Origin of the sequence: Caulobacter radicis (genome assembly GCF_003094615.1) — a bacterium.
Taxonomy (GTDB): Bacteria; Pseudomonadota; Alphaproteobacteria; order Caulobacterales; family Caulobacteraceae; genus Caulobacter; species Caulobacter radicis.
In genome coordinates this window covers 126358-239271 of record NZ_QDKO01000043.1, presented here as the reverse complement: position 1 = coordinate 239271, position 112914 = coordinate 126358, and the positions used below count along the sequence as shown (strand labels likewise).

Annotated in this window: 98 protein-coding genes and 2 pseudogenes (1 of these 100 only partly in view); 56 read left to right on the top strand and 44 right to left on the bottom strand. The window is 68.9% G+C overall.

What is annotated here, in order from left to right; genetic code table 11:
* On the bottom strand, positions 1-2875 hold the 5' portion of the coding sequence (locus DDF62_RS23750) for a TonB-dependent receptor plug domain-containing protein (RefSeq protein ID WP_165832366.1). It extends 119 nt beyond the left edge of the window; the window shows 2875 of its 2994 coding nt (coding positions 1-2875); it begins with the start codon at positions 2873-2875; its stop codon lies off the left edge, out of view.
* A 297-nt stretch (positions 2876-3172) separates the two neighbouring features.
* On the opposite strand from DDF62_RS23750, the gene DDF62_RS23745 reads away from it, so the two are divergent.
* Positions 3173-5191 carry an alpha/beta hydrolase family protein gene (locus DDF62_RS23745; protein WP_116491403.1) on the top strand — a complete coding sequence of 673 codons (2019 nt, stop codon included), beginning with the start codon at positions 3173-3175 and terminating at the stop codon, positions 5189-5191.
* 64 nt (positions 5192-5255) lie between these two features.
* Here DDF62_RS23745 and DDF62_RS23740 read toward each other — a convergent pair whose 3' ends face one another.
* Together DDF62_RS23740 and DDF62_RS23735 are read right to left on the bottom strand one after the other, a co-directional pair.
* Positions 5256-6599, bottom strand: coding sequence for a M20/M25/M40 family metallo-hydrolase (locus tag DDF62_RS23740; RefSeq protein ID WP_116491402.1), 1344 nt, complete (start codon positions 6597-6599; stop codon positions 5256-5258).
* Between the two features lie 29 nt (positions 6600-6628).
* The gene (locus DDF62_RS23735) at positions 6629-8920 is read right to left on the bottom strand and encodes a TonB-dependent receptor (protein WP_165832365.1); all 2292 of its coding nucleotides are present in this window, start codon (positions 8918-8920) and stop codon (positions 6629-6631) included.
* Positions 8921-9161: 241 nt separating this feature from the next.
* Here DDF62_RS23735 and DDF62_RS23730 point away from each other — a divergent pair, with 241 nt between their 5' ends.
* The 3 genes from DDF62_RS23730 to DDF62_RS23720 are packed head-to-tail and all read left to right on the top strand — an operon-like array spanning position 9162 to position 13268.
* Complete coding sequence (locus DDF62_RS23730; protein WP_133244986.1) at positions 9162-9701, top strand: RNA polymerase sigma factor; 540 nt, start codon at positions 9162-9164, stop codon at positions 9699-9701.
* The gene (locus DDF62_RS23725) at positions 9698-10711 is read left to right on the top strand and encodes a FecR family protein (RefSeq protein ID WP_116491400.1); all 1014 of its coding nucleotides are present in this window, start codon (positions 9698-9700) and stop codon (positions 10709-10711) included. Before DDF62_RS23730 ends, DDF62_RS23725 begins: the two co-directional genes overlap by 4 nt.
* On the top strand, positions 10695-13268 hold the full coding sequence (locus DDF62_RS23720) for a TonB-dependent receptor (protein WP_116491399.1): 2574 nt from the start codon (positions 10695-10697) through the stop codon (positions 13266-13268). The genes DDF62_RS23725 and DDF62_RS23720 overlap by 17 nt, the downstream gene beginning before the upstream one ends.
* Before the next feature lie 8 nt (positions 13269-13276).
* On the opposite strand, the gene DDF62_RS23715 is transcribed toward DDF62_RS23720, so the two are convergent.
* From DDF62_RS23715 to DDF62_RS23705, 3 genes are read right to left on the bottom strand one after another with little or no spacing between them, the layout of a single operon-like run.
* On the bottom strand, positions 13277-13594 hold the full coding sequence (locus DDF62_RS23715; RefSeq protein ID WP_116491398.1) for a DUF3325 domain-containing protein: 318 nt from the start codon (positions 13592-13594) through the stop codon (positions 13277-13279).
* Complete coding sequence (locus tag DDF62_RS23710; protein ID WP_133244985.1) at positions 13584-15212, bottom strand: PepSY-associated TM helix domain-containing protein; 1629 nt, start codon at positions 15210-15212, stop codon at positions 13584-13586. Before DDF62_RS23710 ends, DDF62_RS23715 begins: the two co-directional genes overlap by 11 nt.
* Entirely contained in the window at positions 15209-15517 is a 309-nt protein-coding gene (locus tag DDF62_RS23705) for a hypothetical protein (RefSeq protein ID WP_208866927.1), read from the bottom strand. The genes DDF62_RS23710 and DDF62_RS23705 overlap by 4 nt, the downstream gene beginning before the upstream one ends.
* Positions 15518-15675: 158 nt before the next feature.
* Between DDF62_RS23705 and DDF62_RS23700 the strand changes: the two genes are divergently transcribed.
* The 4 genes and pseudogenes from DDF62_RS23700 to DDF62_RS23685 all read left to right on the top strand — a co-directional run bounded on the left by DDF62_RS23700 (position 15676) and on the right by DDF62_RS23685 (position 22594).
* Positions 15676-17940 carry a TonB-dependent siderophore receptor gene (locus DDF62_RS23700; protein ID WP_165832364.1) on the top strand — a complete coding sequence of 755 codons (2265 nt, stop codon included), beginning with the start codon at positions 15676-15678 and terminating at the stop codon, positions 17938-17940.
* A gap of 360 nt (positions 17941-18300) precedes the next feature.
* Positions 18301-20871: pseudogene (locus DDF62_RS23695) on the top strand (TonB-dependent receptor); the annotation flags it as partial.
* A 23-nt stretch (positions 20872-20894) separates the two neighbouring features.
* Positions 20895-21704, top strand: coding sequence for a hypothetical protein (locus tag DDF62_RS23690; RefSeq protein WP_116491393.1), 810 nt, complete (start codon positions 20895-20897; stop codon positions 21702-21704).
* Positions 21705-21817: 113 nt separating this feature from the next.
* Positions 21818-22594: an IclR family transcriptional regulator gene (locus DDF62_RS23685; RefSeq protein WP_116491392.1), complete on the top strand. Its 777-nt coding sequence runs from the start codon at positions 21818-21820 to the stop codon at positions 22592-22594.
* A 185-nt stretch (positions 22595-22779) separates the two neighbouring features.
* On the opposite strand, the gene DDF62_RS23680 is transcribed toward DDF62_RS23685, so the two are convergent.
* Positions 22780-23970, bottom strand: a complete 1191-nt coding sequence (locus DDF62_RS23680; RefSeq protein WP_116491391.1) for an NAD(P)/FAD-dependent oxidoreductase — start codon at positions 23968-23970, stop codon at positions 22780-22782.
* A 123-nt stretch (positions 23971-24093) separates the two neighbouring features.
* Between DDF62_RS23680 and DDF62_RS23675 the strand changes: the two genes are divergently transcribed.
* The 9 genes and pseudogenes from DDF62_RS23675 to DDF62_RS26385 all read left to right on the top strand — a co-directional run.
* Positions 24094-25335: an aromatic ring-hydroxylating dioxygenase subunit alpha gene (locus tag DDF62_RS23675; protein ID WP_116491390.1), complete on the top strand. Its 1242-nt coding sequence runs from the start codon at positions 24094-24096 to the stop codon at positions 25333-25335.
* A complete protein-coding gene (locus tag DDF62_RS23670; RefSeq protein WP_116491389.1) occupies positions 25332-25826 on the top strand; it encodes an aromatic-ring-hydroxylating dioxygenase subunit beta in 495 nt (164 codons plus the stop codon). The genes DDF62_RS23675 and DDF62_RS23670 overlap by 4 nt, the downstream gene beginning before the upstream one ends.
* Positions 25823-26167, top strand: coding sequence for a non-heme iron oxygenase ferredoxin subunit (locus DDF62_RS23665; protein WP_116491388.1), 345 nt, complete (start codon positions 25823-25825; stop codon positions 26165-26167). The genes DDF62_RS23670 and DDF62_RS23665 overlap by 4 nt, the downstream gene beginning before the upstream one ends.
* On the top strand, positions 26167-27219 hold the full coding sequence (gene gtdA / locus DDF62_RS23660) for a gentisate 1,2-dioxygenase (protein ID WP_116491387.1): 1053 nt from the start codon (positions 26167-26169) through the stop codon (positions 27217-27219). Before DDF62_RS23665 ends, gtdA begins: the two co-directional genes overlap by 1 nt.
* Positions 27216-27911, top strand: a complete 696-nt coding sequence (locus DDF62_RS23655; protein WP_116491386.1) for a fumarylacetoacetate hydrolase family protein — start codon at positions 27216-27218, stop codon at positions 27909-27911. The genes gtdA and DDF62_RS23655 overlap by 4 nt, the downstream gene beginning before the upstream one ends.
* Before the next feature lie 69 nt (positions 27912-27980).
* Complete coding sequence (locus tag DDF62_RS23650; protein WP_116491385.1) at positions 27981-29315, top strand: MFS transporter; 1335 nt, start codon at positions 27981-27983, stop codon at positions 29313-29315.
* Positions 29316-29322: 7 nt separating this feature from the next.
* Positions 29323-29952: a maleylacetoacetate isomerase gene (gene maiA, locus DDF62_RS23645; RefSeq protein ID WP_116491384.1), complete on the top strand. Its 630-nt coding sequence runs from the start codon at positions 29323-29325 to the stop codon at positions 29950-29952.
* A gap of 63 nt (positions 29953-30015) precedes the next feature.
* Positions 30016-31473, top strand: coding sequence for an alginate export family protein (locus DDF62_RS23640; RefSeq protein ID WP_116491383.1), 1458 nt, complete (start codon positions 30016-30018; stop codon positions 31471-31473).
* Between the two features lie 3 nt (positions 31474-31476).
* Positions 31477-31614, top strand: a pseudogene (locus tag DDF62_RS26385) (hypothetical protein); the annotation flags it as partial.
* A gap of 64 nt (positions 31615-31678) precedes the next feature.
* Here DDF62_RS26385 and gltA read toward each other — a convergent pair.
* Positions 31679-32959: a citrate synthase gene (gltA, locus tag DDF62_RS23630; protein ID WP_116491381.1), complete on the bottom strand. Its 1281-nt coding sequence runs from the start codon at positions 32957-32959 to the stop codon at positions 31679-31681.
* Between the two features lie 67 nt (positions 32960-33026).
* Complete coding sequence (gene gltX, locus DDF62_RS23625; RefSeq protein ID WP_116491380.1) at positions 33027-34448, bottom strand: glutamate--tRNA ligase; 1422 nt, start codon at positions 34446-34448, stop codon at positions 33027-33029.
* A gap of 175 nt (positions 34449-34623) precedes the next feature.
* Between gltX and DDF62_RS23620 the strand changes: the two genes are divergently transcribed.
* Together DDF62_RS23620 and DDF62_RS23615 are read left to right on the top strand one after the other, a co-directional pair.
* Positions 34624-36684 (top strand): ComEC/Rec2 family competence protein, encoded by a 2061-nt coding sequence (locus DDF62_RS23620; protein WP_116491379.1) that lies wholly within the window; start codon positions 34624-34626, stop codon positions 36682-36684.
* A 55-nt stretch (positions 36685-36739) separates the two neighbouring features.
* A complete protein-coding gene (locus DDF62_RS23615; protein ID WP_116491378.1) occupies positions 36740-37486 on the top strand; it encodes an isocitrate lyase/PEP mutase family protein in 747 nt (248 codons plus the stop codon).
* Between the two features lie 150 nt (positions 37487-37636).
* Here DDF62_RS23615 and DDF62_RS23610 read toward each other — a convergent pair whose 3' ends face one another.
* From DDF62_RS23610 to DDF62_RS23580, 7 genes are all read right to left on the bottom strand, one after another.
* A complete protein-coding gene (locus DDF62_RS23610) occupies positions 37637-38560 on the bottom strand; it encodes a family 43 glycosylhydrolase (RefSeq protein ID WP_116491377.1) in 924 nt (307 codons plus the stop codon).
* 104 nt (positions 38561-38664) lie between these two features.
* Positions 38665-39048 carry a hypothetical protein gene (locus DDF62_RS23605; RefSeq protein WP_116491376.1) on the bottom strand — a complete coding sequence of 128 codons (384 nt, stop codon included), beginning with the start codon at positions 39046-39048 and terminating at the stop codon, positions 38665-38667.
* A 116-nt stretch (positions 39049-39164) separates the two neighbouring features.
* The gene (lexA, locus tag DDF62_RS23600; RefSeq protein WP_116491375.1) at positions 39165-39872 is read right to left on the bottom strand and encodes a transcriptional repressor LexA; all 708 of its coding nucleotides are present in this window, start codon (positions 39870-39872) and stop codon (positions 39165-39167) included.
* Positions 39873-40176: 304 nt separating this feature from the next.
* Positions 40177-40956 carry a signal peptidase I gene (gene lepB / locus DDF62_RS23595; RefSeq protein ID WP_116491374.1) on the bottom strand — a complete coding sequence of 260 codons (780 nt, stop codon included), beginning with the start codon at positions 40954-40956 and terminating at the stop codon, positions 40177-40179.
* A 207-nt stretch (positions 40957-41163) separates the two neighbouring features.
* A complete protein-coding gene (gene trpC, locus DDF62_RS23590) occupies positions 41164-41952 on the bottom strand; it encodes an indole-3-glycerol phosphate synthase TrpC (protein ID WP_116491373.1) in 789 nt (262 codons plus the stop codon).
* Positions 41949-42977 (bottom strand): anthranilate phosphoribosyltransferase, encoded by a 1029-nt coding sequence (gene trpD, locus DDF62_RS23585; protein WP_116491372.1) that lies wholly within the window; start codon positions 42975-42977, stop codon positions 41949-41951. Before trpD ends, trpC begins: the two co-directional genes overlap by 4 nt.
* 15 nt (positions 42978-42992) lie before the next feature.
* On the bottom strand, positions 42993-43589 hold the full coding sequence (locus DDF62_RS23580) for an anthranilate synthase component II (protein WP_116491371.1): 597 nt from the start codon (positions 43587-43589) through the stop codon (positions 42993-42995).
* 149 nt (positions 43590-43738) lie between these two features.
* On the opposite strand from DDF62_RS23580, the gene DDF62_RS25785 reads away from it, so the two are divergent.
* Both DDF62_RS25785 and DDF62_RS23570 read left to right on the top strand, forming a co-directional pair.
* Positions 43739-43945: a hypothetical protein gene (locus DDF62_RS25785; RefSeq protein ID WP_165255608.1), complete on the top strand. Its 207-nt coding sequence runs from the start codon at positions 43739-43741 to the stop codon at positions 43943-43945.
* 106 nt (positions 43946-44051) lie between these two features.
* Positions 44052-46094: a multicopper oxidase family protein gene (locus tag DDF62_RS23570; protein WP_133244984.1), complete on the top strand. Its 2043-nt coding sequence runs from the start codon at positions 44052-44054 to the stop codon at positions 46092-46094.
* A 54-nt stretch (positions 46095-46148) separates the two neighbouring features.
* Here DDF62_RS23570 and trpE read toward each other — a convergent pair whose 3' ends face one another.
* Together trpE and DDF62_RS23560 are read right to left on the bottom strand one after the other, a co-directional pair.
* The gene (gene trpE / locus DDF62_RS23565; protein WP_116491369.1) at positions 46149-47684 is read right to left on the bottom strand and encodes an anthranilate synthase component I; all 1536 of its coding nucleotides are present in this window, start codon (positions 47682-47684) and stop codon (positions 46149-46151) included.
* Positions 47681-49651, bottom strand: a complete 1971-nt coding sequence (locus DDF62_RS23560) for a peptidylprolyl isomerase (RefSeq protein ID WP_116491368.1) — start codon at positions 49649-49651, stop codon at positions 47681-47683. Before DDF62_RS23560 ends, trpE begins: the two co-directional genes overlap by 4 nt.
* A gap of 166 nt (positions 49652-49817) precedes the next feature.
* On the opposite strand from DDF62_RS23560, the gene tpiA reads away from it, so the two are divergent.
* A complete protein-coding gene (gene tpiA / locus DDF62_RS23555; RefSeq protein ID WP_116491367.1) occupies positions 49818-50579 on the top strand; it encodes a triose-phosphate isomerase in 762 nt (253 codons plus the stop codon).
* A gap of 788 nt (positions 50580-51367) precedes the next feature.
* Here the strand turns inward: tpiA and DDF62_RS23550 are convergent.
* The gene (locus DDF62_RS23550; RefSeq protein ID WP_116491366.1) at positions 51368-51883 is read right to left on the bottom strand and encodes a GNAT family N-acetyltransferase; all 516 of its coding nucleotides are present in this window, start codon (positions 51881-51883) and stop codon (positions 51368-51370) included.
* 158 nt (positions 51884-52041) lie between these two features.
* Here DDF62_RS23550 and secG point away from each other — a divergent pair, with 158 nt between their 5' ends.
* From secG to eno, 5 genes are all read left to right on the top strand, one after another.
* Positions 52042-52482 carry a preprotein translocase subunit SecG gene (gene secG / locus DDF62_RS23545; RefSeq protein ID WP_116491365.1) on the top strand — a complete coding sequence of 147 codons (441 nt, stop codon included), beginning with the start codon at positions 52042-52044 and terminating at the stop codon, positions 52480-52482.
* A 77-nt stretch (positions 52483-52559) separates the two neighbouring features.
* Complete coding sequence (locus tag DDF62_RS23540) at positions 52560-54212, top strand: CTP synthase (RefSeq protein ID WP_058348874.1); 1653 nt, start codon at positions 52560-52562, stop codon at positions 54210-54212.
* 116 nt (positions 54213-54328) lie between these two features.
* On the top strand, positions 54329-54511 hold the full coding sequence (gene rpmF, locus DDF62_RS23535; RefSeq protein WP_007671126.1) for a 50S ribosomal protein L32: 183 nt from the start codon (positions 54329-54331) through the stop codon (positions 54509-54511).
* 229 nt (positions 54512-54740) lie between these two features.
* Entirely contained in the window at positions 54741-55727 is a 987-nt protein-coding gene (locus DDF62_RS23530) for a retroviral-like aspartic protease family protein (protein ID WP_116491364.1), read from the top strand.
* Positions 55728-55821: 94 nt separating this feature from the next.
* Entirely contained in the window at positions 55822-57102 is a 1281-nt protein-coding gene (eno, locus tag DDF62_RS23525) for a phosphopyruvate hydratase (RefSeq protein ID WP_116491363.1), read from the top strand.
* Between the two features lie 91 nt (positions 57103-57193).
* On the opposite strand, the gene DDF62_RS23520 is transcribed toward eno, so the two are convergent.
* Entirely contained in the window at positions 57194-57775 is a 582-nt protein-coding gene (locus DDF62_RS23520) for a hypothetical protein (protein ID WP_133244983.1), read from the bottom strand.
* Positions 57776-58165: 390 nt separating this feature from the next.
* On the opposite strand from DDF62_RS23520, the gene DDF62_RS23515 reads away from it, so the two are divergent.
* The 7 genes from DDF62_RS23515 to DDF62_RS23485 all read left to right on the top strand — a co-directional run bounded on the left by DDF62_RS23515 (position 58166) and on the right by DDF62_RS23485 (position 66057).
* Positions 58166-58462, top strand: coding sequence for an FtsB family cell division protein (locus DDF62_RS23515; RefSeq protein ID WP_058348879.1), 297 nt, complete (start codon positions 58166-58168; stop codon positions 58460-58462).
* Between the two features lie 176 nt (positions 58463-58638).
* The gene (gene pdhA / locus DDF62_RS23510) at positions 58639-59670 is read left to right on the top strand and encodes a pyruvate dehydrogenase (acetyl-transferring) E1 component subunit alpha (protein WP_116491361.1); all 1032 of its coding nucleotides are present in this window, start codon (positions 58639-58641) and stop codon (positions 59668-59670) included.
* The gene (locus DDF62_RS23505) at positions 59667-61022 is read left to right on the top strand and encodes a pyruvate dehydrogenase complex E1 component subunit beta (RefSeq protein WP_116491360.1); all 1356 of its coding nucleotides are present in this window, start codon (positions 59667-59669) and stop codon (positions 61020-61022) included. Before pdhA ends, DDF62_RS23505 begins: the two co-directional genes overlap by 4 nt.
* 138 nt (positions 61023-61160) lie before the next feature.
* Positions 61161-62459, top strand: coding sequence for a pyruvate dehydrogenase complex dihydrolipoamide acetyltransferase (locus DDF62_RS23500; protein WP_116491359.1), 1299 nt, complete (start codon positions 61161-61163; stop codon positions 62457-62459).
* A gap of 117 nt (positions 62460-62576) precedes the next feature.
* Entirely contained in the window at positions 62577-63053 is a 477-nt protein-coding gene (locus DDF62_RS23495; protein ID WP_116491358.1) for a glutathione peroxidase, read from the top strand.
* A 77-nt stretch (positions 63054-63130) separates the two neighbouring features.
* Positions 63131-64531: a dihydrolipoyl dehydrogenase gene (lpdA, locus tag DDF62_RS23490; RefSeq protein ID WP_116491357.1), complete on the top strand. Its 1401-nt coding sequence runs from the start codon at positions 63131-63133 to the stop codon at positions 64529-64531.
* A gap of 116 nt (positions 64532-64647) precedes the next feature.
* Complete coding sequence (locus DDF62_RS23485; RefSeq protein WP_341871583.1) at positions 64648-66057, top strand: porin; 1410 nt, start codon at positions 64648-64650, stop codon at positions 66055-66057.
* 149 nt (positions 66058-66206) lie between these two features.
* Here the strand turns inward: DDF62_RS23485 and DDF62_RS23480 are convergent, their stop codons facing one another.
* The 3 genes from DDF62_RS23480 to DDF62_RS23470 all read right to left on the bottom strand — a co-directional run bounded on the left by DDF62_RS23480 (position 66207) and on the right by DDF62_RS23470 (position 69429).
* Positions 66207-66602 carry a DoxX family protein gene (locus tag DDF62_RS23480; protein WP_116491356.1) on the bottom strand — a complete coding sequence of 132 codons (396 nt, stop codon included), beginning with the start codon at positions 66600-66602 and terminating at the stop codon, positions 66207-66209.
* Positions 66603-66697: 95 nt separating this feature from the next.
* On the bottom strand, positions 66698-68242 hold the full coding sequence (locus DDF62_RS23475; RefSeq protein ID WP_116491355.1) for an AMP-binding protein: 1545 nt from the start codon (positions 68240-68242) through the stop codon (positions 66698-66700).
* Positions 68243-68385: 143 nt separating this feature from the next.
* Positions 68386-69429 (bottom strand): alpha/beta fold hydrolase, encoded by a 1044-nt coding sequence (locus DDF62_RS23470; RefSeq protein ID WP_116491354.1) that lies wholly within the window; start codon positions 69427-69429, stop codon positions 68386-68388.
* An 83-nt stretch (positions 69430-69512) separates the two neighbouring features.
* Here DDF62_RS23470 and lipA point away from each other — a divergent pair, with 83 nt between their 5' ends.
* Together lipA and DDF62_RS23460 are read left to right on the top strand one after the other, a co-directional pair.
* Complete coding sequence (gene lipA / locus DDF62_RS23465; protein ID WP_101717885.1) at positions 69513-70490, top strand: lipoyl synthase; 978 nt, start codon at positions 69513-69515, stop codon at positions 70488-70490.
* A gap of 4 nt (positions 70491-70494) precedes the next feature.
* Positions 70495-70947: a type II toxin-antitoxin system RatA family toxin gene (locus DDF62_RS23460; RefSeq protein WP_116491353.1), complete on the top strand. Its 453-nt coding sequence runs from the start codon at positions 70495-70497 to the stop codon at positions 70945-70947.
* On the opposite strand, the gene DDF62_RS23455 is transcribed toward DDF62_RS23460, so the two are convergent.
* From DDF62_RS23455 to DDF62_RS23445, 3 genes are read right to left on the bottom strand one after another with little or no spacing between them, the layout of a single operon-like run.
* Positions 70944-72059 carry an FUSC family protein gene (locus DDF62_RS23455; RefSeq protein ID WP_116491352.1) on the bottom strand — a complete coding sequence of 372 codons (1116 nt, stop codon included), beginning with the start codon at positions 72057-72059 and terminating at the stop codon, positions 70944-70946. The genes DDF62_RS23460 and DDF62_RS23455 overlap by 4 nt on opposite strands.
* Positions 72059-72553, bottom strand: coding sequence for a CinA family protein (locus DDF62_RS23450; RefSeq protein WP_116491351.1), 495 nt, complete (start codon positions 72551-72553; stop codon positions 72059-72061). Before DDF62_RS23450 ends, DDF62_RS23455 begins: the two co-directional genes overlap by 1 nt.
* A 24-nt stretch (positions 72554-72577) precedes the next feature.
* Positions 72578-73726 carry a bifunctional 2-C-methyl-D-erythritol 4-phosphate cytidylyltransferase/2-C-methyl-D-erythritol 2,4-cyclodiphosphate synthase gene (locus DDF62_RS23445; protein WP_116491350.1) on the bottom strand — a complete coding sequence of 383 codons (1149 nt, stop codon included), beginning with the start codon at positions 73724-73726 and terminating at the stop codon, positions 72578-72580.
* Between the two features lie 100 nt (positions 73727-73826).
* Here DDF62_RS23445 and dusB point away from each other — a divergent pair, with 100 nt between their 5' ends.
* The 8 genes from dusB to hflX all read left to right on the top strand — a co-directional run bounded on the left by dusB (position 73827) and on the right by hflX (position 83698).
* A complete protein-coding gene (dusB, locus tag DDF62_RS23440) occupies positions 73827-74834 on the top strand; it encodes a tRNA dihydrouridine synthase DusB (protein WP_116491349.1) in 1008 nt (335 codons plus the stop codon).
* Entirely contained in the window at positions 74831-75946 is a 1116-nt protein-coding gene (locus DDF62_RS23435; RefSeq protein ID WP_116491348.1) for a two-component system sensor histidine kinase NtrB, read from the top strand. Before dusB ends, DDF62_RS23435 begins: the two co-directional genes overlap by 4 nt.
* A 4-nt stretch (positions 75947-75950) precedes the next feature.
* Positions 75951-77372 carry a sigma 54-interacting transcriptional regulator gene (locus DDF62_RS23430; protein ID WP_058348895.1) on the top strand — a complete coding sequence of 474 codons (1422 nt, stop codon included), beginning with the start codon at positions 75951-75953 and terminating at the stop codon, positions 77370-77372.
* An 82-nt stretch (positions 77373-77454) separates the two neighbouring features.
* Positions 77455-79698 carry a sensor histidine kinase NtrY-like gene (locus DDF62_RS23425; RefSeq protein ID WP_116491347.1) on the top strand — a complete coding sequence of 748 codons (2244 nt, stop codon included), beginning with the start codon at positions 77455-77457 and terminating at the stop codon, positions 79696-79698.
* Positions 79695-81083 carry a nitrogen assimilation response regulator NtrX gene (ntrX, locus tag DDF62_RS23420; protein WP_116491346.1) on the top strand — a complete coding sequence of 463 codons (1389 nt, stop codon included), beginning with the start codon at positions 79695-79697 and terminating at the stop codon, positions 81081-81083. Before DDF62_RS23425 ends, ntrX begins: the two co-directional genes overlap by 4 nt.
* An 8-nt stretch (positions 81084-81091) precedes the next feature.
* Entirely contained in the window at positions 81092-81955 is an 864-nt protein-coding gene (locus DDF62_RS23415) for a D-amino-acid transaminase (RefSeq protein ID WP_116491345.1), read from the top strand.
* A 128-nt stretch (positions 81956-82083) separates the two neighbouring features.
* A complete protein-coding gene (hfq, locus tag DDF62_RS23410; RefSeq protein ID WP_058348899.1) occupies positions 82084-82332 on the top strand; it encodes an RNA chaperone Hfq in 249 nt (82 codons plus the stop codon).
* A 13-nt stretch (positions 82333-82345) separates the two neighbouring features.
* A complete protein-coding gene (gene hflX, locus DDF62_RS23405) occupies positions 82346-83698 on the top strand; it encodes a GTPase HflX (protein WP_116491344.1) in 1353 nt (450 codons plus the stop codon).
* Between the two features lie 34 nt (positions 83699-83732).
* Here hflX and DDF62_RS23400 read toward each other — a convergent pair whose 3' ends face one another.
* Both DDF62_RS23400 and DDF62_RS23395 read right to left on the bottom strand, forming a co-directional pair.
* Positions 83733-85013: an NAD(P)/FAD-dependent oxidoreductase gene (locus DDF62_RS23400; protein ID WP_116491343.1), complete on the bottom strand. Its 1281-nt coding sequence runs from the start codon at positions 85011-85013 to the stop codon at positions 83733-83735.
* A gap of 212 nt (positions 85014-85225) precedes the next feature.
* Positions 85226-85879 carry an alpha/beta hydrolase gene (locus DDF62_RS23395; protein WP_101717897.1) on the bottom strand — a complete coding sequence of 218 codons (654 nt, stop codon included), beginning with the start codon at positions 85877-85879 and terminating at the stop codon, positions 85226-85228.
* Between the two features lie 194 nt (positions 85880-86073).
* Between DDF62_RS23395 and DDF62_RS23390 the strand changes: the two genes are divergently transcribed.
* The 8 genes from DDF62_RS23390 to DDF62_RS23355 are packed head-to-tail and all read left to right on the top strand — an operon-like array spanning position 86074 to position 93017.
* On the top strand, positions 86074-86526 hold the full coding sequence (locus DDF62_RS23390) for an Rrf2 family transcriptional regulator (protein ID WP_101711976.1): 453 nt from the start codon (positions 86074-86076) through the stop codon (positions 86524-86526).
* Positions 86523-87671 carry a cysteine desulfurase family protein gene (locus DDF62_RS23385; protein WP_116491342.1) on the top strand — a complete coding sequence of 383 codons (1149 nt, stop codon included), beginning with the start codon at positions 86523-86525 and terminating at the stop codon, positions 87669-87671. The genes DDF62_RS23390 and DDF62_RS23385 overlap by 4 nt, the downstream gene beginning before the upstream one ends.
* Complete coding sequence (gene sufB, locus DDF62_RS23380; protein ID WP_109099781.1) at positions 87671-89140, top strand: Fe-S cluster assembly protein SufB; 1470 nt, start codon at positions 87671-87673, stop codon at positions 89138-89140. Before DDF62_RS23385 ends, sufB begins: the two co-directional genes overlap by 1 nt.
* Positions 89141-89890 carry a Fe-S cluster assembly ATPase SufC gene (gene sufC / locus DDF62_RS23375; RefSeq protein ID WP_101711973.1) on the top strand — a complete coding sequence of 250 codons (750 nt, stop codon included), beginning with the start codon at positions 89141-89143 and terminating at the stop codon, positions 89888-89890.
* A complete protein-coding gene (sufD, locus tag DDF62_RS23370) occupies positions 89887-91038 on the top strand; it encodes a Fe-S cluster assembly protein SufD (RefSeq protein ID WP_244286928.1) in 1152 nt (383 codons plus the stop codon). The genes sufC and sufD overlap by 4 nt, the downstream gene beginning before the upstream one ends.
* The gene (locus tag DDF62_RS23365) at positions 91035-92255 is read left to right on the top strand and encodes an aminotransferase class V-fold PLP-dependent enzyme (protein WP_116491341.1); all 1221 of its coding nucleotides are present in this window, start codon (positions 91035-91037) and stop codon (positions 92253-92255) included. The genes sufD and DDF62_RS23365 overlap by 4 nt, the downstream gene beginning before the upstream one ends.
* Before the next feature lie 4 nt (positions 92256-92259).
* A complete protein-coding gene (locus tag DDF62_RS23360; RefSeq protein ID WP_116491340.1) occupies positions 92260-92610 on the top strand; it encodes an SUF system Fe-S cluster assembly protein in 351 nt (116 codons plus the stop codon).
* A 14-nt stretch (positions 92611-92624) separates the two neighbouring features.
* Positions 92625-93017: a HesB/IscA family protein gene (locus tag DDF62_RS23355; protein ID WP_116491339.1), complete on the top strand. Its 393-nt coding sequence runs from the start codon at positions 92625-92627 to the stop codon at positions 93015-93017.
* Here the strand turns inward: DDF62_RS23355 and DDF62_RS23350 are convergent.
* Genes DDF62_RS23350 through DDF62_RS23335 form a run of 4 tightly spaced genes read right to left on the bottom strand, consistent with a single transcriptional unit; the run spans position 92983 to position 95218 of the window.
* Positions 92983-93525: a CDP-alcohol phosphatidyltransferase family protein gene (locus DDF62_RS23350; protein ID WP_116491338.1), complete on the bottom strand. Its 543-nt coding sequence runs from the start codon at positions 93523-93525 to the stop codon at positions 92983-92985. The genes DDF62_RS23355 and DDF62_RS23350 overlap by 35 nt on opposite strands.
* A 10-nt stretch (positions 93526-93535) precedes the next feature.
* On the bottom strand, positions 93536-93835 hold the full coding sequence (locus DDF62_RS23345) for a hypothetical protein (RefSeq protein ID WP_116491337.1): 300 nt from the start codon (positions 93833-93835) through the stop codon (positions 93536-93538).
* A gap of 4 nt (positions 93836-93839) precedes the next feature.
* Positions 93840-94622, bottom strand: a complete 783-nt coding sequence (locus DDF62_RS23340; RefSeq protein ID WP_116491336.1) for a lysophospholipid acyltransferase family protein — start codon at positions 94620-94622, stop codon at positions 93840-93842.
* 35 nt (positions 94623-94657) lie between these two features.
* Positions 94658-95218 (bottom strand): TetR/AcrR family transcriptional regulator, encoded by a 561-nt coding sequence (locus DDF62_RS23335; protein WP_116491335.1) that lies wholly within the window; start codon positions 95216-95218, stop codon positions 94658-94660.
* Between the two features lie 97 nt (positions 95219-95315).
* On the opposite strand from DDF62_RS23335, the gene DDF62_RS23330 reads away from it, so the two are divergent.
* Both DDF62_RS23330 and DDF62_RS23325 read left to right on the top strand, forming a co-directional pair.
* Positions 95316-96290: a glycosyltransferase family 9 protein gene (locus DDF62_RS23330; protein WP_116491334.1), complete on the top strand. Its 975-nt coding sequence runs from the start codon at positions 95316-95318 to the stop codon at positions 96288-96290.
* Entirely contained in the window at positions 96290-96676 is a 387-nt protein-coding gene (locus DDF62_RS23325; RefSeq protein WP_116491333.1) for a DUF6165 family protein, read from the top strand. Before DDF62_RS23330 ends, DDF62_RS23325 begins: the two co-directional genes overlap by 1 nt.
* An 85-nt stretch (positions 96677-96761) precedes the next feature.
* Here the strand turns inward: DDF62_RS23325 and DDF62_RS23320 are convergent, their stop codons facing one another.
* The 3 genes from DDF62_RS23320 to DDF62_RS23310 all read right to left on the bottom strand — a co-directional run bounded on the left by DDF62_RS23320 (position 96762) and on the right by DDF62_RS23310 (position 99109).
* Entirely contained in the window at positions 96762-97088 is a 327-nt protein-coding gene (locus DDF62_RS23320) for a low molecular weight protein tyrosine phosphatase family protein (RefSeq protein ID WP_116491332.1), read from the bottom strand.
* Between the two features lie 20 nt (positions 97089-97108).
* Complete coding sequence (locus DDF62_RS23315) at positions 97109-97912, bottom strand: enoyl-CoA hydratase/isomerase (RefSeq protein WP_116491331.1); 804 nt, start codon at positions 97910-97912, stop codon at positions 97109-97111.
* Between the two features lie 135 nt (positions 97913-98047).
* Positions 98048-99109, bottom strand: a complete 1062-nt coding sequence (locus DDF62_RS23310; protein ID WP_116491564.1) for a GGDEF domain-containing protein — start codon at positions 99107-99109, stop codon at positions 98048-98050.
* A 179-nt stretch (positions 99110-99288) separates the two neighbouring features.
* Between DDF62_RS23310 and DDF62_RS23305 the strand changes: the two genes are divergently transcribed.
* Together DDF62_RS23305 and DDF62_RS23300 are read left to right on the top strand one after the other, a co-directional pair.
* Complete coding sequence (locus DDF62_RS23305; protein WP_116491330.1) at positions 99289-100746, top strand: coniferyl aldehyde dehydrogenase; 1458 nt, start codon at positions 99289-99291, stop codon at positions 100744-100746.
* 49 nt (positions 100747-100795) lie between these two features.
* Entirely contained in the window at positions 100796-101926 is a 1131-nt protein-coding gene (locus DDF62_RS23300) for a glycosyltransferase family 61 protein (RefSeq protein ID WP_116491329.1), read from the top strand.
* 9 nt (positions 101927-101935) lie between these two features.
* Here DDF62_RS23300 and DDF62_RS23295 read toward each other — a convergent pair whose 3' ends face one another.
* The 9 genes from DDF62_RS23295 to DDF62_RS23260 all read right to left on the bottom strand — a co-directional run.
* On the bottom strand, positions 101936-102193 hold the full coding sequence (locus DDF62_RS23295; RefSeq protein WP_116491328.1) for an aa3-type cytochrome c oxidase subunit IV: 258 nt from the start codon (positions 102191-102193) through the stop codon (positions 101936-101938).
* Between the two features lie 141 nt (positions 102194-102334).
* The gene (locus DDF62_RS23290) at positions 102335-103921 is read right to left on the bottom strand and encodes a DEAD/DEAH box helicase (protein WP_116491327.1); all 1587 of its coding nucleotides are present in this window, start codon (positions 103919-103921) and stop codon (positions 102335-102337) included.
* Between the two features lie 354 nt (positions 103922-104275).
* On the bottom strand, positions 104276-104437 hold the full coding sequence (locus DDF62_RS25780) for a hypothetical protein (protein WP_165832362.1): 162 nt from the start codon (positions 104435-104437) through the stop codon (positions 104276-104278).
* 35 nt (positions 104438-104472) lie between these two features.
* Complete coding sequence (locus DDF62_RS23285) at positions 104473-104997, bottom strand: SRPBCC family protein (RefSeq protein WP_116491326.1); 525 nt, start codon at positions 104995-104997, stop codon at positions 104473-104475.
* A gap of 59 nt (positions 104998-105056) precedes the next feature.
* A complete protein-coding gene (locus DDF62_RS23280) occupies positions 105057-106343 on the bottom strand; it encodes an RNA polymerase sigma factor (protein WP_116491325.1) in 1287 nt (428 codons plus the stop codon).
* Positions 106340-106723, bottom strand: a complete 384-nt coding sequence (locus DDF62_RS23275) for a YciI family protein (RefSeq protein ID WP_116491324.1) — start codon at positions 106721-106723, stop codon at positions 106340-106342. Before DDF62_RS23275 ends, DDF62_RS23280 begins: the two co-directional genes overlap by 4 nt.
* A 218-nt stretch (positions 106724-106941) precedes the next feature.
* Positions 106942-108318 carry an HlyD family type I secretion periplasmic adaptor subunit gene (locus DDF62_RS23270; protein WP_116491323.1) on the bottom strand — a complete coding sequence of 459 codons (1377 nt, stop codon included), beginning with the start codon at positions 108316-108318 and terminating at the stop codon, positions 106942-106944.
* 4 nt (positions 108319-108322) lie between these two features.
* The gene (locus DDF62_RS23265; protein WP_116491322.1) at positions 108323-110113 is read right to left on the bottom strand and encodes a type I secretion system permease/ATPase; all 1791 of its coding nucleotides are present in this window, start codon (positions 110111-110113) and stop codon (positions 108323-108325) included.
* Positions 110110-112914 (bottom strand): beta strand repeat-containing protein (locus DDF62_RS23260; protein ID WP_116491321.1); only part of this gene is annotated, 2805 nt, incomplete at its 5' end. The genes DDF62_RS23260 and DDF62_RS23265, both read right to left, overlap by 4 nt.

Sequence of the window (112914 nt, the reverse complement as noted above, 5' to 3'; positions counted from 1 at the left end):
AGACCTTGGGCGGGTCTTCGTTGAAGACGTTGCTGACGCCCACGATGCCTTCCCAGGTGTCGGTCTGATAGCGGACCGACAAGTGGTGGTACCACATGGCCTCGGCGTGGTTCTTGGCCCGGTAGGCCGAGCCCTGCGGCGTCGTGTAGTTCGACGGCGGCGAGAGGTCGGTGCCGAACTGGTACTCGTAGTTCGACTGGCGGCCCACGAACTCGGTCGACCAGGTGAAGGTCACGTCGTTCCAGCGGTAGCGGGCCTGGGTGTTGCCCACCACGGCCGGCTCGCCGATCAGGCCGTTGAAGTCGTCGGTGTTGCCCGGGAACAGCTCCTGGGTGTCTTCCAGGGTCCAGCTGAACTGGGTTTCCAGGGTGAACTTGCCCGGGCCGACGTCACGCGAGTAGCGCGTCGTCAGGTCGATGCCGCGGCTGGTCTGGCTGACGATGTTCCGGAAGCTGCCGTCGATCTCGGTGATGCCGAGATAGGTCGGGGAGGTCGGATCGGTGTCGCGGGTGAACAGGTCGCAGAACGGGTTGTTCGGGTAGTCGGCGGCCGCGTAGCACTGGCCGACGACGGCCGCGCCGTTGCTGGTGACCTGGTCGTTGACCTCGATCTCGTAGTAGTCGATCGCCACGCTCAGGTCGGCGAATTCCGGCGTCCAGACAAAGCCGGCGCTGAAGGCCTTCGACTTCTCGGGCTTCAGGTTCTGGCCGCCGCCCGTGATGATGAAGACCGACGGATTGGCGCCGCTGTAGTTGCCGGGGATGCCGGCCGCCTGACAGTTGGCCGCGATCACCGGGTTGACCACCGAGGTGCCGTCGCCAGCCCAGCGGATGCAGGGGTCGACCGAGGTCTGGCTCAGATAGCCGCCCTGGTTGCCCAGGAAGCGCTCGAACAGCGCCGGGGCGCGGAACGAGGTGCCGTAGCTGGTGCGCAGCCGGTACTCGTTGGTCAGCTGCCAGTTCAGCCCGGTCTTGTAGGTCGAGTTCGAACCGTAGGAGTCGTAGTCCGAATAGCGGCCCGACAGGTTCAGGGTCAGGGCTTCGACCGCCGGCAGGCCCTTCAGCAGAGGGGCTTCCAGTTCGCCGTAGGCTTCCACGACGCTGTCGTCGCCCTTGGTGCGGTTGGCGGTGGCCAGGTTGTAGAAGTTCTGGTTGGCCAGGTTCTCGCCGGGCTTGTCGTCCAGTTCGTCACGACGATAGGAGACGCCGAACGCGCCGGCCAGCTTGCCGGCCGGCAGGCTCAGGATGTCGCCCGAGATCTGACCTTCGACGATGGTCTGGGTGTAGTTGGTGACGCCGTTCTCGGTCAGCTTGAGATAGGCGTAGTCTTCCGGCGTCAGGTTGCCGGTGCGCAGCACCTGGTCGGAGAACAGGTTCACCGGGCGGCAGCCGGCCGGCGAACCGGGCGGGCAGATGCCGTCGAAGGTGAAGGTGTTGGCCCAGTCGCCGCCGATCGAGGCCAGGAACAGCTCGCTGTTGATGCCCGTGAGCGAGTATTTGCCGCGGTTCTTCGAGTAGCTGACATAGGCGTCCCAGTCCCAGCCGGTCAGGAAGCCCAGGCCTTCGCCGAACTTGCCGCGCAGGCCGGCCAGGCCGCGGAACACCTGGACGTCCTGCTTGAAGATGTAGGGCGTCAGGACCAGCGACTGCGGGATGAAGGTGTTGGCGGGAATGCCGCCGCCGCAGTTGAAGGGGTTCACCGAGCAGGGGGCGGTTTCCCAGATGTAGGGGAACAGCTGCTGCACGTTGGTCTGCGACGACTTGCGCTGGTGGCCCAGGAATTCGCCGTACAGTTCCCCGAAGTTCAGGTCGTACTGGCCTTCGGCGTAGAGGGTGTAACGCTTCACCGGCGAGATGAAGTCCGACGCCGCGTCGAGGGCGTTGACCGAGTCACGGTCGTTCAGCGGCGCGAAGCGGTAGCCGGGCAGGTTCGGGTCGGCGGCCGCGGCGGCCCAGTAGGGCTGGTTGGCGGCGTAGGCGGGGCCGTCGGTCGAGATGCGCGCGCGGCTGCCGTAGAAGGCGCCGTTCGGCAGGGTCACCGGGATGTAGTTGAACAGCGCGCCCGAAGCGCCGAAGCACTTGAACGTGCCGGTGTCGACGTCGATCCAGTCGTTGCGCGCGCCCGTGGTCGGGTTGAAGGTGTATTGTTCCTGGCAGTTCAGGTCCTTGCGGTCGCCGAACTTCAGGGCCTTCTGCTCGTAGTATTGGCCGCTGATCAGGAAGCGGCCGCGGTCCAGCACTTTGCCGTAGGCGCCGCTGAAGGTGTATTCGTTGCCGCCGTCGCCGCCGCCGCCGAAGCGGCCCGAGGCTTCCAGCCGGCCGCCGTCGAGGTTGGTGCGGGTGATGACGTTGACCACGCCGGCCACGGCGTCCGAGCCGTAGATCGAAGAGGCGCCGTCCTTGAGGATCTCGTACCGCTCGACGATGGCGTCGGGCAGGATGTTCAGGTCGACGGCCGCGACGGCGCCCTGGGTGCCGGCCGGCGGCAGGCGGCGGCCGTTCAGCATGACGAGGGTGCGCTGGTCGCCCAGGCCGCGGATCGAGATAGTGTTCACGCCGCCGCCGCCGTTGACGACGAAGCCGGTGAACTGGTTGTTGATCTGGGTGGACCCCGCAGCGACCGAGGCGCTCTGCAGCACTTCGGTCGGGTTGATCATGCCGGCCAGCGACGAACTTTCGCTGGTGATCACCTGCACCGGCGAGACGCTGTTGTACTCGGTGCGCTTGATGCGCGAGCCGGTGACGATCAGTTCTTCGACTTCGTTGCCTTCGGCCGGCGAATTGGTCGATTGAGCGAATGCAAAGCTGGGCGTCGCAGCCGCGGCCATCAGGCCGACGATCATGCTCGTTCCCAGCAGGAACTTACGTTGCAACATTTCTACTCCCCTCGAGCCCCTGACTCGGAAAACGGCCCGCATCGCTATGCCCTCTGCGGCGCCACCTAGAGTAAGGCTCGGGGAATCCTTCCGCGCAACGGCGGTTGCTGAAATGATGCGCATTCTTGCGAAAACCGTTACAGCATGAACACACTTCGGACATGTTGATGCGTCGGTGACGGCGTTCGGGGGTGATCCGCGCCCATATGGCGCGCCTTGCCGCCCGGCGCTTTACGAAAAGCATCGCGCATGTGTTGCTCGCTAAGGGCGAGTCGGAAGCCAGAGTGGGGTGTCTGAGTGAAGTCGAAGAGCTGTTTCGCCCTGTCGGCCGCCGCGGCCGTCTTGGGCATGTGCCTGATCGCCGGGCAGGCGCAGGCGGGGGCTACCAATCCGGGCGCGCCGTCGGCCCGCGAGCTGACCCGGCTTCCGGGCCTGAGCGACGTGGTGATCTCGCCGGACGGCAAGCGCATCGCCGCGCTGATCTCGGCCGACGGCGACGAACAGGTCATCGGCGTGTGGGAGACCGAGCACATCGATCGCCCGCCGAACCTGCTCAGTTCCAAGCACATGGTCTTCAAGGGCGTCGAGTTCATCAAGAACGACCGCCTGGCCGTCATCGTCCAGCAGCTCTACACGGTGGGCAGCTACAAGGGGCACCTGGGCAAGCTGTTCATCACCGACCTCAAGGGCGAGAAGTGGGCCCCGGCGCTGCCGGAAAGCCGTTCGCGCTCGGAGGCCGAGGACTTCGAGAAGGCGACGAACAACCCGCAGATCCTCGACACCCTGCCGCATGATCCGCGCAAGATCCTGGTCGTCGACGACAACGGCGACGTCTACAGGGCCGACGTCTACAGCGGCGCGGCCGAGCGGATCGAGCGCGGTTCGGAGCGTTTCGGCGACCTGCGGACCGACGCCAAGGGCGAGATCCGCGCCAAGTCCGAGATCGACTTCCAGGACGGCAAGGCCTTCTACGCCCAGTGGATCAAGAACCCGGCCACCGGCCAGTTCGAGGAACACTTCCGCTCGTTCCTGAAGGATCGCAACGTGTTCGGGATCGTCGGCTTCTCGCCTGATCCCAACATCGTCTACGTGCAGGGCGTGCGGGCCGGCGACAAGGCCGGCATCTACGAATACGACATCCGCAGCAAGGCGTTCCTGGAGCCGGCCTTCGAGCACAAGATGTTCGACGCGGCCGGCGTCATAGAGGACAACGACGGCAACCTGCTGGGCTTCCGCTACAACGACGCGGCCGGCAGCATCTACTGGACCGATCCCCAACTGGCGGGAATGAGCAAGGGGCTGCGCAACGCGCTGTCGATCAAGCTCGCGCCGATGGACTGGGTCGATCCGGGCACTGGCCAGAAGGCCAGGATCAATGTCGCCGAGGGCGCAGACGTGACGGTGCAGGCCTGGTCGCAGAACCGCGACGCCGCCATCGTCATCAAGGCGGGCCCCAAGGATCCGGGCGAATATTACCTGCTCACCAAGGACGGCAAGCTCAGCCTGCTGGGCAAGGCCCGCCCCTGGATCAAGCCCGAAACGCTGGGCGATACGCGTCTGGTGCAGTACGCCGCCCGCGACGGACTGATGATCCCGGCCTTCCTGACCACCCCGCCGGCGGCTTTCGGCAAGGGGCCGTTCCCGACCATCGTCATGCCCCACGGCGGGCCCTGGGCGCGCGATCACCTCGGCTGGGACGTCGCCGGCTGGGTGCAGTACTTCGCCTCGCGCGGCTATGTCGTCCTGCAACCCCAGTTCCGCGGCTCGGAAGGGTGGGGCCGCAAGCTCTGGACCGCCGGCGACAGCGAGTGGGGCCAGAAGATGCAGGACGACAAGGACGACGGCGCCAAGTGGCTGATGGATCAGAAGGTCGCCGATCCCAACCGGACGGTGATGTTCGGCTATTCCTACGGCGGCTATTCCGCCCTGGCGGCCACCATCCGTCCCAACGGCCTTTATCAGTGCGCCGTCTCGGGCGCGGGCGGCAGTCTGGCCGACATGAAGAAGGTGACCGCGGAAAGCCGGATGATGCGCGAGTACCAGCGCCCGTTCGTCGGCGGCCTGGACGCCATCCAGAAGGCCGGCGAGGCCAAGATCCCGGTCTTCCTGTACCACGGCGACCGCGACACCAATGTCGACATCAAGGACTCCCGCCGCTTCATCGCGGGGCTGAAGGCCGCGAACAAGCCGTACAAGTGGCTGGAAATCAAGGACATGGGCCACGGCTACGTGACCATGACCCCCGCCATGATGGAGACCCAGCTGGTGGAGATCGAGAAGTTCTTCCAGAACGAGTGCAAGCCCGGCGGCCTTTGAGCCGGGACTGCCAAGAGATGGGAAAGAGGGCGCTCATCGCGCCCTCTTTCTTGTTTTCGGGGCGCTACTTGGCGCCGGCGACCATCAGGATCTGCGCCATGGTGGTGGCGATGCTCTCGACGTCGCGGTCCTTGTTGACCTCCATGCCTTCCTCCAGCGAGTGGCCGCGGAAGGTCACGAAGCCGGCGCCGAGGGTGACGGCCGGCTTGCCCAGGCTCATGGGGATGTTGGCGTCGGTCGAGCCGGCCACGTAGCCCATGGGTTTGCCCAGGGCGTCGCCGACGGCGGCCAGCTGCTGCACGAACGGCGAGCTGGCCGGGGTTTCGCCCACCGGGCGGTCGCCGACCATCTTGTTGTCCAGGCTGATCACGCCGCGCTTGGTCGAGCGGGCGGCGTTCTCGGCTTCGACGGCCTTGGGCAGGATGGCGAGGTAGGCGTCCTCGACGGCCTTGAGCTCGGCCTTGCCCGACGAGCGCATGTCGACGGTCATCGACACAGCGAACGGGATCGAGTTGACCGAGGTGCCGCCCTCCAGCAGGCCGATATTGTAGACCGTGCGCGGGTCGCCGGGGACCTTCAGCTCGCCGAACTGGCGGGCGGCGTCGGCCAGGGCGAAGGCCGGGTTGACCGTGCCGAAGTCGCCCATGCTGTGGCCGCCCGGACCCTTGAAGGTGGTCTTGTAGCGCTTGGAGCCGACGCCGCCGTTGACGATCACGGTGGGGCCGCTGGGCTCCAGCGAGATGAAGGCGTCGATCTTGTCCTTGTACTTGCCCTTGAAGAACAGCTCCTTCATGCCGCGCAGGTCGCCGGGGCCTTCCTCGCCCACGTCGCCGACGAACAGGATGTCGCTCTTGGTCTGGATGCCGGCGGCGTTGATGGCGCGCAGGATGGCCAGGATCGAGCCCAAGCCCACGGTGTCGTCGCCGATGCCGGGGGCGTAGAGCTTGTCGCCCTCGCGGCGCACCTTCACGTCGGTGCTGGCCGGGAACACGGTGTCGAGGTGGGCGGCCACCACCAAGAGGCCGCCGCCGCCCGTGCCCTTGCGCAGGCCCATGACGTTGCCGGCGTTGTCGGTCTCCAGGTCGGTCAGGCCTTCCTTGGCGAGCATGGCGAGATAGGCCTTGCCCTTTTCGGCCTCGCCGAAGGGCGGGGCGGGGATCTCGGTCAGGGTAACGATGTCGGCGACCGTCTGCTCGTAGCCGGCCGCCAGGGTCGCCTTGGCCGCCTTGAAGGCCTTGGACGCCATCAGCGCCTTGGCCTGCTTGGTGTAGGGCGAGGTCGGCTGCGGCGGGCGCACGTTGCCGAAGTCGACCTGGGCGGCGGGCTTGGCCGCTTCCTGGGCCAGGGCGGGCGCCGCGGCGGCGCAGAGGAGGGCGGCGAGAGCCGCCGAAGCGATGCGGGTTTTCATGCGATGATCTCTGTACGGAATGAGCGGGATCAGAAAGTGCGGCGAACCATGACGCCCAGGGTGCGAGGCGTCAGGCTGACCACCTGGTCCAGGGCGCCGGCGGCCGAGGTGATCGAGACCGGACCCATCGAGTTGGTCAGGTTCTGGGCGAAGGCGTAGGCGCCCCAACCCTCGCCCTCGACGCCCACGCGCGCGCCGACGACCGCGTAGGACGGCACCTTCTCGTAGTAGACGAAGGTGGGGCGGAACTGCGAGGCGGTCTTGCCGGTGTAGCTGGCGTCCAGGTGCACCAGGCCGTTGAGGCCATCGCCGATCGGCCAGGTGTAGTCGGCGTTCACCGAGCCGCTGAACTTGGGCACGAACGGCAGGCGGTCGCCCTCCAGGCCGGTCGAGCCCGACACCACCACCGAAGAGTTGGTCTGGTCCTCGGTCAGCTTGGCGTCGGAGACGCCGATGGCGCTGCTCAGCGTCAGGCCGGTCATCGGCCGCAGGGTGGCCTCCAGCTCGAAGCCGCGGATGCGGGCCGCGCCGGCGTTGGTGATGATGAAGAAGTTCGCGCCGACATTGGCTTGCGCCTGCACCTGGATGTTGTCCCAGTCGATCTGATAGGCCGACAGGTTCACGGTCAGGCGGCGGTCGAACCAGTCGCTCTTAACGCCTGCCTCGTAGTTCCACAGGCTGTCGGGCGCGAAGGCCACCAGGCCCGTGGTCAGGCCCGGGATGTTGTTGGCGCCGCCGGGACGGAAGCCCTTCGAGGCCTGGGCGTAGACCATCAGCGACTTGCTGACCTCGTAGTTGACGTTGACGCGCTGCACCCAGCCCTTGGCGCTGGCGTCGACCTGGCTGAAGGCCGTGACCGGCGAATTGGAGATCACGTTACCGATGGTCACAGCGCCCGAGACGGTCTTGTCGTAGTCGAAGCGGCGGGCGCCGCCGGTCACCGTCAGGGCGTCGGTGACGTGATACGAAAGCTCGCCGAAGAAGGCGGTCTGCTTGACGTCGTTGTCGATGTAGCGCGCGCCCAGCGCGTCGAACGGCTGGATGGCCATGCCCGTGGTGGCGTCGGCGCGGGTCTGGATGCTGTCGACGTGGTCCTTGCGGGTCTCGTAGTAGACGCCGCCGGTCCAATCGAGCTTGTCTTCGAACAGGCTGCCGCTGGCGCGCAGTTCATGCGTCCAGGTCTCCAGACTCATCGGCTGCCAGGAGACGGCCGGGCCGCGCGAGTCCGCCCAGGCGGTGTACTGCGACAGCTGGGCGCTGGAGCAGGTCGTCCCCGACAGGCCGAAATAGCGGCCGCAGGCGGCGCTGCTGGTGCGGTTGTTGGCGATGTTGTTGGTCCAGTCGCTGTTCCGCAGCATCTTCCATTTGTAGTACGACGACGTCGCCGTCAGCGTCGCGACATCGAGGTCCCACTCGGCGGTGACGTTGTAGAGCGCCAGCTTGGAGTTGCTCTGGGCGATCGTCCTGCGGTCGGACTTGTAGCGGCCGGCGGCGGCCGACCAACTGGCCTGGCCGTCGACTTCCTCGTTCTGCAGGGCCGCCGTGGTGCGGATCGTCAGGCTTTCGGTCGGCGTGTAGGTCAGCATCAGGCGGCCGCCGCTAGCGGTCGAGCCGTTGATGTCCTGCTTGTTCAGCGGAACGCTGTCGACATATCCGCCGCGCTGCTCGCGATACAGCACCAGGCGCGCGCCCAGCTTGTCCTCGACCAGCGGCACGTTGACCATGCCCTTGCCGTAGTAGCCGCCGTCGCCGTTCTTGGTGGTGGTCGCCTGCGCCTCGACCGCGCCGGCGTAGTCGTTGGTGTCGGCCTTGTTGAAGATCACCCGCAGGGTGCCGCCCATCGAGCCCGAGCCGTACAGCGTGCCTTGCGGGCCGCGCAGCACCTCGACGCGCTCGACGTCGAACAGGTTGATGTCCGGCGTGGTCGAGCCGGCGTCCTGGGTGGTGCCGGTCGGGCCGGTCAGCGGGGTTTCGTCGTAGTAGAGGCCGGTCGTGGCCTCGCCGGCGCTGCGCACGCCGCGCAGGGTGATGCGGCGGTTCGACGGGGTGCCGCCGTCCAGCGACAGGTTCGGCACCTGGCGGAAGTAGTCGTTGATGCCCGTGGCGCCGATCCGGCTGAGCTGGGTCTCGCCGACCGCCGAGATGCTGAGCGGGGTGTCCTGCAGGCTGGTCGAGCGCTTCAGCGCGGTGACGATGATCTCGTCGACGGCGGCGGACGGCGCCTCTTGGGCGTGGGCGCCGGCGGCGGCCAGAGCGGCCAGGGCGCTGGTGGCCATGGCCGCGCGGCGGAAGGTGCGGAAGGCAGTGCGGTTCAAGTTCATCCCCTTCGTTGAGGACCGGCCAGAAGCTCGGTTCCGGGCCGCAAGACGGGCGAGGGGAGATCGCCCTTACGACTTTCTTCGCCTCCGGGCGGTCTGGTGCGCGCCTGGTCAAGCTGCGCGCAATTTGGGCGCATGCTGATCAAATGAGCGGCGGTGAGGCCAAAACGCCGGTCTCGGCGCCGGTTCGACCATCGCCTGGCGGCGAAGTTCGAATAGCCCGGCCTCAGAGCGGGAGAACGAGGTGTCCGGACAGTCCGCGTTCAGTCAGGCGGCGATAGCCGAGCTTCGGCCGGGCGGTATCGACGAGGTCGTGCGCCGGCACGAGGGCATGCTGCGTCGCTTCATCGCCCTGCGCATAGGCGGCGGGGCCGATGTCGACGACCTGGTGCACGAGGTCTTCCTGCGCTTCGCCCGCCGTCCGCCCGACGAGGGCGTCGAGCGCCTGGACTCCTACCTCTTCCAGACCGCCGCCAACCTGATCCGCGACCGCGCGCGCCGCCAGCAGGTACGCCGCCTGGCCGCGCCCGAGATCGAGGACGACGCCGCCGCCCAGGTTCCGGCCACGCCCGAACAGACCCTGATCGACCGCGAGACCCTGACGGAGGTTCGCCGGGCCCTGGCCGACCTGCCCGAGCGGACCCGGCACGTGTTCCTGCTTTACCGGATCGACGGCCTGAGGCATCAGGCCATCGCCGACGCCCTGGGGGTGTCGATCAGCACCGTTGAGAAGGACGTGCGACGGGCCATGGCCCACCTGACCCGACGGGTTCGCCGTCCATGAGCCCCGTTCCCGCCAATGACGGCCTGGCCGACGTCTACGACGCTGCGGCCGACTGGCATGAGCGCCGGCGCGCGTCGGGCTGGAGCCCCGCCGACGAGGCCGCGCTCACCGCCTGGCTGGAAGCCGACGCCGAGCATGTCGACGCCTATGCCGCCATGGCCGAGGTCGAGGCGGCGCTGGACGACGCCGTCGCCGCCGGCGGGCTCGATCGCGAACTGGCCCAGGCCCGCGCGGCCTTCACGCAGGGCAAGGCGCGCAACGCGCGCCGAAGTTTCGCGCTGATGGCGGCCGGCCTGTCCGGCATCGCCGTCCTGGCGGGGCTGGGCGGCCTCGCCTGGACGCGCGCAGGCGCCTCCGAGCAGAGCTTCGCCGCCGCGCCCGGCCAGCGCAGCGCCGTGGTGCTGGCCGACGGCTCGCGTGTGGTGCTCGACGGCGGCGCGCGGCTGACCGCCCGGATCGACCGGCGCTCGCGCGACATCGCGCTGACCGGCGGCCGGGCCTTCTTCGACGTCGCCCATGATCCTTCGCGCCCGTTCGAGGTCAGCGGCGGCGGTCACGTCGTGCGCGCCCTGGGCACCGCCTTCGAGGTCGACCTGGCGCCGGCCGCCAAGACCTATCAGGTCGCGCTGCTGCGCGGCCGGGTGCGGGTCAGCGGCGAGGGTCAACCTGTCGAGCTGGCGCCGGGCCAGGTGCTGGCGGCGGACAGGCAGGGACGCGAGACGGTCTCCAACTCCGACGTCGGCGCCGCCACGGCCTGGCGCGACGGCCGGCTGCTGCTGAAGGGCGACGCGCTTTCCGACGCCGCCGCTGAGATCAACCGTCGAGGCGGGCGCCGGATCGTCGTGCGCGGATCGGCCAAGGACCTCAAGCTCAGCGGCGCCTTCGGCGGCGACGACCCCCTGGCCTTCGCCCGCGCCGTGGCCGTGATCCACGGCCTGACCATCGGCGAGGCTGCCGACGGCTCGATCGTGCTCTCGCCGGCCAAGGACACCGGTGCGACGGCCGACTAGCCGCGCGGCGCCGGCCCTGGCGGCCCTGGCGCTGCTGGCCCAGGCCTCGGCGGCGCTGGCGGCTCCCCTTGGTTTCGATGTTCCGGCTGGTCCCCTGGAAGGCGCGCTGCAGGCCTATGCCGCGCAGACCGGGGTCGACGTGCTGTTCGCGCCCCAGGCCGTGGCCGGGCTGCGCTCTCCCGGCGGCCGCGCGGTCTCCGAACCCGAGGAGGCCCTGAAACGCCTGCTGCGGGGCAGCGGCCTGACCGCGCGCCGCATCGGCCCCCGGGCCTTCGCCCTGACGCCCGCTAGCGCGCCGCCACCGGCGAAAGCCGCCGCCCCGTCCGAAAGGCGTCTGCCAGCCCCCCGGCCGGAAGCCGGCGAACCGCTGGACGCCGTGCTGGTCCAGGCCCGCCGCCGCGAGGAGCGGCTGATCGACGTGCCGGCTTCGGTCGCGGCGGTGTCGGCCGCCGATCTCGACCGCCTCGGCGGCGATGGAACGCTCGCGCTGCGGCAGGCGGCGCTGGGTCTGACCGCCGCCGGCCAGGTCTCGGTCGAGACGCCGACCCTGGTCATTCGCGGCCAGCGTCGCGCCACGGCCGGCGACTCCGCGCTGTCGGTGATCACCTATGTCAACGAGGCGCCGCTGCCCAACAACGGCTCGATCCTGCCGTCGTTTGACCTGTCGGAGGTGCAGATCCTGCGCGGACCGCAGGGCGTTCTGTTCGGCCGCAACACCACCGGCGGCGCGCTGCTGATCCACACCAACGAGCCGGGACATGGCGCCCATGTCCGTATCGCGACGGGTTCCTATGGCCTGCGCGAGGTCGAGGCGGCGGCCGACCTGACCAGGGCCGGCGCTCCGGTGGCGGTGCGCCTGGCCGCCTACGGCCTCAAGCGCGACGGCGTGGTCGAGAAACTCGGCGTCGGCGGCGACCTCGACGACCGCGACCAGGCCGCCGTGCGTCTCTCGCTGGCCTGGAAGCCGGACGGTCCGCTGTCGGCGCTGTTGGTGCTGGACGGATTTCGGGCCTGGGAGACCGGCAGCGCCGCCATCCTGTCGGGCAGCTATCCCAATCCGCCGGACGTCACCGGCGGCGGCAATGGCCGCACGCCCGAGGCCGCGCCCTATTTCGACTGCGGCATGGCCGGCTGCGACATCGACATCGCTCTCTCCCGGCAGAGGGCGCGCGGGACCCGCGCCACCGACATCGACCTTCCCCCGCGCTCGGACCGTCGCAACGACGGGGCGACCCTGCGGCTGGACTGGCGTGACGGCGGGCTGAACGTCCGCTCGGTCACGGCCTATCGGCGCAGCGTGCTCGACAGCGCCCTGGACAGCGACGGCTCGCCGCTGCCGCTCAACCAGATCGTCCGCCACATCGACCTTGGCCAGTTCACCCAGGAGGTGCGGGCCAGTGGCGCGGGCCAGGACGGCGCCTGGCAGGCGGGCCTGTTCTACATGTCCACCGCGCCGGTCGGCGTGCAGCGCACCCTTTGGGCCAGCGTGGTGACGCCGACGAACCCTGCGCGCGTCGAGTTCCAGTACCGGCGCGGCGAGAGCCTGGCGGGCTTCATCGACGCCACGCGGCGGCTGGGCGCGGGTTTCGAGCTGGAAGCCGGCCTGCGCTACACTCGCGATGTCTCAAGCGCCTGCCAGGTGCGGGTGGCCGCCCCGGCCGCCGACATCTCCGAGGCCGCCTGCGGCGAGGCCGGCCGCGCCCAGTCCTCGGCGCCCACCTGGACCCTGGGGCTGACCTGGCGCGGAAAGCAGAACCTGACCCTCTACGCCGTCACTCGCCGGGGCTATCGCGCAGGCGGGGTCAATGCGCCCAACTTCGGACCGCTGCTGGAGGCCTATCAGGTCTATGCGCCCGAAAGCCTGACCGACGTCGAGCTTGGCCTCAAATGGGCCGGCGGCGCGGGCGACTGGCGTCATCGCGTCGACGCGGCCCTGTTCCGGGGCTGGTCGCGCGACATCCAGCGGGCCCTGTTTCCGGCCGAGAACTTCGATGGCGACGGCGTCGCCGCCAACGACCCGCCCAACCTGATCATCAACGCCGGCTCGGCCACGATCAGCGGCCTGGAGCTGGGCTGGCGGGGCCAGTGGACCCAGCGCCTGACGCTGTCGGCCTCGGCGACGCTGACTCAGGCGCGGTTCACCGCCCTGACCGTGCCGGCCCTGCTGGCCGGCCTGACGCCGACCGATCCGGGCTCGCTGCGGTTTTCCTATTCGCCGCCCTACACGGCGCGCCTGACGGCCGACTGGCGGCTGGTCGACCATGATCGCCTGGGCCGCTGGATCCTGTGGGGCGACCTCTTCCAGAGCGGGCCGGTGCGCTATGTCGAGCGCGCTCACGACAGCAACGGCATGCAGAAGGCGTTCGCGGTCGTCGGCGCGGGCCTGACCGTCCAGCCGCCTCGCCGCGACGACCTGACCCTGACACTGGCCGTGCGCAACCTCTTCGACGCGGTGTACGCAGCCGGCGGCGGCGCGATCACGCCGGCGGTGACGGCCACCTCGATGATCTACGGCGAGCCGCGCACGGTCGAGGTCGCCGTCCGGCGCAGGTTCTGATCCGCCGGTCAGAGAAAGGCGAGGAACGGCACGCAGATCAGGCCCACGCCCGCGAGGGCGGTCGCCGCCTTCGGCCGCCACGACAGCAGCAGCACCAGCAGGGCGGCGGCCACGCACATCTGGCCGATCCAGACGGTGACGCCCAGCGCCGGTCCCAGCCGGAAGACGGCCACGGCGGCCGACAGCGCCAGCAGGCACCACCCCAGGACGCGCAGCACCCGTTCCGACGGCAGGACCAGGGGCTCAAGCCCCGACCGGTGCTTCTTCATGGCCAGGGCCAGGCAGGTGAAGGCCGCGAAGCTGATCAGGCCGCTTTCATAAGGCATCGACGCTCTCCTTGGCCGGCGCCGGCTTGGGGCTGGCCGCCGCGGGCGCGCGGACGGACGCTTTCATCTTGGGCGGCTGCGGCTTGCGCGAGGCCCTGAAGGCGGCCAGGCCGCACAGGGCGGCGATGGCCAGCATGGCCAGGTCGAAACCGGCGAACAGCCAGTCGCCGGTGCGCAGGCTGGCGATCAGTCCGCGATCGGTGGTCGCCGCGTTGACCACGGGCAGGGCGGCGAAGGCCAGTGTCGCCAGGCCCAGGGTCTCGGTCCAGGCCCGCTTGGCCGGACGCAGCAGCGAGATCACGGCCAGGCCGAACCAGGTCCAGAACATCGCCTTGACCTCCAGTTCCGCGCGGCCGGGCAGGGCGGCGGGGATCAGGCGGTTGGCCAGCAGGTAGGCGGCCATGCCGCTGGGCAGGCAGGCGATGGCGCCGATGTTCAGCCGCTCCACCAGCTTCAGCCCGAAGAACGGCGCGGCGTTCGGCTTGCGGCGTTTGACCACCCACAGGACGAGGCCCGTCCCGACCATGGCCGCGCCGGTCAGGCCGAGCAGGAAATAGACCCAGCGCAGGGCGGGGCTGGCGAAATGGCCCAGGTGCAGGCCCAGCATGACGCCGGCCGTGGCGATCGCTGGACCGGGCGAGGGCGAGCGCGACAGCTCCTGGCCCGTCGCGCCGGAGAAGGTGATCGAGTCCGGCCGCGCGTTCAGCCGGCCGCCGGTGGCGCGCAGCAGGGTGACGGTCGAGGCCGCGTCACCCGGATTGCGGATGACGACCGTGCGCGGGGCGTCGCCGCTCCAGCTTCGTCCGGCCGCCTCGATCATCGGGCCGACCGGCAGCAGCGGCGCGGGGCGTCCCGAGGCCTTGGCCTCGGCCGGAGCGCCGTAGGCGGCGGCCGTGAAGGCGTCAGGCTTGTCGAAATTGGCCTTCACCGGCCAGGGCATGTACATCGCCACCAGCGTGATCAGGCCGGTGTAGGTGATCATGGCGTGGAAGGGCAGGGCCAGCACCGCCGAGGCGTTGTGCGCGTCCAGCCAGCTGCGCTGGCCCTTGCGCCAGCGCAGGGTGAAGAAGTCCACGAAGATGCGCTTGTGGGTGATCACGCCCGAGATGATCGCCGCCAGCATGAACATCGCGCAGACCCCGGCCAGCCAGCGTCCCCACGGATGCGGCAGCTGGAGCTGGAAGTGGAAGCGATAGAAGTGCTCGCCGCCGCGCGTGTCACGGGCTTCCAGCGACCGGCCGGTGGCCGGGTCCAGCTTCAGTTCGGGACGGCGGGCCGGCGGCTTTTCGGGATTGGGCTTGGCGCGGGCGAACACCCGGGTCACGGCCGTGCGGTCGTCGGGCAGGTAGATGAACCACTGTTGGTCGTCGGGCGTGGTCGCCTGCATGTGGGCGATCGCCGCCTGGGCGGCCTGCTCGGCGGGGACGGACGCCGAGCGCAGCTCCGGCTGCATCCACTGGGTGATCTCGGGCCGGAAATAGCTGGCCGTGCCGGTCAGGAACATGGCGAACAGGATCCAGCCGGCCAGCAGGCCCAGCCACGCATGGATCCAGGCCATGGACTGGCGCAGCGCCCGGACGGGCGGGGCAGGAGCGGGGAAGCTTGGGCGCACGTTCACGCCCGGGCTCCCAGCAGCACCACCGCCGCGCCGGCGACCAGCGCCGAGCCCCACAGCACGGTGGCCACGAGCGCCAGGCGCCGTTCGTGGAAGGCCCACAGGGCAAGGCCAGCAAAGACCAGGAACGACAGGATCATGCCCCAGGCCGAGGCCTCGGCCGGAGCGATCGGCAGCAGGCGGGCCAGCAGCGAGGCCAGGGCCGCGGCGGCCGCGTAACCGCCGAACAGGGCGGTGACGGCGCGGGCGGTCATCCGCGCCACGCCGGGCCATGCGGCCGCCTGTTTCGCTGATCGATCGTTGTTCACGCAACCTCCGAAAGTTGGCTTGCGCCTAACAACTCGTTTCGATAGTTGCAACTCATTATCAATCCTATCGACAATCTTGACGAGGAGTCCTCATGGTCATCCGTTCCAAAACCGCGCGTGGCGCGAACGCCAACGCCGGGGTCTTGCGAGGGCTGGCCGTGACCGTCGCCGCAGCGGCGGCGCTGCAGGGACTGGGCGCGACCGCCGCCTGGGCCGAGGACGCCGACACCGATTCCAACACCGTCGAGCGGGTCGAGGTGACCGGCCTGAAGGCGCGTCGCGCGGCCGCCGGCACCAAGACCGAGACCGCCCTGATCGAGACGCCGCAGAGTATCACCGTCATCGACGGCGACGAGCTGTCGCGCCGCAACGTGCAGTCCATCAACCAGGCCCTGGGCTTCGTCGCCGGCGTTTCGCCCAACCAGCGCGGCGGCATGGTCACGCGCTATGACCAGCTGGTCGTGCGCGGCTTCGCGCCGGGCGTGTTCCTGGACGGCATGCGCCTGATCGCAGGGCCCTATTCGACGCCGCAGATCGACTTCAACCGGATCGACCACATCGACATCGTCAAGGGCCCGGCCTCGGTGCTGTACGGCAACTCCACGCCCGGCGGCCTCGTGAACCTGGCCAGCAAGCTGCCGGAGGAGGGCAGCTTTGGCCGCGTCGAGGGCCAGCTGGGCAACTTCGACACGCGCCGCGCGGCGGTGGACGTCAACGCTCCGCTCGACAGCCAGGGCAAGTGGCTGGGTCGCGTCCTGGCCGGTTGGCAGAAGGGCGACGGCATGACCGACGGCACCTTCAGCGAGCGTTATCACGTCAGCCCGATGGTGACCTTCGAGCCGACCGCCGACACCAGCCTGACCCTGGTGGGCGCCTACCAGCGCTCGCCCAGCGGCGGCGGCTATTCGGGCGTTCCGGCCTATGGCTCGGTCTTGCCTAATCCCTTCGGCAAGCTGCCGCGCGAGATCAACACCGGCGATCCGGGCTATGAGCGCTACGACCACAAGGCCGGGTCGGTGGCGGCCTTCTTCCGCCACGATTTCAACGAGCACCTGACCTTCCGCTCGAACGCCCGCTTCCAGAACAACAAGCTGTCCTACCGCCAGCTCTATGTGGGCGGCTTCGCCACCACGGGCGTGGGCGCGGCCCGCAACAGCGACTATTCGACGATCATCCGCGGCGGCGGCGGCGCCGACGAGGACTTCGACACCCTGACCCTCGACAACCAGGTCAGCGCCCGCTTCGAGACCGGCGCGGTCAAGCACCAGGTGCTGGCCGGCTTCGACTACCAGAAGATCACCGGCGAGAATTTCCAGCAGTTCAATACCGGCCAGACCAGCAATCCGCTGACCAGCATCCCCAACCTGTCGCTGTTCGCGCCGACCTATGGCGGCACGCTGCCCAGCATGGACCTGACGGTCCTGTCGTCGGCCTATGTGAACACCTACAGCCGCCGAGAGCAGAAGGGCCTCTACGCCCAGGACCAGATGACCATCGGCCGGCTGCAGCTGATCGCCAGCGGTCGCTACGACTGGTACGAGCAGGTCACCGACAACAAGAAGAACAACACCTCCAGCACGCTGGAGCAGAACGCCTTCACCATGCGGCTGGGCGGGCTCTACGACCTGGGCGCGGGCCTGGCGTCCTATGTCAGCTATTCGGAATCCTTCGAGCCGCAGGCCGGCACGACCTGGCAGGGCGAGGCCTTCGTGCCCGTCACCGGTCGCCAGCTCGAGGGCGGCCTGAAGTACCAGCCCGAGGGCACCTCGGCCCTGTTCACCCTGGCGGCCTACCAGCTGGAGCGCCGCAAGGTGCCGGTCGCCGACCCGCAGGGCGGGACGAACGGGATACCCGCCAACTCGCAGATCCAGATCGGCGAGGTTCGCGTGCGCGGCGTCGAGCTGGAAGGCCGGGGCGAGGTCTCGCGCGGCCTGAACGTGGTGGCCGCGTTCAGCTACACCGACGCGATCATCACCCAGGGCGCGCCGGCCGTGGCGGCCACGGCCACCAACAGCGGCACGCCGACCACCACGGGCACCCGCCAGCTGGGCGTGCCCAAGTGGGGCGCCTCGACCTTCATCTCCTACGACCTGGGCCGCGCCGGCCGGGCGACTGGTCCGGCGGCGGGCCTGCGCCTGGGCGGCGGCCTGCGCTATGTCGGCGGTTCGGACGGCACGACGAGCTATGCGGTGATCAACAACGTCACCACCTTCCAGCGCTTCCACACCGACGGCTTCATCCTGGTCGACGCCCTGGTCGGCTATGACCTGGGCGTGGCCAAGACCGAGCTGAAGGGCTGGGAAGCGGCCCTGAACGCCGCCAACCTGTTCGACAAGCGCCACATCTCGGCCTGTCCGTTCAACAACAGCTGCTACTTCGGTTCCGCCCGGACGGTGACGGCGACCCTGCGCTACAGCTGGTGAGGCGTCGCGAGGGCCGGCGTCGGCCGGCCCTCGCTGACTGCCAAGGGCGCGATTCCTTCGCGCACTCCTTGAGCGTTATTCACTCGAAGGCGCGAATAGGTTGCGCCTCGATTGGCGGGACGCCTGGTCGCGGCAAAAAATGGGCTGGGGCCGCGATAGGCGGGCGCCGGCCTTTCCGCCGCCACGTGACCCTTACGGAAAGCGGTTTCCGGGCGACCTAGGCGTGCGTCGTCATCGCACCGTCGTCTTTCGTGTTTCTGGCTGACATCCAAATGTAGCGCCCCTGTCACGGCGTCGCCCTAAGCGCCCCTCGCGTTTGCCAGAGGGGTCCACATGTCCAAGCCGTTCGCCGCCAGCCGCCTGATCGCCGGCCTGCTCGCCACCAGCGCCCTGTCGGCGCCGCTGCTCGCCCACGCCGCCGAGGACGAGGCGCCCAACGCCGTCGAGGAGGTCATCGTCACCGGCCAGCGCGAGGCCCAGCGCGCCGCCATCGCCGTCAAGCGCGACGCCTTCGTGGTGTCCGACGTCGTCTCGGCCGACGACATCGGCAAGCTGCCCGACCACAACACCGCCGCCGCCCTGCGCCGCATTCCCGGCATCTCGGTGATGGAAGACCAGGGCGAACCGCGCTTCCCGGTCATCCGCGGCCTGCGCTCGACCTACAACCGCACCACCATCGACGGCGCCCTGGTGGCCTCGGTCGACGAGAGCGGCCGCACCGTGCCGATGGACATCGTGCCCTCGGTGATGGCCGGCCGCCTGGAAGTCATCAAGACCGTGACGCCCGAAAACGACGGCAACGCCATCGGCGGCGTCATCAACGTCACCACCCGCAGCGCCTTTGACGCGGGCCGGCCGTTCTTCAACGGCATGGCCTCGTACGGCAGTTACGAACGCCACGGCGACGTGCGCAACGACAAGCCGTCCTACCGCTTGGCCTTCGCCGCCGGCCGCACCTTCGGTTCGGAAGACCAGTGGGGCGTGGTCATCGGCGCCTCGCACGAGCAGCTCGACTACGACATTCCGCAGGTCGAGGCCGCCGATCCCAGCGTGCGCGAATACACCGCCGCCGGCGCGCCGGTGCTGTCGGGCGCGGCCAATGGCAACGGCATCCAGGTGCCGACCCAGCTGCGCCTGTTCTGGTACAACAACACCAAGCAGCGCAGCGGCGTGAACGGCAAGGTCGAGTATCGCCCGACCGACGACTTCCGCTGGGAGGCCTCGGCCCTGTTCTCGCGCATGGAGGACGACGAGGAGCGCATCGAGTACCGTATCGAGCCGCTCGGCAACGTCGCCAACCAGACCCAGACCAGCGGCAGCTTCGCCCGCGGCCGCGGCATCATCCAGCTGAATCAGCCGATCACCAAGCGCGAGATCGGCATGGCCCGCACGGGCTTCGCCTGGAGCTTCGCGCCCCAGTGGAAGCTGGACGGCGACCTCGTCTACTCGCAGGCCGGCCTGGAGGTGCCCAACCACTCGGTGGAGTTCCGCACCGTCGACGCCCAGGGCGCCAACTACGGCTTCACCTACGACACCTCCAACCCGCTGTTCCCGATCTTCACCTCGACCAACGAGGCGGCGATGCGCAACCCGGCCAACTACGTGCTGCAACAGCACCGCGACGCCCTGACCAAGACCGACGAGAAGACCAGCCAGGCCCGCTTCAACCTGGCCTTCGACGACGACGGCGCCTGGAAGGCCAAGGTCGGCGGCGTGCTGCGCTCGACCAAGCGCGATTTCACCAATAGCCAGATCAACTACCGCGCCGGCACGGGCTTCACCTACACCCTGGCCGAGGTCGACACCGCCGGTCCCGACCAGCTGATCGCCGGCCGCTATCGCCTGAACCCGCGCATCGGCGCGGCCGAGGCCATGGCCTTCTTCAAGGCCAACCGCGACCGCTTCACGACCACCGTCACCGCGCCCACCGGCAACTACGGCGTCGACGAGGACATCTACGCCGGCTACGGCCAGGCCAGCTACCAGTTCGGCGACGTCACCCTGCTGGGCGGTCTGCGCTACGAGCACACCAAGGTCTCGTCCAGCGCCATCCGCAACACCGGCGGCGTCCTGACCCCGACCAGCAACGACGGCTCGTACGACAACTGGCTGCCCAGCCTGCACGTGCAGTGGAAGCCGGCCGACAACTGGATCGTCCGCGCCGCCTGGACCAACACCATCGGCCGTCCCGACTACGGCTCGCTGGCCGCCACCGAAACCCTGAACTTCGACGGCAGCCAGCCGACCCTGTCGCGCGGCAATCCGGGCCTGAAGGCGCGCGAGAGCAAGGGCCTGGACCTGTCGGTCGAGTTCTATCCGACCGACGGCATGGTCTCGCTGGCGGTGTTCAGCAAGGACATCAAGAACGAGATCTTCACGCTGAGCTCGACCGAGACCCTCAATGTGGGCCGGGGCCCCGAGACGGTGCTGGTGTCGACCCCGCGCAACGCCGAGACGGCCAAGATCAACGGCGTCGAGTTCGCCGCGCAGCAGGCCTTCACCTTCCTGCCCGCGCCGTTCGACGGCTTCGGCTTCAACGGCAACATCACCTGGCTGGACACCGAGTTCACCTTCCTGACCTCGGCCGGCCCGCGCGTCACCGGCCTGTTCCAGCAGCCGGAGATCACCACCAACGAGTCGATCTACTACCAGCGCGGCCCGTTCGAGGCCCGGATCTCGCACAACTACATCGGCGGCCAGCTGGAGACGATCAACGACGCCAACCCCAACTCCGACCAGTACTGGAAGGGCCGCCACGTGTTCGACGCCAGCCTGTCCTGGCGCTTCGCCGACCACTACACCGTGTTCGTCGAGGGCCAGAACCTCTCCAACACCGGCCGCCAGGAAGTGACCGGCCCGGGGCGCGGCTACCTGCAGGAGTGGGCCAATTACGGTCGCACCTACTGGGTCGGCGCGGCGGTCAGCTTCTAGGATAGGGCAAAGGGAGACCGATCATGATCCTGGAACTCATCGCGGCCCTGGCGTTGCAGGCCGAGGCTCCGGCGGCCCAGACCGCCAAGCCAGCGCCAGCGCGCAAGGCCGAAACCGTTCGCCGCTACGACGCCGGCGCCAGCCAGGGCGCCGCCGCCGGCCCGAACGACGTCTATTCCGTCAGCAACTGGCGCATTGTCCGCTTCGACAAGAAGACCGGCGACAAGCGCGCCGAATGGACCGGCGACAAGGCCCGATTCCCGCACATCAACTCGTGCGCGGTGATCGCAAAGGAGCTGGTCTGCGCCAGCTCCAACTTCCCCGCCACGCCCCACGTCAGCACGGTCGAGGTCTTCGATCCCATGACCCTGGCCCACAAGCGCAGCGTCTCGCTGGGCCTGGGGACGGGCTCGGTCACCTGGGTCGACCGCCACGACGGCGCCTGGTGGGCGATGTTCGCCAACTACGACGCCAAGGGCGGCGAGCCGCCGCGCGACCACCGCCACACCACGCTGGTCAAGTTCGACGACCAGTGGCGTCGCCTCGAGGCCTGGGCGCTTCCGGCCACCGTGCTTGAGCGGATCAAGCCGATGAGCATTTCCGGCGGCGGCTGGGGTCCCGACGGGCGGCTCTATCTCAGCGGCCATGATTTGCCCGAGCTCTATGTCATGCAGCTGCCGATGGGCGGCGGGGTGCTCGATCACCTCGACACCATCGGCATGGAGGCCGAGGGGCAGGCCATCGACTGGGACGAAAGCGACAAGGGCATGCTCTATGGCATCACCCGTCGAAGCCGCGAGGTGCTGGCCATGCGGGTCCCGCTGGCGAAGTAGTTTCTGCGAGCGTTTCTCATCTATGAACACCTAAGGAGCCCCGACGCCTTGCGAGTCGGGGCTCTGGCGTTTCATCATCGGGTTCAATCGCTTCCCAGCGCAGGACCCAGCCAGTGACCGAGTCGGATTCCAAGCAGCGTTCAGGCATCCAGTCGGTCGGCATCGGCCTGCGGGTGCTGGACGTGCTTGCGACCCTGGATGGGCCGGCCGCCCTGGGCGTGATCGCCCAGGCCTCGGACCTGTCGGCCTCGCAGGCCCACCGCTATCTCGCCAGCCTGGTCGCCTCGGGCATGGCCAGGCAGGACCCGGCCACCGGCCGCTACGATCTTGGTCCCGGCGCCCTGCGCCTTGGCCTGGGCGCCCTGGCGCGGGTCGACGCCTTCCGCGAGGCTGACGAGGCCATCACCGCCTTCTCGCGCGAGACCGGCCGCACGGTGCAGATCGCGGCCCTCGGTCCCAGCGGCCCGATCGTCGTGCGCTGGGCCATGGGCTCGCCGCCGGTGGCCACCTCGCTGATGGTCGGCTCGTCGCTGCCGCTGCTGCGCTCGGCCACCGGCCACGTGTTCCTGGCCTTCCGCCCCGAGAGCCACACCCGCCACATGGTCGAGCGTGAGACGCAGGCCGAGCGCGGCCTGGCGCCCGTCGACGTCGAGGCCCTGCGTCAGAGGGTGCGCCAGACCGGCTATTCGGCCATCAGCGGCTCGCTGATCCCGGGCCTGCGGGCCACGGCCCTGCCGATCTTCGACCTGCAAGGCGAGGCCGTCGTCACCGCCACGGTCCTTGCCACCGACGCCTTCGTGCCCGACCGCGACGACGAGGTCCGCCAGGCCCTGGCCGCCGTCTGCGACCAGGTGACGACCACCATCGGCGGCCGCCGCCCGGCGGTTTGAGGGGCGTCCAACCTTCTTCGTCATCCCGGAAAGCGCGAAGCGCTTATCCGGGACCCAGGGGACTGGGCTCGGCGCCTGAACTCACCGCCGGGCGCGGGCGGCTGACGCATTGCCGGCGACCCCTGGGTCCCGGCTCTACGCCCCGCTGCGCGGAGCTTCGGCCGGGATGACGAGCTGGAGGGGTCTTAAGCCGCCGCCTTGCGCAGGTCCGTGCCCGGATCCCCCGCCAGCTCCGCCTTCAGCGGCTTGCCGATCAGCCGGCGGGCCGAAGCGAAGTCGCGGGGCTGGTCGAGGCACGCGGCGCCGACCAGCACGCCGTCTCGGAGGTAGAGCCTCACAGCCTCGCCGCGCGCCACCACCGTGTCGCCGGCGGCCGGGTCGCCCAGGATCTGCAGGTTGTGGCCGCACTGGGCGGTCCAGAACCATGGGGCGGGCTCTGCTTCGGCCGGCTGGCCCAGGATCGCCAGGGCCGCCGCGCGGGCCGAGCTCTGGGCATGGGCCCAGGTCTCCATCCGCTGCGGCGCGGCCGCGTCGCCGAACCGGCGCAGGGCGAGATCCCCGATGGCGTAGACGTTCGCGTCGCCGATCGAGCGATAGGCCTCGTCGACCAGCACGCCGCCACCCACCGGCAGGCCGGCGGCCTCGGCCAGGCCCGCGCGCGGTACGATGCCGATGCCCACGACCACCAGGTCGGCTTCCAGGGTCTGGCCGTCGTCGAGTCGCAGGGTCAGGGTCTCGCCCTCCGGCTCGATGGCGGCCACGGAGCGGCCGAGGCGAATCTCCACCCCGACCCGCTCATGGGCGGCGGCCAGCCAGTCGGCGGCGTCGCCCGGCACGTTGCGGCCCAAAAGGCGCTCTCCCGCCTCGATGACGACGGCGGTCAGGCCAAGTTCCTGAAGCGTCGAGGCCGTCTCCAGCCCGATCACCCCGCCGCCGATCACCACCGCGCGACCATTTGGCTTGGCCGCCGCCGCGATGGCCTTGGCGTCGCCCGTCGTGCGCAGCGGAAAGATCCTCGGATGGGTCGGGAAGGGCAGCTGACGCGGTTCGCCGCCGGTGGCCAGGATCAGCTGATCATAGGGCAGGGCGGTCCCGTCCGAGAGCGTCACGATGCGGCTCTCGCGGTCGATCGAGGCCGCCGCGACTCCTAGCCGCAGGTCGACGCCAAGCTCGCTCCAGCGGGATTCCTCGGCGAGGTAGACGGGCGCGGCGTCCTTGCCCGACAGGTACTCCTTGGACAGGCTGGGCCGTTCGTACGGATGCTCGGCTTCCTCGCCGACCAGCGTGATCGATCCCGAAAAACCCAATTCCTTCAAGGTGATGGCGGCGGCTCCGCCGGCATGTCCGGCGCCGACTACGACGATGCGTTGTTCCATGGCGTGTGCTTCCTCTCGCGTTGCATAATATGCAATGCATTTGACATGGATCAAAACCCACGACAGGGTGAGGGTCAATGGCGACGTGAGATCGCCGCTTCGACCACCGTCTGGGAGCTGCCCATGACCATCCCCGTTCGTCCCCCGGAAGGCCGCCTGTGGCCCGCCGATGCGGACGCCGCCGTCCCGTACTGGGTCTATTCCGACCCCGAGATCTACGCCGAGGAGCTGCGCAAGATCTGGTACGGCCCGCACTGGCTGTACGTCGGCCTGGAGTGCGAGATCCCCAATGTCGGCGACTGGAAGACCGCCACCCTCGGCGAGCGTCCGGTCGTCATGGTGCGCAGCGCCGAGAACGAGATCTCGGTCGTCGAGAACCGCTGCGCCCACAAGGGCGTGAAGTTCTGCCAGGCGCGCTTTGGCCACTCGCAAGAGCTGATCTGCCCGTATCACCAGTGGTCGTACGCCCTGAACGGCGACCTGCAGGGCGTGCCGTTCCGCCGGGGCGTCAAGCGCCAGGGCGGCATGCCGGCCGACTTCGACCTTACGCAGAACGGCCTGACCAAGCTGCGCGTCGAGGAAGTCCACGGCGTCGTCTGGGCCACCTTCTCCGAAGAGACCCCGGCCTTCCGCGAGTACCTCGGCGAGAAGTTCTGGAAGCACTACACGCGCGTCTATGACGGCCGGAAGCTGGAAGTGCTGGGCTACAACCGCCAGCACATTCCTGCCAACTGGAAGCAGATGCAGGAGAACATCAAGGACCCGTACCACGCGGGCCTGCTGCACGTGTTCTTCGCCACCTTCGGCCTGTTCCGCGCCGACCAGAAGTCGGCGGTCGATATCGACGACGAGGGCCGCCACGGCATCCTGATCTCCCGCAAGGGCGAGCAGGAAAAGACCGAGGCCATGGCCGACATCCGCAACTTCCAGGGCGACCTGGTGCTCGAGGATCCCCGCGTCATGGACGTGGTGCAGGAGTTCCCCGGCGAGGAGACGGTGGGCATGATCACCATCTTCCCCAGCGTGATCCTGCAACAGCAGGTCAATTCGCTGACCACCCGTCAGATCGTGCCCAAGGGGCCAGGCGGGTTCGACTTCCACTGGACCCACTGGTGCTATGCCGACGACACGCCGGAGATGCGCCTGCGCCGCACGCGCCAGGCCAACCTCTTCGGTCCGGCCGGCTTCGTCTCGGCCGACGACGGCGAGGTGCTGGAGATGACCCAGCAGGGCGCCACGCCGTCCCCCGACGCGCACATGATCCTGCAGATGGGCGGGCGCGCCATCGAGAGCACCGACCACCAGGTCACCGAAACGGCCGTGCGCGGCATGTACCGCTACTGGCGAAAGGTGATGGGCCTGTGAGCACGACCCTGACCGACCGTCCGGCCGCGATCACGCGCGATGCGATCCGCGACCTCTATGACGACTACTACGCAACCCTGGACGAGGTGCGCCTGCACGACTGGCCCCAGTTCTTCACTCAGGACTGCCTCTATCGGGTGATCCCGCGCGAGAACTTCGAGGCCGGCTACACCCTCAGCACCATGCAGGCCGAAAGCCGCGGCATGCTGAAGGACCGGGTGACGGGCCTGACCCGCACCCAGATGTACGCGCCGCGCTACTACCGTCGCTTCCCGACCGCCCCGCGCATTGTCGGCGAAGAGAACGGCGGGGTGCGCACGCGCCACAACCTGCTGCTCGTCCAGACCTTGATCGACAAGCCTTCGGAGATCGTCCTCTCGGCGGTCTGCCACGACCTGATCGTGGCCGACGAGGGCCGCCTGCGCTTTGCCGAGCGCGTGGTGGTCTTCGACTCCGAAATGCTTCCCAACAGCTTGGTGTACCCCGTATGACCGACGTCATCGACAACGCGGCGCTGACCTGGGCGCCCGCCGTTCCCCCGTCCGACCTCGAAGAGTTCGGCGTCGCCGCCGCCACGGTCGGCGGCCTGAAGGTGGCCCTCTACGCCGTCGACGGCGCGTACTACGCCACCGCCGACCTCTGCACCCACGGCCAGGCCAGCCTGGCCGACGGCTTCCTCGACGGCGAGCTGATCGAATGCCCGCTGCACCAGGGCACGTTCAACGTGAAGACCGGCGCGGCCGTCGGCGCGCCGTGCTCGGTGGCCGTGCGCACCTTCCCGGTGAAGCTGGAAGGCGGCCTGCTGCACGTCGGCCTGCCGGGAGCCGCGTGATGGAGACGGTGCTTCGCAACGACCAGCGCAGCCAGCTCGAGGCGCTGTACGAGCAGATGGAGCCCGAAGGCCTCTATCCGCTCTGGGAAAAACTGAGCGCCCTGGTGCTGCCCCAGCCGGACTCGCCGGCCAAGGTCCACAAGTGGTCCTATGACAGCGCCCGGGACTACCTGATGCGGGCCGGCGACCTGATCAGCGCCAAGCAGGCCGAAAGGCGTGTGCTGATCCTGGAAAACCCGGGGCTCGGCGGATTGTCGAGCATCACGCCGAGCCTCTACGCCGGCCTGCAGCTGATCCTGCCGGGCGAGATCGCGCCCGCCCACCGCCACGCCCAGTGCGCGCTGCGTTTCGTGCTGGAAGGCGAGGACGCCTACACCTCGGTGGACGGCGAGAAGGCCGTGATGCGGCCCTTCGACCTGGTGCTCACCCCGGGCGGCCAGTGGCACGACCACGGCAACCCCACGGCCAAGCCGATGATCTGGCTCGACGGGCTGGACATACCCACCGTCCGCCACTTCGACGCCAGCTTCGCCGAGGGCTATGCCGAGGACCAGTTCCCCGAGCAGGTTCCCGCCGGAGACAGCCTCAACCGCTACGGCCGCAACATGCGTCCGCTGAAGGGGCACACGGCCGACCGCCGTCCGGCTCACCAGCCGCTGTTCCACTATCCCTACGCGGAGTGGCGGCCGGCGCTGGACGCCATGGCCAAGGGGGCGCAGATCGATCCGCACCTGGGCCACGCCCTGGAGTTCCTCAATCCCGTCAATGGCGGGCCGATCATGTCGACCATCTCGGCGCATGTGCGGCTGATGCCGGCCGGGTTCGAGACCCGCGACCGCCGCTCGACCGACGGCACGATCTTCGTGGTCGTGGAAGGGGAAGGGGAAGCCGTCGTCGAGGGCGAAACCATCGCCCTTAGCCCCCGCGAGATCCTCGTCGTCCCGTCGTGGAAGACGGTCCGTTTCAAGGCCCAAAGCCAACTCGTCCTGTTCGGCTACTCCGACAAGGCCTGCCAGGAAAAGCTGAACCTCTACAAGGAAGAAAACCTGTGAGCCTGATCTTCGAACCCCAGGCGCCGGTCCTGGCCGCCACCTCCACCGGCGAACAGTTCCCGGTTCGCCGCATCTTCTGCGTCGGCCGCAACTACGCCGCCCATGCCCGAGAGATGGGCCGCGATCCCGACCGCGAGCCGCCGTTCTTCTTCACCGCGTGGGCCGAGACGGTCGTGCCGGACGGCGCGACGATCGCCTATCCGCAGAAGACCAAGGACTTCCACTACGAGGCCGAGCTGGTGGTCGCCATCGGCAAGACCGGCCGCGACATCGCCGTCCAGGACGCCCTGGACCACGTCTGGGGCTACGCCACCGGCCTCGACATGACCCGTCGCGACCTGCAGCTGGAAGCCCGCGCCCAGGGCCGCCCCTGGGACACCGGAAAGAACGTCGAGCAGTCCTCGCCGCTGGGCCTGATCCAGAAGGCCGGCGAAGGCTTTGACCCGACCAAGGGCGAGATCAAGCTGACCGTCAATGGCGAGACCAAGCAGCAGGCCGACCTGGCCGACCTGATCTGGCCGGTGGCCGACATCGTCGCCTACCTGTCGGGCCTCTACCGCATCGAGCCGGGCGACCTGATCTACACGGGCACCCCGGCCGGCGTCGGCGCCGTGGTGGAGGGCGACGCGATGGTCGTCACCATCGAGGGCCTGGCCCCGCTGAACATCCAGGTTGGACCGCCCGCGGCCTGATCGCGAACCACCAAGACTAGGGACGAGGGGAGCGGCCAACAGAGCCGCCCCCTCTTAGAGGAAACGACAATGGCTACTCTTGAAGCGACGGCGGGCAACGCCGTTGTCGACCGGGCCAAGTTCGGCTCGCTGCAGTTCGGCGTCACGGCGCTCTGCGCCATCATCGCCATGCTCGACGGGTTCGACACGCAGGCCATCGCCTACGTGGCCCCGCGCATCGCCGAGGACTGGGGCCTGACCCCGGCCGCCTTCGGCCCGATCTTCGCCGTGGGCCTGCTGGGCCTGACCGTCGGCGCCTTCCTGCTCAGCCCCGCCGCCGACAAGTTCGGCCGCAAGACCATCATCCTGATCTCGACCGTGATCTTCGGCCTGTTCGCCCTTCTGACGGCGACCTCGGACACGATGAACGAGCTGCTGGCCTACCGCTTTCTCACGGGTATAGGCCTGGGCGCGGCCATGCCCAACATCATCGCCCTGACCAGCGAGTACGCCCCCGAGCGGCTGCGCGCCACGCTGGTTACGGTGATGTTCTGCGGCTTCCCGCTGGGCTCGACCCTGGGCGGGGTGCTGTCGACCGGCCTGATCGACCAGTTCGGCTGGCACTCGGTGTTCGTGCTCGGTGGCGTACTGCCGCTGCTGCTCGTGCCGGTGCTGATGGTCATGCTGCCGGAGTCGGTGCGCTTCCTGGTCGCCAAGGGCGCGCCGGAGAGCAAGATCGCGCCGATCGTCCGCCGCATCGACGCACAGGCCTCGACCGCCGAGTTCGTCGCCCACCTGCGCAGCGAGCAGGCCGAGGCCCCCAAGGGCTTCTCGGTCGCCCAGCTGTTCACCCAGGGCCGCGCGCCGGTCACTGGCCTGCTGTGGGTCGCGTTCTTCATGAACCTGCTCGTCATGTATTTCCTGGTGAACTGGCTTCCGACCCTGCTGAAGGGCGCGGGTCTGCCGCTGTCGATGGCCATCCTGTCGACCGCCACCCTAAACCTCGGCGGCGTGGTCGGCGCCATCGCCCTGGGCCGCCTGATCGACCGCTTCAGCCCCTATGTCGTGCTCGGCGCGGCCTATGCGGCTTCGGCCGCCTTCATCGCCGTCATCGCCCTGGGCGGCACCCACCTGACCACCCTGCTGGTCGGCGCGGCGCTGTCGGGCTTCGGCGTCGTCGGCGCCCAGATCGGCTGCAACGCCCTGGCGGCGTCGGTCTATCCCACCGCCATCCGCGCCACCGGCGTGGGTTGGGCGCTGGGCGTCGGCCGCGTCGGCGCCATCGTCGGCCCGCTCGTGGGCGGCGCGCTCCTCGCCAACAAGTGGGCCCCCGGTTCGATCATCCTGACGGCCGTGGTTCCCGCCCTTATCGCCTCGCTCGCCGTCTTCATCCTCGGCGGCGTGCGCAAGAAGTCCGGAGTCTGACACCACCATGATCCTGCACGGCTATTTTCGTTCGACCGCGTCGTGGCGCGTGCGGATCGCCCTGGGCCTCAAGGGCCTGCCCGCCGACCAGGTGTTCCACCACCTGCGTCGGGGCGAGCAGCGGGCGCCGGCCTTTCTGGCGATCAACCCGCAGGGCCTGCTGCCGGCCCTGGCCCTCGACGACGGCCGGGTGCTGACCCAGTCCCTGGCCATCGTCGAGTATCTCGACGAGATCCACCCGCAGCCGCCGCTGCTGCCGTCCGACCCGTTCGCCAAAGCCCAGGTTCGCGCCGTCGCCCAGGCCATCGCCTGCGACATCCACCCGGTGCAGAACCTGAAAGTCCTGGCCCGCCTGCGTGAGCTCGGCCTCGACGAGCCCGCCGTCCAGGGCTGGGCCGCCGGCGTGATCGAGGAAGGCCTCGACGCGGTCGACAAGCTGCTGGCCGGCCAGTCGGGCCGCTTCGCCTTCGGCGACGCGCCGGGCCTGGCCGACCTGGTGCTCGTGCCGCAGCTGGGCAACGCCCGGCGCTTCGGCGTCGAGCTGCGCTGGAGCCGCCTGACCGACATCGAAGCCGCCTGCCTGGAGCTCGACGCCTTCAAGTCCGCCGCGCCGTCGGCCCAGCCCGACGCCGAATAGACCCATCCCCTAAAGCCAAGAACCAAAGAGCGCGGAGCCAACCGCGCCCTCTGGAGGAAACCCATGCTGCTGACCACTGTGGCCGCGGCCGCCTTGCTTGCGCCCGTTGCCGACGCCCCGATCGCCACCCAGGCTCGAGACCGGGTCGTGCCGATCCCCGCCCAGAACGCCCCGTCGCCCGGCAACGTGCCGCCGCCGGCCGCGACCAAGGCGCCCGCCTTCAAGCTGATCAACCTCGACGAGGACTGGAGCTACCTGGCCGATCCGGCCAAGCGCGCCACGCCCTGGTCGAAGCTGAAATACATCCCCGTCGGCGAAACCAGCTATCTCAGCCTCGGCGGCGAGTTCCGCCTGCGGCTGGAAGACCGCGGCAACGAGCGTTTTGGCCGCGGCGCCCAGGACGAGGACGGCAACGCCCAGACCCGCACCCGCCTGTGGGCCGACCTGCACATGGGATCTCGCCTGCGCGCCTTCGTCGACGTCCAGGACGCCCGCAGCATCGATCTCGACAGCGGCGAGCCGCCGATCGAGGTCAGCCGCTGGGACCTGCACCAGGCCTTCCTGGAAACCAACGCCGAGGTCGGCGACGCCAAGGTCCGCCTGCGTGTCGGCCGCCAGGAACTGGGCCTGGGCGCCTACCGCCTGTTCGACATGCGCGAGGGCGCCAACAGCCGCACCTCGTTCGACATGGCCCGCGTGCTGGTCGACCGGAAGAGCGGCTGGAGCGGCGGCGCCTTCTACGGCTACGCCCTGCGCGAGGCCAAGACCTCGTGGGACGACGCCACCAACTTCGACTACCGCCTGGCCGGCGTCACCGCCTCGCGCACGCTGGGGCAGGGGCCGACGGCGCCCAAGCTTGAGCTGCTCTACGTCAACAGCGACAAGCGTGGCGCGGTCTATGACAGCGTCACCGGCGGCCGCGACCGCCGCGGCTCCTACTCGGCGCGCTTGGCCGGCCGTTACGGCCAGTGGGACTACGACCTGGAAGGCGTCTACCAGGATGGCGCGTACCGCGACCTCGACGTCTCGGCCTGGTACGTCTCGGCCATGGGCGGCTACACCTTCAAGGCCCCGTGGTCGCCGCGCCTGGGCCTGCGCCTGGAGGCGGCTTCCGGCGACAAGGACCGCAATGACGGCAAGCTGAACTCCTACGCCCAGATGTTCCCGCAGCCGATCTCGCTGCGCACCGACTTCGGCATCACCAACATGGTGGCCATCCAGCCGCAGCTGACCTTCAAGCCGACGACCAAGCTGACCGCCGGCCTGCAGGTGGCTGGCCTGTGGCGCCAGAGCGACGAGGACGGTCTCTATGGCCTCGGCGGCCAGGTGCTGCGCGGCGGTCTGGAAGGCACGGCCCACTATGTCGGCTGGCGCCAGGCGGCCTTCGCCAGCTACGCGGTCTCGCCGTTCGTGACGGTGACCGGGATCCTGAACCATACGACCTCGGGCACGTACCTCAAGCAGACCGGCATGGCCGACGACCAGACCTATGCGGGCCTGATCGTGGGTTTGCGGTTCTGAGGCCAGTTCCTCCCCCGTGAAACGGGGGAGGGGGACCGCGAAGCGGTGGAGGGGGCGAGACTGGGCTCGGCGCTCCGTCACTCGCCCCCTCCGTCACGCTGCGTATCCGCAGCGCGCCACCTCCCCCGTTTCACGGGGGAGGTGGCGGCAAACAAAAAGGCCCCGGTTTCCCGGGGCCTTTTCATTTCCGAAGCCGGAAAAGCGCTTAGCCGCGCTTTTCGACGTCGATGTAGTCGCGCTGGGTCGAGCCCGTGTAGAGCTGACGCGGACGACCGATCTTGCGGGTCGGATCCTCGAACATTTCCTTCCACTGGCTGATCCAGCCGACGGTGCGGGCCAGGGCGAACAGCACGGTGAACATGTTGGTCGGGAAGCCCATCGCGCGCAGGGTGATGCCCGAGTAGAAGTCGATGTTCGGGTACAGCTTGCGTTCGATGAAGAACGGATCGCTCAGCGCGATCTTTTCCAGTTCCATGGCCACTTCGAGCAGCGGGTCGTTGATGCCCAGCTGGCCGAGGACCTCGTGGCAGGTCTTCTGCATGACCTTCGCGCGCGGGTCGAAGTTCTTGTACACGCGGTGGCCGAAGCCCATCAGCTTGTGCTTGCGAGCCTTCACGCCCTCGATGAACTCGGGGATCTTGTCGACCGTGCCGATCTGCTCGAGCATCTCCAGGGCTTCCTGGTTGGCGCCGCCGTGCGACGGGCCCCACAGGCAGGCGATGCCGGCGGCGATGCAGGCGAACGGGTGAGCGCCCGACGAACCGGCCAGGCGGACGGTCGAGGTCGAGGCGTTCTGCTCGTGGTCGGCGTGCAGGATGAAGATGCGGTCCATGGCGCGGGTCAGGACCGGGTTCGGCTTCCAGTCCTCGGCCGGGACCGAGAAGCACATGCGCAGGAAGTTTTCCGAGTACGACAGGTCATTGCGCGGCGACACGAACGGCTGGCCGACCGTGTACTTGTAGGCGCGGGCGGCGATCGTCGGCATCTTCGCGATCAGGCGATGAGCGCTTATTTCGCGTTCACGGGCGTCGTCGACGTTCATGCTGTCGGCGTAGAAGGCAGACAGGGCGCCCACGGCGCCGGTCATGACGGCCATCGGGTGGGCGTCGCGACGGAAGCCTTCGAAGAACCGGTCGAACTGCGCGTGCAGCATCGTGTGGTAGGTGATGTTGTTCTCGAACTTGGCCAGCTCGGCGGCCGTCGGCAGCTCGCCGTTCAGCAGCAGGTGGCAGACTTCGAGGAACGACGACTTCTCGGCGAGCTGGTCGATCGGATAACCGCGGTGCAGCAAAACGCCGGCGTCACCGTCGATATAGGTGATCTTGCTCTCGCACGAGGCGGTCGAGGTGAAGCCCGGGTCGAAGGTGAAATGGTCGCTTTCGCCGTAGACCTTTCGGATGTCCAGAACGTCCGGACCCGTGCTGCCCTTGAGGATCGGCAGCTCGTAGCTCTTTTCGCCGATCGTCAGCGTGGCTTTGTCGGTCATGCGAGAGACCCTTTCAATAGTGGTACGATCAGTCCAGTTTTGCATTTCGCGGGTGCGTTATAGCGCCTCATGCGCGCGACGCCAGCGCATCGTCAAGCCGCCCGAGCGACTCGTCTCGTCCCAGGGCCGCCATGATCTTGTTCAGGTCAGGCGCCTGGGCCCCGCCGGTGAGGATTCCACGCAGCGGCGGGCCGAACTTTCCAAAGCCGACAGCCTCGGATTCAGCAAACGATTTCAACAGCGCCTCGAGTTCCGCGACGCCCCACACCGGGGCGGCGGCGAGATGTTCACGAAGTCGTGCGAGGCGCGCGACCGTTTCCTCGGAAAGCTGCTTGGCGGTTTTTTCCTCGAGCGTCAGCGGACGCACCTTCAGCGCGAAGGCCACGTGCTCGCCCAACTCCAGGATGGTCTTGGCGCCTTCCTTGACCTGCGGAACGGTCGAGGCGATGCGCGCCTCGGCGTCGGCCGGCAGGTCGGTCCCGGCGGCGGTCAGGGCCTTCAGCGTCAGCGCGGTCAGGCGCGCGTCGTCGGCCTGGCGCAGGTGCTGGCTGTTGATGAAGTTCAGCTTGGCCCAGTCCAGGCGGGCAGGGGCCTTCACGACGTCCTTGACGTCGAACCAGCTGATCGCCTGCTCGTCGTTGAACACCTCGTCGTCGCCGTGACCCCAGCCCAGGCGCGCCAGGTAGTTGCGCAGCCCTTCGGGGATGTAGCCCATGTCGGCGAACTCGCCGACGGCCTGCGCCCCGTGGCGCTTGGAGAGCTTGGCGCCGTCCGGCCCGTGAATCAGCGGGATGTGGGCGAAGGCCGGCACGTCCCATTCCATCGCCTTGTAGATCAGGCTCTGGCGGGCGGCGTTGTTCAGGTGGTCGTCGCCGCGGATGACGTGGGTCACGCCCATGTCGTGGTCGTCGACCACCACGGCGAGGTTGTAGGTCGGCGCACCGTCGTTGCGCAGCAGGACGAGGTCGTCCAGCTCGATGTTGCGGAACGTCACCGGGCCCTTGACCATGTCGTCGACCAGGGTCTCGCCTTCCAGCGGGCCCTTGAAGCGGATGACGTGCGGCGCGCTGGGGTCGGCCGGCGGCGGGGCGTCGCGCCACGGCGAGCGGATGGCGCGGCCTTCGGCGCGGGCCTTCTCGCGGGCGGCTTCCAGCTCTTCGACGGTCATCCAGCAGCGATAGGCGCGGCCCTTGGCCAGCAGATCCTGGACCACTTCGCGGTGACGGTCGGCGCGGCTGAACTGGAAGATCGGTTCCTCGTCCGACTTCAGGCCCAGCCAGTCCAGGCCCTCGAAGATCGCGGCCACGGCGGCGTCGGTCGAGCGCTCGCGGTCGGTGTCCTCGACGCGAATAAGGAACTTCCCTCCCGTATGGCGTGCATATAACCAGTTGAACAGCGCCGTGCGGGCGCCGCCGATATGCAGGAAGCCGGTCGGCGACGGGGCGAAGCGGGTGACGACGCCGCTGGGGGCGGGGGAGGAACTGGACATAGGCTTCGAAGCTGACGGTCTGGAGGCCGCGGGGGCGGCGGGAGGCCCGACGGCGCGCGGCGCGCGCGCCGGCCGTTGGGCGGCGCGTCTTAGCACGGCCGTTCGAAGGTGTCCTAGTCCCGCAACCTTTGTCACACAACTGATCGACGAGGCGCGGCTCAACGCCGCCCGATGGATGTTGTGGAGCCCCGTGGCCTTCGCGCTCGGCGCGGCGGCCTATCTGGGGCTGAAGGCCGAGCCCAGCTGGTCGCTGCTGGCCCTCGTGTCCCTGGCGCTGGGCGTCCTGGCGGTCTGGAGCCGGGGCTGGACACGTTGGAGCGGCCTGGCCGTGCCGCTGACCCTGCTAGCCTTCGCCGCCGCTGGCGCGCTGGCCGGCAAGGTCCGCTGCGACCGCGTCGCCGCGCCGGTCATGCCCGTCGAGCGGGGCGTTCGGGTGGTCGATGGATTCGTCGTCGACGTGGTTTCGCCGGGTGCGGCCGGACCGCGCCTGCTGATCGCGCCCGTTTCGATCTCGCGCCTTTCGTCGGCGGCCACCCCGACTCGCATCCGCGTCAGCCTGCCTGAAGGCGTCGAGGCCCCGCCGCCGGGATCGAGCTTGCGCCTGCGCGCCATGCTGTCGGCCCCGCCGCCGCCGGCCGCGCCCGGATCCCACGACTTCGCCCGCGACGCCTGGTTCAACGGTATCGGCGGCGTCGGCTTCACGGTCGGCGAGATCGAGGAGGCCGCGCTAGATGCGCCGCCCCGGCGCCTGCGCCTCTCGATGGCGATCAACGCCATGCGCTGGAGCCTGGCCTCGCGCATCGTCGAACGCCTGGGGCCCGAGAGCGGCGGCATCGCCGCGGCCATGGTCACCGGCCACGAGGCCTGGGTCAGTCCTGAGCAGACCGAGGCCATGCGCGCCTCGGGCCTCGCCCACATCCTCTCCATATCGGGCCTGCACATGGCCATCGTCGGCGGCTTCGTGTTCGCGGCCGTGCGGCTGGTGATCGCCGCCTGGCCGTGGGCGGCCCTGCGCTTTCCGGGCAAGAAGATCGCCGCCCTGGCCGGTCTCGCGGCCGTCGGCGCCTATCTGATCGTTTCCGGCGCGCCGCCGCCGGCTCTGCGCGCGGCGATCACGGCGGGCGTGGCGTTCCTGGCCATTCTCGCCGACCGCCAGGCCGTCAGCCTGCACGGCCTGGCCCTGGCGGCGCTGATCATCCTCGTGGCCCAGCCCGAGCAGGCCGGCGCGGCGGGGTTCCAGATGTCGTTCGCCGCCACCGCCGCCCTGGTCGCCCTGGCCGAGGCCTGGCCGCGCCAGCCGCGCGAGATCCAGGTGCCCTGGCCCATCCGCTTCACCCAAGCCGCCCTGGCCTGGCTGGCCATCAGCGTCGGCGCCAGCTTCGTGGCGGGCCTGGCCACCGGCCCCTTCGCCATGCAGCACTTCAACCGGGTGGCCATCTGGGGGCTGCCGGCCAACCTGGTAGTCTCGCCGCTGTCGTCCTTCGTGATCATGCCGTTCCTGGCGGTCGGCGCGGCGCTGGAGCCCCTGGGCCTGGGCGGGCCGTTCCTGGCCGTAGCCGGCTGGGGCATCGAGGCCATGACCGCCGTCGCCCGCTGGTTCGCCAGCGCCCACGGCGCCCAGCAGACCGTGGCCAGCGCCCCGGGCTTCACCCTGGTGCTGTCGTTCCTCGGCGTCATGCTGCTGTGCCTGTGGAAGGGTCGCCTGCGCTGGCTGGGCGCGCCGCTGTTCCTGGCCGTGGCCCTGTGGCCGCGTCCGGCCGCGCCCGACCTCTGGATCGCCGCCGACGGCGCCACGGCCGTCGCCCGCCGGGGCGGGGACGCGGTGCTGCTACGCCCCGACGCGCGCCGCTTCGGCGCCGAGCTGTGGGCCCGCCGACGCGGCCTGACCCCCGTCGACGGCGGCGGCTTCACCTGCGACCGCGCCTCATGCCGTCCGGGGCAGGGCGCGCCCGTCGCCGCCAGCCTGTCCTGGACCCGCCGCGCCCCGGCCGCCGAGGCCCTTGAGCAGCTTTGCGCCGGCGCCGAGGTCGTCGTCCTGCGCGGCCCCAGGCCCGCCGCCCTGCCGGCCGCCTGTCATGACGCCGTCGTGCTGGCGGGCGAGGATTTCGCCGCCGGCGGCGCGGCCGAGCTCTGGCGCAAGCGCGACGGCTGGTGGATCGTCTGGACCACGCCGGGGCGCGGCCAGCGTCCCTGGACCACGACTGCTGACACGATTGCGCAAGAACCGGGCGGATGATGCCGCGCTGCCGCGGCTATCTGGCGGCGACGACTCGTTTGGAGAGCCAGGACCGATGACGAACGCCACCTTCGCCGCCCGCCGCGCCGCCTTCCGGGCCCTGCACCAGGACGGCTTCTTCGTGCTGCCAAACCCGTGGGACGCTGGTGGCGCTCATCGCCTGCGAAAGCTCGGCTTCAAGGCCCTGGCCTCGACCAGCGCCGGCATGGCCTGGTCCTGGGGCCGCGCCGACGGCGAGGTCAGCGTAGACGAAGTGATCGAGCACCTGGCCCTGCTGGTCGCCGCCACCGACCTGCCGGTCAACGCCGATTTCGAGGCGGGCTTTGCTGAAACCGCCCAGGGCGTCGCCGCCAATGTCGCCCGCGCGGTCGAGACCGGGGTGGCGGGCCTCTCCATCGAGGACCGCGTCGGCGCGGACCTCTACGCCCTCGACATCGCCGTCGAGCGCCTGGCCGCCGCCCGGTCGGCCATCGACGCCTCGGGCCAGGACGTCATGCTGGTGGGCCGCACCGAGGGCTTCCTGATCGGCCGAGACGAGCTGGCGCCCACCATCGAGCGTCTCGTGGCCTATTCGGAAGCCGGCGCCGACTGCCTCTACGCCCCGGGCGTGACCCGATACGACGACATCGCCGCCATCGTCGCGGCCGTCGCCCCCAAGCCGGTCAACGTGCTGCTGTGGGGCCCCGACATGAAGCTCGCCGACCTGCCGGGCCTGGGCGTGCGCCGCGCCAGCACCGGAGCGGCCCTGGCCGCGGCGGCCTGGGCAGGCTTCGAGGCGGCGGCTAAGGAGCTGGTGATCTAGGCGCGACCGACATTCAGGATCTGAGACGAAAACCTCGTCCTTCGACGGGCTCAGGATGAGGTTTTTCTGACAGCCAAGCCTGTAAATGGTCCTCACCCTGAGCCTGTCGAAGGGCGAGGACCACGCCCAAGCCGCTGATTTCGATCCGCCCTAGGGCCGCTTGATCGGCAGGATCGCGCCGTCGGCGCCGTAGCTCAGCGGCGCCAGAGTGATCGAGCGCCTATGATCGCCGCCGCCGGGCAACAGCTTGTCGTGATAGAAGAACCACCACCGGCCGTCGCGCTCGATGATGGCCTGGTGGTTGGTCGAGATCGGCAGGTAGTCGAGGATCACGCCGCGATAGGCGTAGGGCCCCATCGGCGATTTCGCGGTGGCGTAGACGATCTGGCCCGGCCAGCCGGTCGAGAAGCTGAAATAGTAGAGGCCGTTCCGCTTATGCAGGAACGGCGCCTCGCCGTACTTCTTCTTCGGGTCGTTCGCCGGATAGCCGGTGACCACGAGGTTCTCGATCGGACCGGCCAGCGAGGCCATGTCCGCCCCCAGCCGCACGATCTTGGGCACGCGGGTGCCAAACAGCATGTAGGCTTGGCCGTCGTCGTCGATCAGCACCTGCGGGTCGATCGGCTCGTCGCCGGCGTTTGCGTCGCGGGCCTTGTCGACCAGCGGCGCGCCGATGGCGTCCTTGAACGGGCCCTGCGGCCGATCGGCCACGGCCACGCCGATCTTGTCGCCGCCTACGGGTGCGTAGAAGTAATATTTGCCGCCGCGCTCGACCGCGCCCGGCGCCCAGGCCTTGGCGTCGGGCCTGGCCCACTTGAACACCGTCACGTCCAGGAACGCACCGTCGTCGCTCCAGGTCTTCAGGTCCTTGGAGCTGTAGAGCCGCCAGGACGTCGAGTCCCAGTACTTGCCTGAGTTCGACGCGTCGTCGGTGGTGTAGACATAGACCGTGTCGCCGAACACGTGCGGCGAGGGATCGGCGCTGAACCGCTGGGTGATCGGCTGGGCGGCGGCGCCGAGGCCAAGCGCAAGGCAGAGGGCGGCGCTTAAGGATACGATGGGCGCGTGGGACATGGGTGCTCCTCCGATCGGCCGATGGCGCCGGCGCGTCTTGCATGACGCGCCTGACGGCCTTGGGTCTGGAGTAGCAGCTTCGATTAACTCAGACAAATATGCGTTCAGCGCGCCGTGACCCGCGTCGAGCCATTGCGGCTGACCTTGAAGCTGAGCGAGACGCGCAAGCGTCGGCCCTCCGTGGGCGCGCCGCCGCGGGTGGCCACGTCCGTGCTCGCATCGGCCAGCAGTTTCAGCGTCGCCTGATCGAAGCCGTAGTCGGCGGCCTCGACCGCCTCGATGCGGCAGTCGACCAGGGCGCCGGCGGCCGCCGCGCGGCAGAGGGCGGTCGTCCTGGACGAGACGCCGCCGCGCATGGCGCGGTCGGGATAGTAGCCCGTGAAGGGCCAGCGCCCCCTGTGCAGCCCGACCTCGGAGAGGGTCAGGACCGGTTCGCCGGCGGGCGGCGCGACGGCGGCGGCCTGCGCGGCCAGCAGCAGGAACATCATGGCTATCTCCCCCAGGCAGCGACGCCTCGAGCCTTAGGGCGCGCCCCAGACGCAAGCAAGGCGCGAGCGCCTTTCGACACCCGCGCCTCGCGCGTCTTGCCCGGTGACGGCCGCCGTCAGTGATAGCGACGGATCAGGCCCACCAGCTTGCCCTGCACCTCGACCTGGTCGGGACCGAAGATGCGGGTCTCGTACTTGGGATTGGCCGCCTCCAGGGCGATCGAGCCGCCCTTCTTGCGCAGGCGCTTGAGGGTGGCTTCCTCGCCGACCAGGGCGACGACGATCTCGCCGCTGTTGGCCGTGTCGCCCTTGCGAATGATCACGTAGTCGCCGTCGAGGATGCCGGCCTCGATCATCGAGTCGCCCTGCACCTCGAGGACGTAGTGCTCGCCGCCGCCCAGCATGGTCTCGGGCACCGGCAGGCGGTCGCGTTCATGCTGGATGGCGTCGATCGGCGTACCGGCGGCGATGCGGCCCAGGATCGGCAGCTCACGGCTGGTGTCGGGCAGGGGAGCGAGCGGGGCGGGAGCCGACGGGGCCGGACCGCCGCCTTCCAGCACCTGCGGACGGAACGCGCCGCGGCCCTTGGGCGGGGCGGCCGTGGTCGCCTGCTGCGGCAACTTCACAACCTCCAGCGCCCGGGCTCGGTGAGCCAGGCGACGGATGAAGCCGCGCTCTTCCAGGGCCGTGATCAGCCGGTGAATGCCCGACTTCGACGCAAGGTCCAGGGCTTCCTTCATCTCGTCGAAGGAGGGGGAGACGCCGGTCTCCTTGATCCGTTCGTGGATGAACATCAGCAGCTCGTGCTGCTTGCGGGTGAGCATGACGGCCTCGCAAGTCGTCGCGGAACAAACCGCAAACCTTTCGAATGTTCTCTAGGTGTTCTTGGTTAAGGTCAAGTGAATTGCAGCGACCGGCGTTCTTTGAAATCGGGATCGAAGGCGCTGTCAGAAACCGCCGCCTAAGTGACTGATTTCACGCCGATTGATCGCGCCGTCCTGATGCGCTGGCGGATACCCGCCATGCCCGGATGAGCGCGGATTTTCCGTGAACGGCGGGATCGGGCCGTGCCGGCTCGGGTGGAAATCCGCGCGCCGGAACGCCGATTCCCGCCGCGTGGTCACCGATTCACAGCCGTCGGAACGAGCGATTCCATCGCGGTCCGGCGCCGGCCTCCCACGAGAACAGCACCACCTCGGCGCGGCCCACGAGGTTCTCGAACGGCACGAAGCCCATGCCGATCTCCGCCGGCAGGAGGGCGTCCACGGCCGGGTTCCAGGCGCAGCGGGCCTCGCCGGCCGGTATGAGACCCGGATCGAAGCGGCTGTCGAGCGAGTTGTCGCGATTATCGCCCATCACGAAATAGCACCCCTCGGGCACGCGATAGGCCGCCGTATTGCCCGCCGCCGTGCGCGGGCCGTAGCTGTTGATCAGGTGGGTCCTGCCGCCGGGCAGGGTCTCGGCGAAGCGTTCGGCCGGCAGCACGCCGAACGGCGTCTCCTCGATCCGGGTCCCCATCGGCTGCTGGGCCACGGGCGTTCCGTTGATGCGCAGCACCCCGTCGACCATCTGAAGTTCGTCGCCGGGCAGGCCGACCAGCCGCTTGATGACGTCGGTGCGGCCATCGCCCGGCTTCTTGAACACCACCACGTCGCCGCGCGTCGGCGCGCGGCCCATCAGCCGCCCATGGCCGACCGCCGGGCTCAGCGGCGCCGAATGGCGGCTCCAGCCATAGGCGAACTTGTTGACCAGGATGTAGTCGCCGACCAGCAGGGTCGGCTCCATCGAGGCCGACGGGATCGTGAAGGGCTGGCACAGCACCGTGCGAGGCACGAGCACGATGGCGACCGTCACCGCCAGCGTCCTGGCCCAGTCGATCACGCTCGAACGCAGCGCAGCCTTGGTCATGCGAAAGCCCCTCGATGTCGAACACCGAGGGGCATTGAGAAGCGCGAGCTTGGCTGAAACGTGGCCGAGCGGTGTTATCGGGTGCGCCCTCGGCGGCGAAAACCTCGTCCTTCGACAGGCTCAGGATGAGGTCTTTCCATCATCCGAGCCTGCAATGGTCCTCATCCTGAGCTTGTCGAAGGACGAGGGCCACGCACCGATTTCGGATCAGCCGATCAGCTCGCGCGTCGCGGCCGTGACGTCGGCCTGGCGCATCAGGCTTTCGCCCACCAGCATGGCCTTGGCGCCCGTCGCTTCCATCCGCACCACGTCGGCATGGGTGAAGAGGCCGCTTTCGGTGACCAGCAGCGAACCTTCCGGAGCCAGCTTCGACAGCCGCTCGGTCACCGCCAGGTCGACGACGAAGCTCTTGAGGTCACGGTTGTTGACGCCGAACAGCGTGGCGCCCAGCTTGCCGGCGCGCTCGGTCTCGGCCTCGTCGTGCACCTCGACCAGGGCGTCCATGCCAAGGCGCGCGGCCTCGGCCATCAGCTCGCCGGCCAGCGTGTCGTCGATCATCGCCAGGATCACCAGGATGGCGTCGGCGCCCAGGGCGCGGCTCTCGGCCACCTGCCAGGGATCGACCAGGAAATCCTTGCGGATGCAGGGCAGGGCGGTCGCCGCGCGGGCGGCCACCAGATATTCGTCCGCGCCCTGGAAGCTGGGGCCGTCGGTCAGCACGGACAGACAGGCCGCGCCGCCGGCTTCATAGGCTTTCGCCAGCGCCGGCGGATCGAAATCGGCGCGGATCAGTCCCTTGGAAGGCGAGGCCTTCTTGATCTCGGCGATCAGCGACAGCTTGCCCGGCGCATGCTTGGCCTCCAGCGCGGCCTTGAAGCCGCGCGGCGCCGAAGCGGCCTTGGCGGCGGCTTCCACGTCGCTCTGGGAGCGCGCGGCCTTCCGACCGGCGACGTCCTCGCGCTTGTAGTCGGCGATCTTGGCGAGAATGTCGGTCATGCGGGCAGGGCTTCAGCGTTGGTGGCGGCCACGAGGCCGGCGAGGGCGGCCTTGGCGCGGCCGTCGTCGAGCACGGCGCCAGCCAGCTCCACGCCTTCGCGCAGGGTCTCGACCTTGTCGGCCACCAGGAAGGCGGCGGCGGCGTTGAGCAGCACGATGTCGCGATACGCGCCGGTCTCGCCGTCGAGCAGGCGGGTCAGCGCCGCGGCGTTGAAGGCGGGATCCCCGCCGGTGATCTCGGCCAGCGAGGCGCGCTGCAGGCCCACGGCCTCGGGCGTGATGGTGAAGAGGCGCATCGCCCCCTCGCGCCATTCGGCCACCTCGGTCTCGCCGGTGATGGTCAGCTCGTCCATGCCGCCGCCGTGCACCGACCAGGCGCGTTCCGCGCCCAGGGCTCCCAGCGCGCGGGCGATCGGCTCGACGAAGCGCGGGGCCGAGACGCCGACCACCTGGCGCTTGGCGCCGGCGGGATTGGTCAGCGGACCCAGCAGGTTGAAGATCGTGCGGAAGCCCAGCTGCTGGCGGATCGGCGCCACGTGCTTCATCGCCCCGTGGTGCGACTGGGCGAACAGGAAGCAGATGCCGGCGCTGTCCAGCGCGGCGCGCTGTTGGGCGAGGCTGGCGTCGATATTGACGCCCAGTGCCGCCAGCACGTCGGCGGTGCCCGACTTGGAGGTCACCGCGCGGTTGCCGTGCTTGGCCACCTTCAGCCCGCCGCCGGCGGCGACGAAGCCCACGGCGGTGGAGATGTTCAGGGTGTGCAGGCCATCGCCCCCGGTGCCGCAGACGTCGACCACGTCATACGGATGCTCCAGGTGCACGGCCGCGCGGCGCATGGCGCGGGCGCAGGCGGCGATCTCGCCCACGGTCTCGCCGCGCAGGCGCATGGCGGTCACCGCCGCTGCCACCTGGGCCGGGGTCGGCTCGCCGCGCAGGCAGGCGCTGAAGAAGACCTCGGCGTCGTCTTCCGAAAGGGTCTGGCCGTCGGCCAGCTTGGCCAGCAGGGGCTTGAAAGCGTCGGACATGGTCTTGGCCCCGCCCTAGACCCAGATCTGGGCGTCGCGGCGCACGCCGGCCAGGTCGAGGAAGTTGGCCAGCAACTGGTGGCCGCCCTCGGTGGCGATGGATTCGGGGTGGAACTGCACGCCGTGCACCGGCCGCGTCTTGTGCTGCACGCCCATGATCTCGCCGTCGGCGGTCCAGGCGGTGACTTCCAGCTCTTCCGGCAGGGTCTCGCGGCGCACCGCCAGGCTGTGATAGCGCGTGGCCGTGAACGGGTCGGGCAGGTCCTTGAAGATGCCTGTATTGGCGTGGCGGATCGGGCTGGTCTTGCCGTGCATGACCTCTTTCGCCCGGATCACCTCGCCACCGTAGGCTTGGCCGATGGCCTGGTGGCCCAGGCAGACGCCCAGGATCGCCAGGTCGTCGGGGGCGCCGCGCAGCAGCGGCAGGCAGATGCCGGCCTGGTCGGGGGCCTTGGGGCCCGGCGACAGCAGCACGGCCTGCGGCTTCAGGCCCAGGGCCTCCTGCACCGTCAGATCGTCGTTGCGATGGACGACCGTCTCGGCCCCCAGCTCGTTCAGGTAATGAACGAGGTTGTAGGTGAAGCTGTCGTAGTTATCGATGACCAGGATCATGACGCCGCCTTTCAGGTGTCGCTTCTAGTCCGGTCGGGGGCGGCGCGTCATCCCTTTACGGAAAGAGTTTTTCTGGGAAAGCGCCCAGCGGCGAAGCGCCGCGCCGCCGATCCGTTGCCACCGGGGCGCGAAGAGGCGAAATTTCCCGCATGTCCGTCGCTGATTCCGCCATCGACACCGCCGCCATCGCCTACGCCCGTGCGCTGCTGCGCGCGCCGCGCCGGCGCCAGAAGATGCTGCCGGTGCTGCTGGCCGCCGCCTTCGCCGCCGTGGCCGCGGTCAGCTTCGCGACGGTGATGGTCCTGGCCCCGCCGCTGACCACCCAGCACCTGCCCAAGGAGCGCCTGGGCGACTGACCGGCGCGCACCCGCCCAAAATGAGTTCCTAGGGTTGTGAATTCAACTTGAACGACTCTGGCGGTGCTCTCACCCTCCGGCGATTTTCGGACGCAGGGGGTGCTTCATGCGAAAACTCGGATTGCTGGGCGGCGCGGCCGTCGCCCTGGGCTTCATGGCGGGGACGGCGGCGGCCCAGGACGCGCCGTTCTCGGATCCGCCGGTCCTGACCACCGTGGCGCCCGGTGCGGCCACGCCCGAGGAGCGCCTCGAGATCTTCGGCGAGCTGCCCGCCCCGCCGCCGTCCGGCGACGAGGTCGTGGCCCGCCTCGACGTCGTGCTGCTGCCGTCCAAGATCTGGAACGCCAACAGCGGCATGACCGACGACGTGGAGCTGCGGGCCTATCGCGACGCCCTGCATCCGGCCGAGCCCGGCCGCCCGTACGTCGCCCCGACCCTGGTCTCGCGGCCCGGCCAGACCGTGCGGGTCAAGATCCGCAACCTGCTGCCGGCCGAGGCCAACTGCCCGGGCCACCCCGAGGACATCAACGTCCCGCACTGCTTCAACACCACCAACCTGCACAGCCACGGCCTGTGGGTCAGCCCGGCCGGCATCAGCGACAACGTGCTGCGCCAACTGCCGCCCAACCCCGACTTCACCTACGAGTACGAGTACAACATCCCCGGCGACCACCCGGCCGGCACCTTCTGGTACCACCCGCACGTCCACGGCTCGACGGCGATCCAGGTGGCCAGCGGCCTGGCCGGGGCCCTGGTGATCAAGGGCGACCGCCTGCCGCGCGTCGACGCGGAGACCAAGGCCGTGATCCCCGGCGATGTCGACCTCTTGCTGCGCAAGGCGCCCGACCACGTCTTCGTGCTGCAGCAGATCCAGTACGCCTGTCGCGGCGCGGACGGCAAACCCAAGACCAACGGCGACGGCACCTGGCGCTGCGACAAGGGCGAGGTCGGCAAGCTCGACGGCTACGACCTGTTCGGCGGTCCGCGCTGGAAGACCTCGGGCCGCTTCACCACGGTCAACGGCGCCACCGTCGAGCTGCTCGAGCAGAAGGCCGTGGCCGGCGCGCCAGAGCGCTGGCGCTTCATCCACGGCGGCGTCGCCGACACCGTGAAGGTCTCGATCCGCAAGCGCACCGGCAAGAAGTCGCTGGAGGCCATCGCCAAGGCCGGCGCCATCTCGCAGGACGCCCTGATCGCCAAGGAATGCGCGCCCTCCAGCCAGGCCGTCGCCCAGTTCGAGATCGCCGCCGACGGCCTGACCCGCGATGCGGTGCTGGAGCGGACCTCGACGGTGCTGCAGCCCGGCTATCGCAGCGACATCCTGGTCAGCTTCCCCGAGGCCGGCTCCTACTGCGTGATCGACGAGCAGGTCGACGTGAAGAAGGACGCCATCGAGGGCAGTTCCGACCGTCGTCAGCTTCTGTTCCTCGTCGACGTCGTCGCCGGCCAGCCCAAGGCCGCCACGCCGCGCGACCAGGTCAAGACACTGCTGGTCGAGGCCGCCCGCAACCTGCCGATCACCGATCCGGCCCTGGCCGAGAGCGTCGTGGTCGGCCTGGAGCGCGACTTGTCGCTGGCCGCCTTCAAGCCGCACGCCAGCCTGCTGCAGGCCAAAATCGACCATGACCAGCCGCTGATCTTCTCGCTCAGCAAGGGCAAGCCGACCAAGCCGGGCGGCAAGACCGGGCCGGGCGTGGGCCGCACGGTGGACACCATCCGCCGCTTCGATCCGGACGACTTCTCGCGCACCCTGGTGCTGGGCGACACCGACCGCTGGACGCTGGAGACCGACGACGTCGGCCACCCGTTCCACATCCACGTCAATCCGTTCGAGGTCGAGTCGGTGATCGACAAGGACGGCGCGGACCTGACCCAGCAGGCCGGCTCGCAGTATTTCGGCATGAAGGGCGTGTTCAAGGACACCGTCTTCGTCGAGCCGGGCGTCAAGGTGAACGTGCGCAGCCACTACGCGCGCTACATCGGCGACTTCGTCCTGCACTGCCACATCCTCAACCACGAGGACGCCGGCATGATGGAGATGGTCCGCATCGCCGACCGCGGTCCCGACGGCAAGCCGATGGCGCTGGGTCACGGCCTGACCGACGCCGTGGGTCCCGAAGGCGCGGCCCGGCCCCACACTGGCCACTAAACGACAAAGGGGCGGCCGATCGGCCGCCCCTTCTTCTTTTCCGCTCTGGCGGCCTCAGGCGAAGCGCCAGGCTTCCTCGGCGGCGCGCTTGAGGGCGCGGGACTTGTGCAGGGTCTCGTCGTACTCGGCGTCCGGGTCGCTGTCGGCCACCACGCCGCCGCCGGCCTGGACGTACATCATGCCGTCCTTGACCAGGGCCGTGCGCAGCACGATGCAGGTGTCCACCGAGCCGTCGGCGCCGATGTAGCCCACTGCGCCGGCGTAGCCGATGCCGCGCTTCTCGACTTCCAGTTCGTCGATGATCTCCATGGCCCGCACCTTGGGCGCGCCCGACAGCGTGCCGGCGGGCAGGGCGGCCATCAGCACGTCGACCGGATCGACGTTCGTGGGCGCGTCGCCCTCGACGTTCGAGACGATGTGCATCACGTGGCTGTAGCGCTCGATCGTGAAGCTGTCGGTCACCCGCACATTGGCGTGCTTGCCGGCCTTGGGCTTCTCGTTCGAGCCTGTCTGGCCCAGCATGGCCACGCGGCCCACGTCGTTGCGGCCCAGGTCCAGCAGCATCAGGTGCTCGGACCGCTCCTTCGGGTCGGCCAGCAGTTCCTTCTCCAGCGCCAGGTCTTCTTGCGGCGTGGCGCCGCGCGGGCGGGTGCCGGCGATCGGGCGGATGGTGATCTTGCCGTCGCGCAGGCGCACCAGGATCTCGGGGCTGGAACCCACCAGGTTGAAGCCGTCCAGGTCCAGGAAGAACAGGAACGGCGACGGGTTGGTCCGACGCAGCGAGCGGTAGAGGGCGAAGGCGTCCAGGCCGAAGGGAGCCCGGAAGCGATGGCTGGGCACCACCTGGAAGATGTCGCCGGCCCGGATGTACTCCTTGGCCTTCTCGACGACCTCGCGATAGTCCTCGCGGCTGACCGGGGTGGTGAACTCCATCGGGCCCTGGGGCGCGCGAGGCGCGTCGTGGGCCAGCGGACGGCGCAGGTCAGCCATCACCGTCTCGATGCGCTCACGGGCGGCCGCATAGGCTTCCTTTGCCGACACGCCGGGCGCCGGTCGCGCCGTCGTAGTCAGGATGATCTCCTGGGCGATGGCGTCGAACACGGCCACGATCGAGGGCCGGGTCATGATGCCGTCGGGCAGGCCCAGCGCGTCCGGATTGATGTCCGGCAGCTTCTCGACCAGGCGCACGGTGTCGTAGCCCAGCGCGCCGAAGATCCCCGCCGCCATCGGCGGCAGGCCGGCCGGCAGGTCCATCTTCGACTGGGCGATCAGGTCGCGCAGGCTGTCCAGGGCGCCGCCTTCCAGCGGAGCGAACTTGCCGGCGGCGATGTCGTCGCCACGCGCGATCTCGGCCTTGTCGCCGCGGCAGCGCCAGACGACGTCGGGCTTCATGGCAACGATCGAGTAGCGGCCGCGCCAGGCGCCGCCCTCGACGCTTTCGAACAGGAAGGCGTAGGGGCGGCCGTGGCCGATCTTCAGATAGGCCGAGACCGGGGTCTCCAGATCGTCGATCAGCCGCGTCCAGACCAGCTGCGGAAGGCCGGCGTCGTAGCCGGCCGCGAAGGCGTCGAAGCCGGGCTCCAGGCTCATTGAGCCGCGGCCTTCTTGGCGCCGCCCTTGGCCGCGCCGTCCTTCTCGGCCTTGGCCAGGGCCTCGGTGTCGACGCCGATGGCCTGGCGAGCCAGATTCAGGTTCAGCTTCGGCTTCAGCTTGTCGCGGGCGGCCGTGCGGCCGGCCTGACCGATGTCGCGCATGTAGGCCATGCTGGTCTGCGGGCGCATGGTCTCGGTGGCGCGGGCGATCTCGGCGTTGTCGCCGGCGCGGACGGAGTCGATGCGGCCGACCACGTAGCCGACCTGCGGCGCGCGGGCGGCGAAGACCTCGCCGGGCTTGGCGTTGAACGAGGCGATCAGCAGGTCGCGGCCCAGGGCCTGGTGCTGCTGGGCGTTCTCGCGCGACAGGCCCTGGACCTTCATGACCTTGGCGTTGGCCGAGGCGGCGACGGCTTCCATCGATTCGCCCTTGCGGACGCGGACGGCCAGTTCGTCGGCCTTGGCCTTCAGGCGCTTGACCAGTTCGTTGATCATCCACTGCTGGGCGAGCGGCGCGCGGACCTCGGCCAGCGGGGGCAGGGCGGACTTGTTCACCTTTTCGACGCGGACGGCGAAGTATTCGCCCTTGCCCGCTTCGATCAGGTCGCTCTCGCCGCCGGCCGGCAGGGCGAAGGCGGCCTTCAGCACGTCGGGGGTCAGGCCCGCGGCCGGCTGGCCGCCGAGGTCCGTGCCTTGCGCGGTGAGCGGGGCGGTCGTGACCACCAGGGCGCCGGCCTTGCCGGCGGCGTCGACGACGTTGGCGCCGGCGTCGCGGGCGTCCTGGAAGGCCTGGGTCTGGTCATAGGCCTTGGACTGGGCGGCCTGGACGCGCAGGTCGGCTTCGATCTGCGGGCGCGCGGCGTCCAGCGAGGCGGCCTTGGCGGCGTTGATCTTCAGCACCTTGATGACCGACTGGCCCAGTTCGCCGGCGATCGGCGCGCTGACCTGGCCCTCGGCGAGGGCGAAGGCGGCGTCGGCCACCTTGCGGTCGGGCAGGGCGGTCTTGGGCTTGTCGAGGATCGTCACCGGCTGCTTGCCGTAGGCCTGGGCCACGTTGGCCGGGGCCTCGCCCTTGCGCAGGCGGTCGGCGATGGCGGCTGCGGCCTTGGCGTCCGGGGCGACGATCTGCACCAGCGAGCGGGTTTCCGGCTGGGCCAGGGTGTCCTTGCGGAAGTCGAAGGTCTTCTGCACCTCGGCCGGGTCGACGGTCACCGACGGCTCCAGGGCCTTGGCGCTGAAGCGCACGACCGAGAGGACGCGGGTCTCGGGCAGCGTCAGGCGGGCGGCGTTCTCGGTCATGAACGCCTGCAGCTGGGCGTCGGTCGGCGCGGCCGGCTGCTCGACGCTGGTCGGGTTGATGGCGAAGGCCGAAAGCTCGCGGCTCTCCAGGCCGTAGACCGCCTGCAGGGCCGAATAGATGCGCGGGGTGCGCAGGCCGTTGGCGACGCTGGCGTAGAACTGCGACTGGGCGATCTCGTCGCGCAGCGAGGCCTCGTAGCCGGCCGGGGTCATACCGTTGTCGGCCAGCAGGCGCTGGTACATCTGCTTGTCGAACTTGCCGGTCACCGGGTCGAACGGGCGCGTGCCGGGCGGCAGCTGGCTCAGCTGCTTGTGCAGCACCTCGCCGACCAGGGTCTCGGACGGGCGCACGCCCATCTTCTTGATCAGCTCGGCCATCGATTCCTGCAGCGCCAGCTCCTGGAGCATGCCGCGGTCGACGCCGCGCTGGACGGCTTCGTCCGGCGTCAGGGTCTGGCCCTGCTGCTGCAGCTGGTTGCGGTAGTTGTCGAAGCGCGTCTTGAAGTCCTCGGGCGAAACCGAGCGCGAGCCGACCTCGATCACCTTGTTGGTGCTGGGGCGGCTGAAGACGTCGCTGATCCCGAAGATCGCGAAGCTGACGATCAGCAGGGCGAACAGGACGATCGCGAAGGGCGATTTGGCGAAAGAGCGAAAGCCGGCGAGCATGACGTTTGAAACTACCTTCTTCGATTCCGCCCAATTGCGTGCGCGTGGGCGACCGCCCTGGGGCGACGCATCCGATGCGAGCAAGCGGGTATAGTAGAGGCCAAGGTGCGTGAGCAAGCCGAAGCGGACTTGACTTACCAAGGGAGCGCGTCCCCAAAGCCTCCTCATGACCGTTTCTCTTACGACGCCCCGGCCGTTGATCGCCGGGAACTGGAAGATGTTCGGCCTTGAGGCTTCGCTCGACGAGGCCAGAGCCGTGGCCGCCGCGGTGGCGCAAACCCCGCCCGCGGCGCGTGTCGCCATCTGTCCGCCCGCCACCTTGCTGCACCGCATGTCCGAGGCGCTTTCGGGCGAGTCGGTGATCGTCGGGGGGCAAGACTGCCACGCCGCGCCGCAAGGGGCCTACACCGGCGACATCTCCGCGCCGATGCTGGCCGACGCCGGCGCGACGTTGGTGATTCTGGGTCACTCCGAGCGTCGCGGCAGCTACGACGAGACCTGTGAGGAAGTGTCGGCCAAGGTGCTGGCCGCCCTGGCCGCCGGTCTCGAGCCGGTGATCTGCCTGGGCGAGACCCTGGCCCAGCGCGAGGCCGGCCAGGCCGAACCGATCGTCACCGGCCAGGCCCGCGACTCGCTGCCCGACGACCTGGCCGGCCAGGCCTTCGCCGTCGCCTATGAGCCCGTCTGGGCCATCGGCACGGGCCTGACCCCGACCATCGCCGATATCGGCGCCATCCACGCGGCCATCCGCGCCGTGCTGGTCGAGCGCTTCGGCGACCACGGGGCGAGCGTGCCGATTCTCTACGGCGGCTCGGTGAAGCCCGAGAACGCCGCCGAGATCCTGGCCACGCCGGAAGTCGGCGGCGCCCTGGTCGGCGGCGCCTCGCTGAAGGCCAAGGACTTCCTGGCCATCATCGCGGCGGCTTGAGGTCCGGGCCGGCTGCCCCACCCCGTAAAATCCCCGCGAAAGCGGGGACCCAGGTGTTTTATCGTCGAGCGCCACGCGTTTCAGAAGAAGCCTGGGTCCCCGCTTTCGCGGGGATTGGGCGGATTTGTGGACCGGACGGGGATAGAGCAGCGTGGATCCCCGGCGTTGGTCGAAAACTTCTGAACTAATCCAGCCGCTTGCAACTTTCTCAGCCTCGCCGATCAGACACGCTGAAACCCGCCGTACACTCAAACAGTCCCGTCGCAAGGATCCGGCCCGAAGCGGCGACGTGGATGCGATCGAGCGGGGCCGCCGGAGCTGCGTGAGCAGGGCCGGGCCAGGCTTAAATGAGGATGGGGGACGTAAACCCAGCCATCGGGAGCTTGCCTGACTAGGCTCTCGCCCGTCCGAGGGGGCGCGCCGCCATGCACGCCTGGCCGCCAAGAAACGGGGGCGCATTGCATTGGGAAGGGACAAAGGGCGGAAGAGGCCCGCGCGTCCCGGCCTGAGGAACAACGATCGCGCGGGGCGTTCTGTCTCGTCGAAACGGTACTTGAAACACACACATCCGGGCGAGGCCCGGACGCCCCGCGCCCTCTCCATCAGCTCAGCGCATCCGCGCGAGAGGCCGCGAGGCCGTGCCCCAAGATCCTCCCCCTGAAGGGGGAGGTGGCCCGAAGGGCCGGAGGGGGAAGTATCTGCTGGCGTCGAGGGCGCTGCTGGCTCACCAGCAACTTCCCCCACAGTCGCTCCGCGACAGCTCCCCCTTCAGGGGGAGCATCTTGGCTTCAAAGCTCCAGGTCGAACAACCTGCCGTCCCGGCGTTCGCCGTCGCGGTCGACCTGGCCCTTCAGGTAGGCCGCGCCCTTGAAGCCCAGGTGCTCCAGCAGCTTCTCGGCGCGGGCGTCGCCCACCTGGGTGCGGGCGATGATGTGCTTGAGCTCGCCGGCGGCGGCGTGGGCGAGGAGGGCGGTCACCGCCTCGTGGGCGTAGCCGCGACCCCAGCTTTCGCGGGCGACGATGAAACGCAGTTCGGCCCGGTGGCGGCGCTCGTCGATCTCGACGAACTCGCAGGCGCCGACGAAGTCGCCGGTCGCGGTCAGCCGAACGGTCCAATAGAGCGCCGTGCCGGCCTGCATGTCCTCGACCTGGCCGACGACGCAGGCCGCCACCTCGTCCGGATCCTCCAGCGGCGCGCGGTCCCAGTGGGCCATCAGCTCCGGATCGCTGAGGAACGGATAGATAAGCGGAGCGTCTTCGGCGACCAGCGGCTTCAGCGTCAGGCGTTCGGTCTCGAGAATCATGCGCGCCCTAAAACTTGAAATTGGGGAACTTGAATTGGGAAACTTGAGTTGGCCGGCCGTCGCCCCACCTATGGCGTGCGCGCGCCGGTAGTGGTAGAGGGGCCGCTTCGTTTTTCACAGTCGGTTCGCCGGCTGCCCGGATCGAGAACTGTTTCGTCATGCTCATCGGCATCCTGCTGGCCATCAACATCATCGTCTGCATCGCGCTGATCGGCTTCGTGCTGCTCCAGCGTTCCGAGGGCGGCGCCCTCGGCATGGGCGGCGGCGGCGCCGGCAGCTTCATGACCGCGCGCGGCGCGGGCGACTTCATGACCCGCATGACCTGGATCCTGTTCTCGGTGTTCCTGGTCATCAGCCTGGTGCTGACCGTCCTGACCGGCCGCATCGGCGGCGCCGATTCGGTCGTCGACAAGCTGAAGATCGACAGCCTCGACACCAAGACCCTGAACGCCCCGGTCGCTCCGAGCGTCCCGGCTCCGGGTTCGGCCGTTCCGGCTCCGGGCGCGACCGCGCCGAGCGCCGTGCCGGCTCCGCAACTCAGCGTTCCGGCTCCGGCCGCCCCCGCGCCGGCCGCTCCGGCCCAGACCCCCGCCCAATAAGGGTGGGGGATCGAAACTTGTTTATGAACGTCGGTCTTTTCGCCGCGATCGCCGAATCGCGGGTAATCTGAGCGCCCATGACGCGGTACATCTTCATCACCGGCGGCGTGGTTTCCTCCCTGGGAAAAGGCCTCGCCTCCGCAGCGCTGGGCGCTCTCCTGCAGGCTCGTGGCTACACGGTTCGCCTGCGTAAGCTCGACCCCTATCTCAACGTCGATCCGGGCACCATGAGCCCGTATCAGCACGGCGAGGTGTTCGTCACCGACGACGGGGCCGAAACCGACCTTGATCTGGGGCACTACGAGCGCTTCACCGGCGTGTCGGCCAAGAAGGCCGACAACATCACGACCGGCCAGATCTACAAGACGATCATCGAGAAGGAACGCCGCGGCGACTATCTGGGCGCGACCGTCCAGGTGATCCCGCACGTGACCAACGAGATCAAGGACTTCGTCCTCTCGCCCGCCATGGACGAGACGGGCCAGAAGCCCGTCGATTTCGTGCTGGTCGAGATCGGCGGCACCGTCGGCGACATCGAGGGCCTGCCGTTCTTCGAGGCCATCCGCCAACTGCGCCAGGACCTGCCGCGCGGCCAGAGCTGCTACGTGCACCTCACCTTGCTGCCGTTCATCAAGACGGCCGGCGAGATGAAGACCAAGCCGACCCAGCACTCGGTCAAGGAGCTGCGCTCCATCGGCATCCAGCCGGACATCCTGCTGTGCCGTTGCGAGCAGGAGATCCCGGTCGAGGAAAAGCGCAAGATCGCCCAGTTCTGCAACGTGCGCCCGAGCGCCGTGATCCAGGCTCTGGACAGCTCCTCGATCTATGCGGTGCCGATCGACTATCACAAGGAAGGCCTCGACGCCGAAGTGCTCGACGTCTTCGGCATGGGCGACGCCCCCAAGCCCGACCTGTCGCGCTGGGAAGCCATCGACAACACCGTCCAGCATCCGGACGGCGAGGTCACGATCGCGGTCGTCGGCAAGTATACGGTCCTGAAGGACGCCTATAAGTCCCTCATCGAGGCCCTGCACCACGGCGGCCTGGCCAACAAGGTCAAGGTCAACCTGGACTGGGTCGAGAGCGAGACCTTCGAGGGCGACGAGGGCGCGGCCGCGGCCCGTCTCGAGAACGCCCACGCCATCATGGTGCCCGGCGGTTTCGGCGAGCGCGGCGCGGAAGGCAAGATCCGGGCGGCCCAGTTCGCCCGCGAGCGCAAGGTGCCGTACTTCGGCATCTGCTTCGGCATGCAGATGGCCGTCATCGAGACCCTGCGCAACGTCGCGGGAATCACCGACGCCAGCTCCAGCGAGTTCGGGCCTACCGACCGTCCGGTCGTCGGCCTGATGACCGAGTGGATCAAGGGCAACGAGATGGTGTCGCGCAAGGCCGGCGACGACCTGGGCGGCACCATGCGCCTGGGCGCCTACGACGCCGTGCTGCAGCAGGGCTCCAAGGTCGCCGAGATCTACGGCGGGACCGAGATCGTCGAACGCCACCGTCACCGCTACGAGGTCAACATCGGCTACAGCCACAAGATGGAGGAGGCGGGTCTCAAGCTGACCGGTCGCTCTCCGGACGGCGTGCTGCCCGAGATCGTCGAGCGCGACGACCATCCGTGGTTCATCGGCGTGCAGTTCCACCCGGAACTGAAGAGCCGTCCGTTCGCTCCGCACCCCCTGTTCGCCAGCTTCATCGCGGCGGCCAAGGAGCACGGGCGACTGGTCTGAACTGGCGAGTTGCATGTCTGGAGAGATTCAGGCATAAGCGCGCCCTCACGCGGCGGCTAGGGTCGAACCCGAGTCGCCGCTTTCGATTTTCACGCTCAGCGAGCAGAGTCACTCCGATGGCCGTTCCTAAAAGAAAAACTTCGCCTTCTCGCCGGAACATGCGCCGGTCGCACCACGCCCTGGGCGCCAACTCCTTCGTGGAAGACAAGGACTCGGGCGAGCTGCGTCGTCCGCACCACGTCGACCTGAAGACCGGCCTCTACAACGGCAAGCAGATCCTGACCCCGAAGGAAGACTAAGGTCTTCCTTCCTCGCGTGGCCCCCTTCGAGGGCGCCTCGCCAGGATTTCGCGTCTGACGCTTCGAAAGCGCCGCCCGGCTCGCCTGGGCGGCGCTTTTCGTCGTTTCCAGGCCCAAGCGGTGCTACGATGGCGGCCGGGTCGCCATTGGGACGACCCCAAAAAAGCCAGGAGCGCGGTCAGCGCCCGCAAAGGCGCGATCGAGACTCCGGCGGACTGGGAGGTTCGCCATGTTCACGCGTCGCGCGCTCGCCTCCGGCCTGGGCGCGTCCCTGGCCCTCGGCGCCGCCCCGTTCTCGGCCCATGCCTTCTCGCCGGGCCAGGTTCCTCCGACCACGCCCGTCGCGCCGCCGGCGGCCCCGCCCGTGCCGCTCTACATCATCGACGCGGCGATCGACGATTCGGAGCGGATGACCGTCGAGACCATGATCAACGGCCGCGGGCCCTACCGTTTCGTCGTCGATTCGGGGGCCGACCGCTCGGTCGTCTCCGAGACGCTGGCCGCCGGCCTCGCCCTGCCGCGCGGACGAGACGTCATGGTCCACGGCATCGGCGGCTCGGCCGTGACCCCCACGGCCCATATCGACCAGTTGGTCTCCGGCGAGGCGCGCCTGGCCGGCGTCGAGCTTCCAATCCTGCCGCCCGAACGGGTCGGCGGCGACGGCCTCTTGGGCATCGACATCCTGCAGGACCGTTCGGTGGTCATGGACTTCAAGCGCAAGCGCCTGGAGGTCCGTCACAGCACGCCCGAGTACCGCTTCTTCCGCCGGGCCCAGGAGGTGCAGGTCGTCGCCGACCAGAAGTTCGGCCGCCTGACCATCGTCAACTGCCGGATCAACAACATCCGCACCCTGGCCTTCATCGACTCGGGCGCGGGCTCGTCGATCGGCAACATGGCCCTGTCGCGCGCCATCCAGGCCAAGCAGCGCAGGGGCGCCGATCCGGCCCTGGCCGTCCGCCTGCAGGGCGTGGCCGGCGGCGAGACCATCGGCGAGTACCGGATCATCAAGTCGATGAACATGGGCGAGCTGCGCATGACCAACCTGGCCGTGGTCTTCGCCGACCTGCACATCTTCGATCACTGGAAGATCAGCGACAAACCCGCGATCCTGCTGGGGGTCGACGTCCTCAAGCTTTTCGCCCGGGTGGAACTGGACTTCGGCGCCGAGCAGCTGCTGTTTCGGCTGGGAGCCGAGCGGCCGACACTGCAGGCCTGACGCGGCGGAACTTCACGCTGGTCGAACGCCGGTCTTGGTTGCGGCGACGCAGCGCGGCGGCTAAGGGGAAGCGCCTTTTCTTTCGGGAGCTCCCATGACCGAGATCGTCGACATCATCGCCCGCGAAATCCTCGACAGCCGCGGCAATCCGACGGTCGAGGTCGACGTCGTCCTCGAGGACGGCGCCTTCGGTCGCGCCGCGGTGCCGTCGGGCGCCTCGACCGGCGCCCACGAAGCCGTCGAAAAGCGTGACGGCGACAAGTCGCGCTATCTGGGCAAGGGCGTGCGCCAGGCCGTCGACGCCGTCAACGGCGAGATCTTCGACGCGCTGTCGGGTGTCGACGCCGAAGACCAGCGCCGCATCGACAGCCTGCTGATCGGCCTCGACGGCACGCCGAACAAGTCGCGCCTGGGCGCCAACGCCATCCTCGGCGTCTCGCTGGCCGTGGCCAAGGCCGCCGCCGAGTCGGCCGGCCTGCCGCTGCACCGCTACATCGGCGGCGTGAACGCCCGCGTCCTGCCGACCCCGATGATGAACATCATCAACGGCGGCGCCCACGCCGACAACCCGATCGACATCCAGGAATTCATGATCCTGCCGACCGGCGCGGCCAGCTTCTCCGAAGCCCTGCGCATGGGCGCCGAGATCTTCCACGGCCTGAAGAAGGCTCTGAAGGACGCCGGCCACAACACCAACGTCGGCGACGAGGGCGGCTTCGCCCCGAACCTCGCCTCGGCCGAAGCCGCGCTCGACTTCATCGTCAAGGCCGGCGAAGCCGCCGGCTACAAGGCCGGCGACGACTTCCTGCTGGGCCTGGACGTCGCCTCGACCGAGTTCTTCAAGAACGGCAAGTACGAGCTGGAAGGCGAGGGCAAGTCGCTCGACCCGGCCCAGATGGTCGACTACCTGGCCGACCTCGTCGCCAAGTTCCCGATCGCCTCGATCGAGGACGGCATGGCCGAAGACGACTTCGCCGGCTGGAAGCTGCTGACCGACACCCTGGGCAAGAAGGTCCAACTGGTCGGCGACGACCTGTTCGTGACCAACCCGGCCCGCCTGCAGATCGGCCTGGACCAGGGCCTGGCCAACTCGATCCTGGTGAAGGTCAACCAGATCGGCACGCTGTCGGAAACCATCGACGCCGTCGAGCTGGCCCACCGCCACGGCTACACCAGCGTCATGAGCCACCGCTCGGGCGAGACCGAGGACAGCACCATCGCCGACCTGGCCGTGGCCCTGAACTGCGGTCAGATCAAGACTGGCTCGCTGGCCCGTTCGGACCGGCTGGCCAAGTACAACCAACTCCTGCGCATCGAGCAGCAGCTGGAAGACCAGGGCGTCTACGCCGGTCGCGCCGCCCTCAAGGGCCGCTGATCGGATCCATCCTCGGATGAACAAGAGCGCGTCGGGTTCGCCCGGCGCGCTTTTTTTGTTTGGGCCCGGCGTTGCTTCGGCCTGGCCCAGGTCAGCCTTTCAAAAGCTGCGCCCTGGCGCGGATATCGGCCAATGTGACGTCCTTCTTCATGATCATATAGCCGGTCACGGCGTGCCAGCCGTCCTCGCCGACGCCGCCGGTGTCGCCGTCGGTGACCGATCCCGTCACGCGGTCGGTGGTGGGCATGACCGGTTTGCCGGGGAGGGCGATCTCGCCCAGCACCAGGTCGTTGGCGTTGTTGGTGCGATTGCGCCAGCCGCAGGTCTCGAAACGCACCAGGCGTTCGGGCGCGAAGGCTTGGGTCAGCAGCATCAGCTTCATCGTGCCCGTGGCGGCGATCTCGGCCTGCTGCATGGCCTTCACCTCCAGCCGCGACACGGCCCGCCCGTAGGTCACCCAGCGATCCTCGCCCTCCCACAGCGTGCGGAAGATCGAGGCGTTCATCGGAATCACCAGGCCGCCGCCGAAATCGAGCCTGGGTGGGTCGCCCTTGATCATGTTGGGTCCGCCGCGGCGGCCCTTGATGACACCATCCTCGCTGCGCTGCCGAGCAGCGGCGGGGAGGGCGATGGCGACGCCCGTCAATCCGGCCAGCATCTGTCGTCGAAGCATGTCTTCCTCCCCCGAGGCGCATCGATTTTCCGACATGCTAGGCGCGCATTCGCCCGATCGATCAACCCTTGCGGATGATTTCACTGCCTCAACAGCGACGATTCTGAGGCGCTGGCGCCTCCGAAACAGGCTTGACCGGCGTTCGATCAAAAAAGTTGGACCACATTTTTTCTATAAGCGTGGCCGTGCTTAGAAAAACAGAGGTTTCCGATGCTCTCGCGGATGCGAAGGAAATGCCGCGATGCGGTATCTCGATGCCCCTGAAACGGTCTCACTTGAAAGTATTTTCGCGCCACCCGCGAGAGACTTGCAAGCCCTTTGCGTCGTTGGGGATTTAGATCGTGTTAAGCACGTTCTGGCAGCTTGAAGCTCCCTGTCCGGGATTCGCCGATGTTCGCTCGACTGCAACCTTACCTGCCGACCGCGGCGCTCCTTCTCCTGATCACGTACTTCGTCTTTCACGCCCTGACGGGCGAGAGAGGCCTGCTTTCCTCGTCTCAACGCAACGCGGACTTGGCCGCCAAGACGATGGAACTTAAGAAGATCCGCGCTGAGAGGATGGACCTGGAGGCCCGGGCTCGTCTATTACGCAGCGGCAGCTTGTCGGCTGATCTCCTGGAGGAACGCGCGCGTTCGCTCCTTGGATATGCCGATCCCAAGGACTACGTGATCCGCACCAAGCGCTAAGCTGGGTCGGCTCCCGCCGGTCCTAAGCTGCCTTGTAGACCACGCTTCGAGTTGCAGCTCGAGGGGCGGTCTAGGCGTCAACACGAGCGTTCTCCAGCGCCGAAAAGCCGCACCGCGGCGGGCAATGGAAGCCTCTGAGATGAAGGCCGTTATGACGATTGGCCAGGGAGAGTTTAATGGCGCGAACGCGCAAGGGTGAAGCCCCGGCGGAGAAGGCTACCGACACCGGTGTCAACGCCTTCGTCGGCAAGGAAGAGCTTCTCAAATTCTATCAGGACATGCTGCTGATCCGCCGCTTCGAGGAGCGCGCTGGCCAGCTTTACGGCATGGGCCTGATCGGCGGGTTCTGCCACCTCTACATCGGTCAGGAAGCCATTGCGGTCGGCATGCAGTCGATCTCGCACAAGGGCGACCAGATCATCACCGGTTACCGTGACCACGGCCACATGCTGGCCGCAGGCATGGACCCCAAGGAAGTCATGGCCGAGCTTACCGGTCGCGCTGGCGGTTCGTCGCGCGGCAAGGGCGGCTCGATGCACATGTTCGACATCGAGACCGGCTTCTACGGCGGCCACGGCATCGTCGGCGCCCAGGTGGCGCTCGGCACCGGCCTGGCGCTGGCCAACCACTACCAGGGTAACGGCAACGTCTCGTACGCCTACTTCGGCGACGGCGCGGCCAACCAGGGCCAGGTCTACGAGAGCTTCAACATGGCCCAGCTGTGGAAGCTGCCGGTCGTGTACGTGATCGAGAACAACCAGTACGCCATGGGCACCAGCGTCGAGCGTTCGGCGTCGGAAACCGCCTTCCACAAGCGCGGCGTCTCGTTCCGGATCCCGGGCGAGGAAGTCGACGGCATGGACGTGGTGGCCGTGCGTGAAGCCGGCGCCCGCGCCAGCGAGCACGCCCGCAGCGGCCAGGGTCCCTACATCCTCGAGATGAAGACCTACCGCTACCGCGGCCACTCGATGTCTGACCCGGCCAAGTACCGCACCAAGGAAGAGGTCGACGAGGTCAAGACGACCCGCGATCCGATCGACCACATCAAGGAACGCCTGGCCGCGGCCGGCGTCACCGAGGACGATCTGAAGGTCGTCGACGGCGAAGTGAAGCGTATCGTGGCCGAAGCGGCCGAGTTCGCCCGCACCAGCCCCGAGCCGGACCCCTCCGAACTCTACACCGACGTATACCTGGAGGCCGCCGAGTGACGGACATCCTGATGCCCGCGCTTTCCCCCACCATGGAGGAAGGCACCCTGGCCAAGTGGCTCGTCAAGGAAGGCGACACCATCAAGGCCGGCGACGTGATCGCCGAAATCGAGACCGACAAGGCGACGATGGAAGTCGAAGCCGTCGACGAGGGCGTGGTCGAGGCCATCCTCGTTCCGGCCGGTTCGGAAAACGTCAAGGTCAACACGATCATCGCCAAGCTGGCGGGTGAAGACGGCGCCTCGGCGTCGGCTGCTCCGGCCGCCGCCCCGGTCGTCGCCGAAGCCGCCCCGGCTCCGGTCGCCGCGGCTCCGGCCCCGATCGCCGCCGCCTCGAACTTCGCGGATCCGGAACTGCCGGAAGGCACGCCGACCAAGAAGATCACCGTGCGCGACGCCCTGCGCGACGCCATGGCCGAAGAGATGCGTCGCGACGACCGCGTGTTCCTGATGGGCGAGGAAGTCGCCCAGTACCAGGGCGCCTACAAGGTCAGCCGTGAACTCCTGCAGGAGTTCGGCGACAAGCGCGTCATCGACACCCCGATCACCGAGCACGGCTTCGCCGGCATGGGCGTCGGCGCGGCGATGGCGGGCCTGAAGCCCATCGTCGAGTTCATGACCTGGAACTTCGCCATGCAGGCGATCGACCACATCATCAACTCGGCCGCCAAGACGCTCTACATGTCGGGTGGTCAGATCAAGTCGTCGATCGTGTTCCGCGGTCCGAACGGCGCGGCTTCGCGCGTTGGCGCCCAGCACAGCCAGGACTACGCGGCTTGGTACGGCAACATCCCGGGCCTGAAGGTCATCGCGCCGTATGACGCGGCCGACGCCAAGGGCCTGCTGAAGGCCGCCATCCGCGATCCGAACCCGATCGTCTTCCTCGAACACGAGATGATGTACGGGCACGAGTTCGACATCCCGGACGTCGAGGACTACGTCGTGCCGATCGGCAAGGCCAAGGTTCGTCGTCAGGGCACGGACGTGACCCTGGTCGCCTACAGCCGCATGGTGGGCTTCGCCCTGCAAGCCGCTGAAGCGCTGGCCGCCGAGGGCATCTCGGCCGAGGTCGTCGACCTGCGGACCATCCGTCCGATGGACCACGCGACGATCCTGGAAAGCGTCAAGAAGACCAACCGCCTGGTCACGGTCGAGGAAGGCTGGGGCCCGATGGGCGTCGGCTCCGAGATCGTCGCCCGCATCACGGAGTTCGGCTTCGACTACCTGGACGCCCCGCCGCTGCGGGTCCACCAGGAAGACGTGCCGCTGCCCTATGCGGCCAACCTGGAAGCCCTGTCGCTGCCGTCGGTCGACAAGATCGTCAAGGCGGCCAAGGCGGTCTGCTACCGCTGAGACCGGCGCGGCCCCCGCTCCCGATGAGCGGGGGCCGCATCGTCTTGGCCAACGAATTCATCCCGCCCCAGGGCGGGGTATCGTGGACGCCGACCACCTTGGTCGAAGCCGTCCCGAACGCTTGAGGAAAGAGCTCAAATGTCGATCGACATCCTGATGCCCGCCCTGTCGCCCACCATGGAAGAGGGCACCCTCGCCAAGTGGCACGTCAAGGTCGGCGACACCGTCAAGGCCGGCGACGTCATCGCCGAGATCGAGACCGACAAGGCCACGATGGAAGTCGAAGCCGTCGATGAAGGCGTGATCGAAGCCATCCTGGTCGACGCCGGAACCGAAAACGTCAAGGTCAATGCGCTGATCGCCAAGCTGGCGGGCGAGGGCGAGAGCCCCGCGCCGGCTCCGGTCGCCGCCCCCGCCGCTGCTGCCGCTGAAGCCCCCAAGGCCGCTGCGGCTCCGGCTCCCGCCGCTGCGCCGGCCGCCCCGGCTCCGGCCGCGCCCGTGGCCGCCGACGGTTCGCGCGTCTTCGCTTCGCCGCTGGCCCGTCGCCTGGCGTCCGCCGCCAATCTCGACCTGAAGTCCATCAAGGGCTCGGGTCCGCACGGCCGCGTCGTGAAGTCGGACGTTGAAGCCGCCAAGAGCGGCGGCGCTCCGGCCGCCAAGGCCGCGCCGGCGCCCGCCGCCGCCGCTTCGGCCCCGGCCGCCGAGCCGCGCAAGGTGCAGTCGCTGGAGCAGATGGGCATCCCCGCGGGCTCCTACGATCTCGTCCCGCTGGACGGCATGCGCAAGACCATCGCGCGCCGCCTGACGGAAAGCTTCCGCGACGTGCCGCACTTCCCGCTGACGATCGACATCGAGCTGGACGGCCTGCTGGCCGCCCGTTCGAAGATCAACAGCCTCCTGGAAGGCCAGGGCGTGAAGGTGTCGGTCAACGACATCGTCATCAAGGCCGCCGCCGTGGCGCTCAAGCGCGTGCCGGAGGCCAACGCCTCCTACACGCCCGAGGGCATCGCCATGCACAAGCATGCCGACATCGCCGTGGCCGTGGCCATCGACGGCGGCCTGATCACCCCGATCATCCGCGCCGCCGAGACCAAGGGCCTGGCCCAGATCTCGGCCGAGATGAAGGACCTGGCCGCCCGGGCCAAGGCCAAGAAGCTGAAGCCCGAGGAATTCCAGGGCGGCACCTTCTCGGTCTCCAACCTCGGCATGTTCGGCATCAAGGCCTTCTCGTCGATCATCAACGAGCCGCAAGGCGCGATCATGAGCGTCGGGGCCGGCGAACAGCGCCCGGTGGTCAAGAACGGCCAGCTGGCCGTGGCCACGGTCATGACCGTGACCCTGACCTGCGATCACCGCGTGGTCGACGGCGCGGTCGGCGCCAAGTTCCTGGCGGCCTTCAAGCCGCTGATCGAAGAGCCGCTGACCCTGATCGTCTAAGGGCGCTCCCGGAATCCTCGTCCTGCGGCCAAACCGGGGACGAGGATTTCGGAAGCGGCTCGGCGAGGCCCCATCCTGGATCTTTCAGGACGGGGACGGCCCCGAGGAGAACACGCGATGTCGGTCTACGAATTCTCGGCCAAGACGCTTCAAGGCAAGGACGCCAGCCTGGCGGACTATCGCGGCCAGGTGCTGCTGATCGTCAACACCGCCAGCAAGTGCGGCCTGACCCCGCAGTACGAAGGTCTCGAAGCGCTCTACAAGGCGAACAAGGACCGCGGCCTGACCATCCTGGGCTTTCCCTGCAACCAGTTCGGGGCGCAGGAACCGGGCACGGCGGAGGAGATCGGCGGCTTCTGCTCGCTGACCTACGACGTGACCTTCCCGATGATGGCCAAGATCGACGTCAACGGCCCCTCGGCCCATCCGCTCTACGCCTGGCTGAAGAAGCAGCGGAAGGGCGTGCTGGGCACCGAGGGGATCAAGTGGAACTTCACCAAGTTCCTGATCGACCGCGACGGCAAGGTCGTCGAACGTTTCGCCCCGACCACCAAGCCTGAGGACCTCCAGGCCGCCGTCGAGGCGCTGTTATAGAATTTCCCAGGCCGGCTGGCGCCGGTCGTTCGACGCAGCCGCTCCCCCGGCGCGCGTCCAAGCTAGGGTAAGACACTATGTCCACGGAATTCGATGTCGTCGTCATCGGCGCCGGTCCGGGCGGCTACGTCGCCGCCATCCGCGCCAGCCAGCTGGGCCTGAAGACGGCGATCGTCGAGCGTGAGAACCTGGGCGGCATCTGCCTGAACTGGGGCTGCATCCCCACCAAGGCGCTGCTGAAGTCCGGCGAGATCTTCGAACAGCTGTCGCACCTCGACAGCTACGGCCTGGCCGTCGAGAAGCCGTCGTTCGACTTCACCAAGATCATCGAGCGCTCGCGCGGCGTCGCCAAGACCATGTCGGGCGGCATCGCCTTCCTGATGAAGAAGCACAAGATCGAGGTCATCGAGGGCGAGGCCAAGCTCGAGAAGGGCGCCCCCGCTCCGAAGGTCGTGATCGCGCTCAAGGCCGGCGGCAGCCGCACGGTCCAGGCCAAGAACGTCATCCTGGCCAGCGGCGCCCGCGCCCGCAACATCCCGGCGATCGGCGCCGTGTCGGACGGCGACAAGGTCTGGACCTATCGTGACGCCCTGGCGCCGAAGTCCATGCCGAAGTCGCTGGTCGTCATCGGCTCGGGCGCCATCGGCATCGAGTTCGCCAGCTTCTACCGCGCCCTGGGCGCCGAAGTGACCGTCGTCGAGGCCGTGGACCGCATCATGCCGGTCGAAGACGCCGAAGTGTCGAAGGCCGCCCAGAAGGCCTTCGAGAAGCGCGGCATCAAGTTCCGCATCGGCGCCAAGGTCACCAAGATCGACAAGACCGCCACGGGCGTGTCGGTCTCGGTCGAGGTCGGCGGCAAGGCCGAGCAACTGACCGCCGAGAAGTGCATCGTCGCCATCGGCATCGTTCCGAACACGGAAGGCGTCGAGTCGGTCGGCCTAGCGCTCGATCGCGGCCACGTGGTCACCGACAAGCACTGCAAGACCAACGTGCCTGGCCTCTACGCCATCGGCGACGTGGCCGGCGCCCCCTGGCTCGCCCACAAGGCCAGCCACGAAGGCATCCACGCGGCCGAGCACATCGCCGGCTACAAGACCCCGAACGTCCACTCGCCGATCCCGGGCTGCACCTACGCCAACCCGCAGGTCGCCTCGGTGGGCTACACCGAAGCCGCCGCCAAGGCGGCCGGCATCGAGGTCAAGGCCGGTCGTTTCCCGTTCAAGGTCAACGGCAAGGCCGTGGCCGCGGGCGAGACCGAAGGCTTCGTCAAGACGGTGTTCGACGGCAAGACCGGCGCGCTGATCGGCGCCCACATGATCGGCCACGAAGTGACTGAGATGATCCAGGGCTTCGTCACCGCGATCACCCTCGAGGCGACCGAGGAAGACCTGCACGGCATCGTCTACGCGCACCCGACCATGTCGGAAGCCATGCACGAAGCCTCTCTCGACGCCTACGGCCGCGTCCTGCACATTTAATCCGTCGTCGAACGATTTTCGCGGCGACTGTCGCGAAACTGTCGTTGAAGTGTCGCATTAGGAAGGCCCGTTCGGAGCACCCTCCGGACGGGCCTTTTCATGTCCGGAGCAACGCCGTGCGCCGATCCGTCCTGCCCCTCCTGGCCACCAGCGCCTTCGGCCTCGCCACCCCGGCCTTCGCCCAGGACGCCATCAGCGCCGACGAAGCCGCCGCCATGCGGGCCCAGATCTCGGCCCTGAAGGCCCAGATCCAGCTGATGGAGCAGAAGCTGGACGCCGCGACGGGCGCTCCCCAGCGCACGGCCGCTCCGGCCGTCCAGGCCGCGCCCCAGCCCGCGACGATCGCCGCGCCGGCGCCGTCCAAGGCTCCGCCGCCGACCGAGATCGCCTGGAAGGGCTCGCCGCAGTTCACCGCCAGCGGCGGCCGCAGCTTCAAGGCCAAGGGGCGCATCCAGACCGACGTCGGCTATGTGGGCCGCCCCGACGGCTCGACCGACCGCGGCCTGGGCTACGCCGCCGAGATGCGCCGCATCCGTCTGGGCGGGGAAGGGGGCCTTGGCGCCGGCATCGGCTACAAGCTGGAGTTGGAGCTGTCCGACAACAGCGTCGATCTGGTCGACACCTTCGTCACCTACAAGAACGGCGGCCTGCTGCTGTCGATCGGCAATCAGAACCAGTTCCAGTCCCTCGACGAGCTGACCGGCGACACCGCCGGCTCGGTCATGGAGCGGGCGGCCTTCACCGACGCCTTCAACTTCGAGCGCCGCCTGGGGATCGCCGCCCAGTACGAGAAGGCCGCCTGGCTGCTGCAGGCGGGCCTGTTCGCCGACGACATCACCGCGCTCTCCAACGACAGCGATGGCGAGACCGGCGGCGACGAGAACAACAGCTACGGCCTAGACGGCCGGCTGGTCTATGCGCCCAAGCTTGGCGACATGCAGCTGCACTTTGGCGGCTCGGCCCACTGGCGCGACCTCAAGCGGGTCGGCGACGCCGGCACGCGCTACCGCCAGCGGCCGTTCGTCCACACCAGCAACACCCGCCTGATCGGGACCTCGACCCTCGACGTCAAGGACGAGGCCCACTACGGCCTGGAGGCCGCCTTCGTGCGTGGCCGCCTGCACGGCGCGGCCGAAACCCACTGGCTGCGCAGCGACATCGCCGCTGGCCCTGACGCGGAGTTCTTTGGCGGCTATGCCGAGCTCGGCTGGTTCCTCACCGACGACACCCGCGGCTACAAGGGCGGCATCTTCGATCGCGCGAAGCCGCGGAAGCCGCTGGGCGGCGGCGGTCTCGGCGCGGTGCAGGTCAACGCCCGCTACGACTATCTCGACCTCAATGAAGGCGCGATCGTCGGCGGCCGCCAGGACGCCTGGATCGCCGCCCTGATCTGGCAGCCGGTCGAGTACCTGCGCTTCAACGTCAACTACGCCTACCTCTCGTACCAGGACGCCACGCCCCTGGCCGATGGCGACCGGGACTACGGTGTCCACGTTACCGGCGCGCGGATGGAACTGGATTTCTAGAACCGAGATCCTCCCCCTTCAGGGGGAGGTGGCCCGAAGGGCCGGAGGGGGAAGTAACTTCAGCCTCCGGCGCCTCTCAGAACGTCGAAATCACGTCCCCCTCCGTCGGCTTTGCCGACACCTCCCCCTTCAGGGGGAGGATCTGGACGTCACGGCCGCTTCCTCACCTGCGCGTCTACGCTCCATTCCCCTGGCCCGGCGAACACCAGGTACAGGAACACGAAGCAGAACAGGATCGCGGCCTCGCCGCCGTTCAGCGCCGGCCAGAAGCCCTGGCTGGCATGGGCGAGGAAGTAGGCCACGGCCATCTGGCCCGACAGGATGAAGGCCACCGGCCGGGTAAAGAGGCCCAGCACCAGAAGGCCGCCGCCGATCACCTCCAGCCAGGCGGCCGCGAGCAGCATCGGCGGCAGCGGATCGGGCGCGCCGGGCTGCGGGGCAGGAAAATGGAACAGCTTCATCAGCCCGTGCTCCATGAAGAGCAGGGCGGCGATCACCCGCAGCAGGCTCAGCACCCGCGGCGTCCATACGACCAGTCGTTCCAAGCGTGTCTCCCGTTCGCTGTCGTTCGAAGAACCGGCCGCCGCGTGAGGCGGCGACCGTAAGCTCTACTGAAACGCGGCGCCTGGACGGAAGTTCGTCAGCCGGCGGCCTCAACCATGCGCTGGATGGCGACATAGTCGGTCTTGCCGCTGCCCAGCACGGGCACCTGGGTGACCTTGAGGATCTTGCGCGGCACGGCCAGTTCCGGCGCGCCGATCGCCTGGGCGTGCGCCACCAGCGGCGCGGCGTCGGCGGTCTGGCAGTCGGTCACCAGAACGAGGCGCTCGCCCTTCTTCTTGTCGGGCATCGAGATCACGGCGTGGCGGGCGCTGGGCCACACGGCCACCGCCAGGTCCTCTGCGGCGGTCAGCGACACCATCTCGCCGCCGATCTTGGCGAAGCGCTTTACCCGGCCCTTGATGGTGATCCACTGGTCGTCGGTCATGGTGACCACGTCGCCGGTGTCGTGCCAGCCGTCTTCCGGAGCGTCGACGCCGCCGTCCTCGCGCAGGTAGCCGGCCATGATGTTGGGACCGCGCACGAAGAAGCGACCGCCTTCGGCGATGCCCTCGACGGGCTCGATGCGGGTCTCCATGCCCGGCAGCAGGCCGCCGACCGTGCCGGGGCGATTGTCGGTCGGCTTGTTGACCGCGATGACCGGCGAGGCCTCGGTGGCGCCGTAGCCTTCCAGCACCGGCACGTCGCCGAAGCGCTCCTTGATCAGGGCATGGGTCTCGTCGCGCACCTTCTCGGCGCCGCAGACGATGAACTGCAGGCCGCCCAGCTCATCGGTCTCCGAGGCGCGGGCGTACTGGTTGACGAAGGTGTCGGTGGCCAAGAGCAGCGAGGCCTTGGCGTCCTTGATCAGCGGCGGGATCTGTTTGGTGTGCAGCGGCGAGGGGTACTCGAACGCCTTCATGCCTTGCAGCAGCGGCAGGATGACCCCGCCGGTCAGGCCAAAGCAGTGGAACACCGGCAGCGGGTTGAACATCACCCAGTTCGGGTCCAGCGGGATGTGCGCGGCGATCTGGGCGGCGTTGGAAACCAGGTTGGCCTGGCTCAGCACCACGCCGCGCGGCGCGCCGAAGCTGCCCGAGGTGAACAGCACCACGCCCTTGTCCGAAGGCTTGGCGGGCGCGCGGAACTGGCGCGGGAAGGCTCCGGCGGCGGCGGCGAACAGCTTGTCGGCCAGGCCGATCGTCTTTCGCACGTCCTCCAGGTAGACGACCTTGGCCAGGTCGTCGATCGCGTCGACCACGTCGTGCAGCTTGCCCAGCTCGATGAACTTGTGGGCCGTCAGCACGTGCTTGACGTTGGCCAGCTTCACCGCGGCCTTGATGTTCCGCAGACCCGCCGTGAAGTTCAGCATGGTCGGCACGCGGCCGAAGGCGTGCAGGGCGAAGAACACCACGACCGCGCCGACGCCCGACGGCAGCAGCACGCCGACGTGTTCGCCGGGCTTGGTCATGGCCGCGACCTTGCGGCCCAGGGCGAAGCTCGCCCGGATCAGGTCGGTATAGCTGAGCGGGTTGCGGTCCTGGTCTTCCAGGATCGGCTTCTTCGCTCCGAACTTGTCCTTGGCGTCGATAAGGGCGTCGAAGAGCGCCTTCTGGCCGTCTTCCGCTTTGTAAACAACCGGCATGCCGGCGAAACCTCCCACAAAGACGGTGGTTCCGCCCTCGTTCGATTGAGACGGGACCCTAGCGGCCCCTGCGCGGTTTGCAAAGATCGGTCACGTTTCGTGAGCGAACCGCGTTCTTCATGTGGTGCGCGAGCCCTTGTGGCTCAAGGCGCGGCGGGCTTTGGGCGGCCTGCGGCGCGGATGACCGCGAGCACGGCCTCCAGCCAAGGCGCCCGAACCGAATCCCGTTCCAGGTGCAGGGCGTGGCGCCCACCCGGCAGCCGGGTCTGGCGGCAAACGGTCAGCGCCTTGCAGACGCTGTCCTGCGCGAAGGCCGGCGTGACCGTGTCGGCGTCGCCGGCCAGCATGACGACCGGCGTCCTTACGCGGGAGAGATCGCGGGCCGTCACGTCCAGCACGTCGTAGAAGGCCGCGTACTGGCCAAGGCTCGGCGCGCCCATCCGCAAGTCGGGATTGGCGGTCTGCCAGGCGTGGTTGACCACGCCGCGCACGGGATCGCTGGTCAGGCCGAGGGCGCGATCGTCGGGGCCGTCGCGTCGCCAGTCGGCGGCGCCGGGCCAGGGCTGCGACGACAAGCGAAACCGCCGGGCCCACTGCGCCGTCTCGATCAGTTGGCCCTTGGGGCGGGGCAGGGCGGACAGCTCGAAGACCGGAGCCGAAAGCACCAGCCCGTCGATCATCAGACCCTCCTCGACGGCGCGCAGGGAGACCAGACCGCCCTGGCCCTGGCCCACCAAGGTCAGCGGCAGGCGGCCGTCGGGGCGGATCACCACCTTGACCATGGCCTTGGTCGCGGTGACGTCGGGCGCGTAGCTTTCGACGTGGCCGCGATCGCGCTTGGCCGCCAGGCGCTCGGAGCCGCCCTGGCCCTGGCGCTCCAGGATCCAGACGACCACGCCCTTGGCGTTGAGGTCGCGCGCAGTCTCGAACCAGGTCTCGGCGCTCTCGCCGTAGTCGGTCAGGATCAGCACCTGGCTGGTCGCCGCGCCGTGCGGCGCCGACACGCCATAGCGCTGCACGGCGTCCTCGCCGACCTGGACATAGCCCCAGGCCCAGCCGGCGGGCGGCAGGAACCGGCGCTCCAGTCCAGGCGGCGTTCGGCTGTCGGCGAAAGGCGCGCGCGATCCCTGCTCGCCGCAGGCGAAAAGGGGCAGGGCGAGCAGCAGAACGAGAGCGAAGCGACGCATATACGCCACTCATTTCGCGCCTTTGCGCCGCATGCAAGATCGAGAGCTTGATCCGGAGGCCAAGAAGGCCGATCTAGGCCCACATGGTCACGTTGATCGACACGCTGAAGGCCCGCGGTCCCGAGGATCGCGCCGTTCGCCACCCCGAAAAGCAGAATCGCCCGGACACCCCGGTCCTGCGCAAACCCGAGTGGCTGCGCGTCCGCGCCCCCGGTTCGGGCCAGTACAACGAGACCAAGGGCATCGTGCGCGAGCACAAGCTGACCACGGTCTGCGAAGAGGCCGCCTGCCCGAACATCGGCGAGTGCTGGAGCCAGAAGCACGCGACCATGATGATCATGGGCGAGATCTGCACCCGCGCCTGCGCCTTCTGCAACGTCACCACTGGCCTTCCGACCCAGCTCGACCCCGACGAGCCGCGCCGTGTGGCCGAGGCCGTCGCCAAGATGGGCCTGAACCACGTGGTCATCACCTCGGTGGACCGCGACGACCTGATCGACGGCGGCGCCCGCCACTTCGCCGAGGTGGTCACCGCCATCCGCGCGGCGGCGCCCAAGACCACCATCGAGATCCTGACCCCCGACTTCCTGCGCAAGGACCGGGCCGAGAACGTGGTCATCGACGCCCGTCCGGACGTCTTCAACCACAACCTTGAGACCGTGCCGCGGCTCTACCTGAAGATCCGCCCCGGCGCCCGCTACTACAACTCGCTGCGCCTGCTGGAGCGGGTGAAGGAGCGCGATCCTTCCCAGTTCACCAAGTCCGGCCTGATGGTCGGTCTTGGCGAGACCAAGGAAGAGGTCATGCAGGTCATGGACGACATGCGCTCGGCCGGCGTCGACTTCATCACCATCGGCCAGTACCTGCAGCCGACCCGCAAGCACGCGGCCATCGACCGCTTCGTGACCCCGGAAGAGTTCAAGGCCTACGAGGCGATCGCCCGGGCCAAGGGCTTCCTGATGGTCTCGTCCAGTCCGCTGACCCGTTCGTCGCACCACGCCGGCGAGGACTTCGCCAAGCTGCAGGCGGCTCGCCGAGCGCTCGACGCCAAAGCCGGCTGACCCCTTGCACCGCCACGTCGTCACCCGGGTGCTGCCCTACGCGCCCGAGCAACTCTTCACGCTCGTCGGCGACGTCGAGGCCTATCCGTCCTTCGTGCCGTGGATCACGGGCATGCGGACCTGGAACGCTCACGAGAGCGGCGATGTCAGCAGCCTGGACGCCGAGGCCCAGGTCGGCTTCTCGTTCCTGCGCGAGAAGTTCGCCACGCGCGTCCGTCGGGATCGCGCTGACCTCAGCGTGACCGTCAGCCTGCTCTATGGCCCGTTCAAGCGGCTGTCGAACCAGTGGCGGTTCTCGGTTCACCCGGACGGGGCGACCATCGATTTCGTCATCGACTTCGCCTTCAAGGCCAAGCTGCTCGACGCCATGCTGGCGGCCAACATGGACCGCGCCGTCGACAAGCTGATCGCCTGCTTCGAGGCCCGCGCCGCGCAGCTCTACGGCGCCAAGGTCTAGTCGCGCTTGCTGGCGGCTTCCTCGACGCGGTCGGCGAAGTCCCCGAGATTGGCGAACAGGTTCTCCACAGCGAACACCAGGCCGAAGGTCCGCGCGGCGTCGTCGAAGGCCAGCTCTCGCGTGGCGCCCACGTCGCGCATGCCCTCGATGGCGTCCTGGAACGCCTTGTGTCCCTCGGCGAAGGCCAGGCGGTCGGGCTTGGCCGCGCCCGACAGGCTCTGAGCGACCGCGCGCAGATAGGCCGACGAGGCCGCCAGCATCGCCGCGCTGGGCGGGGCCAGGGCAGGAGCGGGCAGGGGCTCGCGCAGCGCCCGGCCGATCATCACGCAGTCGTTGCGCAGCCTCCACAGCGTGCGGGGCAGGGCGTCCGAGATCGAACGATCCGACAGCCTGCTGGCTGTCTCGCGGTCGGCCTCGGTCATCGCCGTCTGCAGCTTGGCCAGGGCCTTCAGTGTCTCGTCGTAGTGCGCGCGCGGATCCAGGTCGCTGGGCTTGGCCTCCAGCTTGGCGGCGTAGTGCGAAAGAAGGTCGGCCAGCAGGCCGGCGGCCTTCTGGCTGCTATCCACCACCGACTCGTGGGCGCGGGCTGGGAAGATCAGCAGGGTGGCGGCCACGCCCACCAGGCTGCCGACGGTGATCTCGGCCACCCGCAGGAACGCCGCCGTCAGAGGGTCCATGTGCGTGGTGGTGCCGATCAGCATGATCACCGCCGTGACCGGCGCCACCTTGAATGCTGGTCGCACCGCCGCCAGGAAGGCGAGGGAGGCCGCGCAGACCGCCAGGATCAAGCCGCCCCACTCGGGATGGCGCGTATGCAGCCAGGCCGCGCCCGCTCCGACGGCGGCGCCGACCACTGTGCCCATGAACCGCTCGATCGAGGCGGTGATGGTCGCGCCCAGGCTCGACTGCACGACGATCACCGCCGTGAACACCGCCCAATAGCCCTGCGGCAGCCGCAGCAGCGTCGCCAGGGCGTAGGCCGCCACGACCGCCGCCGAGACCCGCACCGCGTGCCGCAGCTCGCTGCGCCGCCGCGCCGCCGCGGCCAGGGCCGAACGCGAGAAGCCAGCGCCGACGAACCGCCGCCAGTCTGAAGGCGCGCTGTCTGGCATCAGCCGGCCACCGCCTCGCGCAGCAGCTCCAGCGCCGTCCGGATCGCCGCCAGCTGCACGGCCTCGCGCGGCAGCCCTTCGAAATGCTCGTGGCGATGCACGACCGAGCGGTTGGCCCGGGCCACGGCGAAGTGGACCGTGCCGACGGGCTTCATCGGCGTGCCGCCGCCAGGGCCTGCTATGCCGGTGATCGCCACGGCCAAATGGGCGTTGCTGTTGGCCAGGCCGCCTTCGGCCATCATCCGCGCCACGGGCTCGGACACCGCGCCATGGTCGGCGATCAGGTCGCCCGGCACGCCCACCTGCTCGGTCTTGGCCCGGTTGCTGTAGGTCACGAAGCCGCGCTCGAAGACGTCCGACGCGCCGGAGATCGCGCAGATCGATCCGGCCACCAGCCCGCCAGTGCAGCTTTCCACCGCCGCCAGACGCAGCTTCTTCTCGCGCGCCTCGTCGATCAGCAGCCGGGCGAGGGTTTCGATCTCGATGGGAAACATGCCGGCGACTCCTTTGCCGTGAGACTAGAGCGGCGTCTCCACCGTCGCCACCGCCTGGGCGGCCAGGCCTTCGCCGCGGCCGGTGAAGCCCATCTTCTCGGTCGTGGTCGCCTTCACGCTGACGCGGTCCAGCGGCAGGTCGAGGATCTCGGCCAGGCGCTGACGCATGGCCTCGCGGTGCGGCTTGATCTTGGGTCGCTCGCAGATCAGCGTCACGTCCACGTTGATCAGGCGGCCGCCGCGTTGGCGCACCAGGTCGACGGCGTGGATCAGGAACTTGTCCGAGGCCGCGCCCTTCCATTGCGGATCGGTCGGCGGGAAGTGGTCGCCGATGTCGCCGTCGCCGATCGCGCCGAGCACGGCGTCGGTCAGGGCGTGCAGGCCGGCGTCGGCGTCCGAATGGCCGATCAGGGTCTCGTCGTGGGCGATCTCGACGCCGCATAGCCAGACCGACTCACCCGGTCCCCAGCGGTGGGCGTCGAAACCCTGGCCGATGCGAGTGATGCGGGCCGCGCCCGCCAGCCGTTCGGCCATGGCGAAGTCCTCTGGATAGGTCAGTTTGGTCAGCAGCGGATCACCGGCCGCGATGGCGACCCTGCCGCCGTCGGCCTCGACCACCTGGGTGTCGTCGGTGGGTTCGCTCTGTCCGCTCCAGGCGGCGTAGGCGGCCAGCAGGCGGTCGCGGCGGAAGGCCTGCGGGGTCTGGGCCCGCCAGAGACCGTCGCGCGAGGTCGTGGTCGCGCCCGACTCGCCCGCGCGCTTGAGGGTGTCGGCCACCGGCAGGGCCGGCACCACGCCGTCAGCGCCGTCCAGCGCGGCGAGCACGCCATCGACAACGGCCTTGGTCAGGAACGGACGGGCGGCGTCGTGCACAAGCACAGGCTCATCGGTCGGACGGTGGGCGAGCGCGGCCAGGCCCGACCGCACCGACAGGGCGCGGGTGGCGCCGCCGGGCGCGAACCGCCAGCCTTCGAGGCCGGCCAAGGTTTCGCCCAGCATGTCCTGCATGCTTGGGTCGGTCACGATTACGAGATCAACTGCGCCGCTGGCCAGCAGGGCCTCGACCGACCAGCGCAGCACGGGTTTTCCGGCCAGATCGCGCCACTGCTTGGCCTGGCCGGGTCCGGCCCTGGTGCCGCTGCCGGCGGCGACGATGACGGCTGAGAAGGTCATGGTCCGTGTCTAACGTTGTCGTCGGACATGTCCAGCCAACGGAGGGCTTTACTGCGCTGCACAATGTGCCTAAAAACACAGCGGTGGGGATGATCATAAAATGAGCAAGCAGCTCGCAGTCGGCGCCGTCACGGTGCCCGGGCGGGTATGGATTGCGCCGATGACAGGCGTGTCCGACCTCCCGTTCAGAGAAACGGCCACGCGCCTCGGCGCATCATACGTGGCCACCGAAATGGTCGCCTGCGCGGAATTCGCGAAGGGCCGGCCCGACGTCGTCCGCCGCGCGGCCGTCGGCGAAGGCCTGCCGCTTATGGTCGTACAGCTCGTCGGCCGCGATCCGGAGTTCATGGCGCAGGGCGCCCGCCTGGCGGCTGAAGCCGGAGCGGAGATCATCGACCTGAATTTCGGCTGCCCGGCCAAGGAGGTCACCGCGGGCGCCGCTTCCGGTTCGGCCCTGATGCGCGAGCCCGACCTGGCCGAGGCCCTGGTCGCCGCCGCCGCCCGGGCCGTCGACGTGCCGGTCACCGTCAAGATGCGCCTGGGCTGGGACGACGCCAGCCGCAACGCCCCCGAGATCGCCGCCCGCGCCGAGGCGGCGGGGGCCCGCGCGATCACCGTGCACGGCCGCACCCGATGCCAGTTCTACAAGGGCGAGGCCGACTGGGCCGCCGTCGCGCCGGTCAAGCAGGCCGTCTCCGTGCCGGTGCTGGTCAACGGCGACATCACCGACGCTGACAGCGCTCGCCGCGCGCTCGAACAGTCCGGCGCCGACGGCGTCATGATCGGTCGCGGCGTCTATGGCCGCCCCTGGATCGCCCAGGCCATCGAGGCTGCGCTGGACGGTCGCGATTTCGTCGAGCCCGCCGCCGAAGAGCGCCTGGCCATCGCGCTCACCCATTTCCGCCGCAGCCTGGCCTTCTACGGCGAGCGCCAGGGACTGAAGATGTTCCGCAAACACCTGGCCTCGTACATCGAGGCCGCGCCCTGGCCCGAAACCGCCGAGGCCCGTCGGGCCGCGCGCGCCGCCCTTTGCCGGATCGAGGATCCGGCCGCCCTGGAAATCGCCCTGGCCGACCTCTGGCTCGCCGGCGGGAGGATCGCCGCATGACCGACCGCGCCCGCGTCCTCTCCGGCCCCGCGCTGGACGCCCTGAAGGCGGCCGCCTTCGAGCTCAGCCCCGAGCCGGCCCTGGTGGTCGACCGCGAGGGCGGCCTGGTGGCTGTCAACGAGGCGGCCGAGGCCCTGTTCGGCCACGGCCTGTCGCTGCTGGCTCGCGGCCGTTTCCGCGCCGCCTTGCCGCCCGGTTCGGTGCTCGTCTCGTTGATGGACCGCGCCGTGTTCGAAGGCGCGCTGGTCCGTGAGCACGGGGTGGAGGTCAATCTCTTTGGCCAGCCGCCGTTCGAGGCCGACGGCGCCGCCGTACCGCTGGGCGACGGCTCGGTGCTGCTGACCCTGCACGTGAAGGGCGCGCTGGGCGTCGAGCGCGCCGCCGACCAGGCGGGCCTGCGCTCGGTGGTGGGGCTTGGCCGCATGCTGGCCCACGAGATCAAGAACCCGCTGGCGGGCATCCGCGGCGCGGCCCAGTTGCTGAAGACCGGCGCCAGCGCCGCAGACCAGCCGCTGGCCCAGCTGATCGTCGACGAGACCGACCGCATCCGTCGCCTCGTCGATCGGATGGAGGCCTTTTCCGAGCAGGCCCCGACCCCGCGCGAGGCGGTCAACATCCACCAGGTGCTGGACCGTGTGCGTGCGCTGGTCGCCAACGGCGTCGCCGACGGCCTGCGCCTGCGCGACCACTACGACCCCTCGCTGCCGCCGGTCTGGGGCGACGAGGACCAGCTGATCCAGATCTTCCTGAACCTGGTGAAGAACGCTTCGGAAGCCGCCCACATGCGCGGCGACGGCCAGGGCGAGCTGACCATCCACACCGCCTGGCGCCCCGGCGTTCGGGTGCGCGGCGCCGACGGCAAGTCGGCCTCCAGCGCCCCGATCGAGATCCGGGTGCAGGACAACGGCCCCGGCGTTCCGCAGAGCCTGCGTGAGCACCTGTTCCAGCCCTTCGTGACCACCAAGGCCAATGGCACCGGCCTTGGCCTTGCGTTGGTCACCAAGCTCGTGACGGCCCATGGGGGCCTGATCGATTTCGAATCCGAGCCCGGCCGCACCGTGTTCCGCGTGTTGCTGCCTGTGGCGCCTGAGCCTTCCTTGGGAGACGCGTGAGTACATGAACGCCGCAAACAAGAAGATTCTGATCGCCGACGACGACTCTTCGGTCCGTCTGGTGCTCAGCCAGGCCTTCACCCGTCTCGGATACCAGGTCAGGGCCACCGGCAACGCCACCACCCTGCTCAAGTGGGTCAGCGACGGCGAGGGCGACCTAGTCGTCACCGACGTGATGATGCCCGACGAGAACGTGTTCGACGTGCTGCCGCGCATCCGCAAAGAGCGCCCCAAGCTGCCGATCATCGTGATGAGCGCGCAGAACACCCTGCTGACGGCTGTCAACGCCGCCGACGCCGGGGCCTTCGAGTACGTCTCCAAGCCCTTCGACCTCGATGACGTCACGGCTGCTGCTCGTCGCGCCCTGTCGCGTCCGGCCGACGCCGAGGCCTCCAAGGCCCAGGCCCGCGCCATGCGGGACGAGCGCCTGCCGCTGATCGGCCGCTCGGCGCCGATGCAGGAGGTCTATCGCACCATCGCCCGCCTGGTCGGGGCCGATCTTACCGTCCTGATCCTGGGCGAGAGCGGCACCGGCAAGGAGCTGGTCGCCCGGGCCCTGCACGACCTGGGTCGCCGTCGCGACGGCAAGTTCGTGGTCATCAACCTGGCCGCCGTGCCGCGCGAGCGGGTCGAGGCCGAGCTGTTCGGGCGCGGGGAGGGCGACAACGGCCGCCTCGTCGAGGCCGACGGCGGCACCCTGTTCCTGGACGAGATCGGCGACATGCCGCTCGACGCCCAGACCCGCCTGCTGCGCGTGATCGACGGCACCGAGCCGGTGATCAACCCCAAGACCGGGCGCCGTCCGAACGTGCGGATCATCGCCGCCACCAATCGCGACCTGCGCGGCCTGATCCAGCAGGGGCTCTTCCGTGAGGACCTGTTCTTCCGCCTGAACGTCGCGCCGGTGCGCCTGCCACCGCTGCGCGACAGGGCCGAGGACATTCCGGACCTGGCCCGCACCTTCCTGCTGCGCGCCAACCGCGAGGGCCTTCCGGCCAAGACCATCGACCAGAGCGCGCTCGACCGCATGAAGAGCCACTCCTGGCCGGGCAACGTGCGCGAGCTGGAGAACCTGATCCGCCGCATGTGCGCCCTCTACGCCGAGGAGCTGATCACCGCCCGCATCGTCGACCGCGAGCTGCAAGATCATGCGCCGGCGCCGCGCGCCGACGAAGGTCCAGTCACACTGGCGGCGCTGGTCGAGCGCCACCTGGCCTCGCATTTCGCCGAGCAGCCCGACGGCGTGCCGGCCGCGGGCCTCTATGACCGCGTGCTGCAGGAGGTCGAGCGTCCGCTGATCCAGCTGACCCTCTCGGCCACCCGTGGCAACCAGGTGCGGGCCGCCGAAATTCTCGGCCTGAACCGCAACACGCTGCGCAAGAAGATCCAGGATCTGGGCGTCGAGATGAGCCGCGGCCGCCGCTAGGCGATCGGCGGATCCCACTGCTGACGCTTTTTCAGCACATCGGTGTTGAGTTTAGGGCACACCCCGCCCTAAACTCGCATCGATGAGTTCGGTCCCGTCAGTCTCGGAATCGGAAGACCGCCCGCGCCGTTTCAGTCGGTCCTGGTGGCGTGAACTCTTGAGGTCACGCTACGTCCTGGGCGGCGGCTATGTGCTGGCGGCGATTCTGACGGCCACGGGCGTCGGCCTGGCCTCGTCTCCGCCGACCACGGGCCCCATCGGCCCCGCCAGCACCGCCATCCTGGTGGTCCTCGGCTTCAACCTCGCCCTGATCCTCTGCGTCGCCGCCATCGTCGGCTGGCGGCTGCTCGACCTGATCGACGCCCGCTCCAGCGACGCCGGCGCCCGCCTTCACCTGCGGTTCGTGGGCCTGTTCTCGGTCGCGGCCGTAGCGCCGGCGGTGATCGTGGCGCTGTTCTTCGGCGTGCTGGTCAACCGCGGCGTCGACGGCTGGTTCAGCAAGCGCGTGACGACCGTGGTCGAGAACTCGGCCACCGTGGCGCGGTCCTACGTCTCCGAACAGACCAGCTACATCAGCCAGCACATGGGCCCGATGGCCGCGACGCTGAACAGCGCCGCCCCGGCCATGGCCGAATCGCCGGTCGCCTTCGGCCATTTCCTGCGCACCCTGGCCGAGGACAACGGCTTCTCGTCGGCCTACATCCTCGACCGCGACGGCCGGATCCTGGCGCGGGCCGAACTGGCCGACGCCCCGCCGTTCCTGGCGCCCCCGCCGTCGAGCTTCCGCTGGACCGACACCGGCGAGATCACCTCGCAGCGCTTCGTGTCGGAGGACCTGTTTCGGGCCCTCTACAAGCTGAAGGGCTTTCCCGACGGCTACCTCTACATCGCCCGGCCGATCGACAAGGGCATCCTGGCCCACCTGATCGAGTCGGAAGAGTCGCTGATCTCCTATCGTGACGCCGCCGTGAACCGGGCCCGCATCCAGGCGATCTTCGGCCTCAGCTACGTCGAGACGGCGCTGCTGGTGCTGGTCGCGGCCGTGTGGGTCGGCATCGCCGCCGCCAACTCGATCGCCGCGCCCGTGTCCGGTCTGGTGCAGGCGGCGGGCCGCGTGTCGGCCGGCGACCTGGACGCCCGGGTCGACGCCGAGGCCGGCCCGGAGGAAATCCGCGCCTTGTCCAACGCCTTCAACATGATGACAGCGGACCTTCAGACCCAGCAGGCGGCCCTGAAGGACGCCAGCCTCGACGCCGAGTCGCGCCGACAGTTCATCGAGACCGTCCTGTCGGGCGTCAGCGCCGGGGTGATCAGCCTCGACGGCGCTGGCCGCATCTCGGCCCTGAACCGTCGCGCGGGCGAATTGCTGGCCCTTGACGAGAGCGCGGAGGGCCAGGATCTGGTCGAGGCCGCGCCGGAGTTCGGCCAGGTGCTGGAAGAGATCGGCCAGGGCCGCCCCAACGCCGAGGTCGAGATCGATGTGGTGCGCGGCGGCGAGACCCTGCGCCTGCGCGTCCGGGCCGCCGGTCACGCCGCCGAGGGCCAGGTGCTGACCTTCGACGACGTCACGCGCCTGATGGCGGCCCAGCGCAACGCCGCCTGGAAGGACGTCGCCCGCCGCATCGCCCACGAGATCAAGAACCCGCTGACGCCGATCCAGCTCTCGGCCGAGCGCATCCGCCGCAAGTACCGCAAGGACATCACCGGCGATCTCGAGACCTTCGATCGCTGCACCGACACCATCATTCGCCAGGTCGGCGACATCGGACGCATGGTTGACGAGTTCTCGGCCTTCGCCCGGATGCCCGCGCCGCGTTTCGCGCCGGCCGACCTGGCCGAACTCCTGCGCGCCGGCGTGTTCGCCCAGCGCGTGGTCGACGCCGACACCGACGTGGTCATCGACGAGCCGGGCGGCGCCGTGTGGGTCAATTGCGACGCGCGCATGGTCGGCCAGGCCCTGACCAACATCCTGAAGAACGCCGGCGAGGCGGTCGGCGCGCGGCGTCACCTGACGCCCGAGCCGCGCGGCCAGATCGATGCGACCCTGGTCTCCGACGACGAGGCGCTGTGCATCATCGTCGAGGACAACGGCGTCGGCCTGCCCGCGAAGGATCGCGACCGGCTGGCCGAACCCTATGTGACCACCCGCGAGAAGGGCACGGGCCTGGGCCTGGCCATCGTCAAGCGGATCATGGAGGACCACGGCGGCGAGCTGGTCCTCACCGACGCGCACGGCCATGCCGGCGCGCGCGTCGTCCTGAAGTTCCCGGTGTCGGCGCGGCTCGCCGCGGCGCCGACTGCCAACGGCGTAGAGGAGATGACATGAGCGCCGACGTGCTGGTGGTCGACGACGAGGTCGACATCCGCGATCTGGTGGCGGGGATCCTGGAGGACGAAGGCTACGCCGTGCGCACGGCAGCCGACGCCGACCAGGCCCTGGCCGCCCTGCGCGCCCGCAAGCCCGCCCTGCTGGTCCTCGACATCTGGATGCAGGGCGGAGGCATGGACGGGCTGGAACTGCTCGACATGGTCAAGACGCTCGACGCCGACCTGCCGGTGATCATGATCTCGGGCCACGGCAACATCGAGACGGCCGTCAGCGCCATCAAGCGCGGCGCTTACGAGTTCCTGGAGAAGCCGTTCAAGTCCGACCGGCTGCTGCTGGTGGTCGAGCGCGCCCTGGAGGCGGCCAACCTCAAGCGCGAGAACCGCCGCCTGCGGGCCCAGAGCTTCGCCTCCGACGGCCTGATGGGCAAGTCGCAGGCCGCCCAGGCCCTGCGTCAGATGATCGCCAAGGTCGCCCCGGCCAACAGCCGCGTGCTGGTCGCCGGCCCGCCCGGCTCTGGCAAGGAGCTGGTCGCCCGCCTGATCCACAGCGCCAGCGCCCGCACCAAAGCCGAGTTCGTGGCCGTCAGCTCGGCCGGCATGGCCCCCGAACGCCTCGACGTCGAGCTGTTCGGCGAGGAAGGCGAGGGCGGTCGCCCGCGCAAGATCGGCGTGTTCGAGCGCGCCCACGGCGGCACCCTCTATCTCGACGAAGTGGCCGACATGCCGCGCGAAACCCAGAGCCGCATCCTGCGGGTGCTGGTCGAGCAGCGCTTCCGCCGCGTAGGCGGCGACAGCGACGTCCAGGTCGACGTGCGGGTGATCTCGTCCACCTCGCGCGACCTGCGCGAGGAGATCGCCGCCGGCCGCTTCCGCGAGGACCTGTTCCACCGCCTCAACGTGGTGCCGGTGCGCGTGCCGGGCCTGGCCGAGCGGCGCGAGGACATCCCCGAACTGATCAGCTACTTCATCGAGCGGATCAGCGAGGCCACCGGCATGCAGCGTCGCCGCCTGGGCGAGGACGCCCTGGCGACCCTGCAGGTCCAGGCCTGGCCGGGCAACGTCCGCCAGCTGCGCAACAACGTCGAGCGGATGCTGATCCTGGCCGCGGGCGAGCCCGGCGACCTGATCACCGCCGAGATGCTGAACGCCTCCGAACAGCCGGCCAGCGGCGGTTCGGGCGCGATCGGCGCCGAGCGGATCATCGCCCTGCCGCTGCGCGAGGCCCGCGAGCTGTTCGAGCGCGAGTACCTCAACGCCCAGATCCTGCGGTTCGGCGGCAACATCTCGCGCACGGCCAACTTCATCGGCATGGAGCGCTCGGCCCTGCACCGCAAGCTGAAGTCCCTGGGCGTGGCCGGCGGCCGCGGCGAGGAAGAAGAGTAAGGACTCCGATGTCGCGTTTCGCTTACGTCAACGGCCGCTTCGTGCGTCACGGCCAGGCCGCCGTGCACATCGAGGACCGCGGCTACCAACTGGCCGACGGGGTCTACGAGGTGTGGGCCGTGTTCGACGGCAAGCTGGCCGACGCGCAAGGCCACTTCGCCCGCCTGTGGCGCAGCCTCGACGAACTGCGCATCGCCCACCCGATGAGCGAGGCGGCCTTGACCGTCGTGCTGCGCGAAGCCATCCGCCGCAATCACGTGCGCGAAGGCCTCGTCTACCTGCAGGTCAGCCGAGGCGTCGCCAAGCGTGACCACGCTTTCCCGAATCCGGCCGTGCCGCCGGCGGTCGTCATCACCGCCCGCTCGGTCGATCGCGCCGCCATCGAGGCCAAGGCCGCCAAGGGCTCGGCCGTGATCACCGTGCCGGAGAACCGCTGGGGCCGCTGCGACATCAAGACCATCGGACTTCTGCCGAATGCGCTGGCCAAGCAGGCCGCCCGCGAGCGCGGCGCGATCGAGGCCTGGTTCGTCGACGACCTGGGCCTGGTCACCGAAGGCGCCTCGTCCAACGCCTGGATCGTCGACGCCGAGGGCCGCCTGCGGACTCGCGACACTCAGGCCAACATCCTGCGCGGCGTCACGCGCCTGACGCTGCTGGACGTGATCGCCGAGGCCGGCTTGCCGGTGGCCGAGCAGCCATTCACGGTCGAGGAGGCCAAGGCCGCCAGGGAAGCCTTCATCACGGGGGCCGGCAGCCTGGTGACCCCGATCACCAGCATTGACGGCGTCAAGATCGGCGATGGCGTCGTTGGACCGGTGGCGAGCCGCCTGCGGGCTCTCTATATCGAGCGGGCGCGAGCGGGAGCGATCTAGGATCGCTCACCGCCCTGCGTGCATTTTCTCGCCGGAAAGTCATATCAAACGGCGAAAAATGCTCTAGCATGAGCTTGTTTGTGTGGAGGGCGTTCTGCCTTCCGATTTCAACGAGAGGGGAATCCCCAATGTCCGCCGACAAGAAACAGAATCTTCAGGACACCTTCCTGAACAGCGTGCGCAAGTCCAAGACGCCGCTCACCATCTTCCTGGTCAACGGCGTCAAGCTGCAGGGCGTGGTCAGCTGGTTCGACAACTTCTGCGTCCTGCTGCGCCGCGACGGCCAGTCTCAACTGGTCTACAAGCACGCCATCTCGACGATCATGCCGGCTCAGCCCGTTCAGCTGTACGAGCCGAGCGCCGATCAAGACGACTAAGTCCAAGGCTCTTTTGTCAAAATCTACTTCTAAGTCCCCCGATGGACTTATCGATCACGCCGACCCGATCCTTCGGGCCTTCGTGATCCATCCGGTGCGGCCTGCTCGCGGGCAGGCCGCTCTGGAGGCGCGCGATCCCAAGGCGCGCCTCGAAGAGGCCGTCGGCCTCGCCGTCGCCCTCGATCTCGACGTCGTCGAAACGGCCATCGCGCCGCTTCGGGCCGTCACGCCCGCCACCCTGTTCGGCAGCGGCAAGATCCAAGAGTTCAAGGCCGTCTGCGAGGTCGAGGAGATCGACGTCGCCGTGTTCGACGACCAGCTCACCCCCGTCCAGCAACGCAATCTCGAGCGCGGCCTGGGCGTCAAGGTGGTGGACCGCACCGGCCTGATCCTCGAGATCTTCGCCCGCCGCGCCCGCACCCGTGAAGGCAAGCTGCAGGTCGAGCTCGCGCGGCTCGACTACGAGCGCTCGCGCCTCGTGCGCACCTGGACCCACCTGGAACGCCAGCGGGGCGGCACCGGCTCGACCGGCGGTCCCGGCGAAACCCAGATCGAGCTCGACCGGCGCCTGATCGCCGGCACGATCGGCAAGCTCAAGCGCGAGCTGGAGGAGGTGCGGCGCACCCGTACCCTTCACCGCAGCGCCCGCAAGAAGGTCCCGTACCCGACTGTGGCGCTGGTGGGCTACACCAACGCCGGCAAGTCGACACTGTTCAACCGCCTGACCAACGCCGAGGTCGTGGCCCAGGACATGTTGTTCGCCACGCTCGACCCGACGCTGCGGACGGTGAAGCTGCCCGATGGTCGCCCGGCCATCCTGTCGGACACCGTGGGCTTCATCTCCGACCTGCCGCACGAGCTGGTCGAGGCCTTCCGCGCCACCCTTGAGGAGGTGCAGGAAGCCGATGTGGTGCTGCATGTCCGCGACGTGGCGAATCCCGACACCGACGCCCAGGCGCGCGACGTCCAGGCGGTGCTGTCCGAACTGAAGGTCACCGCCGACGAGGGTAAGACCGTCGTCGAGGTCTGGAACAAGATCGACCTGGTCGAGGGCGAGGAACGCGAGATCCTGGAGGGCCGCGCGAAACGGTCCGACGCCTCGCCGGTCTCCGCCGTCACGGGCGAGGGCTGCGCCGAGCTGCTCAAGCGTGTCGGCGGCCTGATCGACGACACCCCGCCGATGGCCCTGCGCCTTGGCCCTGCCGACGGCGAGGCCCTGGCCTGGATCTATCGCAACGGCCGCGTGGTCGAACGCGAGGACACGGAGGACGGCGAGGTCCGTCTCGTCGCCCGCATGGATCCGCAGGCCCTGGGCCGCTTCGAGCGGCAGTTTCCCACCGTCTGGGTGATGCCGATCGGCGAATGAACGAGCCCCTCTCCCTTCGGGGAGAGGGGGCCAGCTAGTGCAGCTTCAACCGTCCCGCCACGCGCTGCTGCAGCAGTCTGGCCAGTGCGAGTGTGGCGGTCTTGCTGACGCCGAGTATGGCCTTGTGGTGGGCCAGGTGCAGCGACACGTAGAACCACTTGGCCACCAGCCCCTCGATGAAGAAGTTGGGACCGCCGAGCCCGCCCATCAGGGCGCCGACGCCCTTGTTCTCGCCAAGCGACACCAGCGAGCCGAAGTCCTTGTAGACATAGGGTTCTTCCACCCGCGCCTGGCGCAGCCGGGCCAGCAGCACCTTGGCTAGGTAGCTGGCCTGCTGGTGGGCGGCCTGGGCGCGGGCGGGCACCAGCTTGCCGTCCTTCCATGGGCAGGCGGCGCAGTCGCCCAGGGCCCAGATGCCTGGCGCGGAGGTCTCCAGGTGGTCGTCGACCACGAACTGGTTGAGGCGGTTGGTTTCCAGGCCAAGCTCGACATTGCTGTCTGCGGCCTTCACGCCGGCGGCCCAGACGATCAGGTCGGCGGGGACGTCGCCGACGCTGGTCTCCAGTCGGTCGGGGTGGACGGCGATGACCTTGGCGCCGGTCCGCACGCGAACGCCCTTGCGCTCCAGCGCCACGGTCGCCTGGGCCGAAGTCTTTTCGGGCAGGCCGCCGAGAATGCGCGGGGCGGCCTCGACGATGGTGATGTCGAGGCGGAAGCGCTGTTCGACGCCCAGGCTTTCCAGCAACTCGCGATGGGCCTCCAGCAGTTCAGCCGACAGCTCCACGCCCGTGGCGCCGCCGCCGACGATCGCCACGCCCATGGTGCGCTCGGGCGCGAACGAGGCCTTCATGAATGCGGCCAGCAGGCGGGTGTGGAAGGCCTCGGCGTCTTCCGTCCGTTCCAGCAGGTGGGCGGTCTCGGCGCCCGGCGTGCCGAACAGGTTGGAGCCGCTGCCGATGGCGATCACGCCCCAGGTGAAGGTGATCGACCGCTCGGGCACCAGCGTCGCGCCGTCCTTGGTGGTGATGGCTTTCAGCGTGAGGCGCTTGGCGACCGGATCGAGCCCCGACAGCTCGCCCAGGTGAAAGCTGAAGTGGTTGGCCCGGCCGAGGATGGGATAGGAGAGCCCCTCCTGGTGCACGTCCAGCGTGCCGGCGGCGACCTCGTGCAGACTCGGCTTCCAGATGTGAAAGCCTGAGCGGTCGATCAGCAGGATCCTCTCCTTGCCCGCGCGACGGCCGAGCTTGCGGCCCAGCTGCGCCGCGAGCTCCAGTCCGCCGGCGCCGCCGCCGACGATCACGATGTCGTAGTGCATGGCCGGCGATCTCCGCTGATAGCGATACCTGCGGTCTTAGAACTTTGCGGCGGGGCTGTCTCGCAGTTGCGAAGGTGGGCAGAGCTCCTGGGGCGGATTTATTGTCAGCGCCTCCTCAGTTGCTTCCCGAGGCCTTGCGCCTAGGGCGCATAACAAAAAGCCCGCCCTCGTCGCCGAGAGCGGGCTTCCTGAATTCCAGAGCCTTCCGAATCCTACGGGATCGGATTGGCCTCGAGGCGCTTGTCGATATAGCCGCCGACCGTCTGCTCGACGAAGGGCAGGTGCTCGGCCCAGAAATGGGTGGCCTTGTCGATGACTTCGTAGTCGATGACGATGCCCTTCTGCGTGCGCAGCTTGGAAACGACCCGCTCGACCTCGACGGGCGGGACGACGGTGTCGGCGCCGCCGGTCAGGATCAGGCCCGAGGCCGGGCAGGGGGCCAGGAAGCTGAAGTCGTACATGTTGGTCGGCGGCGACACCGAGATGAAGCCGTCGGTTTCCGGACGACGCATCAACAGCTGCATGCCGATATAGGCGCCGAAGCTGTAGCCGGCGACCCAGGTCTGGGCGGCGGCGGGGTTGTTGGCCTGCAGCCAGTCCAGGGCAGTGGCCGCGTCGGCCAGCTCGCCGATACCGCTGTCGAATTCGCCCTGGCTGCGGCCGACGCCGCGGAAATTGAAGCGCAGGGTCGCGAAACCGCGCTTCATGAACAGGTGATACAGCTGCACCGACACCGGGTGGTTCATGTGGCCGCCGGCCTTGGGGTGCGGGTGCAGGATCAGCGCGATGGGCGCGTTGTCGGTCTTGCCCGGCGAATAGCGACCTTCGATACGGCCCGCGGCGCCAGTCAAAATAACGTCAGGCATTCAGATCCCCGTCACGAGTTGGGGCGTCGGGGGCCGCACCATTCGCCGCGAAGGGCGCATGGAATACTTGACCGCCGCGCTTGGTCTTCCTAAATCCGCATCGCGCGCTACGACCCAGCTGGGCGCGGCGCGAAGTCGCGGCTTGTAGCATACGCAAATGCGGTTGCGCGGGGAATCTGCAAGGGAGAGCGCGGATGCGCCTGAGCACGAAGGGACGTTACGCCGTGATGGCCATGACCGACCTCGCCCGCAAGCAGGACGAGGCGGAAGGGCGCGCGGTGGCGCTGGCCGAGATCGCCGCCCGCCAGCAGATCTCGCTGTCCTATCTGGAGCAGCTTTTCGCCCGCCTGCGCCGCAAGGGCCTGGTGGTCAGCGCCCGTGGCCCGGGCGGCGGCTATCGCCTGGCGGCCGACGCTCGCGCCACCCGCATCTCCGACATCGTCATGGCTGTCGACGAGCCGCTGCGCGCCACCCGCTGCGGCGTAGGCAAGAGCGGCCACAAGGGCTGCATGGCCGGCGGCGCCAAGTGCCTGACCCACGACCTCTGGGAGGAGATGGGCCGGCAGATCCATTCGTACCTGGCCTCGGTGACCGTCGCCGACGTGCTGGAAGGTCGTCTGCGACCGGAGGCGAAGGTCGCGGCGTGACCAGCAAGCCCGCCATCTATCTGGACTACAACGCGACCGCCCCGATCCGCCCCGAGGCGCGTGAGGCGGTGCTGCGCGCCTTCGACCTGGCCGGAAATCCCAGCTCGGTGCATGCCTCCGGCCGCGCCGCCCGCGACGTCGTCGAGACCGCCCGCAAGCAGGTGGGCGAACTGGTCGGCGTGGTCGCCGGCTCGGTCACCTTCGTCAGCGGCGGCACCGAAGCCAACGCCCTGGCCATCGAAAGCGCGGTCGCCTCGGGCGTGAAGCGTCTCGTCGTCAGCGCAATCGAGCACGACGCCGTGGTCGAGACCGCCGCCGCCAGCGGCGTCGCGGTCGAGGTGCTGCCGGTCGACGAGCACGGCGTTGCCGACCTTTCAAAGCTTCCGCAGCTGCTGGCGGGCGAGGGGCGGGCGCTGGTCTGCCTGATGCTGGCCAACAACGAGACGGGCGTCATCCAGCCGGTCGCCGAAGCCTCTGCGATCGTGCGCGCGTCCGACGGCCTGCTGCATGTCGACGCCGTGCAGGCGGCCGGCAAGATCGCCATCGACTTCTCCGCCCTGGGCGCAGACACCCTGGCGCTGTCGGCGCACAAGATCGGCGGCCCGCAGGGCGTCGGCGCGCTGGTCGCCGGCACGCGGGCCAATGTGGTGCGCAGGCAGCATGGCGGCGGCCAGGAGCGTGGCCGCCGTGCCGGCACCGAGAACGTCGCCGGTATTTCCGGTTTCGGCGCGGCCGCCGTCGCCGCCCTGCGGGACTTGCCCCAGGCGGCCGATCAGGGCATTTGGCGCGACGCCTTGGCCCAGCGGGTCAAGGACGCTGGCGGCGTGGTGCTCGGGGAGGGCCCACAAAGCGGCCTTGGGCGCCTGCCCCAAACTCTTTGTTTGGCCGCCGACGGCTTCGCCTCGCAGGTCCAGGTGATGAACCTGGATCTCGCCGGGGTGATGGTCAGCGCCGGCAGCGCCTGCTCGTCGGGCAAGGTCAAGGCCAGTCGCGTGGTCGAGGCCATGGGCCGTACCGATCTCGCCCCCTATGCGCTGCGCGTCAGCGGCGGCTGGGCGAGCACGGAACAGGATTGGATTGTGTGCGGCGACGCCTGGCTCGCCGCCTGGAAGCGTATCGGCGCACGGCGCCGGGAGGTGGCTTGATGGCCGCGGTCAAGGAAACGATCGACACCGTCGCAGCGCTCGAGAAATACGAGCACGGCTTTACGACCGATATCGACCAGGAGTTCGCCCCCAAGGGCCTCTCCGAGGACATCGTGCGCTTCATCTCGGCCAAGAAGGACGAGCCGGAGTGGATGCTGGAATGGCGCCTGGAGGCCTATCGCCGCTGGCTCGAGCTGGAAGAGCCTGACTGGGCCAAGGTCAGCTATCCGAAGATCGACTACCAGGACACCTACTACTACGCCGCGCCGAAGACCAAGGAAGGGCCCAAGAGCCTGGACGAGGTCGATCCCGAGCTGCTGGCCGTCTACGAGAAGCTGGGCATCCCCCTGAAGGAGCAGGCCGTGCTGGCCGGCGTCGAGGGCGCGCCGCGCTACGCCGTGGACGCAGTGTTCGATAGCGTGTCTGTCGTCACCACCTTCAAGAAGGAGCTGGCCCAGGCCGGCGTCATCTTCTGCTCGATGAGCGAGGCGATCCGTGAGCACCCGGAGCTGGTCAGGCAGTACCTGGGCAGCGTCGTGCCGACCTCGGACAACTATTTCGCCTGCCTCAACAGCGCGGTGTTCTCGGACGGCTCGTTCGTCTACGTGCCGCCGGGCGTGCGCTGCCCGATGGAGCTGTCGACCTATTTCCGGATCAACGCCAAGGATTCCGGCCAGTTCGAGCGCACCCTGATCATCGCCGACAAGGGCGCCTACGTCTCGTACCTGGAGGGCTGCACGGCCCCCATGCGCGACGAGAACCAGCTGCACGCGGCCGTGGTCGAGCTCGTCCTGCTGGACGACGCCGAGATCAAGTATTCCACCGTCCAGAACTGGTACCCGGGCGATCCGGAGACCGGCAAGGGCGGCATCTACAACTTCGTCACCAAGCGCGCCGACTGCCGCGGGGATCGTTCGAAGGTGTCGTGGACCCAGGTCGAGACCGGCTCGGCCATCACCTGGAAGTATCCGTCCTGCGTGCTGCGCGGCGAGGGCTCGTCGGGCGAGTTCTACTCGATCGCCGTGACCAACGGTCACCAGCAGGCCGACACCGGCACCAAGATGATCCACCTGGGCGCCAACACCAAGTCGCGGATCGTCGCCAAGGGCATCAGCGCGGGCAAGTCGACCAGCACCTATCGCGGCCTGGTCTCGGCCCACCCCAAGGCCAAGGGCGCGCGCAACTTCACCCAGTGCGACAGCTTGCTGATCGGCAAGACCTGCGCGGCCCACACCGTGCCCTATATCGAGGCCCGCAACGGCCAGTCGGTGTTCGAGCACGAGGCCACGACGACCCGCCTGTCAGACGACCAGCTGTTCTACTGCCAGCAGCGCGGGCTCAGCCAGGAAGAGGCCGTGGCCCTGCTGGTCAACGGCTTCGTGCGCGACGTGCTGCAACAACTGCCCATGGAGTTCGCCGTCGAGGCCCAGAAGCTCGTGGCGATTTCTCTCGAAGGATCCGTCGGTTAAATGCTTTCGATCAACAACCTCCACGCCCGCGTCGAAGACAAGCCGATCCTGAAGGGCGTCACGCTCGAGGTGCCGGCCGGCGAGGTGCACGCCATCATGGGTCCGAACGGCGCCGGCAAGTCGACGCTGTCCTACGTGCTGTCGGGCCGCGGCGGCTATGAAGTGACCGAAGGCTCGGCCAGCCTCAACGGCGAGGATCTCTTGGAGCTGGAGCCCAACGAACGGGCCGCCAAGGGCGTGTTCCTGTCGTTCCAGTATCCGCTGGAGATCCCGGGCGTGCCGGCCCTGACCTTCATCCGCACCGCCGTGAACGCCCAGCGCCGCGCCCGCGGCGAGGACGAGATCGCGGCCCCGGCCTTCCTGAAGCTGGCCAAGGAAAAGGCCGCCTCGCTGAAGATCGACTTCGAGATGCTCAAGCGCGGCCTGAACGTCGGCTTCTCGGGCGGCGAGAAGAAGCGGATGGAAATCTTCCAGATGGCGATGCTGTCGCCGAAGTTCCTGATCCTCGACGAGACGGACTCGGGCCTGGACATCGACGCGCTGAAGATCGTGTCGGAAGGCGTCAACGCCCTGCGCTCGCCTGAGCGCGGCATGCTGGTGATCACCCACTACCAGCGTCTGCTCGACTACATCAAACCCGACCGCGTGCACGTGTTGGCCGCCGGCCGCATCGTCGCCTCGGGCGGCCCGGAGCTGGCCCTGCAGCTGGAAGCCGAGGGCTACGACAAGTACGTCGGGGCCGCCGCGTGAGCCTTTCCTCCGTCCTGGAAGGCAGCGACCTGCCGTCGCGCCGTCACGAAGACTGGCGCTGGACCGACCTGCGCGGCCTGATCCGCATCGTGCCGCCGGTCTCGCCGGTGTTCTTTGACGTGATCAAGTCCGCCGGCCCGTTCGCGGGGCAGGCTGACGCCGAACTGATCATCGCCAACGGGCGCCAGAACTGGTGGCCGGGCGAAGACACCAAGACCGTCGAGTTCTTCGAGCACGACGCGCCGGACAATCCCTACGACCGGGCCAGCCTTCCGATGGCGGCGATCGCCGCCGACAACGCGATCGAGCCGCGGGCCTCGATCATCCAGTTCAACGGCGACGACGCGGCGAGCATTCGCTTCGTGTCCGCGACCGACGGCACCTCCCACCATGCTCGTCTCGGCGTCGTGGTGAAGGCCGGCGTGTCGGCCGTGCTGCTCGAAAGCCATGAAGGCCGCGGCGATCGCTACCTGGCCAACACCCTGATCGAGATCTTCCTCGAAGAGGGCGCCAAGCTGGAGCGCATCGTCCTGGCCGACGACGCGGCCGAGGCCGTCGCCGTGACGACGGCGGTCGTCAAGATCGCCGCCGGCGCGACCTTCAACCAGACCGTCCTGACCAGCGGCGCGCGTCGCCAGCGGATCGAGACCCATGTGGCGCATCCTGGCGCCCACGCCCAGGTGCGCCTGGACGGGATCTATCTGCTGAACGCCCAGCGCCACGCCGACCAGACCACTGTGGTCACCCACGGCGGCGTCGACGGCGTCACCAGCCAGCTGACCAAGGGCATGGTGGCCGACCAGGCTCGCGGCGTGTTTCAGGGCCGTATCATCGTCGCCGAAGGCGCCGACCAGACCGACGCGCGCATGGGCCACCACGCCCTTATCCTGTCGGACAAGGCCGAGGTCGACGCCAAGCCGGAACTGCTGATCTTCGCCGACGACGTCTCGTGCGCCCACGGCAACACGATCGGCGCCCTGGACGAGGAAGCGGTGTTCTACGCCCGCCAGCGCGGCATTCCCGAGCTGGAGGCCCGCGCCATGCTGACGCAGGCCTTCGTCGGCGAGGTGGTCGAGCGCATCGAGCACGACGGCGCCCGCCAGATCGCCGAGGCCTGGGTGGCCAAGCAGCTGGGGCGTGAAGAATGAGCGTGACCTTCGACCTCGACGCCATCCGCGCCCAGTTCCCGATCCTGTCGCGCACCGTGCACGGCAAGCCGCTGATCTATCTGGACAGCGCCGCCAGCGCCCAGAAGCCTGACGTGGTGCTGGACGCCATGACGGGCCTGGCCCGCACGTCCTACGCCAACGTCCATCGCGGCCTGCACACGCTGGCCAACGAAACGACGGAACTCTATGAAAAGGCGCGGGAAACCATCGCGCGCTTCATCAACGCCGACGTGGGCGAAATCGTCTACACCAAGAGCGCCACCGAGGCGGTGAACCTGGTGGCCGACACCTTCGGGCGCAGCTTGAAGGCCGGCGACGAGATCGTGCTCAGCGAGATGGAGCACCACGCCAACATCGTGCCCTGGCACTTCCTGCGCGAGCGCTACGGCGTCGTGCTGAAGTTCATTCCGGTGCTCGACGACGGCCGTCTCGACATGGAGGCCTATGCGGGCCTGTTGTCGGAAAAGACCAAAATGGTCGCCGTCACCCACATGTCGAACGTGCTGGGCACGGTCAACGATGTGGCGGAGATCGTGCGCCTGGCCCATGCGGCTGGCGCGCCGGTGCTGCTCGACGGCTGCCAGGGCGTCGTCCACACCAAGGTCGACGTCAAAGCGCTGGACGTCGATTTCTACGTCTTCAGCGGCCACAAGCTCTACGGCCCCACCGGCATCGGCGTGCTGTACGGCAAGGCCGAGCGCCTGGCGGCCCTGCCGCCCTACCAGGGCGGCGGCGAGATGATCGGTTCGGTCTCTCTGGACAAGATCACCTACGCCGACCCGCCGCACCGCTTCGAGGCCGGCACGCCGGCGATCCTGGAGGCCGTCGGCCTGGGGGCGGCCATCGAATGGCTGAACACCATCGACCGCGACGCGGCCCTGGCCCACGAGCACGCGCTGTACGAGCGGGTCGCCCAGCGCCTGGAAGGCGTCAACGGCGTGCGGATCCTGGGCACGGCCCCGGGCAAGGGCGCGGTGATGAGCTTCGTCGTCGAGGGCGCCCACGCCCACGACGTGGCCCAGGTGCTGGATCGCTACGGCGTGGCCGTGCGCGCCGGCACGCATTGCGCCGAGCCGTTGATGAAAAGGTTCGGGGTGACGTCGAGCGCCCGGGCTTCCTTCGCCCTATATAATACGCCTGCCGAGGCCGACGCGTTCGTGGACGCGCTGGACAAGGCCCGTAGCTTCTTCAGTTGAGCCGATGACCGACCAAGCCCCCGCCGCGACGGCCCTGTCCCAGGACGAGCTGAACCGCCTGACCGACCAGCTGATCGAGAAGCTGAAGACGGTGTACGACCCGGAAATCCCGGTCGACATCTACGAGCTCGGCTTGATCTACAAGGTCGACGTCAGCGACGACAAGGACGTGGCCATCGACATGACCCTGACCGCGCCTGGCTGCCCGGTGGCCGGCGACATGCCCGGCTGGGTCAAGGACGCCGTCATGGAGATCGAGGGCATCCGGTCGTGCAATGTCGACCTGACCTTCGATCCGCCGTGGGACTCTTCGCGCATGAGCGACGAGGCCAAGCTGCAGCTGAACATGTTCTAAGGCAGGAGCCCGCCATGGAAGCCGCCGTCAGCCCCCGTCCGCGTCGCCCGCGCCCCAAGGTCGTCACCCTGACCGACGCGGCGGCCGCGCGCGTGAAGGAAATCATGGATCGCGCCGATCAGCCCTATGCGGGCCTGCGCGTGGGCGTGAAGAACGGCGGCTGCGCGGGCCAGGAATACGTCTTCGAATACGCCAAGGAGAAGGGCCCCATCGACGAGGTCGTCGAGGACAAGGGCGTCACCATCCTGATCGAGCCCAAGGCCGTGCTGTTCCTGATCGGCACGCAGATCGACTACGAGATCAGCAAGCTGTCGTCGAAGTTCGTGTTCCATAACCCGAACGAGACCGACGCCTGCGGCTGCGGCGAGAGCGTCACGATCCAGCCCGCGCCGGAGGCGTTGGATTGACCTGGAAGCTGGGCGCCGCCCGGCGCGCATAGAGCGTCGTCGTCACGACCGACAGCGCGGCGCTGGCCGCCAGCATCCATAGCCCGACTGACTGCGCGCCGACCGGCGCGAGCAGCAGGCCAACGCCCAGAAAGTTCAGGGCGATCTTCGGGTGTTCGATCGGCGGGTAGTTGAAGTCCCGCCCGGGCAGCGCCTGCTGCAATCCGGCGACGACGAAGTTCCTGGCGATCAGCACCAGCGGAACGGCGATCCAGGCGCCAGGAAATGCTCCGGCCGCCATCAGGGCGCCGAGGCTGACCAGGGTCAGCAGACGGTCGGCCAGCAGGTCGAACATCGCCCCGAAGCTGGAGGTCAGGCCAAGGCGCCGGGCGATCCAGCCGTCTAGGACGTCGGTCAGCCCCGCGCCGAGGAACAGCGCCAGCGCGGCCCAGCCGGCATCGGCCAGCACGGCCCAGGCCATGAAGGGCAAGATCAGGATCCTGAGCGCGGTCAGCAGGTTGGGCAGCACGTCCGTCTCCCTAGAAGCAGCCTGAGGACCCTGTCGAGCAGGCGAGCACCAGCGCGGCGAAACCGGCCCATGGCAGCAGGGCGGGCAGGGCGCTGGGCGCGGCCCACAGCGCCCGTCCCTTCAGCATGAAGGCCGTCGCCGTCATGGACAGCAGCCAGGCCAGGCGCGCGGCGTGCGACAACGCCAGGAAGAGCGGGTCGCCTTCGCTCCAGATGTCGCGGGGCGATGGCCCGTGCGTGGCGGCCAGATGGAAGGCCGCCGAAGCCAGCGCCGTCGCATAGGTCAGGACCATGAGGACGGCGAAGCGCATGGCGTTATGCCGAAAGCGGCTCGGCTTCGGCCGGCTTCTTCTTCGGCGGATCGACCAGCACCGACGCCTTGACCGGCTGGCCGGTGGCCTCCGCGATCAGTTCGTTGGTGCGGTTCTCGACGGTGTTTTCGAGCAGCTTCATGAACTCGGCCTTCTGCAGGCCCTGGGGCAGGGCGGGCAGGAACTCGACTGTCGCCTGGCCCGGGGTCTTCTTCGCGTCCTGCTGCTTCCAGAAGCAGCCGAGGTTGGTGGCCACGGGCACCACCGGCAGGCCGAAGTCCTGGCTCATGTGATAGACGCCGGTGCGGTAGCGAAAGCGCTCGCCCGGGGCGGCCAGATGGCCTTCTGGATAGATCAGGATGCGACGCCCCTCGGCGGCGACCTGGGCGGCGCTCTTGGACAAAGCGGCGCGGGCCTCGGGGCCGCCGCAGCTGTCGACGACGATGGCGCCGAACTTCTTGAGGATGTTGCCCAGCAGTGGGAACTTCTCCAGGTGGTCGCCAGTGACGAAGGACAGGTTGTCGACATTGGCGAACATCACGAAGCCGTCGCCCCAGCTGTGGTGCTTGGCGGCGATGATGAAGGCGCCCTTGGGCAGGTTCTCCTGACCCTTCAGCTCGACCTTGACGCCCGCGAAGGTGCGCAGGGCCCACAGCATGCGCTTGGAATAGAGCCGCAGGGCGAAGGTCACCGGACGGCGGCCTGGGAGCAGGGCCGAGAGGGCGGCCGACAGGCCGTAGAAGATCGACAGAACCCAGTAGTAGGCGTTGAACAGCGCGCTGCGCATCGTTCGGTCCTTTGAAGGGCTTGGGCGGTTTGGGGTCAGCGGGCCTTGAGCACGGCCAGCACGGCCGCGGTCATCAGCGGAGCATGGGCCGAAAGGGCGTCGTCGCCCAGGCGGCCATAGGCCTTGTTCTGGGCGGTCTGGGTGATGACGCCGATGGCCATGGCGGCCACGACGCGGGGGTCCCCCGGCGGCAGCTCCATCTTCATCATGGCGTACTTGATGATGGTCTCGACCAGGGTGACCGGATCGCGGCCGTCATCCTGATAGTAGGGCAGGAAATGATGCAGTTGCAGCAGGTGAAACGAGAACAGGGTCCAGTCCTCGTCGGCGGCCGTGCAGTAGGCCTTGACCAGGGCGGCGGCCTTGGCCGCGACGCCGTGCACGGCGCCAGCTTCGGTCTCGATCAGGTCGGACAGGCGCTTGTGCGCGGCCATGAACAGGCCGATGGCCAGTTCGTCCTTGCTCTTCCAGTGGCGATAGATCGCGCCCTCCGAGACCTCGGCGCGGGCGGCGATCAGCTTGGTCGTGGCGCCGTCGACGCCGTGGGCGGCGAAGACCTCGAGGGCGGCGCGTTCGATGCGGGGCTTGGCGCTCATGCAACCGACGTTACCGCAAAAACGACGACACGCAAGTAAATGCTCACATACTGATGGCGACAATTGACGGACGCGGCGGACGCAGCCATTCACGGCCATGGTCCAGACGGTTCTGATCTATTCGATGGGCGAGGTGATCGGCGACGGCCTGATCAAGCTGCCCTTCATCGCCGGCCTGCGCGCTGCGTTTCCCGACGCGCGGATCACCTGGTGCGCGGCCAAGGGCGACACCGTCTACGACGGCCCGCTGAAGCGGGTGGTGGCCGGCTACATAGACGAAATCCTCAAGGACGGTGTCACCGGCGTGGGCGCGCTGGACGTGCTGCCATGGGTCAAGCCGTTCGGCGGCCGGACTTTCGACCTCGTCGTCGACACCCAGGAAAACCTGCGCCGCAGCCTGGTGGCCCGCCGCGCCTCCAGGGGGCGGTTCGTCTCGGCGGCCATGCAGGCCCGCAAGCCCGACTGGCCGCCGGCCGTGGTCGATCGGCTGGCGCGGCTGCTCAGCATGGCCAGTGACGGGCAGGGGGCGCTTCGGCCCTTGACCCTGACCGAGCGCGACGCCAACGCGGCAGCCGCGGCCCTGCTGCCCGAAGGGCCTACATATATCGGCCTAGCGCCCGGCGCCGGCGGCCAGGAAAAGCGCTGGCCGCTGGAAAGCTACCTGGATCTCGCCCGCGCCCAACAGGCGGCGGGCCGAACCCCGGTGTTCTTCTTTGGTCCCGACGAGGCCGCCGATGCGGCGGTCACGCGGGCGGGGGTCCCGGGCGCCCTGTTTCCCGAGGCCGACCGCACGGACGGCTATCCCGGCGTCAAGGGCCCGATCCTGGCCATCGCCCTGGCCGGACGCCTCTCCGCCGCGGTGGCCAACGACGCCGGGCCAGGGCACATGCTGGCCGCCGGCGGCGCGCCGTTGCTGTCGCTGCAACTGAACCGCCGCAAGGCGGTCAAGTTCAGGCCCGCGGCCCGCCGTCTTGAGATGCTATGCGCCGAGGACTACGGAGAGGGCATGCCCGCCTTGCCGCCCCAGGCGGTGAAAGCAGCCCTCGACACGCTGATCGCCGGAGCTTCCTGATGTCCATCCTCGCCCCCATTTCCGCCGGCGAGCTCGTCGACAAGATCACCATCCTGCGCGTCAAGGCCGAGCGCATCGGCGATGCCGCCAAGGAGGCCAATGTCCGCAAGGAACTGGCCCTGCTGGAAGGCATCGCCGCCGCCGCCCTGGCGCCGAGCGTCGAGCTCGATGCGCTGACCGCCGAGCTTACGGCCATCAACGCAGCCCTGTGGGACGTCGAGGACGGCAAGCGCGCCTGCGAGCGCAATCAGACCTTCGGCCCGGAATTCGTGGAGCTGGCCCGCCGCGTCTACATGGACAACGACAAGCGCGCGGCCGTGAAGCGCCAGATCAATGAACTGGCGGGCTCGGACATCGTCGAGGAAAAGAGCCACAAGCCGTACTGATTTCGTAGAAAAATCAGCTATCTATCCAGAAAACATGAGGGGGATTTCGCGCCGAGCGAGCGCCCCTTCTTCTTGCGTCCCGCCGTCAACGCGCCGACGGCAGGAATGGCGGAACGCGGGCCTGGAGCAACGCCACCAGGGCATCGTCCATGAAGTCGTACTCGTCGGGAATACCAAGGCATACCACCTTGGCGCGAAGATGCTTGCGGTACTTCTTCGACAGCTTGTTTCGATGCGTCTTCTCCATGACGAAGATGACGTCGGCCCAGGCCACGTTCTCCGGCGTCACGGGATTTTCTGCATCGTTGTTGAGGCCGGCCGAGTCGACCTCGATGCCCGGCCAGCGCGAAAACACCTGCTCGGCGGTGGGGCTGCGAAGCTTGTTCTGGCTGCAGACGAAAAGCACGTTCATCGCCACAGTCTAGCTTGGCTTCATCGCCCCTTGAAGGCCGCCGGGCGCTTCTGCAGGAAGGCGCTGACGCCCTCGATGAAGTCCTCGGTCTTGCCGCTGGCGCGCTGGGCGTGGCGCTCGGCGTGCAGTTGGCCGACCCAGTCGGCGTCCAGGCTGTTCCAGACCAGGCGGCGGATCTCGCCAAGCGAGGCGGGGCCCTCGGCCAGGGCGCGGGCCAGTTCCAGGGCCTTGGGCATCAGCTCCGCGTCAGGGACGCAGCGGTTGATCAGGCCCCAGTCCAGCGCCGTGGCCGCCGGTATCTTGTCGCCCAGCAGCATCATCTCCATGGCCCGCGCCTTGCCGACCAAGCGCGGCAGCAGATAGGTCGAGCCGCCGTCGGGCACGAGGCCGATGCGGCGGAAGGCTTGCAGGAAGTAGGCGCTGTCGGCGGCGACCACGATGTCGCCGAGTAGGGCCAGGGAGCAGCCGATGCCGGCGGCCGGACCGTTGACAGCGGTGACGATCGGTAGCGGGAAGTCGCGCAGCAAGGTGACCAGCGGGTTGTAGACGCTTTCCAGCGCCGCGCCCGCGTCTGGCTTGCCGTCCGGGTCCATGGGTCGGCCGGCGGTCGAGCCCGCCGAGAGATTGGCGCCCGAGCAGAAGCCTCGCCCTTCACCGGTCAGGATCACCGCCCGAGCCTGAACCTTTCCTGCGGCGACCGCGCCGAAGGCCTGGGCCAGTTCGCGGGCGACCTCGGGGCTGGCGGCGTTCAGGGTGGCGGGGTCGGACAGGGTGACGACGGCCACGCCGTCTTGGGTTTCCAGGCGGATCTTGTCGTAAGCCATCAGGTCCTCCGGGCGTCTTTGCGCGCCTGGACGCCAGCTAGGCGCGACTGTCCCTGCGGAACGCAAGAGCCGCCGGCGCCAGAAGCGCCGACGGCTCTCTCAAACCCGGTTCTCTGGAGAAGAACGGGTATTCCTTCAGGCGGCGTTGGCCGACTCTGACTGGGTGTCGGCGGCGGTCACGCGGTTGCGGCCGCTGCGCTTGGAGGCGTAGAGCGCCGCGTCGGCGCGCTCCATGACCGAGTGGCCGGTCTCGCCCTTGCGGCGCTCGGCGAAGCCCGACGACAGGGTGATGGCGCCCAGGTCCTCGTTGGTCGAACGGCGCTTGAGCATGCGCGAGGAGACTTCGACGCGGATCTCTTCCAGCGTGGCGCCGACGATGGCGGCGGCTTCGCCCGGGAAGATCATCGCGAATTCCTCGCCGCCGTAGCGCGCGGCGAAGCGGGGCAGGGCGGCGACGCGGCCGATGACGCTGGCGACATAGCGGATCACCTGGTCGCCCGTCTGGTGGCCCCAGGTGTCGTTGAAGCCCTTGAAGTGGTCGATGTCGAGCACGGCCAGGCAGATGGCCGAACCGGCTTCGTCGGCTTCGGCGCAGGCGCGCTCCAGCTCTTCGTCGAAGGCCTTGCGGTTGGCGAGGTTGGTCAGGCCGTCGGTGGTGGCGTCGCGGCGGACCTGCTCGAGATGCTCGCGCAGGCGATCGACCTCGGCGGTGGATTCGGCCAGACGGGTCTCGAGGGCCTTGTTCTCCTTGGCGACGCGACGCGTGGCGTCGGCCAGGCTGGAGACCACGGCCTTGATGCCTTCGACGCCGGTCGGGGCGTCCAGATCCTTGGAGACGCCAGCGAGGGTCTTGCCGAAGGCGGCGTTGGTCTTCTGGGCGTTCTGAATGGCCTTAGAGACCGACTCCAGCTCCTTGGAGAGCAGGTCGCCGGCGTCGCGGATCTGTTCGTTGAGGCGAGCCTTGGGCAGGTAGGCCGCGGCGAGTTCCTCGCTCAGCATCTCGGTGATGGGCTCGCCCATCGAGATCAGGCGGGTGATCTCGCGCGCCAGGGCGCCGTCGGGATCGGCCACATAGTGGGTCCAGAGTTCGAAGTTCAGCGCGGTCGGCCAGATCTGGTGACGTTCCATCAGATCGAGGGCCCGACGGGCGATCTTGTAGGCTTCCGGGCCGCGCAGCGTGGTCTCGACGTCCGACATCATTCATTCCCCCGCCGATCCGGGCTTCTCCCAGACCGATCGCTTACGCGGCGAGCATAAGCACGAGAGTTCAAACGAGCGGTTAAGGCTGCGCGGGGGTGCTTGCGCCCGTCACAACTCCAAAGCATTCTGAACGCTGATAAGATGAGCCGAGAGGCCGTTTTCGGGAGAGACGCCGCATGAACGCCCCCGCCAATCTCGGCCATGAGGCCGCCAAGGCCGGCCTTGAGGTCCTGCTCCAGCGACAGAAGGCCGCGCATCTGCGCGACGGCGCGCCGCCCGTCGAGCGCCGGATCGACTGGCTGAACCGCTGCATCGCGCTGCTCGTCGACCACGAGGCGCAGATCGCCCAGGCGGTCGGCGACGACTTCGGCGTGCGCTCGAAGGACGCCACGGCCCTGACCGACGTCGCCGGTTCGATCGGCCCGCTCAAGCATGCCCGCGACCACGTGCGCAAATGGATGAAGACCGAGAAGCGCCGCACGACGCCGGCGCTGCTGGGCCTGTTCGGCGCCAAGGCCGAGGTGCGCTGGCAGCCCAAGGGCGTGGTCGGGGTGATCAGCCCCTGGAACTTTCCGGTCAACCTGACCTTCGCGCCGCTGGCCGGGGTGCTGTCGGCCGGCAATCGGGCCATGATCAAGCCGTCGGAATACACGCCCGCGACCTCCGACCTGCTGAAGGCGATGTTCGCCAAGGCCTTCGACGAGGACGAGATCGCCGTCGTCACCGGCGGTCCGGAAATCGGCCAGGCCTTCGCGGGGCTGGCCTTCGACCACCTGCTGTTCACCGGCGCGACCTCGGTGGCCAGGCACGTGATGCGGGCCGCGGCCGAGAACCTGGTGCCGGTGACGTTGGAACTGGGCGGCAAGAGCCCGGTGATCCTGTCGCGCGGCGCCGACCTGGAAACCGCCGCCGCCCGGGTGATGGCGGGCAAGACGCTGAACGCCGGCCAGATCTGCCTCGCGCCCGACTACGTGCTGGCCCCTGCCGAGGACGTCGACCGCTTCGTCGAGGCCGCCCGCGCGGCGGTGGCGAAGAGCTTCCCGACCCTGAAGGACAACCCCGACTACACTGCCCTGGTGGCCCAGCGGCACTACGACCGGGTCAAGGACTATATCGACGACGCCAGGGCCAAGGGCGGCAAGGTGGTCGAGCTCAACCCGGCCGGCGAGGACTTCTCCCAGCAGCAGCACCGCAAGATCCCGCCGACCCTTATCCTCAAGCCGACCGACGACATGGCGGTGATGCAGGAGGAGATCTTCGGACCGCTGCTGCCGGTGAAGGCCTACGACCGCATCGAGGACGCCATCGACTACGTCAACGGCCGCGACCGGCCGCTGGCGCTATACTGGTTCGGAACCGACGAGGCCGAGCGCGAGCGGGTGCTGGCCGCCACGACCAGCGGCGGGGCCACGGTCAACGACGTGATCTTCCACGTGGCCCAGGAGGATCTGCCGTTCGGCGGCGTCGGTCCGGCCGGCATGGGCGCCTATCACGGCCACGACGGCTTCCGCGAGTTCAGCCACCGCAAGGCGGTGTTCCACCAGCTGAAGAAGGACATCGGGCCGATGCTGGCCCTGCGCCCTCCCTATGGTGAGGGCATCCGCAAGTATCTGGCCGGCCAGATCAAGCGATAGCGGCCTGAACCAGTGGTCGCCGAACGAGAATCATCAGTCTTAGGGCTGCATGGCTCAGCTCGCCGCCTTTGACATCGTCGATGAACGTCAGGCCCTGCCCGTCAGGGAGATGGCGACGCTTCGCCATGCGTTCTTCAATCGAGGCGAGGAGGGGCGCTCGCCGCTCGTGGAGGCCGACGAGCCCCTGCCGGCGCCGCACCTGGTGCGGGATCCGGCGGCGGCTTGGCCGTTTCCGTCGGACACTCCGCCCGAGGCCCGCGAGCCGGATATCTGCCATGTTCGCGACGTCGACTGGTTCCCCGCCTATGGCGTGCTCGCCGGGCCTGGCGGCCGCGTCCTTCGGTCGGCCAGCGGCGAGGCGCTGCATCGATGGCCGGATCTGGCGCCTGTCGCCGAACTGATGGCGCGCAGGCCGAGCATGACCATCGAGCGCGGCGTGGTGTTCATGCCCTGGGGCGGCGGCTTCAACTACGGACACTTCCTGCTCGACGCGATGCCGTCGATGCTGGCCGCCGTCGAGCACGGGTTCGCCAGCGGCGCGCCGGTGCTCGCGCCGCCCTTGAAGTCCTGGCAGAGAAACCTCCTGGCAGCGGCGTTTCCCGAATGCGAGGTGCGGGAGGTTCGGGGGCGCAGGATCCGCCTCGATCAGTCAGCCTACGCCACCAGCATGGATCACTTTCTTCACGCGCCCACCGCGCTGGTGCGCCGGGTGGCCGAGCGGGTCGTGGCGACCGCCCCCGAAGGTCCCGTCAGCGGGCGGCGGGTCTATCTGTCGCGCCGCAGCCAGTCGATGCGGGTGATGGTCAACGAAGCCGCGCTTGAGGAGGCCCTGCGCAGGCGCGGCTTTCTGATCGTGCGGCCCGAACGCATGTCGGCGCTGGCCCAGGTGGCCTTGATGCGCGATGCTGAGGTCGTTGTAGGCGCATCCGGCGCGGCCTTGGCCAACGCCCTGTTCCTGCGGCGCGGCGCCCGGGTGATCGAAGTGCAGCCGGCCAACTTCACCAGCCGCTGGGTATGGGCGGCCTGTCGCCAGGTCGGAGTCGAATGGCGCGGCCTTGTATGCCCGTCGCCGGCCGATCCCCGGGAAGCCTCATGGCTGTCGAGGGCCCGTCGCGGCTTCCGCTTCGCCTATCGGCCGCCGCTGGACGAGCTTCTGGAGTTCATCGACGCGGCGCTTTGAGCCGGAGGTTCAACGTCCCTCGGCCCACAGATCCAGCGGCTGATGCCGTTCGTGGCGGATGACGGCGAAATAGCCGGCCACGCCCAGCAGGATCCCGGCGATCGCGCCGCCGATGAAGCCCGCGGGCGTGGCGAACCACAGGGTCAGCACCGTCAGGGCGACGGCGACGCCGACGATCGACCAGCGCACGAAGACGCTGAAGGCGTGATAGGTGCGCTCGTGCACCAGCAGTTCGGGATCGGATTGCAGGGGCGTGAAATCGGCCATGGCGGTTCCTCCGAAGTCTTCGGGAAAAACGCGCGGAGCCGCCTCTAGCGACGCGACTGTCGGCAAAGAAAAAGCCGGCGGCTCCGTGGGAGCACGCCGGCCAATCTACGCCTTTTCGGGGCGCTCGTCAGTCCTGGTCGATCAGTCCTCGACCTTGGCCAGCTTCGGCGGGGCGCGAAGCAGGAAGGCGGGAATGTCGTTGCCGAAGCCGACGACGCGGCGGTCGTCGTCGTCGTCACGGGCCCGGACGGGCTGGACGCCGCGAACAGGCATCGGCGGGCGTTCGCGCGACGGGCGCGGCGCGGGGGCGGCTTCCTCGACCGGAGCGGCCTCGACCGTTTGGGCGGCGGCGCGGTCGCGCGTGCGTTCACGGCGCGGCTTGCGCTCGCGTTCCGGACGCTCGGCGCGTTCGGCCGGGACTTCCGACGCGGCCTCGACGGCGACGGTTTCCACGACTTCGGCTTCCGGAGCCGCTTCGGCGCGGTCGCGACGGCCGCGGCCCGGACGCTCGCTGCGTTCGCCGCGCTCACGGCCCGGGCGCTCGCCACGGCCGCGGCGGCGGTCGCCTTCGCGCGGCACGGTGACGGCGTTGGTGTAGTCGACGTCGATGACTTCCTCGTCGGGCGTCGAGCCGATCAGCTTGACGACCTTGTCGAAGCCCTTGTCGTCAGCGGGGGTGACCAGCATGTAGGCGACGCCCGAACGGCCGGCGCGGCCCGTGCGGCCGATCCGGTGCACGTAGTCGTCGGCGTGGTGCGGCACGTCGTAGTTGAAGACGTGGCTGACGGCCGGGATGTCGAGGCCGCGGGCGGCCACGTCCGAGGCCACCAGGATCTTCAGCGCGCCCGAGCGGAAGTCGGCCAGGGTCTTCATGCGCTGGCTCTGGTCGAGGTCGCCGTGAATGGCGGCGGCGTCGAAGCCGTGCACCTTCAGCGACTTGGCGACGATGTCGACTTCGGTCTTGCGGTTGCAGAAGACGATGCCGGTTTCAGGCGCGGCCTTCTCCACGATGGTGCGCAGAGCCAGGCGCTTGGCCTTGGGGTCGGAGGAGGGAACCTTGACCAGCAGCTGGGTGATGTTGGCGTTGGTGGTGGCCGGCTTGGCCACTTCGATACGGACCGGATCGCGCAGGAACTGCTTGGTCAGGCGCGTGATTTCCGGCGGCATGGTCGCCGAGAAGAACAGGGTCTGCTTCTTCGGCGGCGTCAGTTTGAAGATGCGCTCGATGTCGGGGATGAAGCCCATGTCGAGCATGCGGTCGGCTTCGTCGACCACCAGGAACTGCACGCCGGTCATCAGCAGCTTGCCGCGCTCGAAGTGGTCGAGCAGGCGGCCCGGGGTGGCGATCAGCACGTCGACGCCGCGGTCGAGCTTCTTTTCCTGGTCGCCGAACGAGACGCCGCCGATCAGCAGCGCCCACGAGAGCTTGGTGCCCTTGGCGTACTTCTCGAAACTGGAGGCGACCTGGTCGGCCAGTTCGCGGGTCGGGGCGATGACCAGGGCGCGCGGCATGCGGGCCTTGGCTCGGCCCGAGGCGAGCTTGTCGATCAGGGGCAGGGTGAAGGCGGCGGTCTTGCCGGTGCCGGTCTGGGCGATGCCCAGAACATCCTGGCCGGCGAGGGCGACGGGGATCGCCTGGGCCTGGATCGGCGTGGCGGTCGTGTAGCCGGTGTCGGCGACCGCTTGAAGGGTCGTGGGCGAAAGCCCGAGGTCGGAAAATTCGGTCATGTCACGCTGGTCTGGACTCGGAGCCGCCCGTGCTTGGGCGAGCGGGCGGCGCGGATTCGCCAGACCTGCTCCGAAGGTGCGGATAAATAGGCGCAATCGCCGCAAAGTCAATCTTTGCGGGGCCTGCCGGAACTTCAGATGGGACGGGGAGCGGCGAGGTCAAGAGCGAGCGCCGCCCCGATCCTTCCCCCGAAGGACCAAACCAGGACACCGGAGCCGTCGGCATCGTCCTGGCGGAGCGGCGCTCGCCTCGGCGCCGCCAAAGGGGAGGAAGACGGCGCTGATAAATTACTACTGGATTGGTATGGATTCGATCGCCTCAGTTTTTCTGAAGCCGTCGTCAGCTGGCTCCGCCTATTGGTGCGCATGATGCTCGCCATCGCGCTTGCGAGCAGGCGCAGCTTTTCTGGCGGGGGCCGTTCGCACGCCGCCAGTGTCGTCCTTGCGTTCGACGGGGGCGGGCGAGACGCGCGCCGCCGGGGCGGCTTCGAACTTCAGCAGAAGGAAACGGGCCATGCGGATCGCCTCTAAAGCTCGTGGGGAAGGAGATCTTAGTTACGCTCGGCGACGGATTTCAGATTGGACAGACCCGTCTCGAAATCGCGGCCGATCATCTTGTCCATGTTGAAGACAAGGCCCATCAGCCGCGAGACGTAGGGCGCCGGCCCAGACATCGCCCAGGTCACGCGGGTGGCGTCGCCGACCGGCTCGGCGGTGAAAGCGGCCGTGTTGCTGGCCTTGAAGGGCTTTTCGAAGTCCAGCGCGACAGCGACTTCGCGGCTGGTCGCCGAGACGATGCGCATGCGGCCGGTCCCGGCCTTCCTGCCGGCCCAGGCATAGGTGGCGCCAACGCCGCGTTCGGCGCCGCCGTAGGTGCGTTGCAGGTCGGCGTCGAGGGCCTCGTAGGGCGACCAGGCGCGCCAGCCCTTGAAGTCGGACACGTAGACCAGAACCGCTTCTGGCGGGGCGTTGACCAGCACCGAGCGCTCGACGCGGAAGACGGGCGGACGCAGGGCGGCGGCGACCAGCAGGCCGGCCACGGCCAGAACCAGTACGGCGGCGAGGATCTTCAACATCGGGCGGCTCCTTGAGCGTGGCCCGTTCCGGGCCGTTCGCCACAAGGACGCGCGGCGGATCAGCCGTCCGACACCGTCGCGCGATTTTTCTCGCTCTCGGCCTGCAGTCGGTCGAGATGCTGGCGGATGTGGGCGGCTTCGGCGGCGCCGCCGGCCAGGGCGATGGCCTGATGGAAGGCCTCGCGGGCGGCCTCGTCGCGGCCCAGCTGCAGGTTCAGCGCGCCCAGCAGCCCGTGGAAATGGAAATAGCCGGCCAGGCGCTCCTCCAAGGGAGCGATCATGTCCAGCGCCGCCTGCGGGCCGGCGACCTTGGAGACCGCGACAGCGCGGTTGAGGCTGACGACCGGGGAGGGGGTCATGCGCTCCAGGGCGGCGTAGAGGTGATCGATCTGGGCCCAGTCGGTGTCTTCGGCGCGCTCGGCCCGCCCATGCAGGGCGGCGATGGCGGCCTGCACCTGGTAGGGGCCGGGCTGGCGGTGGCGCATGGCCTTGTCGATCAGCGCCAGGCCTTCGGCGATCATCGCCGCGTCCCACAGGCCGCGATCCTGGTCATCGAGCAGCACGATCAGGCCGTCGGCGTCGAGGCGGGCCGGCGTGCGGGCGTGTTGCAGCAGCATCAGCGCCGTCAGGCCCATGACCTCCGGCTCAGCGGGAAACAGCCGCAGCAGCAGGCGCGACAGCCGCAACGCCTCGTGGCACAGCGGCCGGCGCGCGTCGGCTTCGGCGCCGCCGGCCGAATAGCCTTCGTTGAACACCAGGTAGACCATGGCCATCACGGTCAGCAGCCGCTCGGCGCGCTCGGTGGGACTAGGCGCCTCGAACGGCGTGTCGCCCTTGGCCACGCGGGCCTTGGCGCGGGTTATCCGCTGCTCCATGGCGCTTTCGCCGACCAGGAAGGCGCGGGCGATCTGGCGCACCGACAGGCCTGACACGATGCGCAGCGCCAGGGCGATCTGCTGGGTGGCCGGCAGGTCCGGATGGCAGCAGACGAACAGCAGCCGCAGGATGTCGTCCCGGTAGTCGGCGCCGTCCAGCCGCTCGGCCAGCGCGGTCTCGGCGTCATCGAGGCCGGCGGCCAGGTCGGTCAGCACCTCGTCGGACGGCAGGGCGGTCTGGCGGCTTCGCCTGCGGCCGGCGTCGACGCCGCTGTTGCGACCCACCAGGATCAGCCAGGCGGTGGGATCGCGGGGCGGACCCTTGTCGGGCCAGGACTTGAGGGCCCGCAGGCAGGCGTCCTGATAAGCTTCCTCGGCCGTGTCGAGGTCGCGGAAATAGCGCAGCAGCGCCGCCATGGCCCGTGGGCGCGCCGAAACCAGCGCGGCGTCGATCCAGTCCGGGTCGCTCACGGGCGCGCTCCGTGAACGGCGTTCGATTTCCACGAGGTCGCGACAGGACGAATTTCGTAGCAGCCGCCTGGATTTGCCGCCGCAAGTTCACGCGCGATCGCCGTAGCTTCGGCCAGGTCAGTGCAATCGACCAGATAGAAGCCCAGCAACTGCTCCTTGGTCTCGGCGAACGGTCCGTCGACCAGCAGCGGCGGCTCGCGGTCCTTGCGCAGCGTCACGGCCGTCGTGGTTGGCAGCAGGCGCGCCGAAAGGCTCAGGCGGCCTTGGCCGGCCAGATCGTCTCGCACGGCCGCCAGTCGCGCCATCACAGCCTCGTCATGCGCCGGGCTCCATGCGCCGACGACGTCTTCCATGTGATAGCAGAGAATGGCGTACAGCATCCGACCAGCTCCAACGGCCACAGCGCCGTGAGCCAAGGACGTCGCGACGCGCCGAGCACCGACACCGGCGACGAAGAAAATGCGCTGTTGGCGTGCAGTGAAATCGGCGCTCCAGATCGGGGGCTGGACAATATTTCTGATAATATTCCTTAGGCGATAGAGATTGATGCGAAACCGGAGATCGCCCGGTCAGGAAAATATTCCCATCCCTCAGCGTCTCATTGCTCGCGGAAGCTCCTGAATAGCCGCTGCTCCAACGGCTCCAGCAGGTACTGCAGCGCCGTGCGCTTGCGTAGTGGCGCGACGACCTCGACCGGCAGCCCGGCTTTCAGCGCCGGCGCTTCCCGGCCCGGCTGCTTCAGCGCGGCCAGTTCCTCTGGCGGCACGGCGACCTCGGCGCGGAAATAGCGCGCGCCGGTCTTCTCGTCGGTGAAGCCGTCGGCCGACAGCTTGGTGACCGTGCCCTGCAGCAGCGGCAGCTGACGGTCGTGGAACGCGGTCAGCTTGACGTCGGCGCTCTGGCCCACATGGACGTCGTCGGCGTCGTTCGGCGACACTCGGGCCTCGATGACCAGCGGCGCGCGCTGGGGCACGATCTCCATCAGGACGTCGCCGGGCGCGGCGACGCCGCCGACCGTGAACACCTTCAGGCCCACGACCTGGCCCGAGGCCGGGGCGCGGACCATGCCGCGCGACAGCTGGTCGCGCGCGGCGGCCAATCGGGGTTTGAGGTCGTTCAGCTCGATCTCGGACTGGCGCAGGTCGGCGATCACCTCGTCCATATGCTCGCGGTCGCCCTGCAGGGCCTGCATGCGGGTCTCGCCGATACCCTCGCGGGCGCTGGCGGCCTGGGCGCGATAGGCGCCGTCCGTGCCCACCAGATCGGCCGCGGCCCGTTCGAGCGCCCTCACCCGCGTCATCGGCGCATAGCCCTGTGCGGCCAGCTTGCGCATGCCTTCCAGTTCCTCGCCGATCAGCCGCTGCTGCTCGCGATTGGCGGCGAGCTGGCGGTTGTAGCCGTTGATCTGCTCGGCCAACTGGCTGGCGCGCTCGCCCAGCACGCCGCGCCGCGAGGCCAAGGCGGCGCGCTGGGCGGCCAGCTGACGGCGTTCCAGGCCCATGGCCTCGTCGGCCAGCGCCTGGTCCTCGGCCGGCAGGCCGGCGAAGGCGACCGGCGTGATCGGCGCGGCCAGGCCGTCGCGCTCGGCGATCAACCGCGCCCGGCGCGCCTCGACGGCGAACACCCGGGCGGCCAGCGCCCGCTCCTGCGCCCGGACCTCCTGGACGTTCAGCTCGAGCAGAACCTGGCCTTGCTTGACCTTGTCGCCCTCCTGCACGCGCAGGGCCGAGATCACTCCGCCCTCGCGGTGCTGCACGGCCTGGCGGCTGCCGGACACCACGACCACCCCTTGCGCGTAGGCGCCGGCGTCGAGCGGCGCGAAGGCCGCCCAGCCCAGGAAGCCGACGAAGAACGCGCCGGCGGCGGCCAGGCCGACCCGGAGCTCCCAATGGGCGCCGTCGGCCGGCCCCTGCTCCTTGTAGGCCTCGACCGTCACCAGGGCGCCGGGCTTATGGATGGCGAGCGAACCGGTCATGACGTCACCCCGAAACCCGAAGATCGGACGAAGCGTTGGCCGGGCGCGGCAGTCCGGCCACCCTCGCCTCCAGCGCCTGAAGCACCTCGCGACGCGGGCCATAGAGGTCCATGGCGCCGTCGCGCAGCACCAGCAGCTTGTCGGCCACGCCCAGGATGTTGAGGCGATGGGCGATGACCACCAGGGCCGCCCCCCTCGCCTTCTGGGCCGCGATCGCATGCTCCAGCGCCGTCTCGCCCTCGAAGTCGAGGTTGGAGTTGGGCTCGTCGAAGACGAACACCTGAGGCGAGCCATACAGCGCCCGGGCCAGGGCCAGGCGCTGGGCCTGGCCGGCCGACACCCCTGCCCCGCCCGGTCCCAGCTGAGTGTCGTAGGCCTGCGGCAGGCGCAGGATCATCTCGTGCGCGCCAGCCGCCGTCGCCGCCGCCACGGCCCGCTCGTCGATCTCGCGCGGGTCGCTCTCGATGATGCTGGCGAAGCGGGCGATGTTCTCCTTCACCGTGCCGGCGAACAGGCCGCAGTTCTGCGGCAGGTAGCCGATGTGGGCGGCCAGGCGCTCGGACTGCCAGTCGGCTAGGTCGGCGCCATCGATGCGCACGCAGCCCAGGTCCGGCGTCAGCGCCCCGACCAGCACCCTGGCCAGGGTGGTCTTGCCCGCTCCGCTGGGACCGACGACGCCGATGATCTCGCCCGGATTGAGGTCGAAGGACACCCCGCGCAGGATCATGCCCGAGCCGTCGGGCGTGCGGACGCCGGCCTGCTCGGCGCGCAGCCGGCCCTTGGGCTCGGGCAGCAGCGTGCGGGCCGGCGTAGCCGGGGCCCGTTCGAAGAGATCGACCAGGGTGCGCAGGCCGTCGCGAGCCTGGATCACGTTTTTCCAGGCGCCGACGATCTGCTCGACGGGCGCCAGGCTGCGGCTGAGCAGGATCGAGGCGGCGATGACGCCGCCAGCCGAGATCTCATGGCGCACGGCCAGCCAGGCGCCGGTTCCCAGCGCCAGCGACTGCAGGGTCAGCCGCAGGAAGCGGATGAGGCCGGTATAGACCCCGCCGGTGAACTGGGCGTCGGCCTGCAGGCCGACGGCTTCGCGCCGGTCGAGCAGCTGGCGCACGATCAGCGGCTCGCGCATGCCCAGCGCCTTGACGAGGCCGCCCTGGCTGGCGATCGCCTCCTGCGTCGCATAGGCCTGGGCCGAGGCTTCGTTGAGAGCCTCCAGCTTGCCGCGGGTGGCCTGCTCGTTGAGGATGGCCAGGATCAGCAGCGCCCCCGCCCCGATCACCGAGATCACGCCCAGTATGGGGTGCAGCACGAAGCAGAGCGCCAGGTAGATCGGGGTCCAGGGCGCATCCAGCATCGCCGTGGCGGCGGAGCCGGAGACGACGTTGCGGAAGGCGTCGAATTCTCGCATCGCCTGGCGCAGTCGCGGTCCGGCGTCGGGGCCCAGCCCTCCGGTCAGCCGGGTCAGCACCTCTGGCGCCAGCAGGCGGTCGAGGCGCAGGCCGAGCCGCACCAGGATGCGCTGGCGAAGGCTGTCCAGCACGGCCAGGGTGGCCAGGGCGCAGACGACAGCGACCGTCAGAAACGCAAGCGACAGGAGCCCGCTGGTCGGCAGGACCCTGTCGTAGATCTGCAGCATGTAGAGGGTCGGCGCCAGGTAGAGGATGTTGACCAGGGCGCTGAAACCGGCGGCGATCAGCAGATGCCGCCGGCAGGTCCTGAAGGCGTCGGCCAGCGGCTCGGGAAGGACGCGCCGTCCCGAGCCTCTCGCCCTATCCGCGCCGCCCCGCCCGCTCATGCGAGGACATCCTCGTGGTAGCGGGTCAGCATGGTCACGAACAGATGGTCGTCGGCGTCGCCGGCGAAGGTCATGCCGCTGATCGTGCCGTTGTTGTTGTAGTCGTCGAGGGCGGTGTGCAGCGCCGCGCCGGAACCTTGCCAGGCCGCGCTGCTTTGCTTGATCACCGGACCGTTGAAGTCGGCGACCCCGTCATGATTGGCGTCGGCGTACTGCTGCAGCCAGTCGATCGCCTGGTTCATCTTGGCGGCGGGACTGTTCGGGTCGAGCGGGTCGCCCGAAGCGTTGCCCGCCTCGAAGTTCAGCCAGGCGGCGATGACGTCGCGACCCAGGACGTAGCGGGCGTCCTGCGAGGGCTTCTGCGAGGCGTCGATGACCTTCAGCGCCATGGCCAGCGACATCTTGAGGGTGTCCTCGCCGAAGTCGGTGATCCCGTTGCCGTTGTCGTCGCCCAGCAGGATGTAGCGCTCCTCCTTGTTGCTGCTGCCGGGGTCGGGGCCGTCCATGATGCCGTTGTTGAAGGCCAAGAGCTCGCCGTCGGGGAACCCTGGGCCGGACTTGGTCTCGTTGCCCACGGTGCCGTCCCAGAAGGTCAGGCCGTTGGGCGACAGCCAGAAGCCGGGAGTGCGAACGCCCACGCTGTCGATCAGGCCGTAGTAGTAGGCCAGGTCATGGTCGCTGGCCGTGCCGCCCGAATAGGTCCCCGACGCGGTGGCGTCGTTGACGTGCTGGCCCGCGGTCCAGGGCGCGGTGATCTGGAACTCGGTGCTGGCGCCGACCGCCAGGTTCCCGAGCGCTCGGGCGGTGCCCGCCGCCGCGCCGTTCAGGTCGAACACCGAGTCCGTGACCGAGGCGTTGGTCAGGGTCACGTTGCCGGTGTTGGTGACCACGAACTTGAAGGCGATGCTGGCGCTGGAGGTGGCGATCGGCCCCAGCGGACTGTCCGCGTCGTCCCAGGTCGCGCCGCCGTCGATCGAGACGTACTTCTCGATGTCGATGGTCGCCCTCTGCAGCACGGGCACGCTGGCGTCGTCGGTGTCTGGGCCGGTCTGGTTGGAGTCGGCCGTGGCCGTGTTCTCCAGCTGTCCGTCGCCGCCGCCGTTGGAGTCCAGTTCGCCTTGCGAGACGGTGTGCGTGGCGGTGTAGCCCCACACCTCGCCCACTTCGAGCAGGCCGTCGTTGTCGCCGCTGATGTCGGCGCCGCGGACCAGGGATCCGGCGTCGGCATAGGGGTCGGTGACGGTGACGCCGTCCAGCGTGGTGTTGCCGGTGTTGGTGACGCTGATCGTGTAGCTGATCAGTTCGCCAGCCGCATCGGCCGTGCCGCCGGGCACCGTCGCATCCTTGACGATGTTCAGGCTGGGCCGGCGATCGACGGGCACGCTGGCGTCGTCGGTGTCGGGTCCAGTCTGGTTGGAGTCGGCGGTGGCGGTGTTTTCCAGTGCGCCGTTGCCGTCGCCGTTGGAGTCGATCTCGCCTTGCGTGACCGTATGCTTGGCCGTGTAGCCCCAGGTTTCGCCGACCTCCAGCAGGCCGTCATTGTCGCCGACGACGTCGGCGCCTCGGACGATCGAGCCCGCGTCGGCATAGGGGTCCGTCACCGTCACGCCGTCCAGCGTCGTGTTGCCGGTGTTGGCCACGGTGATGACGTAGCTGATCTGCTCGCCGGCCGCGTCGGCCGTACCGCCGGGGACGGTGGCGTCCTTGGTGATGTTCAGGCTCGGGCGGCGATCGACGGGCACGCTGGCGTCGTCGGTGTCGGGCCCGGTCTGATTGGAGTCGGCCGTGGCGGTGTTCTCCAGGGCGCCGTTGCCGTCGCCGTTGGAGTCGATCTCGCCTTGGGTGACGGTGTGCTTGGCCGTGTAGCCCCAGGTTTCACCGACCTCCAGCAGGCCGTCATTGTCGCCCACCACGTCGGCGCCGCGCACGATCGAGCCCGCGTCGGCATAGGGGTCCGTCACCGTCACGCCGTCCAGCGTCGTGTTGCCGGTGTTGGCCACGGTGATGACGTAGCTGATCTGTTCTCCAGCCGCGTCCGCGGTTCCTCCCGGGACGGTGGCGTCCTTGGTGATGTTCAGGCTCGGGCGGCGATCGACGGGCACGCTGGCGTCGTCGGTGTCCGGTCCAGTCTGATTGGAGTCGGCCGTGGCGGTGTTCTCCAGGGCGCCGTTGCCGTCGCCGTTGGAGTCGATCTCGCCTTGGGTGACGGTGTGCTTGGCCGTGTAGCCCCAGGTTTCGCCGACCTCCAGCAGGCCGTCATTGTCGCCCACCACGTCGGCGCCTCGGACGATCGAGCCCGCGTCGGCATAGGGGTCGGTCACCGTCACGCCGTCCAGCGTGGTGTTGCCGGTGTTGGCCACGGTGATGACGTAGCTGATCTGTTCTCCGGCCGCGTCGGCGGTTCCTCCCGGGACGGTGGCGTCCTTGGTGATGTTCAGGCTGGGCCGGCGATCAACCGGGACGCTGGCGTCGTCGGTGTCGGGCCCGGTCTGGTTGGAGTCGGCGGTGGCGGTGTTCTCCAGGGCGCCGTTGCCGTCGCCGTTGGAGTCGATCTCGCCTTGCGTGACGGTGTGCTTGGCGGTGTAGCCCCAGGCTTCACCGACCTCCAGCAGGCCGTCATTGTCGCCCACCACGTCGGCGCCGCGCACGATCGAGCCCGCGTCGGCATAGGGGTCGGTCACCGTCACGCCGTCCAGCGTCGTGTTGCCGGTGTTGGCCACGGTGATGACGTAGCTGATCTGTTCTCCAGCCGCGTCCGCGGTTCCTCCCGGGACGGTGGCGTCCTTGGTGATGTTCAGGCT

Excerpts from the sequence above, each read along its gene's own strand:
- trpC (WP_116491373.1), bottom strand. The coding sequence starts at position 41,952 with ATGACCGACATTCTCGCCAAGATCGCCGACTACAAGCGCGAGGACGTC.
- lpdA (WP_116491357.1), top strand. The coding sequence starts at position 63,131 with ATGTCCACGGAATTCGATGTCGTCGTCATCGGCGCCGGTCCGGGCGGC.
- DDF62_RS23665 (WP_116491388.1), top strand. The coding sequence starts at position 25,823 with ATGACCGACGTCATCGACAACGCGGCGCTGACCTGGGCGCCCGCCGTT.
- DDF62_RS23470 (WP_116491354.1), bottom strand. The coding sequence starts at position 69,429 with ATGCGTCGCTTCGCTCTCGTTCTGCTGCTCGCCCTGCCCCTTTTCGCC.
- DDF62_RS23340 (WP_116491336.1), bottom strand. The coding sequence starts at position 94,622 with ATGCGCAGCGCGCTGTTCAACGCCTACTACTGGGTTCTGTCGATCTTC.
- DDF62_RS23425 (WP_116491347.1), top strand. The coding sequence starts at position 77,455 with ATGAGTTCGGTCCCGTCAGTCTCGGAATCGGAAGACCGCCCGCGCCGT.
- gltX (WP_116491380.1), bottom strand. The coding sequence starts at position 34,448 with ATGTCCAGTTCCTCCCCCGCCCCCAGCGGCGTCGTCACCCGCTTCGCC.
- maiA (WP_116491384.1), top strand. The coding sequence starts at position 29,323 with ATGATCCTGCACGGCTATTTTCGTTCGACCGCGTCGTGGCGCGTGCGG.
- DDF62_RS23580 (WP_116491371.1), bottom strand. The coding sequence starts at position 43,589 with ATGATCCTGGTCATCGATAACTACGACAGCTTCACCTACAACCTCGTT.
- DDF62_RS23330 (WP_116491334.1), top strand. The coding sequence starts at position 95,316 with ATGGTCCAGACGGTTCTGATCTATTCGATGGGCGAGGTGATCGGCGAC.
- DDF62_RS23295 (WP_116491328.1), bottom strand. The coding sequence starts at position 102,193 with ATGGCCGATTTCACGCCCCTGCAATCCGATCCCGAACTGCTGGTGCAC.
- DDF62_RS23455 (WP_116491352.1), bottom strand. The coding sequence starts at position 72,059 with ATGCCAGACAGCGCGCCTTCAGACTGGCGGCGGTTCGTCGGCGCTGGC.
- gltA (WP_116491381.1), bottom strand. The coding sequence starts at position 32,959 with ATGACCGACAAAGCCACGCTGACGATCGGCGAAAAGAGCTACGAGCTG.
- DDF62_RS23640 (WP_116491383.1), top strand. The coding sequence starts at position 30,016 with ATGCTGCTGACCACTGTGGCCGCGGCCGCCTTGCTTGCGCCCGTTGCC.
- lipA (WP_101717885.1), top strand. The coding sequence starts at position 69,513 with ATGGTCACGTTGATCGACACGCTGAAGGCCCGCGGTCCCGAGGATCGC.
- DDF62_RS25785 (WP_165255608.1), top strand. The coding sequence starts at position 43,739 with ATGTCCGTCGCTGATTCCGCCATCGACACCGCCGCCATCGCCTACGCC.
- DDF62_RS23500 (WP_116491359.1), top strand. The coding sequence starts at position 61,161 with ATGTCGATCGACATCCTGATGCCCGCCCTGTCGCCCACCATGGAAGAG.
- eno (WP_116491363.1), top strand. The coding sequence starts at position 55,822 with ATGACCGAGATCGTCGACATCATCGCCCGCGAAATCCTCGACAGCCGC.
- DDF62_RS23310 (WP_116491564.1), bottom strand. The coding sequence starts at position 99,109 with ATGTCGGACGTCGAGACCACGCTGCGCGGCCCGGAAGCCTACAAGATC.
- lepB (WP_116491374.1), bottom strand. The coding sequence starts at position 40,956 with ATGACCAAGGCTGCGCTGCGTTCGAGCGTGATCGACTGGGCCAGGACG.
- DDF62_RS23615 (WP_116491378.1), top strand. The coding sequence starts at position 36,740 with ATGACGAACGCCACCTTCGCCGCCCGCCGCGCCGCCTTCCGGGCCCTG.
- hfq (WP_058348899.1), top strand. The coding sequence starts at position 82,084 with ATGTCCGCCGACAAGAAACAGAATCTTCAGGACACCTTCCTGAACAGC.
- DDF62_RS23740 (WP_116491402.1), bottom strand. The coding sequence starts at position 6,599 with ATGAAAACCCGCATCGCTTCGGCGGCTCTCGCCGCCCTCCTCTGCGCC.
- trpE (WP_116491369.1), bottom strand. The coding sequence starts at position 47,684 with ATGAGCCTGGAGCCCGGCTTCGACGCCTTCGCGGCCGGCTACGACGCC.
- DDF62_RS23530 (WP_116491364.1), top strand. The coding sequence starts at position 54,741 with ATGTTCACGCGTCGCGCGCTCGCCTCCGGCCTGGGCGCGTCCCTGGCC.
- DDF62_RS23390 (WP_101711976.1), top strand. The coding sequence starts at position 86,074 with ATGCGCCTGAGCACGAAGGGACGTTACGCCGTGATGGCCATGACCGAC.
- DDF62_RS25780 (WP_165832362.1), bottom strand. The coding sequence starts at position 104,437 with ATGGCCCGTTTCCTTCTGCTGAAGTTCGAAGCCGCCCCGGCGGCGCGC.
- gtdA (WP_116491387.1), top strand. The coding sequence starts at position 26,167 with ATGGAGACGGTGCTTCGCAACGACCAGCGCAGCCAGCTCGAGGCGCTG.
- DDF62_RS23515 (WP_058348879.1), top strand. The coding sequence starts at position 58,166 with ATGTTCGCTCGACTGCAACCTTACCTGCCGACCGCGGCGCTCCTTCTC.
- DDF62_RS23335 (WP_116491335.1), bottom strand. The coding sequence starts at position 95,218 with ATGAGCGCCAAGCCCCGCATCGAACGCGCCGCCCTCGAGGTCTTCGCC.
- DDF62_RS23270 (WP_116491323.1), bottom strand. The coding sequence starts at position 108,318 with ATGACCGGTTCGCTCGCCATCCATAAGCCCGGCGCCCTGGTGACGGTC.
- DDF62_RS23475 (WP_116491355.1), bottom strand. The coding sequence starts at position 68,242 with ATGCCGGTTGTTTACAAAGCGGAAGACGGCCAGAAGGCGCTCTTCGAC.
- DDF62_RS23400 (WP_116491343.1), bottom strand. The coding sequence starts at position 85,013 with ATGCACTACGACATCGTGATCGTCGGCGGCGGCGCCGGCGGACTGGAG.
- DDF62_RS23690 (WP_116491393.1), top strand. The coding sequence starts at position 20,895 with ATGATCCTGGAACTCATCGCGGCCCTGGCGTTGCAGGCCGAGGCTCCG.
- DDF62_RS23320 (WP_116491332.1), bottom strand. The coding sequence starts at position 97,088 with ATGAACGTGCTTTTCGTCTGCAGCCAGAACAAGCTTCGCAGCCCCACC.
- DDF62_RS23285 (WP_116491326.1), bottom strand. The coding sequence starts at position 104,997 with ATGTTGAAGATCCTCGCCGCCGTACTGGTTCTGGCCGTGGCCGGCCTG.
- sufC (WP_101711973.1), top strand. The coding sequence starts at position 89,141 with ATGCTTTCGATCAACAACCTCCACGCCCGCGTCGAAGACAAGCCGATC.
- DDF62_RS23675 (WP_116491390.1), top strand. The coding sequence starts at position 24,094 with ATGACCATCCCCGTTCGTCCCCCGGAAGGCCGCCTGTGGCCCGCCGAT.
- DDF62_RS23725 (WP_116491400.1), top strand. The coding sequence starts at position 9,698 with ATGAGCCCCGTTCCCGCCAATGACGGCCTGGCCGACGTCTACGACGCT.
- DDF62_RS23275 (WP_116491324.1), bottom strand. The coding sequence starts at position 106,723 with ATGCTGTACGCCATTCTCTGCTATCACATGGAAGACGTCGTCGGCGCA.
- DDF62_RS23540 (WP_058348874.1), top strand. The coding sequence starts at position 52,560 with ATGACGCGGTACATCTTCATCACCGGCGGCGTGGTTTCCTCCCTGGGA.
- DDF62_RS23305 (WP_116491330.1), top strand. The coding sequence starts at position 99,289 with ATGAACGCCCCCGCCAATCTCGGCCATGAGGCCGCCAAGGCCGGCCTT.
- DDF62_RS23435 (WP_116491348.1), top strand. The coding sequence starts at position 74,831 with ATGACCGACCGCGCCCGCGTCCTCTCCGGCCCCGCGCTGGACGCCCTG.
- DDF62_RS23365 (WP_116491341.1), top strand. The coding sequence starts at position 91,035 with ATGAGCGTGACCTTCGACCTCGACGCCATCCGCGCCCAGTTCCCGATC.
- DDF62_RS23360 (WP_116491340.1), top strand. The coding sequence starts at position 92,260 with ATGACCGACCAAGCCCCCGCCGCGACGGCCCTGTCCCAGGACGAGCTG.
- DDF62_RS23265 (WP_116491322.1), bottom strand. The coding sequence starts at position 110,113 with ATGAGCGGGCGGGGCGGCGCGGATAGGGCGAGAGGCTCGGGACGGCGC.
- pdhA (WP_116491361.1), top strand. The coding sequence starts at position 58,639 with ATGGCGCGAACGCGCAAGGGTGAAGCCCCGGCGGAGAAGGCTACCGAC.
- DDF62_RS23495 (WP_116491358.1), top strand. The coding sequence starts at position 62,577 with ATGTCGGTCTACGAATTCTCGGCCAAGACGCTTCAAGGCAAGGACGCC.
- DDF62_RS23520 (WP_133244983.1), bottom strand. The coding sequence starts at position 57,775 with ATGCTTCGACGACAGATGCTGGCCGGATTGACGGGCGTCGCCATCGCC.
- dusB (WP_116491349.1), top strand. The coding sequence starts at position 73,827 with ATGAGCAAGCAGCTCGCAGTCGGCGCCGTCACGGTGCCCGGGCGGGTA.
- DDF62_RS23715 (WP_116491398.1), bottom strand. The coding sequence starts at position 13,594 with ATGCCTTATGAAAGCGGCCTGATCAGCTTCGCGGCCTTCACCTGCCTG.
- DDF62_RS23355 (WP_116491339.1), top strand. The coding sequence starts at position 92,625 with ATGGAAGCCGCCGTCAGCCCCCGTCCGCGTCGCCCGCGCCCCAAGGTC.
- DDF62_RS23680 (WP_116491391.1), bottom strand. The coding sequence starts at position 23,970 with ATGGAACAACGCATCGTCGTAGTCGGCGCCGGACATGCCGGCGGAGCC.
- DDF62_RS23415 (WP_116491345.1), top strand. The coding sequence starts at position 81,092 with ATGTCGCGTTTCGCTTACGTCAACGGCCGCTTCGTGCGTCACGGCCAG.
- DDF62_RS23315 (WP_116491331.1), bottom strand. The coding sequence starts at position 97,912 with ATGGCTTACGACAAGATCCGCCTGGAAACCCAAGACGGCGTGGCCGTC.
- lexA (WP_116491375.1), bottom strand. The coding sequence starts at position 39,872 with ATGCTCACCCGCAAGCAGCACGAGCTGCTGATGTTCATCCACGAACGG.
- DDF62_RS23650 (WP_116491385.1), top strand. The coding sequence starts at position 27,981 with ATGGCTACTCTTGAAGCGACGGCGGGCAACGCCGTTGTCGACCGGGCC.
- DDF62_RS23395 (WP_101717897.1), bottom strand. The coding sequence starts at position 85,879 with ATGCCTGACGTTATTTTGACTGGCGCCGCGGGCCGTATCGAAGGTCGC.
- DDF62_RS23610 (WP_116491377.1), bottom strand. The coding sequence starts at position 38,560 with ATGTCCCACGCGCCCATCGTATCCTTAAGCGCCGCCCTCTGCCTTGCG.
- DDF62_RS23570 (WP_133244984.1), top strand. The coding sequence starts at position 44,052 with ATGCGAAAACTCGGATTGCTGGGCGGCGCGGCCGTCGCCCTGGGCTTC.
- DDF62_RS23345 (WP_116491337.1), bottom strand. The coding sequence starts at position 93,835 with ATGCGCTTCGCCGTCCTCATGGTCCTGACCTATGCGACGGCGCTGGCT.
- rpmF (WP_007671126.1), top strand. The coding sequence starts at position 54,329 with ATGGCCGTTCCTAAAAGAAAAACTTCGCCTTCTCGCCGGAACATGCGC.
- secG (WP_116491365.1), top strand. The coding sequence starts at position 52,042 with ATGCTCATCGGCATCCTGCTGGCCATCAACATCATCGTCTGCATCGCG.
- DDF62_RS23550 (WP_116491366.1), bottom strand. The coding sequence starts at position 51,883 with ATGATTCTCGAGACCGAACGCCTGACGCTGAAGCCGCTGGTCGCCGAA.
- DDF62_RS23450 (WP_116491351.1), bottom strand. The coding sequence starts at position 72,553 with ATGTTTCCCATCGAGATCGAAACCCTCGCCCGGCTGCTGATCGACGAG.
- DDF62_RS23445 (WP_116491350.1), bottom strand. The coding sequence starts at position 73,726 with ATGACCTTCTCAGCCGTCATCGTCGCCGCCGGCAGCGGCACCAGGGCC.
- DDF62_RS23325 (WP_116491333.1), top strand. The coding sequence starts at position 96,290 with ATGTCCATCCTCGCCCCCATTTCCGCCGGCGAGCTCGTCGACAAGATC.
- DDF62_RS23620 (WP_116491379.1), top strand. The coding sequence starts at position 34,624 with ATGTTGTGGAGCCCCGTGGCCTTCGCGCTCGGCGCGGCGGCCTATCTG.
- ntrX (WP_116491346.1), top strand. The coding sequence starts at position 79,695 with ATGAGCGCCGACGTGCTGGTGGTCGACGACGAGGTCGACATCCGCGAT.
- DDF62_RS23290 (WP_116491327.1), bottom strand. The coding sequence starts at position 103,921 with ATGACCGAATTTTCCGACCTCGGGCTTTCGCCCACGACCCTTCAAGCG.
- tpiA (WP_116491367.1), top strand. The coding sequence starts at position 49,818 with ATGACCGTTTCTCTTACGACGCCCCGGCCGTTGATCGCCGGGAACTGG.
- sufB (WP_109099781.1), top strand. The coding sequence starts at position 87,671 with ATGGCCGCGGTCAAGGAAACGATCGACACCGTCGCAGCGCTCGAGAAA.
- DDF62_RS23605 (WP_116491376.1), bottom strand. The coding sequence starts at position 39,048 with ATGATGTTCCTGCTGCTGGCCGCGCAGGCCGCCGCCGTCGCGCCGCCC.
- DDF62_RS23560 (WP_116491368.1), bottom strand. The coding sequence starts at position 49,651 with ATGCTCGCCGGCTTTCGCTCTTTCGCCAAATCGCCCTTCGCGATCGTC.
- DDF62_RS23735 (WP_165832365.1), bottom strand. The coding sequence starts at position 8,920 with ATGAACTTGAACCGCACTGCCTTCCGCACCTTCCGCCGCGCGGCCATG.
- trpD (WP_116491372.1), bottom strand. The coding sequence starts at position 42,977 with ATGTCCGACGCTTTCAAGCCCCTGCTGGCCAAGCTGGCCGACGGCCAG.
- DDF62_RS23430 (WP_058348895.1), top strand. The coding sequence starts at position 75,951 with ATGAACGCCGCAAACAAGAAGATTCTGATCGCCGACGACGACTCTTCG.
- DDF62_RS23300 (WP_116491329.1), top strand. The coding sequence starts at position 100,796 with ATGGCTCAGCTCGCCGCCTTTGACATCGTCGATGAACGTCAGGCCCTG.